The 114,662-nt window shown below is 59.4% G+C and carries 97 protein-coding genes, 2 tRNA genes and 6 pseudogenes (2 of these 105 only partly in view); 63 read left to right on the forward strand and 42 right to left on the reverse strand.

The window, feature by feature from the left end; genetic code table 11:
• The 4 genes in view from rfbD to rfbB are tightly spaced (each overlapping or abutting the next) and all read right to left on the reverse strand, a layout consistent with a single transcriptional unit that may run on beyond the window.
• On the reverse strand, positions 1-787 hold the 5' portion of the coding sequence (gene rfbD / locus NVB75_RS21500; RefSeq protein WP_258343212.1) for a dTDP-4-dehydrorhamnose reductase. 95 nt of this gene lie to the left of the window's left edge; 787 of the gene's 882 nt are visible here — the first part of the coding sequence; it begins with the start codon at positions 785-787; the stop codon falls past the left edge of the window.
• Positions 784-1,329, reverse strand: coding sequence for a dTDP-4-dehydrorhamnose 3,5-epimerase (gene rfbC / locus NVB75_RS21505; RefSeq protein ID WP_258343213.1), 546 nt, complete (start codon positions 1,327-1,329; stop codon positions 784-786). Before rfbC ends, rfbD begins: the two co-directional genes overlap by 4 nt.
• The gene (gene rfbA / locus NVB75_RS21510) at positions 1,326-2,201 is read right to left on the reverse strand and encodes a glucose-1-phosphate thymidylyltransferase RfbA (protein WP_063033570.1); all 876 of its coding nucleotides are present in this window, start codon (positions 2,199-2,201) and stop codon (positions 1,326-1,328) included. Before rfbA ends, rfbC begins: the two co-directional genes overlap by 4 nt.
• The gene (gene rfbB / locus NVB75_RS21515; protein ID WP_258343214.1) at positions 2,198-3,280 is read right to left on the reverse strand and encodes a dTDP-glucose 4,6-dehydratase; all 1,083 of its coding nucleotides are present in this window, start codon (positions 3,278-3,280) and stop codon (positions 2,198-2,200) included. The genes rfbA and rfbB overlap by 4 nt, the downstream gene beginning before the upstream one ends.
• Positions 3,281-3,460: 180 nt before the next feature.
• Here rfbB and NVB75_RS21520 point away from each other — a divergent pair, with 180 nt between their 5' ends.
• The 3 genes from NVB75_RS21520 to NVB75_RS21530 all read left to right on the forward strand — a co-directional run bounded on the left by NVB75_RS21520 (position 3,461) and on the right by NVB75_RS21530 (position 8,073).
• Positions 3,461-6,370: an aminotransferase gene (locus NVB75_RS21520; RefSeq protein ID WP_258343215.1), complete on the forward strand. Its 2,910-nt coding sequence runs from the start codon at positions 3,461-3,463 to the stop codon at positions 6,368-6,370.
• 137 nt (positions 6,371-6,507) lie between these two features.
• Positions 6,508-7,614 (forward strand): agmatine deiminase, encoded by a 1,107-nt coding sequence (aguA, locus tag NVB75_RS21525; RefSeq protein WP_258343216.1) that lies wholly within the window; start codon positions 6,508-6,510, stop codon positions 7,612-7,614.
• A 243-nt stretch (positions 7,615-7,857) separates the two neighbouring features.
• Complete coding sequence (locus NVB75_RS21530) at positions 7,858-8,073, forward strand: hypothetical protein (RefSeq protein ID WP_167663014.1); 216 nt, start codon at positions 7,858-7,860, stop codon at positions 8,071-8,073.
• A 102-nt stretch (positions 8,074-8,175) separates the two neighbouring features.
• On the opposite strand, the gene NVB75_RS21540 is transcribed toward NVB75_RS21530, so the two are convergent.
• Positions 8,176-10,248 (reverse strand): TonB-dependent siderophore receptor, encoded by a 2,073-nt coding sequence (locus NVB75_RS21540; RefSeq protein WP_258343217.1) that lies wholly within the window; start codon positions 10,246-10,248, stop codon positions 8,176-8,178.
• A 229-nt stretch (positions 10,249-10,477) separates the two neighbouring features.
• Between NVB75_RS21540 and NVB75_RS21545 the strand changes: the two genes are divergently transcribed.
• The 5 genes from NVB75_RS21545 (at position 10,478) to NVB75_RS21565 (ending at position 14,549) form a co-directional block, all read left to right on the forward strand.
• Entirely contained in the window at positions 10,478-11,185 is a 708-nt protein-coding gene (locus NVB75_RS21545; RefSeq protein ID WP_258343218.1) for a DsbA family protein, read from the forward strand.
• Positions 11,186-11,456: 271 nt separating this feature from the next.
• A complete protein-coding gene (locus NVB75_RS21550; protein WP_258343220.1) occupies positions 11,457-12,743 on the forward strand; it encodes an OprD family porin in 1,287 nt (428 codons plus the stop codon).
• A 201-nt stretch (positions 12,744-12,944) separates the two neighbouring features.
• The gene (locus NVB75_RS21555) at positions 12,945-13,160 is read left to right on the forward strand and encodes a 4-oxalocrotonate tautomerase family protein (RefSeq protein ID WP_003218111.1); all 216 of its coding nucleotides are present in this window, start codon (positions 12,945-12,947) and stop codon (positions 13,158-13,160) included.
• Positions 13,157-13,807 carry a DsbA family oxidoreductase gene (locus NVB75_RS21560; RefSeq protein WP_258343221.1) on the forward strand — a complete coding sequence of 217 codons (651 nt, stop codon included), beginning with the start codon at positions 13,157-13,159 and terminating at the stop codon, positions 13,805-13,807. Before NVB75_RS21555 ends, NVB75_RS21560 begins: the two co-directional genes overlap by 4 nt.
• A gap of 31 nt (positions 13,808-13,838) precedes the next feature.
• Positions 13,839-14,549, forward strand: coding sequence for an SDR family NAD(P)-dependent oxidoreductase (locus NVB75_RS21565; protein ID WP_003218108.1), 711 nt, complete (start codon positions 13,839-13,841; stop codon positions 14,547-14,549).
• Between the two features lie 73 nt (positions 14,550-14,622).
• Here the strand turns inward: NVB75_RS21565 and NVB75_RS21570 are convergent.
• Positions 14,623-14,820: pseudogene (locus tag NVB75_RS21570) on the reverse strand (DUF6124 family protein); the annotation flags it as partial.
• Positions 14,821-14,831: 11 nt separating this feature from the next.
• On the opposite strand from NVB75_RS21570, the gene NVB75_RS21575 reads away from it, so the two are divergent.
• The 3 genes from NVB75_RS21575 to NVB75_RS21585 all read left to right on the forward strand — a co-directional run bounded on the left by NVB75_RS21575 (position 14,832) and on the right by NVB75_RS21585 (position 16,901).
• A complete protein-coding gene (locus NVB75_RS21575) occupies positions 14,832-15,623 on the forward strand; it encodes a hypothetical protein (protein WP_258343222.1) in 792 nt (263 codons plus the stop codon).
• Positions 15,535-16,374: a phage portal protein gene (locus NVB75_RS21580; protein ID WP_258348708.1), complete on the forward strand. Its 840-nt coding sequence runs from the start codon at positions 15,535-15,537 to the stop codon at positions 16,372-16,374. Before NVB75_RS21575 ends, NVB75_RS21580 begins: the two co-directional genes overlap by 89 nt.
• A gap of 176 nt (positions 16,375-16,550) precedes the next feature.
• Positions 16,551-16,901 (forward strand): hypothetical protein, encoded by a 351-nt coding sequence (locus NVB75_RS21585; protein ID WP_258343223.1) that lies wholly within the window; start codon positions 16,551-16,553, stop codon positions 16,899-16,901.
• Between the two features lie 378 nt (positions 16,902-17,279).
• Here NVB75_RS21585 and NVB75_RS21590 read toward each other — a convergent pair whose 3' ends face one another.
• The gene (locus tag NVB75_RS21590; RefSeq protein WP_258343224.1) at positions 17,280-17,570 is read right to left on the reverse strand and encodes a DUF3077 domain-containing protein; all 291 of its coding nucleotides are present in this window, start codon (positions 17,568-17,570) and stop codon (positions 17,280-17,282) included.
• A gap of 440 nt (positions 17,571-18,010) precedes the next feature.
• Here NVB75_RS21590 and NVB75_RS21595 point away from each other — a divergent pair, with 440 nt between their 5' ends.
• The 5 genes from NVB75_RS21595 to NVB75_RS21615 all read left to right on the forward strand — a co-directional run bounded on the left by NVB75_RS21595 (position 18,011) and on the right by NVB75_RS21615 (position 21,300).
• Entirely contained in the window at positions 18,011-18,403 is a 393-nt protein-coding gene (locus tag NVB75_RS21595) for a hypothetical protein (RefSeq protein WP_258343225.1), read from the forward strand.
• Positions 18,376-19,494, forward strand: coding sequence for a hypothetical protein (locus NVB75_RS21600; protein ID WP_258343226.1), 1,119 nt, complete (start codon positions 18,376-18,378; stop codon positions 19,492-19,494). Before NVB75_RS21595 ends, NVB75_RS21600 begins: the two co-directional genes overlap by 28 nt.
• A complete protein-coding gene (locus NVB75_RS21605) occupies positions 19,484-20,221 on the forward strand; it encodes a DUF5677 domain-containing protein (protein WP_258343227.1) in 738 nt (245 codons plus the stop codon). The genes NVB75_RS21600 and NVB75_RS21605 overlap by 11 nt, the downstream gene beginning before the upstream one ends.
• A 72-nt stretch (positions 20,222-20,293) precedes the next feature.
• Positions 20,294-20,851 carry a helix-turn-helix domain-containing protein gene (locus NVB75_RS21610; protein ID WP_258343228.1) on the forward strand — a complete coding sequence of 186 codons (558 nt, stop codon included), beginning with the start codon at positions 20,294-20,296 and terminating at the stop codon, positions 20,849-20,851.
• A 188-nt stretch (positions 20,852-21,039) separates the two neighbouring features.
• Complete coding sequence (locus NVB75_RS21615; protein WP_258343229.1) at positions 21,040-21,300, forward strand: ogr/Delta-like zinc finger family protein; 261 nt, start codon at positions 21,040-21,042, stop codon at positions 21,298-21,300.
• Here the strand turns inward: NVB75_RS21615 and NVB75_RS21620 are convergent.
• Together NVB75_RS21620 and NVB75_RS21625 are read right to left on the reverse strand one after the other, a co-directional pair.
• The gene (locus NVB75_RS21620) at positions 21,273-21,770 is read right to left on the reverse strand and encodes a hypothetical protein (protein ID WP_258343230.1); all 498 of its coding nucleotides are present in this window, start codon (positions 21,768-21,770) and stop codon (positions 21,273-21,275) included. The genes NVB75_RS21615 and NVB75_RS21620 overlap by 28 nt on opposite strands.
• A 73-nt stretch (positions 21,771-21,843) precedes the next feature.
• On the reverse strand, positions 21,844-22,032 hold the full coding sequence (locus NVB75_RS21625) for a hypothetical protein (protein ID WP_258343231.1): 189 nt from the start codon (positions 22,030-22,032) through the stop codon (positions 21,844-21,846).
• A 97-nt stretch (positions 22,033-22,129) separates the two neighbouring features.
• On the opposite strand from NVB75_RS21625, the pseudogene NVB75_RS33150 reads away from it, so the two are divergent.
• Together NVB75_RS33150 and NVB75_RS21630 are read left to right on the forward strand one after the other, a co-directional pair.
• Positions 22,130-22,323 (forward strand): annotated as a pseudogene (locus NVB75_RS33150) (integrase); the annotation flags it as partial.
• On the forward strand, positions 22,316-22,864 hold the full coding sequence (locus NVB75_RS21630) for a hypothetical protein (RefSeq protein WP_258343232.1): 549 nt from the start codon (positions 22,316-22,318) through the stop codon (positions 22,862-22,864). The pseudogene NVB75_RS33150 and the gene NVB75_RS21630, both read left to right, overlap by 8 nt.
• 645 nt (positions 22,865-23,509) lie before the next feature.
• Here NVB75_RS21630 and NVB75_RS21635 read toward each other — a convergent pair.
• From NVB75_RS21635 to NVB75_RS21655, 5 genes and pseudogenes are all read right to left on the reverse strand, one after another.
• Positions 23,510-25,375, reverse strand: coding sequence for a hypothetical protein (locus tag NVB75_RS21635; RefSeq protein WP_258343233.1), 1,866 nt, complete (start codon positions 25,373-25,375; stop codon positions 23,510-23,512).
• A 393-nt stretch (positions 25,376-25,768) separates the two neighbouring features.
• Positions 25,769-26,164 (reverse strand): annotated as a pseudogene (locus NVB75_RS21640) (integrase); the annotation flags it as partial.
• A gap of 904 nt (positions 26,165-27,068) precedes the next feature.
• Entirely contained in the window at positions 27,069-28,397 is a 1,329-nt protein-coding gene (locus NVB75_RS21645) for an integrase arm-type DNA-binding domain-containing protein (RefSeq protein ID WP_258343234.1), read from the reverse strand.
• 164 nt (positions 28,398-28,561) lie between these two features.
• Positions 28,562-28,637: transfer RNA gene (locus tag NVB75_RS21650), tRNA-Thr, on the reverse strand.
• Positions 28,638-28,805: 168 nt separating this feature from the next.
• Positions 28,806-29,042 carry a DUF2790 domain-containing protein gene (locus NVB75_RS21655; protein WP_258343235.1) on the reverse strand — a complete coding sequence of 79 codons (237 nt, stop codon included), beginning with the start codon at positions 29,040-29,042 and terminating at the stop codon, positions 28,806-28,808.
• A 372-nt stretch (positions 29,043-29,414) separates the two neighbouring features.
• Here NVB75_RS21655 and bcsQ point away from each other — a divergent pair, with 372 nt between their 5' ends.
• Positions 29,415-30,356, forward strand: coding sequence for a cellulose biosynthesis protein BcsQ (gene bcsQ / locus NVB75_RS21660; protein ID WP_258343236.1), 942 nt, complete (start codon positions 29,415-29,417; stop codon positions 30,354-30,356).
• A gap of 242 nt (positions 30,357-30,598) precedes the next feature.
• Here bcsQ and NVB75_RS21665 read toward each other — a convergent pair whose 3' ends face one another.
• From NVB75_RS21665 to NVB75_RS21685, 5 genes are all read right to left on the reverse strand, one after another.
• Positions 30,599-31,813 (reverse strand): SAM-dependent methyltransferase, encoded by a 1,215-nt coding sequence (locus NVB75_RS21665; RefSeq protein WP_258343237.1) that lies wholly within the window; start codon positions 31,811-31,813, stop codon positions 30,599-30,601.
• Positions 31,794-32,483, reverse strand: a complete 690-nt coding sequence (locus NVB75_RS21670; RefSeq protein ID WP_177071123.1) for an ABC transporter permease — start codon at positions 32,481-32,483, stop codon at positions 31,794-31,796. Before NVB75_RS21670 ends, NVB75_RS21665 begins: the two co-directional genes overlap by 20 nt.
• Positions 32,484-32,521: 38 nt before the next feature.
• A complete protein-coding gene (locus NVB75_RS21675; RefSeq protein WP_010169038.1) occupies positions 32,522-33,217 on the reverse strand; it encodes an ABC transporter permease in 696 nt (231 codons plus the stop codon).
• Positions 33,218-33,290: 73 nt separating this feature from the next.
• Complete coding sequence (locus NVB75_RS21680) at positions 33,291-34,043, reverse strand: ABC transporter substrate-binding protein (protein ID WP_258343239.1); 753 nt, start codon at positions 34,041-34,043, stop codon at positions 33,291-33,293.
• A 13-nt stretch (positions 34,044-34,056) separates the two neighbouring features.
• On the reverse strand, positions 34,057-34,830 hold the full coding sequence (locus NVB75_RS21685) for an ABC transporter ATP-binding protein (RefSeq protein WP_017478155.1): 774 nt from the start codon (positions 34,828-34,830) through the stop codon (positions 34,057-34,059).
• Between the two features lie 554 nt (positions 34,831-35,384).
• Between NVB75_RS21685 and gabP the strand changes: the two genes are divergently transcribed.
• Positions 35,385-36,776 (forward strand): GABA permease, encoded by a 1,392-nt coding sequence (gabP, locus tag NVB75_RS21690; protein WP_258343241.1) that lies wholly within the window; start codon positions 35,385-35,387, stop codon positions 36,774-36,776.
• 135 nt (positions 36,777-36,911) lie between these two features.
• On the opposite strand, the gene NVB75_RS21695 is transcribed toward gabP, so the two are convergent.
• The gene (locus NVB75_RS21695) at positions 36,912-37,325 is read right to left on the reverse strand and encodes a hypothetical protein (protein ID WP_258343242.1); all 414 of its coding nucleotides are present in this window, start codon (positions 37,323-37,325) and stop codon (positions 36,912-36,914) included.
• A 73-nt stretch (positions 37,326-37,398) separates the two neighbouring features.
• Positions 37,399-38,319, reverse strand: coding sequence for an alpha/beta fold hydrolase (locus NVB75_RS21700; RefSeq protein ID WP_258343243.1), 921 nt, complete (start codon positions 38,317-38,319; stop codon positions 37,399-37,401).
• A 172-nt stretch (positions 38,320-38,491) separates the two neighbouring features.
• On the opposite strand from NVB75_RS21700, the gene NVB75_RS21705 reads away from it, so the two are divergent.
• Entirely contained in the window at positions 38,492-39,457 is a 966-nt protein-coding gene (locus NVB75_RS21705) for an arsenic resistance protein (protein ID WP_258343245.1), read from the forward strand.
• Between the two features lie 87 nt (positions 39,458-39,544).
• The gene (locus NVB75_RS21710) at positions 39,545-41,185 is read left to right on the forward strand and encodes a glycosyltransferase family 39 protein (RefSeq protein WP_258343246.1); all 1,641 of its coding nucleotides are present in this window, start codon (positions 39,545-39,547) and stop codon (positions 41,183-41,185) included.
• 71 nt (positions 41,186-41,256) lie between these two features.
• On the opposite strand, the gene NVB75_RS21715 is transcribed toward NVB75_RS21710, so the two are convergent.
• The 5 genes from NVB75_RS21715 to NVB75_RS21735 form a co-directional block, all read right to left on the reverse strand.
• A complete protein-coding gene (locus NVB75_RS21715; RefSeq protein ID WP_258343247.1) occupies positions 41,257-42,417 on the reverse strand; it encodes a Fic family protein in 1,161 nt (386 codons plus the stop codon).
• A gap of 308 nt (positions 42,418-42,725) precedes the next feature.
• Positions 42,726-42,801, reverse strand: a tRNA-Phe gene (locus tag NVB75_RS21720).
• A gap of 103 nt (positions 42,802-42,904) precedes the next feature.
• Entirely contained in the window at positions 42,905-43,177 is a 273-nt protein-coding gene (locus NVB75_RS21725; protein ID WP_258343248.1) for an oxidative damage protection protein, read from the reverse strand.
• Positions 43,174-44,241 (reverse strand): A/G-specific adenine glycosylase, encoded by a 1,068-nt coding sequence (gene mutY / locus NVB75_RS21730; protein ID WP_258343249.1) that lies wholly within the window; start codon positions 44,239-44,241, stop codon positions 43,174-43,176. Before mutY ends, NVB75_RS21725 begins: the two co-directional genes overlap by 4 nt.
• Complete coding sequence (locus tag NVB75_RS21735; protein WP_258343250.1) at positions 44,238-46,454, reverse strand: AsmA family protein; 2,217 nt, start codon at positions 46,452-46,454, stop codon at positions 44,238-44,240. Before NVB75_RS21735 ends, mutY begins: the two co-directional genes overlap by 4 nt.
• A gap of 323 nt (positions 46,455-46,777) precedes the next feature.
• Here NVB75_RS21735 and NVB75_RS21740 point away from each other — a divergent pair, with 323 nt between their 5' ends.
• From NVB75_RS21740 to NVB75_RS21770, 7 genes are all read left to right on the forward strand, one after another.
• The gene (locus tag NVB75_RS21740; RefSeq protein WP_010169062.1) at positions 46,778-48,439 is read left to right on the forward strand and encodes an OFA family MFS transporter; all 1,662 of its coding nucleotides are present in this window, start codon (positions 46,778-46,780) and stop codon (positions 48,437-48,439) included.
• Between the two features lie 256 nt (positions 48,440-48,695).
• Positions 48,696-49,289, forward strand: a complete 594-nt coding sequence (hisB, locus tag NVB75_RS21745) for an imidazoleglycerol-phosphate dehydratase HisB (protein WP_003218037.1) — start codon at positions 48,696-48,698, stop codon at positions 49,287-49,289.
• Positions 49,289-49,927, forward strand: coding sequence for an imidazole glycerol phosphate synthase subunit HisH (gene hisH, locus NVB75_RS21750; RefSeq protein WP_017478168.1), 639 nt, complete (start codon positions 49,289-49,291; stop codon positions 49,925-49,927). The genes hisB and hisH overlap by 1 nt, the downstream gene beginning before the upstream one ends.
• On the forward strand, positions 49,927-50,184 hold the full coding sequence (locus tag NVB75_RS21755) for a DUF2164 domain-containing protein (RefSeq protein ID WP_003218033.1): 258 nt from the start codon (positions 49,927-49,929) through the stop codon (positions 50,182-50,184). Before hisH ends, NVB75_RS21755 begins: the two co-directional genes overlap by 1 nt.
• 39 nt (positions 50,185-50,223) lie before the next feature.
• On the forward strand, positions 50,224-50,961 hold the full coding sequence (gene hisA, locus NVB75_RS21760) for a 1-(5-phosphoribosyl)-5-[(5-phosphoribosylamino)methylideneamino]imidazole-4-carboxamide isomerase (RefSeq protein WP_003187784.1): 738 nt from the start codon (positions 50,224-50,226) through the stop codon (positions 50,959-50,961).
• Between the two features lie 9 nt (positions 50,962-50,970).
• Complete coding sequence (hisF, locus tag NVB75_RS21765) at positions 50,971-51,741, forward strand: imidazole glycerol phosphate synthase subunit HisF (RefSeq protein ID WP_017138643.1); 771 nt, start codon at positions 50,971-50,973, stop codon at positions 51,739-51,741.
• A 66-nt stretch (positions 51,742-51,807) separates the two neighbouring features.
• Positions 51,808-52,566, forward strand: coding sequence for an ABC transporter substrate-binding protein (locus NVB75_RS21770; protein WP_258343252.1), 759 nt, complete (start codon positions 51,808-51,810; stop codon positions 52,564-52,566).
• On the opposite strand, the gene NVB75_RS21775 is transcribed toward NVB75_RS21770, so the two are convergent.
• From NVB75_RS21775 to gpmI, 5 genes and pseudogenes are all read right to left on the reverse strand, one after another.
• Positions 52,519-53,832, reverse strand: coding sequence for a Vps62-related protein (locus tag NVB75_RS21775; RefSeq protein WP_258343253.1), 1,314 nt, complete (start codon positions 53,830-53,832; stop codon positions 52,519-52,521). The genes NVB75_RS21770 and NVB75_RS21775 overlap by 48 nt on opposite strands.
• Before the next feature lie 74 nt (positions 53,833-53,906).
• The gene (locus tag NVB75_RS21780) at positions 53,907-54,689 is read right to left on the reverse strand and encodes a divergent polysaccharide deacetylase family protein (protein ID WP_258343254.1); all 783 of its coding nucleotides are present in this window, start codon (positions 54,687-54,689) and stop codon (positions 53,907-53,909) included.
• A 1-nt stretch (position 54,690) separates the two neighbouring features.
• Positions 54,691-55,998 (reverse strand): S41 family peptidase, encoded by a 1,308-nt coding sequence (locus NVB75_RS21785; protein ID WP_258343255.1) that lies wholly within the window; start codon positions 55,996-55,998, stop codon positions 54,691-54,693.
• 31 nt (positions 55,999-56,029) lie between these two features.
• Positions 56,030-57,330, reverse strand: a pseudogene (locus tag NVB75_RS21790) (peptidoglycan DD-metalloendopeptidase family protein).
• A gap of 137 nt (positions 57,331-57,467) precedes the next feature.
• The gene (gpmI, locus tag NVB75_RS21795; protein ID WP_258343256.1) at positions 57,468-58,994 is read right to left on the reverse strand and encodes a 2,3-bisphosphoglycerate-independent phosphoglycerate mutase; all 1,527 of its coding nucleotides are present in this window, start codon (positions 58,992-58,994) and stop codon (positions 57,468-57,470) included.
• A 151-nt stretch (positions 58,995-59,145) separates the two neighbouring features.
• Here gpmI and NVB75_RS21800 point away from each other — a divergent pair, with 151 nt between their 5' ends.
• Genes NVB75_RS21800 through secB form a run of 3 tightly spaced genes read left to right on the forward strand, consistent with a single transcriptional unit; the run spans position 59,146 to position 60,343 of the window.
• On the forward strand, positions 59,146-59,559 hold the full coding sequence (locus NVB75_RS21800; RefSeq protein ID WP_003218014.1) for a rhodanese-like domain-containing protein: 414 nt from the start codon (positions 59,146-59,148) through the stop codon (positions 59,557-59,559).
• 1 nt (position 59,560) lies between these two features.
• Positions 59,561-59,815: a glutaredoxin 3 gene (grxC, locus tag NVB75_RS21805; RefSeq protein WP_258343257.1), complete on the forward strand. Its 255-nt coding sequence runs from the start codon at positions 59,561-59,563 to the stop codon at positions 59,813-59,815.
• Between the two features lie 42 nt (positions 59,816-59,857).
• Complete coding sequence (secB, locus tag NVB75_RS21810; RefSeq protein ID WP_003218009.1) at positions 59,858-60,343, forward strand: protein-export chaperone SecB; 486 nt, start codon at positions 59,858-59,860, stop codon at positions 60,341-60,343.
• 169 nt (positions 60,344-60,512) lie between these two features.
• Here the strand turns inward: secB and NVB75_RS21815 are convergent, their stop codons facing one another.
• Positions 60,513-60,968: a tRNA (cytidine(34)-2'-O)-methyltransferase gene (locus NVB75_RS21815; protein WP_258343258.1), complete on the reverse strand. Its 456-nt coding sequence runs from the start codon at positions 60,966-60,968 to the stop codon at positions 60,513-60,515.
• On the opposite strand from NVB75_RS21815, the gene NVB75_RS21820 reads away from it, so the two are divergent.
• Positions 60,967-61,407, forward strand: a complete 441-nt coding sequence (locus NVB75_RS21820) for a hypothetical protein (protein WP_258343259.1) — start codon at positions 60,967-60,969, stop codon at positions 61,405-61,407. The genes NVB75_RS21815 and NVB75_RS21820 overlap by 2 nt on opposite strands.
• Positions 61,408-62,030: 623 nt before the next feature.
• On the opposite strand, the gene ntrC is transcribed toward NVB75_RS21820, so the two are convergent.
• From ntrC to glnA, 4 genes are all read right to left on the reverse strand, one after another.
• Positions 62,031-63,467, reverse strand: a complete 1,437-nt coding sequence (gene ntrC, locus NVB75_RS21825) for a nitrogen regulation protein NR(I) (RefSeq protein ID WP_008435682.1) — start codon at positions 63,465-63,467, stop codon at positions 62,031-62,033.
• On the reverse strand, positions 63,464-64,549 hold the full coding sequence (glnL, locus tag NVB75_RS21830) for a nitrogen regulation protein NR(II) (RefSeq protein ID WP_003218001.1): 1,086 nt from the start codon (positions 64,547-64,549) through the stop codon (positions 63,464-63,466). Before glnL ends, ntrC begins: the two co-directional genes overlap by 4 nt.
• Positions 64,550-64,940: 391 nt before the next feature.
• Entirely contained in the window at positions 64,941-65,477 is a 537-nt protein-coding gene (locus NVB75_RS21835) for a chorismate mutase (RefSeq protein ID WP_258343261.1), read from the reverse strand.
• A 190-nt stretch (positions 65,478-65,667) separates the two neighbouring features.
• Positions 65,668-67,074: a glutamate--ammonia ligase gene (glnA, locus tag NVB75_RS21840; RefSeq protein ID WP_003217999.1), complete on the reverse strand. Its 1,407-nt coding sequence runs from the start codon at positions 67,072-67,074 to the stop codon at positions 65,668-65,670.
• A 332-nt stretch (positions 67,075-67,406) separates the two neighbouring features.
• Here glnA and thiI point away from each other — a divergent pair, with 332 nt between their 5' ends.
• Both thiI and typA read left to right on the forward strand, forming a co-directional pair.
• A complete protein-coding gene (gene thiI, locus NVB75_RS21845; RefSeq protein ID WP_258343264.1) occupies positions 67,407-68,861 on the forward strand; it encodes a tRNA uracil 4-sulfurtransferase ThiI in 1,455 nt (484 codons plus the stop codon).
• A gap of 139 nt (positions 68,862-69,000) precedes the next feature.
• Positions 69,001-70,821 carry a translational GTPase TypA gene (gene typA / locus NVB75_RS21850; protein ID WP_063033502.1) on the forward strand — a complete coding sequence of 607 codons (1,821 nt, stop codon included), beginning with the start codon at positions 69,001-69,003 and terminating at the stop codon, positions 70,819-70,821.
• Between the two features lie 188 nt (positions 70,822-71,009).
• On the opposite strand, the gene NVB75_RS21855 is transcribed toward typA, so the two are convergent.
• Entirely contained in the window at positions 71,010-71,444 is a 435-nt protein-coding gene (locus tag NVB75_RS21855) for a YkgJ family cysteine cluster protein (protein ID WP_258343265.1), read from the reverse strand.
• Between the two features lie 235 nt (positions 71,445-71,679).
• On the opposite strand from NVB75_RS21855, the gene NVB75_RS21860 reads away from it, so the two are divergent.
• The 6 genes from NVB75_RS21860 to NVB75_RS21885 all read left to right on the forward strand — a co-directional run bounded on the left by NVB75_RS21860 (position 71,680) and on the right by NVB75_RS21885 (position 81,439).
• Entirely contained in the window at positions 71,680-74,130 is a 2,451-nt protein-coding gene (locus tag NVB75_RS21860) for a glycogen/starch/alpha-glucan phosphorylase (RefSeq protein WP_258343266.1), read from the forward strand.
• Between the two features lie 185 nt (positions 74,131-74,315).
• Positions 74,316-77,852 (forward strand): DUF2339 domain-containing protein, encoded by a 3,537-nt coding sequence (locus NVB75_RS21865; protein ID WP_258343267.1) that lies wholly within the window; start codon positions 74,316-74,318, stop codon positions 77,850-77,852.
• Positions 77,852-79,207, forward strand: coding sequence for a DUF3999 domain-containing protein (locus NVB75_RS21870; RefSeq protein WP_258343268.1), 1,356 nt, complete (start codon positions 77,852-77,854; stop codon positions 79,205-79,207). Before NVB75_RS21865 ends, NVB75_RS21870 begins: the two co-directional genes overlap by 1 nt.
• Positions 79,208-79,314: 107 nt before the next feature.
• Positions 79,315-80,325, forward strand: a complete 1,011-nt coding sequence (locus tag NVB75_RS21875; protein WP_003217989.1) for a class 1 fructose-bisphosphatase — start codon at positions 79,315-79,317, stop codon at positions 80,323-80,325.
• A gap of 257 nt (positions 80,326-80,582) precedes the next feature.
• Positions 80,583-80,837: a hypothetical protein gene (locus tag NVB75_RS21880; protein ID WP_003217986.1), complete on the forward strand. Its 255-nt coding sequence runs from the start codon at positions 80,583-80,585 to the stop codon at positions 80,835-80,837.
• 32 nt (positions 80,838-80,869) lie between these two features.
• Complete coding sequence (locus tag NVB75_RS21885; protein ID WP_017478186.1) at positions 80,870-81,439, forward strand: lipocalin family protein; 570 nt, start codon at positions 80,870-80,872, stop codon at positions 81,437-81,439.
• 128 nt (positions 81,440-81,567) lie between these two features.
• Here NVB75_RS21885 and NVB75_RS21890 read toward each other — a convergent pair whose 3' ends face one another.
• Entirely contained in the window at positions 81,568-82,932 is a 1,365-nt protein-coding gene (locus tag NVB75_RS21890) for a formimidoylglutamate deiminase (RefSeq protein WP_258343269.1), read from the reverse strand.
• A gap of 78 nt (positions 82,933-83,010) precedes the next feature.
• On the opposite strand from NVB75_RS21890, the gene hutC reads away from it, so the two are divergent.
• The 22 genes and pseudogenes from hutC (at position 83,011) to NVB75_RS22000 (ending at position 109,827) form a co-directional block, all read left to right on the forward strand.
• A complete protein-coding gene (gene hutC / locus NVB75_RS21895) occupies positions 83,011-83,790 on the forward strand; it encodes a histidine utilization repressor (protein ID WP_177025851.1) in 780 nt (259 codons plus the stop codon).
• Entirely contained in the window at positions 83,787-84,344 is a 558-nt protein-coding gene (locus NVB75_RS21900; protein ID WP_258343271.1) for a HutD family protein, read from the forward strand. Before hutC ends, NVB75_RS21900 begins: the two co-directional genes overlap by 4 nt.
• Before the next feature lie 389 nt (positions 84,345-84,733).
• Positions 84,734-86,404, forward strand: a complete 1,671-nt coding sequence (gene hutU / locus NVB75_RS21905; RefSeq protein WP_258343272.1) for a urocanate hydratase — start codon at positions 84,734-84,736, stop codon at positions 86,402-86,404.
• 142 nt (positions 86,405-86,546) lie between these two features.
• Positions 86,547-88,004 (forward strand): cytosine permease, encoded by a 1,458-nt coding sequence (locus tag NVB75_RS21910; protein WP_258343274.1) that lies wholly within the window; start codon positions 86,547-86,549, stop codon positions 88,002-88,004.
• A gap of 69 nt (positions 88,005-88,073) precedes the next feature.
• Positions 88,074-89,039 carry an ABC transporter substrate-binding protein gene (locus NVB75_RS21915; protein WP_063033493.1) on the forward strand — a complete coding sequence of 322 codons (966 nt, stop codon included), beginning with the start codon at positions 88,074-88,076 and terminating at the stop codon, positions 89,037-89,039.
• 71 nt (positions 89,040-89,110) lie between these two features.
• A complete protein-coding gene (locus tag NVB75_RS21920; protein ID WP_017478193.1) occupies positions 89,111-89,962 on the forward strand; it encodes a proline/glycine betaine ABC transporter permease in 852 nt (283 codons plus the stop codon).
• Complete coding sequence (locus NVB75_RS21925; RefSeq protein ID WP_167662987.1) at positions 89,959-90,783, forward strand: glycine betaine/L-proline ABC transporter ATP-binding protein; 825 nt, start codon at positions 89,959-89,961, stop codon at positions 90,781-90,783. Before NVB75_RS21920 ends, NVB75_RS21925 begins: the two co-directional genes overlap by 4 nt.
• Before the next feature lie 136 nt (positions 90,784-90,919).
• On the forward strand, positions 90,920-92,443 hold the full coding sequence (hutH, locus tag NVB75_RS21930) for a histidine ammonia-lyase (RefSeq protein ID WP_258343278.1): 1,524 nt from the start codon (positions 90,920-90,922) through the stop codon (positions 92,441-92,443).
• Positions 92,444-92,462: 19 nt separating this feature from the next.
• On the forward strand, positions 92,463-94,001 hold the full coding sequence (hutH, locus tag NVB75_RS21935) for a histidine ammonia-lyase (RefSeq protein WP_085984627.1): 1,539 nt from the start codon (positions 92,463-92,465) through the stop codon (positions 93,999-94,001).
• Positions 94,002-94,116: 115 nt separating this feature from the next.
• On the forward strand, positions 94,117-95,526 hold the full coding sequence (locus NVB75_RS21940; protein WP_017478197.1) for an amino acid permease: 1,410 nt from the start codon (positions 94,117-94,119) through the stop codon (positions 95,524-95,526).
• A 16-nt stretch (positions 95,527-95,542) separates the two neighbouring features.
• Entirely contained in the window at positions 95,543-96,748 is a 1,206-nt protein-coding gene (hutI, locus tag NVB75_RS21945) for an imidazolonepropionase (protein WP_258343281.1), read from the forward strand.
• A gap of 11 nt (positions 96,749-96,759) precedes the next feature.
• Positions 96,760-97,560 carry an N-formylglutamate deformylase gene (hutG, locus tag NVB75_RS21950; RefSeq protein WP_258343283.1) on the forward strand — a complete coding sequence of 267 codons (801 nt, stop codon included), beginning with the start codon at positions 96,760-96,762 and terminating at the stop codon, positions 97,558-97,560.
• A 259-nt stretch (positions 97,561-97,819) separates the two neighbouring features.
• Positions 97,820-98,767 (forward strand): choline ABC transporter substrate-binding protein, encoded by a 948-nt coding sequence (locus tag NVB75_RS21955; protein ID WP_258343284.1) that lies wholly within the window; start codon positions 97,820-97,822, stop codon positions 98,765-98,767.
• Positions 98,768-98,921: 154 nt separating this feature from the next.
• Positions 98,922-99,857, forward strand: coding sequence for an alpha/beta hydrolase (locus NVB75_RS21960; protein ID WP_258343286.1), 936 nt, complete (start codon positions 98,922-98,924; stop codon positions 99,855-99,857).
• A 103-nt stretch (positions 99,858-99,960) separates the two neighbouring features.
• Positions 99,961-100,932 carry a prolyl aminopeptidase gene (gene pip, locus NVB75_RS21965; protein WP_008439282.1) on the forward strand — a complete coding sequence of 324 codons (972 nt, stop codon included), beginning with the start codon at positions 99,961-99,963 and terminating at the stop codon, positions 100,930-100,932.
• Positions 100,929-101,366, forward strand: coding sequence for a D-aminoacyl-tRNA deacylase (gene dtd / locus NVB75_RS21970; RefSeq protein WP_008439281.1), 438 nt, complete (start codon positions 100,929-100,931; stop codon positions 101,364-101,366). The genes pip and dtd overlap by 4 nt, the downstream gene beginning before the upstream one ends.
• Positions 101,367-101,633: 267 nt before the next feature.
• Entirely contained in the window at positions 101,634-103,373 is a 1,740-nt protein-coding gene (locus NVB75_RS21975) for a glucan biosynthesis protein G (RefSeq protein WP_275710655.1), read from the forward strand.
• Positions 103,366-105,956: pseudogene (gene mdoH, locus NVB75_RS21980) on the forward strand (glucans biosynthesis glucosyltransferase MdoH). Before NVB75_RS21975 ends, mdoH begins: the two are co-directional and overlap by 8 nt.
• A gap of 220 nt (positions 105,957-106,176) precedes the next feature.
• Positions 106,177-106,980, forward strand: coding sequence for a transporter substrate-binding domain-containing protein (locus NVB75_RS21985; RefSeq protein ID WP_258343292.1), 804 nt, complete (start codon positions 106,177-106,179; stop codon positions 106,978-106,980).
• A 219-nt stretch (positions 106,981-107,199) separates the two neighbouring features.
• The gene (locus tag NVB75_RS21990) at positions 107,200-107,997 is read left to right on the forward strand and encodes a transporter substrate-binding domain-containing protein (RefSeq protein WP_258343293.1); all 798 of its coding nucleotides are present in this window, start codon (positions 107,200-107,202) and stop codon (positions 107,995-107,997) included.
• 143 nt (positions 107,998-108,140) lie between these two features.
• Positions 108,141-109,100 (forward strand): amino acid ABC transporter permease, encoded by a 960-nt coding sequence (locus NVB75_RS21995; protein WP_258343295.1) that lies wholly within the window; start codon positions 108,141-108,143, stop codon positions 109,098-109,100.
• Positions 109,093-109,827, forward strand: a complete 735-nt coding sequence (locus NVB75_RS22000; RefSeq protein WP_258343297.1) for an amino acid ABC transporter ATP-binding protein — start codon at positions 109,093-109,095, stop codon at positions 109,825-109,827. Before NVB75_RS21995 ends, NVB75_RS22000 begins: the two co-directional genes overlap by 8 nt.
• A gap of 137 nt (positions 109,828-109,964) precedes the next feature.
• Here NVB75_RS22000 and NVB75_RS22005 read toward each other — a convergent pair whose 3' ends face one another.
• The 4 genes and pseudogenes from NVB75_RS22005 to NVB75_RS22015 form a co-directional block, all read right to left on the reverse strand.
• On the reverse strand, positions 109,965-111,872 hold the full coding sequence (locus NVB75_RS22005; RefSeq protein WP_258343299.1) for a methyl-accepting chemotaxis protein: 1,908 nt from the start codon (positions 111,870-111,872) through the stop codon (positions 109,965-109,967).
• Between the two features lie 172 nt (positions 111,873-112,044).
• The gene (locus NVB75_RS33450; RefSeq protein WP_371103578.1) at positions 112,045-112,917 is read right to left on the reverse strand and encodes a methyl-accepting chemotaxis protein; all 873 of its coding nucleotides are present in this window, start codon (positions 112,915-112,917) and stop codon (positions 112,045-112,047) included.
• A 33-nt stretch (positions 112,918-112,950) separates the two neighbouring features.
• Positions 112,951-113,961: pseudogene (locus NVB75_RS33455) on the reverse strand (methyl-accepting chemotaxis protein); the annotation flags it as partial.
• 174 nt (positions 113,962-114,135) lie between these two features.
• Positions 114,136-114,662: the 3' portion of a 16S rRNA (uracil(1498)-N(3))-methyltransferase gene (locus tag NVB75_RS22015; RefSeq protein WP_258343301.1), read on the reverse strand. 181 nt of this gene lie beyond the right edge of the window; the window shows 527 of its 708 coding nt (coding positions 182-708); its start codon lies off the right edge, out of view; the stop codon is at positions 114,136-114,138.

Raw genomic sequence — 114,662 nt, forward strand, 5'->3', positions numbered from 1 at the left:
AGTTCAGCGGGCGTTTTGCCGGGGTCGGATAGGCGCTGGACGGAATCGGTTCCAGCTCGGCGCAGGCACGGCCGTTGGCCTGTAGTTGCTCGCCGATGGCCTGGGCAAAACCGAACCACGAGGTCTCGCCTTGGGCGGTCAGGTGATAGACACCCCAGTCCCCGGCCTGGCCTGCTTGCCAGCGTTCGATCAGGGCACGGGTGCTGTTGGCGATGGTCCCGGCCCAAGTCGGCGCACCGATCTGGTCGGCGACGATGCGCATCTGCGGTTTTTCCTGCAGCAAGCGTTGCATGGTCAGCAGGAAGTTTTTGCCATGGGTCGAGTAGACCCAACTGGTGCGCAGAATCAGGTGCTTACCGCCGACTGCGGTGATCGCCTGTTCACCGGCCAGCTTGCTTGCGCCGTAGACGCCCAGCGGGTGGGTGGCGTCGTCTTCGTTGTAGGGCGCGGCCTTGCTGCCGTCGAACACGTAGTCGGTGGAGTAGTGGATCAGCGGAATGCCCAGTGCCTTGGCTTCCTCAGCGAAAACGCCGGGCGCGGTGGCGTTGATGGCGAAGGCCACGTCCGGTTCGCTCTCGGCTTGATCCACCGCCGTGTGGGCGGCGGCATTGATGATCAGGCCGGGGCGATGGGCGCGTACTTGCTGGCGGATCTGCTCGGGGTGGTTCAGGTCCAGCTGGTCGCGACCCAGCACGATCAACTCGCCCAGGCCCTGGAGGCGCTGTTGCAGCTCCCGGGAGACCTGACCGTGTTGGCCGCTGATGAGGATTTTCAACGGTGCGTTCATGGAAAGAGGTCGGCCTCTTGCAAGCTTTTACCGGCCTGGTCTTTGGCGGACAGTTGCGGCGCCTCGGTCAGTTCCCAGTCGATGGCCAGCGTCGGGTCGTTCCAGAGGATGCAGCGCTCGGCACTCGGCTGGTAATAATCAGTGGTTTTATAGAGGAACTCGGCGTAGTCGCTCAGCACCACAAAGCCATGGGCAAAACCTTCCGGTACCCACAGCTGGCGATGGTTGTCGGCTGAAAGCCGCACGCCCACCCACTGTCCGAAATTGGGCGAGCTGCGGCGAATGTCGACGGCCACATCCAGCACTTCACCGGCAGTGACGCGCACCAGTTTGCCTTGGGTGTGTTCGAGTTGGTAATGCAGACCGCGCAGCACGCCTTTTTGCGAGCGGGAGTGGTTGTCCTGCACGAAATCACGCTTGAGCCCGGTGGCCTCTTCAAAGGCCCGGGCGTTGAAGCTCTCGTAGAAAAAGCCGCGCTCGTCGCCGAACACTTTCGGTTCGATGATCAGTACGCCTGGCAACGAGGTGTCGGTGACTTTCATTTACGCTCCCCGACCAGTGAGTACAGGTATTGACCATAGCCGGTCTTGCCAAAGTATTTAGCTCGCTCCAGCAGGTGGTCGCGGTCGATCCAGCCGTTCTCGTAAGCGATTTCTTCCAGGCACGCCACTTTCAAGCCTTGGCGGTGCTCGATGGTCTGTACGTACTGGGAGGCTTCCAGCAGGCTGTCATGGGTGCCGGTGTCGAGCCAGGCGAAACCACGGCCGAAGCGTTCGACATGCAGGTCGCCGCGCTTGAGATAGGCGTTGTTGACGTCGGTGATCTCCAGTTCGCCGCGCGGCGATGGCTTGACCGCCTTGGCGATCTCAATCACGTCGTTGTCGTAGAAGTACAGGCCGGTCACCGCATAGCTGGATTTTGGCTTGGCCGGTTTTTCTTCGATGGACAGGGCTCGGCCTTGTGCGTCGAAATCGATTACGCCGAAACGCTCCGGGTCGTTGACCCAGTAACCAAACACGGTCGCACCGGACGGGCGCTCAGCAGCCGTGCGCAGTTGGTCGCCGAAGTGTTGGCCGTGGAAGATGTTGTCGCCCAGGATCAGGCACACCGGATCATCACCGATAAACTCTTCGCCAATCAAAAACGCCTGGGCCAGGCCGTCCGGGGACGGCTGCTCTGCATAGGTGAAGCGCACGCCAAACTGGCTGCCGTCGCCCAACAGATTGCGGTATTGCGGCAAGTCCACCGGGGTGGAAATCAGCAGGATGTCCTTGATCCCGGCCAGCATCAGCACCGAGATCGGGTAGTAGATCATCGGCTTGTCATACACCGGCAACAGCTGTTTCGAGACGCCCAGGGTAATGGGGTGCAAACGAGTGCCGGAGCCACCGGCCAATACGATTCCCTTCATCATGCGATCAAATCCTTAACGTCAGTGTTGCCCAATCGTTCGCCCTGATAACTGCCGTCCTGGACCCTGCGGCACCATTCCAGGTTATCGAGGTACCACTGCACGGTTTTGCGCAGGCCGGTTTCAAAGGTTTCTTCAGGCACCCAGCCCAGTTCGCGTTCGATCTTGCTGGCATCGATCGCGTAGCGCTGGTCGTGGCCTGGACGATCCTTGACGAAGGTGATCAGGTCGGTAAATTTTTCAACGCCGGCCGGCCGCTGAGGCGCCAGCTCTTCCAACAGGCCGCAGATGCTGCGCACCACGTCGATATTCTTCTGCTCGTTATGGCCGCCGATGTTGTAGGTCTCGCCCACCACACCTTCGGTTACCACTTTGAACAGCGCGCGGGCGTGGTCTTCGACGAACAACCAGTCGCGCACTTGCAGGCCATCGCCATATACCGGCAACGGTTTACCGGCCAGGGCATTGAGGATCACCAGCGGGATCAGCTTCTCGGGGAAATGGAACGGCCCGTAGTTGTTCGAGCAGTTGGTCAGCAATACCGGCAGGCCATACGTGCGCTGCCAGGCGCGGACCAGGTGATCGGACGCGGCCTTACTGGCCGAGTAAGGCGAGCTTGGCGCGTAGGGCGTGGTCTCGGTGAACAGGTCATCGACGCCGTGCAGGTCGCCATACACTTCATCCGTGGAAATGTGGTGGAAGCGGAAGGCGCTTTTGGCCGGCTCTTCCAGCTTCTGCCAATAGGCGCGGGCGGCCTCCAGCAGGCTGTAGGTGCCGACGATATTCGTCTGGATAAAATCCGACGGGCCGTCGATGGAACGGTCCACATGGGATTCGGCCGCCAGGTGCATGATCGCGTCTGGCTCAAAGCGCGCGAGCACGGCGCTGACGGTAGCCTGGTCGATGATGTCGGCCTGGACGAACTCATAGCGGCTGTTGCTCGCGACGCTGGTCAGCGACTCGAGGTTGCCTGCATAGGTCAGTTTGTCCAGGTTGAGCACTTCGTGCTCGGTGTGTTGAATCAGGTGCCGGATCAGAGCGGAACCGATGAATCCGGCGCCGCCGGTGATGAGAATGCGCATGTCGGAAGCCCTTTTCCTTAGACGGACATTAAGCGAATGGAGCATAGCTTGAGTTGTGGCGCGAGACGGTGCAAGGGGTGATGGCAATTTGCGTGCCGAAACACCGCATTTGCAGGGGTTGCATAACCCCCGTCAACAATGGCGATATAGGCGCCTGATACAGACACCAGGGGTCGTCATATGTTGCTCGCCACGTTGATTCATCGCGCCAGCCTGTCCTGCCCGCAAGTCGGGCCGGAGCCTGCGGCGCAGCTACTGGAGCAGCATTACGGCCTCGGCGGGGCGATGCAGTCCCTCGGCAGCCAGCAAGACCTCAACTACCGCATCGACAGCGACCGTGGTCGTTTTGTGCTGAAAATCTGCCGGGGCGACTATGCCGCTGTCGAGTTGCAGGCCCAGCACGCCGCCCTCAAGCATCTGCAGGAACATTCGGACGTACGGGTGCCAAGAGTGATTTCGGCTCTTAATGGTGAAGAACTGCTGACCGAGACGGTCGCCGGTCAAACCGTGCACCTGCGGCTGCTGGATTACATCGACGGCCAACCGCTGACTCACTTGCCTCATTTAGGCCGTGAAGTGATCGCAGGCTTCGGCGAACTCTGCGGGCGGATGAGTCAGGCGCTGGCCGCTTTCGAACATCCGGGCCTGGAGCGGACCCTGCAATGGGACCCGCGCCACGCCCTTGAGTTGATCACCCATTTGCTGTCTACCCTCGAAAACCTCCCGCATCGTGCCGAGTTTGAGCACGTGGTGGAGCAGGTCGAGCGCCGCGTGCGGCCTTTGGCTGACCACTTGCCGTGGCAAGCCGTGCACATGGATATCACCGATGACAACGTGGTCTGGCAGCGCGATGCCCAGCGGCATTGGCAGGTCCAGGGTGTGATCGACTTCGGCGATCTGGTACGCACCTGGCGCATTGCCGACCTGTCTGTGACCTGCGCGGCGCTGCTGCACCATGCCGAGGGCGATCCGTTCGCCATTCTGCCGGCCATTCAGGCATGCCACGCGATCACCCCGTTGCAGCACGAAGAGTTGCAGGTGCTATGGCCGCTGATTGTCGCGCGGGCGGCGGTGTTGGTGCTGAGCAGTGAACAGCAGCAAAGCCTGGACCCGGATAACGCGTACCTGTTGAAGAACGCCGAGCATGAGTGGGAAATTTTCCGCGTGGCCACCTCGGTGCCTATTGAGTTGATGGAGGCGGCGATTCTTGGCTGTGTCGGTGTCGAGTTGTCACCCATTGCCGGCGAGGGCTTTGCGCCATTGTTACCGAGTTTGGTCGGACGTGAATTTGCGCTGATCGACCTGGGCGTACTCAGCCCGCATTTCGAGGCGGGGAACTGGGAGCAGGAAGGCATTGATCGGCGGCTTTTAGAGGAGGCGGCCTTGGTGCATGGGCTGGCAGCCAGTCGTTATGGTCAATATCGACTTTCCCGCACCCAACCCGACAGCGCCGTGGAACCGGACACTTTCCCGCTTCACGTAGAACTGCATATGCCCCTGGGCGCCACGGTGGAAGCACCGTTCGCCGGCACCTTGCGCTACGCGGCCGATGGTCTGCTGTGCCTGCACAGCGCGCAGTTGAGCGTACGGTTGTGGGGCGTGAATGCCTTGTTGCAGCACGGTGCCGCAGTGGTAAAAGGCCAGGTACTCGGTGAAGTTGTCGCACCGCTGATCGTGCAACTGTGCCGCGCCGAGCTTGAACCGCCGCTGTTCTGCACGCCTTCCCGGGCTGCGGCCTGGCAGGTGTTATGCCCATCCCCGGCCACTTTGCTCGGACTGGCGTGCGATGCCGAGCCGGAGTTGGACCCCGAAGTACTGCTGGCCCGGCGCGACGCCAGTTTCGCCCGCTCGCAGAAGCACTACTACGTCGACCCGCCGCGCATCGAGCGCGGCTGGCGCAATCACCTGATCGACATGCAGGGCCGTTCCTACCTCGACATGCTCAACAACGTCGCGGTGCTCGGCCATGGTCACCCACGCATGGCTCAGGTGGCGGCGCGGCAATGGTCGCTGCTGAACACCAACTCGCGCTTCCACTATGCAGCGATTGCCGAATTCTCCGAGCGTCTGCTGGCGCTGGCGCCGGATTCCATGGACCGGGTGTTCCTGGTCAACAGCGGCACCGAAGCCAACGACCTGGCGATTCGCCTGGCCTGGGCCTACAGCGGCGGGCGCGACATGCTGAGTGTGCTGGAGGCGTACCACGGCTGGTCGGTGGCGGCGGACGCGGTGTCGACCTCAATTGCCGACAACCCCCAGGCCTTGAGCAGCCGCCCGGACTGGGTGCACCCGGTGACCGCGCCGAATACTTATCGCGGCGAATTTCGCGGGCAGGACAGTGCCCCGGACTATGTGCGTAGCGTGGAACATAACCTGGCGAAAATCGCCGCGCAGAACCGCCAGCTGGCGGGCTTCATCTGTGAACCGGTGTATGGCAATGCCGGCGGGATTTCCCTGCCGCCCGGCTATTTGCAACAGGTGTACGCCCTTGTCCGGGAACAGGGCGGCGTGTGCATCGCCGATGAAGTGCAGGTGGGTTACGGCCGCATGGGCCATTTCTTCTGGGGCTTTGAAGAGCAGGGCGTGGTGCCGGACATCATCACCATGGCCAAGGGCATGGGCAACGGCCAGCCATTGGGCGCGGTAATCACCCGCCGGGAAATTGCCGAGGCGCTGGAGGCCGAGGGTTACTTCTTCTCGTCCTCGGGAGGCAGCCCGGTGAGTTGCCGGATCGGCATGGCAGTGCTGGACGTGATGGAGGAGGAAAAGCTCTGGGAAAACGCTCAAGTCGTGGGCGGACATTTCAAGGCGCGTCTGGAGGCGTTGGTCCAACAGTATCCATTGGTGGGCGCCGTGCATGGTTCCGGGTTTTACCTCGGGCTGGAACTGGTCCGCGACCGGCAAACCCTGGAACCGGCCACCGAAGAGACCGCCGTGCTGTGCGACCGGCTGCGGGAGCTGGGGATCTTCATGCAGCCCACTGGTGACTATCTGAACATCCTCAAGATCAAGCCGCCGATGGTCACTTCACGGCAGAGCGTGGATTTCTTCGTCGACATGCTGGCAAAGGTGTTGGACGAGTCGCTTTAAACATTTGTTGGGGTAATTCGATTGTTATCGGTAATTTTCCGGTAATTTATGATTAGTAGATGTAAATCGTCTTTTAAGGTCGATTTTTATCCGATATAAAGGCGCCATGCTCACGCAGCCGTCCCAGGAGATTTTTCATGACCACTTTGCACAGCACCCCCCGCGCCGACGGCTTCTACATGCCTGCCGAATGGGCGCCACAAACCCAAACCTGGATGATCTGGCCCGAGCGCCCGGACAACTGGCGCCTGGGCGGCAAGCCGGCGCAAGCCGCCCACGTGGCGGTGGCCAAGGCCATTGCACGCTTTGAACCGGTGACCGTGGCCGTCTCGGCCGGCCAGTACGAAAACGCCCGGGCGCGCCTGGACGTGCCGAATATTCGCCTGGTGGAAATGTCCAGCGACGACGCCTGGGTACGCGATACCGGGCCGACCTTCGTGATCAACAATACCGGCGAAGTGCGTGGCGTGAACTGGGACTTCAACGCCTGGGGTGGTTTTGACGGCGGCCTGTACTCGCCGTGGAACCGCGATGCCCAGGTGGGTGGCAAGATCCTTGAGATTGAGCGCAGCCCGCGTTATCGCACCGAAGGTTTTGTGCTGGAAGGCGGTTCGATCCATGTCGACGGCGAAGGCACCCTGATCACCACCGAAGAATGCCTGCTCAACCGCAATCGCAATCCGCACCTACAGCGTGAGGAAATCGAAGCGGTGCTCAGCGCCAACCTGGCTGTGGATAAGATCATCTGGCTGCCGGATGGCCTGTTCAACGATGAAACCGACGGGCATGTGGATAACTTCTGCTGCTACGTGCGCCCGGGTGAGGTGTTGCTGGCCTGGACCGACGACCCGCAAGACCCTAACTACGCACGCTGCCACGCCGCCATGGACGTGCTGCAAAGCAGCACTGACGCCCAGGGGCGCCCGTTCACAGTGCATAAAATGCCGATCCCGGGGCCGCTGTATGCCACCGAGGAAGAATGTGCAGGCGTTGATCCGGTAGACGGCAGCCAGGAGCGCAATCCTAGCGTGCGGCTGGCCGGTTCCTACGTCAATTTCCTGATCGTCAACGGCGGCATCATCGCGCCGAGCTTCGACGACCCGCTGGACAGCCGTGCCAAGGAGATTCTGCAGAGCCTGTTCCCGCAGCACGAAGTGGTGATGGTGCCTGGCCGCGAACTGTTACTGGGGGGTGGCAACATCCACTGTCTGACCCAGCAGCAGCCGGCTCCGCACAAAAACTGAGTGCACTTGTAACAGCTTGATGCCGGATTGAACGGTAATCGGGCGTGTTGCAGTTTGCGCGCTTACAGCAAGCCCACGGCCCGTCAGGTTCGTGGGCTTTTTTGTGTCCATGTGCCTATAAACCGGGCACATTGGCATAGCTCTTGTATCGCTGTTGGGACAGAGAACACGGTGTATGACTAGGCGGTTCTGTCATAAACCTTGAGTAAGTTAGCCGCTCATGCAGTTGGAGAGAGCGCTGAAATGAATGCCGATATCAACCTGATGTACACGCGCACGTTCCACCCTTTGCGGGTGAACGGTGACGCGATCCATGCGCTGGCGCTCTGGTTGAAGGAAAACGGTTCAAGGCAGATCAGGACGCCCGACCCGCGCCGGGTGATGAGCGAACGGTACCCGGTGGGGCTGTTCAGCGAGGATGAGGTGCAGGCGTTGTGTGAATTGATGGGCACCTTGTAGGAGCGAGCTTGCTCGCGAAGGGCGTTAACGATGATGCGGGGAGCCTGACTCCCCGCAGCGACCTCAGGTTTTTCGCGAGCAAGCTCGCTCCTACAGGAACTGTTAGAAGCTGTAGGTACCGGTCACCACCAGACTGCGCGGGTCGCCGAGCTGAATCTGCGCCGCACTGGTCGCTGACGCGTAGTACGTCTTGTCGCTGATATTGTTCAGCGCCGCCCGCACATCCCATTCCTTCTGCCGGAACCCGGCCAGTGCGTCCCAGCGCCCATAACCCGGCAACACCACCGTGTTGGCGTTGTCTGCGTAACGATCACCCACCAATGTCAGCCCGGTTTCCGCATACCAACCCATCTCCGGTTTCCAGGTCACGAACAGGCTGGCATTACGCTTGGCCACATCGCTGATGCGCTTGCCTTCAAAGCCATTGTTGTCCTTCACCACCTTGGCGTCCTGCACGCCAACGCCACCACGTACGTACCAGTTGCCGACGATCTTCCCGGTCGCGGTCAACTCCACACCACGGGAGCGCTGCTCACCGCTGAGCAAGGTGATGGTCGGGTCCAGCGGGTCGCGGGTGCGGCGGTTGTAGAGTTCCAGTTCGTACACCGCCAGGGTGGTGCTCAGGCGGTCGTCGAGCCAGTCGCTCTTGACCCCGATTTCCTTCTGTTTGGTCAGCTCCGGGCTCAGGTCGTTGGCGTTGCCCGCCGCGTTGGGCGTGATGCCGATCAGGCCACCGCCGGTAGGCGAGAAGGTCTTGCTCCACGAGGCATAGAACGAATGGTGTTCCAGCGGCGTCCAGACCAGGCCTACGCGCGGGCTGGTGCTGTGGCTCACGACCTGTTCCGAGGCGTTGGTCAGTTTGTTGGTGGACTCCACATCAAACCGGTCATAGCGCAAACCGGCGAGCAGTTGCCAATGGTCGTTCAGGCGCAGTTGGTCCTGCACATACAGGCCCTGGCTTTGCGCTTCGGTGTGACTGCTGCTGAAGGCGGGCAGGCGACCGTAGTGGCGCAGGTCCGTGTTGGGGTTGTACACATCCACGCTCGGCACAGCGGCGAGGGGCGCTCGATAGAGTTTCGGGTCGCGGCGCTGGCTGCCCAACTCCACGCCGGTCAGCAAGCGATGCTCCAGGCCAAAGGTGGTGAAACCGCCTTCCAGCTCGACGTTGTTGAAGAGGTTGCGTGTGGTCAAGTCCTGCTGCCAGCGCTGGCGCCCGACCTTGTTGGTTTTTGGGTCGTAGCTGACGGCATAGGTGTTATCGAAGTCGCTGTCGAGGGTGAACACGCCCAACGTATGGCGCAGTTGCCAACTGTCGTTCAGCTCATAGGCAAGCCGGGAGCGCAGGGATTGGGACTTGTCGTCGATGTAATCGCGCTTGTCACCATAAGTAGTGCCGCGGCTGACATCCGCCGGGCGCCCGTTGACCCCGGGAATGCCACGGTCCGGTGTGCGGTTGTAGCGGCTGTATTCGTACTGCACCAGCCAGTTCAGGTCCGGGCTCAGTTGCCAGCTCATGGACGGCGCAAACAGCTGGCGATTGCCGCTGACGCCATCGCGGAAACTGTTGTTGTCCTCGTTGCCCATGTTCAGGCGCAGGCTGATGTTATCGGTGACGTCGGTGCTGAGGTCGGCGTACAGGCTGCGCAAATCATTGCTGCCGCCCTGGGCCTCGATGCTGGAGGCGCGACCGGCCTGGGGCAGCTTGCTCACGCGGTTGACGATGCCGCCCTGGCCGCCACGGCCGTACAACACCGCTGCCGGGCCCTTGAGCACTTCGATGCGCTCGATGTTGTGCAGGTCGCGCACGTATTGGCTGTCGTCGCGAATACTATCCAGGTAGAAGTCGTTGCTGGCGTCGAAGCCACGGATGCGCAGGCTGTCGAAACGTGTGTCGGCGCCGCTGCTGACGTTGGGTACACCGCTCAACGCCTGGCCCAGGTCATTGGTCCCGTAAGAGCGCAGGTTGTCGGTTTTCACCGAGTCGATAGCCTGGGGTACATAACGCACGGGCGTAGCGGTGCGGGTGGCGGTGCTGGTTTCCTTGACGCGCGGGTCGTCCTCGTCGGCTTCGGCACTTACGGAGGTTTCCGGCAGGACGGTTGCAGCGCAGGCAAATCCGGCAGACAGCAGGACAGAGAGCCCAAGGGTAATGGGCGTCAGGCGGAAGGCAGGCATCGGGGTGTGTGTCCAAAAAAGGTTGGCAGGATAAAAGCGCGTTAATGGTAATGCTTACTATTTGCGCAGGTTATCTATTCCTAAACGTACCCTTCAGAAAAACTGTTACGGCGTATGTTTTCCAGGGTTATTCGACCGATTCTCGAAACAGTCTGAAAGCCAATCCAGGGTTTTTCCTAACTGTGCGTGAGACTAATCTGCCGGGCATCAACGTCCATCGGAGCCCTTCATGTCAGCTGCCACGCTTCATTATATTTACGACCCGCTGTGCGGCTGGTGTTACGGCGCCGAGCCGCTGCTGCACGCCGCCCATAGCGTGTTGCCGATCCAGTTGCACGGTGGCGGGATGATGACCGGCGCCAATCGCCAATCCGTATCGCCGCAGTTACGTGACTACGTCATGCCCCACGACCGGCGTATCGCCGAGTACACTGGGCAACCCTTCGGAGAGGCATATTTCGAAGGCTTGCTGCGCGATCACGATGCGGTGTTCGATTCAGCCCCGCCGATTACTGCAGTACTGGCCGCTGAAAAAATCGCCGGTCGCGGCCTGGAGTTGCTGGCGCGTTTGCAGACTGCGCACTACGTCGAAGGCCGCCGAATTGCCGATCGCGACGTGCTGCGTGATCTCGCCGAATCCATCGGTTTGGATCCTCAAGTCTTCAACGCCGCCTTCAGCGAATTCCTGGGCGCAGACACTCAAGCACACATCAAAAACAGCCGCCAATGGCTGGCAAAAATCGGCGGCCAGGGCTTTCCCACGTTGGCCCTGGAGCAGGATGAGCAGCTGCACTTGATCGACATCAGCCCCTGGCTGGGCAAGCCCGAGGCCTTTGCTGAGTGGCTGAGACAAAGAGTCGCAATTTCGATTCAATCCACCCAATCGAGTGCACCAATGTGTGGCCTGCAGGGGTGCGAAGATCCGAGAAGTGCTTGATAGAGCCTTGGAGGGTGATGGCCATTTAATCTCTCTTAGACTTTTTTAGCCTAAATACAGAAGATTCACGAAATTGACACACAGTAAAGGGCGCGGATAGGATTCGCCCCAACGCCTGTGGCTAACCGCCATGACTTCTCCAATAAAAAAAGGCCCGCGGCATATTCAGTCGTCCGCGGGCCTTTTTTTATCTGGAGAGTCGACACCAGAAAAGCAACACGGAGCCTGGTGTCACAGAGCGTACTCAACCAGTAATAAGGAATATAAGAAAATGTTGAAGCAACGGATGGGGCTGATCGCTCTGGGGATTTTGAGCGCTACGCAAGCAATGGCTGATGACCAATCCCAATCGAAGGGTTTTGTTGAAGACAGCCACCTGAACATCGCGGCACGCAACGCTTACATCAGCCGCGACTACAAAAACGGCAAGCAAGACAAAGCTGAATGGGGCCAGGGCTTCATCGGCAAGTTCGAATCCGGCTTCACCCAAGGCACCGTCGGTGTGGGTGTGGACGTGATCGGCCAATACGCCATTCGCCTGGATGGTGGTAAAGGTCGCAGCGGCGCGGGTGGTATCGACTTCTTCAAACAAGGCGACAGCGGCGCAGCTGCCGACGACCTGGCCAAGGGCGGCGCAGCTGTCAAGGCACGCATCTCCAACACCGTAATCAAATACGGTCAGCAGATGCCAGCCGTGCCGGTCCTGCAGTACGACAACTCCCGTCTGTTGTCGGAAACCTACGAAGGTACTTCGATCGTTTCCAAAGAAATCGCCGGCCTGCAACTGGACGCGGGTCACTTCACCAAGGAAGCTCGCAAGAGCGCCGAAGGTTCCGACAGTGGCGCGCTGAAAAGCATCGACTACATCGGCGGTAGCTACAAATTCACCGAAAGCCTGTCGGCAGCGCTCTACGCTTCCAATATGCAGGACGTGCTGAAGAAGCAATACGTCAACGTCAACTACGTGCTGGCCCTGCCAGAGAAGCAATCGTTGACCTTTGACTTCAACGGCTACAAAACCAAGCTGGACCGCAGCTTCGCCCTGGAAAACCAAGGTGACGCCGACGCTCGCGACAACAAAATCTGGAGCCTGGGCGCCACATGGGCCGTTGGCCCGCACAGCTTCACCGTGGCTCACCAGCGCAGTACCGGTGACACAGGTTACCTGTACGGCGGCTACCGCAACGCAGGCGGCATCGGCGACGGTGGCAACACCATCCTGCTGGCCAACTCCTACTGGTCTGACTTCAACGGCAAGGACGAGCGCTCCTGGCAAGCAGGCTACGGCCTGGACTTCAGCGCTTTCGGCGTGCCTGGCCTGACCTACAACATCGCTTACGTGCGCGGCACCAACATTGACGACGGTTCCAACCGCGGCAGTGGCACCGAGCGTGAGATCTTCAACCAGTTCAAATACGTGGTACAGAGCGGTCCGGCTAAAGACCTGAGCCTGCGTGCCCGTGCGTCGTGGTTGCGCGTTTCCAGCAACGCCAGCAACTACAACGTGGGTGGTAACGAGATCCGCCTGTTCGCCGACTACCCAATCAACGTTTTCTAATTGATTCGGCGTCGCGCCTGATTCAAGGCGATAAAAAACCCCGACTGGTTCGGGGTTTTTTTATGCCTGCGCACCGGGCTATTGATTACACCGCATCACTAATGAAGTACTCCGCCCCACCTTTATCCACCTCAAGCAACCTCATAAATTGGCCTCACTGCCTGCCCACCACACCGATGGGCAAGTCACTGGAGCCTTGTCATGCCATTTGTCAGCGTACGTATCACCCGCGACGGCGTCACCTCGGAGCAGAAAGCCCAGGTCATTGCCGAAATCACCGAAACCCTCGAGCGCGTCCTTAACAAACGCCCCGACCTGACCCACATCGTCATCGAAGAAGTCGACACCGATAACTGGGGCTACGCCGGCATCACCACCACCCAGTACCGCAAGCAGCTCGCGGAAAATCCGTCATGAGCACGCCCGTCACCATCGACTTCATCTCCGACGTGGTCTGCCCCTGGTGCGCCCTGGGCGCCACTGCCCTGGAACAAGCCATCGACAACCTGGCGGGCGAAGTGAAGGTTGAACTGACCTTCAAACCCTTCGAACTCAACCCCGACATGCCGGCCGAAGGTGAAAACGCCGTCGCCCACATGATGCGCAAATACGGGCGCAGCGCTGAAGAAGTCGCCAGCGGGAAAAGAATGCTGATGGAGCGCGGCGATGCCATTGGCTTCACCTTCGACCTGGAAAAACGCAGCCACTTCTACAACACCTTCGACGCTCATCGGTTGCTGTTTTGGGCGTTGCAGCAAGGGCGACAGATCGAGCTGAAAAAGGCGCTGCTGCATGGGTATTTCACCGATGGCCAGAACGTCAGCGACCACGAAACCCTGGCCCGTTTAGCCGCCGAGGCCGGGCTGGAGATCGAAGGCGCACGACGGGTGCTGGGCTCTGCCGCTTACGGCAACGAAGTGCGCGAGCTTGAAGCGTTCTACCGCGAGCACGGCATCAACTCCGTACCGGCCATGGTCCTCAACGGCCGCCAGTTGGTCTCCGGGTCGCAATCCGTCAGTTACTACGAACAGATGCTGCGGGAAATGTCCGCCGCGGCTGCTTGAACCATCCCCTTTTCTATATAGAGGTTTCATCATGAGCAATTCGAAAAAAGTCGTTGTGATCACCGGCGCATCCCAAGGCCTCGGCGCGGCTGCGGTCAAGGCTTACCGCGAGCTGGATTACCGCGTGGTTGCCACCTCCCGGTCGATCAAACCGTCGACGGATCCGGACATCCTCACCGTGGCGGGCGACATCGCCGACCCGGCCACCGCCGAGCGCGTGATCCGCGAAGGCGTGGCGCGTTTTGGCCGCATCGACAGCCTGATCAACAACGCCGGCATCTTCGTCGCCAAACCCTTCACCAGCTACACCCACGAAGACTACGTGAACGTGCTGGCCGTGAACCTCAACGGGTTCTTCTATATCACCCAACTGGCGATTACCGAGATGCTGAAACAGGGCGCCGGGCACATCGTCAACATCACCACCAGCCTGGTGGACCACGCGATTGATGGCGTGCCATCGGTGCTGGCGTCGCTGACCAAAGGCGGACTGAACTCGGCGACCAAATCGCTGGCGATTGAATACGCCAAGCGCGGGATTCGAGTGAATGCGGTGAGCCCCGGGATTATCAAGACGCCGATGCATGGCGAAGAGACGCATGCGGCGTTGGGTAGCCTGCATCCGGTTGGGCATATGGGGGAGGCGCGGGATATTGCGCAGGCGATTGTATATTTGGAGTCGGCAGGGTTTGTGACGGGGGAAATTCTGCATGTGGACGGTGGGCAGAGTGCTGGGCACTAAGCGATACGGCTGAATAAAAAACGCCCCGAACCGTGATGGTTCGGGGCGTTTTTTTGGGTGGAGTGTAATGCGGTCAACCGACTGTTGTAGGGGCAACCTGCTCCAATGCCCGATCTGCCAGCAGTGAACTCAACTCGATCAATTGCTGAATTCCCAATGCCACTGCCCTTTTTGATCCTTCCAGCTCAAATGCCAGGTTCGAAACCATTTCGTTAGCCGACGAGAGTGTTTCTGCTGCATTGGCCAGCAGCGTTTCGGTGTCCACATCGGGACAACTCCCCGGTGTGGATCGGCTACGACCCCAGCCGCACCCGCGACGATGCGACCTGTGTGGTGGTGGCCCCACCGTTGGAGCAGGGCGGCAAGTTCAGGATCCTGGAAAAGCACTCGTGGCGCGGGCACTCGTTCACCTTCCAGGCCGCCCAGGACAAGAAACTGTGCGAGCGCTTCAACGTGCAATACATTGGGATCGATATCACCGGTGTGGGGTACGGCGTGTTCGACCTGGTGCGCGACTTCTTCCCGCGGGCCACGCCGATTCACTACAGCCTCGAAACCAAGAACACGCTGGTACTCAAGGCGCAAGACACCATTCAGGGCCGCCGCATCGAATGGGATGCCGGCTGGAACGACATCGCCGCCGCCTTCCTGACCATCAAGCGCGGCGCGACCACCAGCGGCCAGATCACCTACAGCGCATCCCGCACCGACGCCACCGGCCACGCCGACATTGCTTGGGCGGTCATGCATGCGCTGGCCCACGAACCCCTCAACGTCCACAAGAAGCGGCGCAGCCGCTGGTCCACCCTCGAAGGCAGCCATGAACGATCCCAAGCCACACAGCCCACCAGCGGCTCCCGGAAGACCCACGCGGAGCAATGTACGAGCATTCAGCTTCGGCGCCCCCGAGTCGGTGCTGACCGGCAACATGAGCGAATACCTAGGCGTGTTCGCCAGCGACGACGGGCAAATCTACACACCGCCCGTGTCCCGTACTGGCCTGGCCAAGATGCTGCGCGCCAACGCCCACCACGGCACCATTCCGCGCTTCAAACGCAACCTGCTGCTGCGTGACTTTGTACCGTCGGCGGGGTGCAGTGCGCAGACCATGGGCCGGGCGGCGCTGGATTTTATGGTGTTCGGCGAGGGGTATTTTCAGCGCAAGGCCAACGTCCTGGGCCAGGTACTGGAGCTGGAGCATCTGCCAGCACTGAACATGCGCAGAAAGGTTGGCGGCGGGTTTGTAATGCTGCTGCCCGGCGGCAAGCACCTGCACTTCGAGGAGGACCAGGTGGAACACGTCATAGATTACGACGTGGAACAGAGCATCTACGGTGTGCCCGACTACCTGGGCGGCATGCACGCGCTGTTGCTCAACGAGTCCGCCACGTTGTTCCGGCGCCGGTATTACAACAACGGCGCCCATGCCGGGTTCATCTTCTACACGAACGACCCGAACCTCTCGGAAGAGGATGAAGAACGGATGCAGACCCAGATCGGTGCGAGCAAGGGTGTGGGAAATTTTCGGTCGCTGTTCGTCAACATCCCGGGGGGCGGTGACAAGGCGATTCAGATCATTCCGGTGGGAGATATTGCGACCAAGGATGAATTTGAGCGGGTGAAGAACATCACGCGCAATGACGTGATTGCAGCCTGGCGGATGAACCCGGCGCTCGCGGGGTGCATGCCGGAGAATGCGGCGGGATTTGGGGATATTGAGAAGATTGACCGCGTGTATACGAATAACGAGATCAGCCCTATTCGTCAGCTATTTTCGCAAGTGAACGAGTGTTTACGGTCGGGTCGTAGGGTTAATTGGCGTTAAGTTAATATTGTCCATTTGCTATTGAGACGATTGCAAAGGGTTATAAAAAACTGTCATTTTTCACAGGTGTCAATGTCGATTTATAAATATACATTTAAGGTGTGGCGTCGAACGACAGAATATGAATTCTGTTAAATGATGGGTTTATTGAACAGCGCAACGTCGAGGAGTGCAAAATGCCAAATCCAAATGACGAATTTCCTCACATTATCGCAAAGACGCGAAACCAGCTTCTTAACATGAATTTTCCGTCTATAGATCGTGCATCGGTAGCGAAATATTTTCCCGCGGATCCATATAAAAAATTAGAGGTTATGAAGGCCGAAACGTTCGATATTGACCTTCAAAAAATGAAGACAGAAGATCCCGATCTTTATCGCGAAGTTGCAGATTTTTTGAAGTCAAATTGTAATATTTCGTTCAATGCTTATTGTTCTGAGGAGCAAGTCTCCAATAGTAACTCATTGCTTGATTATTCATATATGGTTGCTCAAACAAGTGACATAAATAAATACTTTAGAAATTGAATTTTTGCAGGTTTCGGCAAGAGGTCGGTAGTGGTCTGAAAATGTTGCGATAGAGTAGGGTGAATTAGGTTTCTAATTTACCCGGCTCTAAAACTAAAAGTAGCTATTTCTCGAAATCGCCGGACGGCCCAGCTGCTATCTGTAGGAGCGGTATCCTTTGAGGCTTTGACCGGACGCAGACGAAGCGAGGCTCTACTGTTCTGAGCTCTGAGCTGAGGGTGTGTCGTTGGAATCACGATGAGCACGCACTTGTTACAGTGATCAAGCGTTGCTTAAGTAAGCCCCCTTCCAAATCTTCTGAATTTCACGCGTATTGGCGCCACTATCATCCAAGCGCAGAACGCCCGACACGTAGCATCGGGCGGGCTAGGGCGGTGATTAGTGAGCGTCGGGCCCATCGGGCAATAACGCTTGGGATATGTCGTCAACGATTGCCTTGCCCATTTCGCCCAGGTAATGCGAGGCGAAGGCGTAGTGTTCGCCGTCTTTATCCATGGCGGCTTCGAGCGAAAGCACTTTGGCGTAGTAGAGCAAATGGGAGGCGTGTTCCAGCGCTTCTCGCAGCGGCACCCCTGCATTGACTCGCAATACTTTCATGTCGTGTTTGTTTTCTCCGCAGTCCGCGAAGGTGACCACGCCGAGGGTGGTTACTGAGTGGGGATCGTTCATTGCTGACCTCCCGACATCGGACGATGCAGGGTGATGCCAGCGGTGGGGGGTGAGATCTTCTCGTACGGCATAAGCTTGCTCCTTTGGTACAACCAAAAAGAGCTGCCATTTACGATTCCAAGCGTAAAGGTGGCAGCTGTACGCAGGTTGGAATCCGAGAAGAAGCGACTCGGCAGGCACAAGGCCTCCCACGCACAGCCGCCAAAAAGCACAAAGAGCAGGCACAAAAAAAGCGCCTGCTTTTTGCTAATGACGCTGTTGCGTCTTCTTCACGGGATTCCACGCCCGGTCGCTGATGAGCAGCGACTGAGAAAGGGTAACGCGCTGGCCTCTGGGCTGCAACCCGCTACGCGTGTAGGATGAATCAGATTAATGATAGAAGCTCATGTAGTTTAGCTCCGTTGTTGGATACTGTTTTAATTTAAAGGGACTTATATAAAGTGGCAAAGATTAAGAAGAAAGCTGCTAAGCGTGAACGCGAAAAAGTTAGATCGAAGCGTGAGTGTGAACAGAGGATGCGTAGCTTCTATGCCCATCTTAGTGATATGCACAAAGACCCAATCATAAAAAGCATAAGAGCGGGAGTTGATTATTTTTTATCCTTTATGTCAAGTGATGTATGGGAGCGTCGAAAGGCTGGGGTTGAAGAATATTTTTTAGGTGTTACTGCTTCCATGTATGCAGCTAATACAACTGACTCAGTACAATACAATAACCGAATGGCCTATTACGCCAAATGGATTGATTGGTATTTGTATCTGGCAGATGTATGTTCCACGAAGGCTTTCGGGCACGATCAGTCTCAATGGTCGCGAATAAAACATTTTTTATAAAGATTGGTAGTTCATTAGAGTTGTTAAAAGGCGTGGTGGGTGTTGAGAAACGTGTGATAGATATGCTCTACAGCAAAGATAATAACGCTGATTCTGTGCTGTTTGAACTGATTGTAGCAATTGCATATGCTGAAAAAGGGTGGGTAGTAGAGTTTATTCCAGAAATAAAGGGAGGCGCAAAAACTCCCGATTTAAAGGTGGTCAAAGGCGGTGACACGTTTTTTGTTGAGTGTAAGCGTCTTCAAAAGGTAACTGACTATTCCGAGCAAGAACGACAAGCTTGGTTAGTACAGTGGGGTGTGTTGCTACAAGAGATTATGAAATATGGATACCCCGTCCTTGCGAAAGTGAATTTCAAAACCGAGGTGCATCTACTGGCTCCTGGGTTCGTTGCTGATCTTTTTCGTTCTGCTGTAGAGAGTAAAGTTCCATTTATAAAAACTCCAGAGTGTGAGTTGATTCTACAGAGGGTTGATTTTAAGCGAATGTATGATCATCTTTCAAAGTTCTCAGTTAAATACCCGTCTGCTGATTTGAATAACCTTATCGATCCTCAATGGGAGCCCCAAGCTTCCTACACGATGGCTATGGAGGCTAAGTTTGTGAAGATGCCCGGTGGGGACGCCGCACTTAACAGGTATGTCGAGCTTATCCGTACCGTCTATTGTGGTAGGTGGGAGTGTACAGCTGAGGCGTCGATCGATAAAAAAGCTAGGGATGTTAGAAGTTTATTGCAAAAAGCGGTTGAGCAAGCACCTGCTGATGGAAGAACGATTATTCATATTGGTTACGAAACTTTGCATGGTCCGGAAATTGAATTTGTAAGAGACAGAAAAATCTTCGAGCTTGTAAATACGTACGATTATAGTGGTAAGGATATCGCGTGTGTTTTTTGCCATGCGATGCAGCCGTCTGTGCTTCTCGATGGCTATATAGAGTTTGCAGAAACTACCAGGTTCTTCAATCATTCCGTTTCAGCAGAAAATATCTTGCCAGGACACCAATTGCTGTTCTCGGGTGAGACTGCACAAATTTCATTTAACGATACGCATTGGTTACAAGACGCAAGGAGAATTCTTGATGAGGTCTGAGCCGGAATTACCGCTACTTATCACGGCAAAACAGATACTTGAAGATCTCAGTAGTATTATTGTTAACTCACGTGCTCCTAAAGTAGGAGCAGACCGTTTGCGGGCGAGTTTGTTTCTCACGATTGCGGAGCAGTTTGAGGCAGCATTTCGGCTTGCTGAAGCTCAGATGGTTACGCATTCTGCTTCCCATGTTCGATCGATGATCGAAGCACTGGTGGCTATGAGAATGCTTGAGTCTAATAGTAACTATGTGGAGCAGATGCAATACGAAAAGCTAAGAGGGGAGAAACGCGTCTATGACGGAATATTTGCGGATCCTAATATTCCCGAGGTCCTTAAAGAACCGCTCAAAGAAAATTATGAGGCTTGTAAGTCTGGATGTGACACTTTTCGTGCGTTAGGTCTTAGGCCGAAAAAAATTAGCCAAGATCTTGGTTCGGAAAAATTCTGTCATTTGGTAGGGCCATATTCAATGTTGTGTGCTTTCTCTCATAATGATTTGGCTGTTTTGAAGTTTAGGCATGAGGGTCAAAGTGGTATGGCCTATAAACAGGCTAACGATCCATCACTTGTAATTGCAATTATCTCAGCTGCCTTAATGGTACTAATGAATGCGACTGAGCAGTTCGGAAAAATTGCCCAATTTTCGGGCGGCCATTTTCAAGATTGTTTTGAAGCAATGAATGAAAAATGGGGAAGGATGCTGGACAAGTCAACAGAGCATTAATCAAAGTAGCAATTTTGTTATGATCTAACCGTCATCTGCCAGTATTTAGTCATTAGGGGGCGCTCAGTGAGCATGGAAGGGATGAAATTATCGTACGCGGCGGGTGCATTAAGCGCGATGTTGATGATGCTCCGGCCTTGGGGGGATCAAGCTCTCGACTTTAGGGTCAGTTTGCCTTCTCCTGAGGAGTTGTCGCGTATGCTATCGGGGCTCGCTAATTCGGAAGGGGGAATGATAGTTGTTGGGGCTGAAAATTCAGATGTTGTCGTAGGTATCAATAATAATCACTTAGAAAGGAATATTAAGTCTGCAAAGGAGTTGCTCTATGGTCGGATAGAAGTTGATTGTTCTACGATGCTCGTTGAGCAAAAAACTTTCGGGATTATAAAGGTTAAGGCTTCTGAGATTCCAGTCTCGACCGTGAAGGGTTATTTTAAGCGGGTCGGTGATGAGTATGTGCTATTAGACGCCTCCCAGTTGTTTGCGAAATCTATCTCAGCACCAGACCATACTGCTGTTATAAGTTCTCTGAGTGAAATGATTACCAGCCAGTCCAGTCAATTCGAAAAGCTGCGCGAGTCGTTTGAGAAAGCGAATTCATGGAAAAAAAAGTATTTTACTTCTTTGTAGGTGCAGTTATTACCGCGATAGCTAAATGGGCAATGCCAGGAGTGCTCGATTTAGTTTCCCATTTTTTATTGGTCCGATTATAAACGGTAGACGTATTCATAAGGGTGCTTCTAAGTTTCCCTTAGCGTCTTCGTTGTGCGGCTATAAAGTGGTAAATTGCACTTGGTAGGCGCCGATATGGGGTGGGCATGCGGATTTATTGCAAGGTATGTGGAGAGAGGGGACGAATTGCTTCACGCGACGAGTTATCGCTGGAGTTTGTGCGCCTTTATTGCCAATGCAGTTCAGCTCAATGCGGACACACTTGGGTAGCCAACCTGACCTTCTCCCACACCCTGAGCCCTTCCGCCCAGGCGGTCGACCGGTTGTTGTTCGACCGCCTGCGCAGTTTGTCCAAGAGCCAGCAGAGGGATTTGTTCGATCAACTGGGCGTGGCATCCTCCACGTAGTCATGCAGTCGCTCTTCTGCTTGTTCAAAGCGTTTCAGCTGGGCAACGCCGTATTCCAGCAACGCCAGTTTCGCGCGTGGCGTCGGATATAGGTCAGCGGCGAGTAAGTCGATCAGCAGCGCGAAGCTGTGGCCGCATTCTTCGAATTCTTCCATTAATTTCAAAGTGCAGACTTTGGAGTGGTTCACAACGATTCTTCCTTTTTCGATGTCGTTGGGACGGTAGTGTATTGAAGGTTCTTTACCCCGCCAGTCCCCTGCCAATGTACAAATGTAAGTAGGTAATATCCCCAGCAAACCGTCGGAAGCACGCGCTTGATTGAGCGCATTCGCCTCTGTCACCCTTGATTCAAATTGTGTTTTGCTGACAAGTTTTGTTTTGAATTCGGAAATTCTGAAGGCTCTAGATCGCGGGATGTAGTAGGTGGTGTGGAGAGAAGTAGGTCGGGAAAGGGCGCGACCGAAGTTCATCGGCAGTCTTATCTGATTACAAAAACAAGGGCGCTTGGCGCCCTTGTGATGTGCGGGTGTAGAGGGTTCTACGTCATACCCATAGCAGTTGGTAGCTCAATGCGTCCAGGGTCACTACGCCGTAGAAGCGTTCACCGCATGGGCTTTCGAAGGCGGTGACGACTTGTTTGCCTGGCAGCGGGAACCGCACCACTCCGTAGCCAGTGTCGAACTCCAGTAGCCGGGTAGTGCCCAGCAGTTGAGCGTCCGAGCTTAGCCCCATTTGTTTGCGGGCTTGTTAGAGTTGGTCATCCGACAAGACATGTATTTCACCATCGATGTACACGCGCTTATCCATAGTGATGCCCTCGGTTAACCTGGTTCCGCGTGGTAGCCTGGCCAGTCATTACATGATGAATGGGGAGACATCCTGACGTTGCAGCGGGTTTTACGTCATGCCTCATTGGCAATGACGATGAAGTACGCACATTTCAGCCCGGGGCATTTGGCTGAGGTGATCCATTTAAATCCCCTATCGAAAGTGAAAGCTACTGAGGCTGAGGACCATGTTTGAAGGGATTGAATGGACGACGGTGTATGTGTCGCTTGCCTCGGGCTTGGCAGGAGCGAGCGGTCCTGTCGTGCTTTGGTATATGCAGGCCCGGAAAGAGCGTGCAAGTGTAAGGGCATCCCTTCTCGCGGAAGTTTCAGCGCTGCTCGAAATGGTCGAGCGACGGCATTACCTGCGAGAACTTAGGCTGTTTGAAAAACAACTGGCCGATCTCCCCCAAGCACGGTTGGATTCGTTGGACGAAAAAGAGGTGAGTTTCGCCCTGCCGAATGGAGAGAACTACAACCGGGTTTATCAGGCGAACTTGTCTCGCCTAGGCGCATTGTCTTCGACTGAGGCTGCCCAAATAGTGCGTTTCTATCAGTTGGCAGATAGCGTACGAGCGGATCTCTCGAATGGCGGAATTCTGGCCAAAGGTTCGACGAACCATGCTGACTGGGGAGAGACAGCGGAAATTCTTGAGGTCGCGATTGGGATTGGAGAAGAGCTTACCAAGCCTTCTCGCTCTCTATGGCAGCGCTTGAAATCCCGTAGAAAAATTTGAGTGTGAACGGTTTGTGGACGTTTTCCCAAAAACGGCACCCAAAATTTTCGAAGTTTCTAAACCCCAGAAACCACAAAGCCCCGCATTGCGGGGCTTCGAGATATGGTGCCGGCACCAGACGAACGGTATGTTTCGGCGAGACTAGGTTTTCTGCGGGTCTGGAAGTTGGTGGAAAATTTAGCGTACCCCAACTAGTAACTATAAATAAATCAGCTAGTTATGGCGTTCAATGGAATCGAATCGGGGATTTGTACGGCATTCACGAGCTATCGACGTGTACGTAAATAGTTCAGAACGGCGTACTGTATGGTAAATCGCCTGAATTCGAACCTTGCCGGCCGTTAAGTCATAGGTAATAGACAGGAGTCGGTCAAAAGAAGTCATCGCCAAACAACCAAATTTAGGTGCAGAGGTTTTTTCTGGATCAAAAGCAGCGATTAAGTCTGCCTATGGCTAGCTTACGGATACCTGGGCGCACTGACTTTCAGTGCTGGCGGGCCAAACCGTAAGCTAGCCATTATATTCTTTATGTCATTAGCGATGAGCCCATTGAGATGCATTCTGGCACTATAGGTAGGATCGTAACTACGAGCATTTAATGGTCTAGCTAATTTGGCGATGATTTTAGTCTTTAATCTAGGGTAGTCAAATGTCACCAAAGACTTTTTTCACTGCCCAATTTGCCGATGATTGCCCTATATTGCACATCAACTTAAATCCTGGAATAGAGAATAGTATGTAAGCCAGCGATAGTAATCCCATTAGTACGGCACAAACAAATCCTTTTGTAAATTGTAATGCAAGTACGTCGGTATAGCTGGCTCCGGCATTAATAACCAACCAAGCGTACGCACAAATGGCAAGTAAACAGCCTACGGTTAAGCCCTTTACTCCACAATTCAGCCAGTATTTAAAACGATTAACAACTCCTTGCAATCCAGCAATAACCTCTATGCCCTGATCCCTCTCACGGACAAGCTCGCCGACAAGATTCTCTTTTATTTGACGAAGTATTTTTTGGGGGCTGCCATATATAGAGTCATTAGCGCTAATTATGGAATCTGTCAGAATGAATCTAGCCTCCGTTGAGTGTACGAGTAAATAAAAATCATCGGTAGTGATTTCACCCGCTTGCTCCAACTTATCAATTTCGAATAAATATTCGGTCCAGTTTTCTTGGGTGGGTTGTAAAGAGGCTATACAGTTGGCAACTATCATCTTCGCAGGAAGTAGCGGCTTTTTCTTAACCGCCTTCATCCATACTAGCGTAGTAAATACTTGGTCAGGCATGCAAACTGAAATATCAGATCTTCCGTGAATATCTTTAAAGAATTGAGTTACTCCCTTAGACAGCGCCGAGTTAGTGGTGACAAATATTGCGCCACAAGATTCAAGATAATTTTGGGAGCGTCCACCTCTTATGCGATGAATCGCTGTGACACAGTCTATGTCGTGTTTTCTGGCCTCTGGCTTTTGGTTCAGGTGTATATCCAAAATACTAGATAGCAATGTCTCATCCAATCCTAACTCGCGAATATGAGCCGGTCGATCCTCCACGTGGACACCTAATTTCTTCAGCTTCCTTTCCAACATTGATCTGTCTAGCTGAATATCTGAGACAGAAGCCCCTTTTAAACTGTAATAGTCAAAGACGTCGCCAGGCTTTTTTGGGCGAAGCGCTCCGCTTCCTCTTGCTAGCTGAGCCGCATACAATATCCCATCTATTTCATTTAACGTATCCCTGAAGCATCGCATCTTTGTACCCATCGTTGCCAGCATATCTATCAGCTCGGTAGATAGGCACGTTAAATCAGGATCGCACAATCCCAATGCACGGATCAGGAACTCCGTATCGAAATAAACTTTTATATCGCGAAGAGCTCCTTCTACTCTATCGGGATCACTATAGTAGAACACTTCCGTAAGCATGGCCCCCCTTACAAAAGCTTCAACAACCAGTAACGCATCATGATCACTGACACTACAGTACTGTATAAATTTTGCAGTGAGCAATTTTTGCTGTTCTGCGTGATCCCCAAGGGCATGGCTATCTACTGCAACTGACTTGTATAGTTTGGGGGCGAATAAATAGAGGGTTTCAAAAAAGCCTGACTCAATATCACTTTCTTCAAATGCGGTTTCGTGAATATCATGGCAGTACGCCACGAACTTTGCCTTCAATCCGTTAAATTTCCGAATCTCAGAATCCCTAATCCTCTCATACTCATCGATAGGTAGATTATCCCGCAGTATTTTATATGCGCCACCTTCAACGCGATCTAAAAATTTATATTTTTTTGTAGATCTCTTTATCAGGCTCAGAAGAACAGCTTGAGGAGCTTTGAACTCCGCTAGCTCAGCGAATTTCTCCTGTACCTCTGCCACACTTACGAATTCGGTTTTTATCTGCTTCAGGCAGAATGCAAAAATAGGTATGTAATTATCAAGGACCCCCAGATTTTTCTCTGAGTTGGCCTTGACAATTGCCAGGTTTACTAAAAGATTTTGCACTCGCCCGACCTCAATAGTCCATTAGATAGCTTGAATTCAATAGCTCAAAAGCCCTGAGCTATATGAATACTAAACTAAAACAAAATGTAAAATCAATATCGTCTCGAATGGGCTTTCGATCGTTATCGATGAGCCATGTAGCTCGAAAATAGCCACCAATGAAGGTATTGATTGAAAATTATGCCCAGCAGGTGGTCGTGCTTTAGATCTCAAGTAATACATCCCACCTGTACCGCCAACATTTTCTGATTATGGGTCAATGCTCCAGACATCTGATGGACATCGCGATGCAATGGCTGCATATCAGATGACTTCAATTTAGCCATGTTCAGCCGTATATATAATAATACCCCTTGGCTTCGTGTGTGCAAACTAACGGCTAGGGATGTCCTAGCGCATGCCGGTGGCTCGCGCTAACGCCGCGATGGCGGTGTGCGGCATTTGGTGTTCGCAGAGCTCGTCGACAATCCTCTTTACCTATTCGCGGTCTTGGCCTTGCAGCACAGAACGACGAACACTGATTTGCCGCATTCCCAATGTCTTGCTCGGACTCACGGCTTTCACATGCTGGTCGCCGCAAAGCGCAGCCGTGGTCCGGTTCACGCTGGACAGCCGGTTTTGCGCGCGCAGATGTTCGGCGTAGTCCAGCAAGGTCTGCCGATCGCTGTACGCCTTGACCGTGCTGTAATGCCCGTTGCCAACTAGATCTTTCAGAGCCTGCGGCCCGGCGTAGCTCAATTGCCGGCCATAGCCAAAATTGCGCTCGTCCCGTTTACCGACCAACGCCATGATCAAACTCTTCTCGAAGTCAAAACGTTGAAGCTTTTCCCCACGTCATCCCGCCAAGAATGTTGAGTGTTATCAGGGATCAAGGCCCCTGCGACCTGTGAGGGTTGTCCACTAGCGCGGGACTGGCGGCTCTTTACGACCGGGAGCTTGGGCATCTCATGATCTGGCCTCCTGAACACCGTTACCGGTGGGCGGGTGGAGGCTGCACTGGCTGACGAGACCAGTGCCGCGAGATCCTGAGTCAGGTGAAGGCAGTGAAGCGATGACCGGGGCATGCCTGACTGTCAGTCAGGTGCAGTCCATCCCGTGGGCTGCGGCACCATCATCTGCATCGCTGTTGCTGGTGACTTCGGTGTTTGTCACGCCGATTGTCACGAGGGGAAATGCCGCAATGCCTTGTACGAGGTGGGCTGCAGCAGCGGTAGGAGCGCCCGTCTCTTTCCGGAAGAAAGAGACGGGCGCAGGTTGGCGCAAGGAAATGGCTAAGCGGATAGGTTGCTGCAGGGCAGCTATGAAAGGGGATGAGTTGCCGCAGTGGGCATACTGGTAAAAGTAGGCATCCATCACATCGCTGTGACCGTGCGAGCCGCCGGACGCTAATCGCACTTTGGGAGAACCACCACGGTGTGGCGTAGCCTTAAAGGTTCTGGCTACCTGGGTTGCTGTCAACGACAGCGCTTTGCCCGACCTTTTCTACGCCTGTGGATAATTCGGGTCAAGACTCCAATTTTCGGGAATTCTGCGGCTGTGGATGAAATTATCCACCGGTGGAAATCTATGGTTTTCCACAGACAATTTGCGTGGGCTTTAGATTTTTTAAATGAGGTCCATCCAAGCAGGGCGGCTTTGCAGCCCCGCTTGGATGGACCCGCGTGGAAGGGCGGACAACGGTGATCTCATAGGCTTATCCACTTTTGGATGCGCCACGGCTATTTTGTAGGGCCGTGATGTTGTCTCCAACTGGGTGAGCGAATTCGTGGGGTGTCACATGCCCATGGCGGTTGGCGTCGATGTAGTTGCTCCACCACGCCATGATCAGCCTGCGCTGTTCGAGGAATTCGGCCTTGTGGATATACGCGGCACGCACACGGTTGCGTTCCTTGTGGCTCATTTGTCTTTCGATGGCTGCGTCGGTCCATAACCCGGACTCCAGGAGGGCGCTACAGGCCATGGTCCTGAAGCCGTGGCCGCATACGTCCTTGCTGGTGTCATATCCGACGTTGCGGAGCATGGTGTTCACCGTGTTCTCGGACATGGGCTTCCAGTACTTGTGGTCGCCCGGTAGCACCAACTCTGAAAAACGACTGAGGCTGCGTAGGCGCTCCAGTATTTCGATGACCTGCGGCGATAGCGGAACCATTTGAATGTCGCCGTTCATCTTGGTCCCTCGTGTGGAGTTGCGTACCCCTTCAATCGGTGCGCGTGTATCGGGGATTTCCCACATGGCGCGTTGGAGGTCGAACTCACTCCATCGAGAGAAGCGCAGTTCGCTGGAGCGGACGAATACATGCAACGTCAACAGGACGGCGAGGCGCGTCAGTTCGCGGCCGTTGTAGTTGTCGATACGGTGCAGCAGTTCGGGTAGGCGGTTGAGAGAGAGGGCTGGGCGATGGACTGTGCGCGGCGCGTGAAGCGAGCCTGCCAGATCCAGTGCAGGATTCATGGTGATCTGCCGGGCTCTTTTGGCCCCGCGCATGATGGTGGATAAGTAATTCTGTACCCTTAACGCCACATCCATGGTGCCGCGTTCCTTGATGCGTTGGGTGATCTCTAGCAGGTCGTGGGTATCGAGTTCAGCGATGGGGCGTTGGCCGATCAGCGGGAAGACGTGGGTACGCAGTCGGCTCATCACGGTTTTTGCGTGTCCTTCGGTCCAGCGACGGGACATATCGGCGTGCCACTCCAGAGCAACGGTTTCGAAAAGCAGTGCCGCCCGCTGGGCTACGATCTTGGCCTTCTTCTTTTCTTCCATTGGGTCGAGGTTGTCGAGCAGCAACGCCTTGGCTTCGTCTCGCTTACGTCGTGCGACGGAAAGGGTAACGATGGGGTAATTGCCGATGATGAGCGTACCTTCCTTGCCGCTGGGCTTGGTGTACTTCAAGCGCCAGGTCTTCACGCCATTGGGTTTGACGAAAAGGTACATGCCTCCGCCGTCGAACAGTTTGTAGGCGCGTTCGCGGGTTTTGGCCGTGCGGCATTGCAGGTCGCTGAGGGGGATCGCTAGACGTGGCATAGGGGTACGCGCTCCTGACCGGAAAATCGCAGTACCCCTAACATACCCTCGGGGAAGGGGGATTTTGTTGGATCCCGACAGAGGGTCCTGGAACGAAAAAACCCGCCAAATGGCGGGTTTTCGGGGCTTCCAGAGCATTCGGTGGAATGCAATGGAGCCTAATGTGGTGCCGGCACCAGGAGTCGAACCCGGGACCTACTGATTACAAGTCAGTTGCTCTACCAACTGAGCTATACCGGCGTGTTAGGGCGACGATTATAGCGATTGGCAAGCATCTGTAAACCCCTGAATTCTGACTATTTTTGCAGACACAGAGGTTTTCTCGCATCCAGCTCATTTTGACCACTGGGGATGGCTTCCTCAGCCCGAAGGCCATCTAGGGTCAGCCCGTAAAAGAATGTGTTCCGATCAGTTGCCTTCGTTACACGAATCCGCAAACTTCATGTACTCAAACACCTGCTTCTGCCCATGGGAATCCAGGTACGTCATCCGCGCATTCACCACGCCGCACGCCGCGCCGCCATCGTCGACGGTCGACAGCACTTGCTGAATATCCAGCTTGGGGCTGGCCTCGGCCTGGGCCGAGAAGGCGGCGATGTTGAGCAAGGCAAGCAAGCCGCTGGCGATGAAGGTGTTCCGGTTCATAGTGGTGTCCTCTGAGGTTCAATAGGAGTGTGTTGCGTTGGAGCCTATTGAGCGCCTGGGAGGTATCCGGCCTGTGTCATGCACCTCGGGGTTTTGCCTCGGCATGTATAGGAGATGGATTTCATACACCTTGATACACGAGCACAGCCATCAGAGGTATTTGCGGACATGCTCGGATCTGGCGAGGGCTAGTCATTAAATTGACCATTTACCGCTCGTCGTAAAGATTTCTTCAGAAAGACCAAAATAATGACACTTTCATTCCTTTGTCACAGAATGCGTACACAAAGGCGCCCACAAAAAGACCTGCGGTAAGCATCAGTACAGCTGACCTTTCACGTCTTTAAGATGCGTCGTGATGGAGTGTTGGCGATGAGCCGTACTGACGAACTTTTTGAGTTGTTTAATAAGACAACTGCCAATGATGTCCAGGGAATGGATTCGATGCTGCAATTTTTCGAAGACATGCCCATCGACGACAGCGCCAGTCTCAACATGGGCAGCGGCGCGTCGTTCTCCCGGCATTCCCCCTGTGCCAACGAGCAGTCCGGCGAAGCCGCGACCATTCGTGCGAATGTGGTGGCGCTGGTGTCGGTCAATGGCGGTGTCGGCCGCAGCACCTTGGCCACAGCGCTGAGCAGCGGTTTGCAGCGCCTGGGGCGGCCGGTGGTAGCGCTGGACCTGGACCCGCAAAACGCCCTCTATCACCACTTCGGCCTGAGCCACACTTTGCCCGGCATCGGGCGCACCAGCCTGCAGAACGAGCGCTGGAGCCAGATCCTTCATTCGGGCTTTGCCGGTTGCCAGGTGATTACTTTTGGTGAAACCGATATGCGTCAGCAGGAAGACCTGCAGCGCTGGCTCAAGCAGGAACCGCAGTGGTTGGCGCAGCACCTCTCGGCCCTCGGTCTTAGCGAGCAGGACACGGTGATCATAGACACCCCGGCAGGCAACAACGTCTATCTGCATCAGGCACTGAACGTGGCCGATGTGGTGCTGGTCATCGCCCAGGCGGATGCCGCCTCCCTCGGCACTCTGGAGCAGATGGAGCAGTTGCTGGCGCCACACATTGATCGTCAGCCGGCGCTGCGGTGCCACTTTGTGATCAACCAACTTGACGAGACTTCCGGCTTCAGCCTCGACATGGTCGAGGTGTTCAAGAAGCGCCTGGGTGGAAATCTGCTGGAAGTGGTGCACCGGGATTCGGCGATCAGCGAAGCCCTGGCCTACGGCAGCGACCCGCTGGATAGAGGCGCCGCAAGCATGGCCTGTGACGATCTCAATGAGCTTTGCCGCCTGTTGATTGCCCGCTGAAAAGACCGGGTTATGCCACTAACGCCAGACGCTTATGCACAATCGGTTGGTTCAACCTGTCACGAAACAGCAATTTTGCGGAGGCGTTCTCATCACGCTACAACTGCCTGTTTTGCGTGCGTTTTATTTTGTGAATAAAAAATGACCAATCAGCATTTTGCCCTGTAAAGCTTGCCGCCAGGGCTCGCAACAGAATTCCATCAACAGACTTATCCACAGGGCACGCTGCGACAAATTGCCCTTTAATTGCGCTCGGCAAGCAGCATCAGGTTACGCGGGGTCAGCGGTGTTTCGCAGAAGCTGCCGACTTGAACCCTGTAGCCGTTTTCTTCGAGCAACAATGCCCGGTCCAGCACTAGCCACATTTCCAACGGGCGCCGAAACAAACCACGCAGCAATTCCAGATTTCGCACGTGCGCCAAGCGCTGCCAGCCTTGGGCCTCCAGTGCCGACCAATCCTGCTCGCCTGTGGATAATCCCTTGAGCACAGCCAGTTCCCGGCAGTAGTCGGTGAACGGCTTGGTCAGCCAGCTTGCAGGCAATGACGGGGTCGGCAGGTACTCGTCGCAACCGCGCAGTTGCCGCTGCAGCACATCAAAGCCCAACCGCCTGGCCATCGACGTATCGCGCTGCTGGCGTACGCGCGCGCCGGCGGTGACGGTTTCGCTCAACGGCAGGCCGAGGTCTTCCACTGATAAACGTAGTGATGAAGCCTGGGCCGCAATCGACAGCGGTTGATATTCCTCGGCGCGGATGCGGTTGTAGCAGCAGGGCGCCACAGCCAGTTGCTGGCAGCCGGCGGCGCTGGCCAGCTGGAGCAGGCGTACATGCAAGTCGCCGCACGCATGCAGCGCGACCGGGGTTTGGTCGGGGCTGATCTGCACGTCGGCCATCACGTCTTGCAGGCGATGGGTGACGGGCATTCGATGGTGTTCGCTGAGTGTTTGCCCTGAAGCAATCAGTGCCGGGTCATATTCCAGGCAGGTCAGTTGCTGCCCGGGTTGCAGCAGGCGGCGGCCGAGGTGGCCCTTGCCGGCGCACCAGTCGAGCCAGTGCTGGGGTGTTTTAGAAAATTGCAGGGCGGCGCCGAAGGCTTCTATCTGCTGCCATTTGCGGCCGGGAACATCGACGTTTAGGCGATGGTGAGCGGCCGGTAGTGCAGTGGACGGTAAGTTATCCACAGCACCGAGACTCAGCGACTGGGCCGCCAGCTCGGGAAACGGCGCGGGCGCCGGCAGGTTATGAGGTTGGTTATGGCTGCGTTCCGCCTCAGCCAGCGAGCGTTGGCGCAGCCAGTTGGCCAGCTCGGGATGCTGCGCTTCCCACGGCAATTGCAGATGGGTAAAGGGCCGTGGTCGCCACAGCCCTTGATGCCCGGTGAGAAACGCGTCCAGTGCCTGGAAGCGGGCGAGCAACGGCTCACCCGTCAACATGGCGTCAGCGCCCTTGGCAGGCATCGACCCGCAACCAGCGCTCCAGCAGCTTGAAGAAGCGCACCAAAACGTACGACATCAGCAGGTAGAACAACCCGGCAGCGAAGAAGATTTCCACCGGCAAGTAGGTGCGGGCAATGATCGTGCGGGCCATGCCGGTCAGTTCCAGCAAGGTCACGGTACTGGCCAGGGCGCTGGCCTTGAGCATCAGGATCACTTCGTTGCTGTAGGCCGGCAGGCCGATGCGCGCCGCACGCGGCAGGATGATGTAGAACAGCGCCTTGGGCTTGGACATGCCCAGCGCCCGCGCCGCTTCGATCTCACCCGGCGGGATGGCCTGGATCGCGCCGCGCAGGATCTCGGCGATATAGGCGGCGGTGTGCAGGGTCATGGTGGCGGTGGCGCACCAGAACGGGTCCCGCAGGTATGGCCACATGAAGCTTTCACGCACGGCGTCGAACTGCGCCAGGCCGTAATACACCAGGAACAACTGCACCAGCAGCGGTGTGCCCCGGAAGAAAAAGATGTAGCAGTAGGGCAGGGTGCGCACGTACCACAGGCGCGAAGAACGCGCGATGCCCAACGGGATTGCCAGCAGCAGGCCGGCGATCACGGCGATGGCCACCAGCTCCAGAGTCAGGGTTGCGCCTTGGGCCAGTTTCGGCAGCCACTTGATGATCACGGCCCAGTTCAGGCCAAGGTCGAAATGCGACAGCCAGCTGTAGTCGCCACTCATTGCGTGCTCCTCGCAAAGCCGCGCGCGGCACGTTTTTCCAGGAAGTGCATGCCGGTCATCGCCAGGACGGTGAGGCCCAGGTACATGAAGGCCGCGACCATAAAGAAGGTGAAGGGCTGCTTGGTGACGGTCACGCCGATCTGCGCGTGGCGCATGATTTCTTCCAGGCCGATCACCGAAACCAGCGCGGTGTCCTTCATCAGAATCATGAACAGGTTGCCCAGGCCCGGCAGGGCGATGCGCCACATCTGCGGCATGATCAACCGGGTGAAGATCCGGAACTTCGACAAGCCCAGTGCGACACCGGCTTCACGGTGACCTTTGGGAATGGCGAGGATCGCGCCGCGGAAGACTTCCGTGGCGTAGGCGCCAAAGCACAGGCCCAGGGCGATAACACCGGCGGCGAAGGCGCTGAGGGACAGGTCGGGGTTGCCGAAAAACTCCCCGAGGGAGCGCATCAGGTTGACCGTACCGAAGTAAATCAGCAGTACCCACAGCAGTTCCGGAATGCCGCGAACCAGGGTGGAGTAGGCGCCGCCAAGCCATTGCAGCGGCTTGTACGGGGAAGTCTTGGCCAGGGCGCCGGCCAGGCCGAGCACCAGCCCGAGGCACAGGGCGGTGAGCGCCAGCTTGACGGTCATCAGCGCACCAGCGGCAAGCGCCGGGCCGAATCCGTAGAGGTCGAAATTCATGGTTTAGTCGTTTCGCAAGGCAAAGCTCAGGACCGGCGCACTCAAGCGAGCGCGCCGGGCAGGCCATTCAGGATCACTCGATACTGAAAGGGAAGTACTTGTCGTTGATCTTTTTGTAGGTGCCGTCGGCTTTGATTTCAGCCAGGGCTTTGTTCAGGCGCTCACGCAGTGGGTCGCCTTTACGTACGGCGATACCGATCTTGTCGCTCTCAACCACCGGGTCGCCCTTGAATTCGTAGGCGGAGCCGTCTTTGCTTTTCAGCCACTCGTACTGCACGTACTTGTCGGCGAGTATCCCGTCCAGGCGGCCGGAAGTCAGGTCGAGGTAGGCGTTTTCCTGGGTGTCGTAGAGCTTGGCGGTGGTGTCCGGCAGCTTGTCTTCCAGGTAGGTACCGGCCAGCGTCGCGCGCTGTGCACCGATGATCTTGCCCTTCAGGTAGTCCGCGTCGGTCTTGAAGTCTTTGGTGGCTTTAGGCGCGATGAACTGCAGCTTGTTGGAGTAGTACGGGTCGGTGAAGTCGACGGCCTGCTTGCGTTCATCGGTGATGGACAGCGAGGAGACCAGGAAGTCGAACTTCTTGGCGTTCAGGGCCGGGATGATGCCGTCCCAGTCCGAGACATACACTTCGCACTTCTCGACTTTCATCTTCGCGCACAGGGCGTCGCCGATGTCTTTGTCGAAGCCGACGACGTTGCCGCTGGCATCTTTATTGTTGAACGGCGGGTAGGCCGCCTCGATCCCCATTTTCAAGGTCTCGGCCATCGCCGTGGCGCTGAACGCCATCGAAACGGCGGCAGCCAGGAGGAATTTTTTATAGTTCTGCATGCATGTTGCTCCGTTAGCGGTTGCTGGACATGAATTGTTTGCAGCGCGCCGAAAGCGGGTTTTCAAACACCTGCTGTGGCGATCCTTGCTCTTCGACCAGGCCCTGGTGCAGGAACACCACTTCACTGGACACCTGACGGGCGAAGCCCATTTCATGGGTGACCAGCAGCATGGTGCGGCCTTCTTCGGCCAGTGCGCGGATCACATTAAGTACTTCCTGAACCATTTCCGGGTCAAGGGCCGATGTCGGCTCGTCGAACAGGATGACTTTGGGCTGCATCGCCAGGGTGCGGGCGATCGCGGCGCGTTGCTGCTGGCCGCCGGACAATTGCGCGGGGTAGGCGTGGCGCTTGTCGCTGATGCCGACCTTGGCCAGCAAGGCTTCGGCGATTTCAATGGCTTCGGCCTTGCTCTGGCCGAGCACCCGGCGTGGCGCCTCGATGATGTTGTCGAGGACGCTCATGTGCGGCCACAGGTTAAAGTTTTGAAACACAAAACCGATTTCGCTGCGCAGGCGGTTGATCTGTTTGCCGTCGGCGGCTACCAGCTCGCCGTTTTTTGCGGCCTTGAGCTTGAGTTCTTCACCGGCCACCAGGATTTGCCCCTGGTGCGGGTTTTCCAGGAGGTTGATGCAGCGCAGGAACGTGGACTTGCCGGAACCGGAGGAACCCAGGATCGAGATCACATCGCCGTCGCGGGCGGTCAGCGAGATACCTTTAAGTACCTCCAGCTCACCATAGCGTTTATGCAAGTTGCGGATTTCAAGCGCGGGCGTGGCCTCAGCCATGTGCGGTCCTCATTGTGTTCATTGCGCTCCTGCTGTTGGCCCGCCTTCCTGGCGAGGCGCCAAGCTAGCATAGCGTTTGGATGACAGCCAACAGCCCTGCAGGCGGTAAACAGACGGTCTGCGGCAGGGTGTCGCATCGGCACAGCAGTGTGTCGCGCCATCAACAACCGAACAGCCGTTTGAACCCGGATGCCTACAGGCTTCGCGTAAAAAAGGGCGCGATGGTGCCAGCTTTGGCCGGGTGTTGGAAGGGTTAAACCGGCGAACGGTCCTTATCAGCCCTCTAATGGGGCGTCACGCACAATTTGTGTGTGTTTTTGGTGCGCCTGTTCGTACTTCAAGTGGGTCGCACAGTAACGCTATAGCGGAATGCCATTAGTGTCAGTGACTTACGAGAGCTGTTGAGTTTCCCTACAGGCCGCGTCAATCGCGGCCCTGTAACATTTTGGCGCAAATCTTGCGTAAAAAATAAAGAACGCCCCGTTGGTTTCTTTTCACGAGAAAGACGTCAGGCCGGGTGGACCGTATTCGCAATTCCTCGCAAAGGTGTGTCAATGAGTAGTACGCAAAGCTCCAATGACCTCGAACAGGGGCTCAAACCGCGTCACGTCACCATGCTGTCGATTGCCGGCGTTATTGGTGCCGGTTTGTTTGTCGGCTCCGGCCACGCGATTGCTGCCGCAGGCCCGGCCGTGCTGCTGGCGTATGCGGCCGCCGGTACGCTGGTGGTGTTGGTGATGCGCATGCTGGCCGAGATGGCCGTGGCATCCCCGGACACGGGTTCGTTCTCGACTTATGCCGACCGTGCGATTGGTCACTGGGCCGGCTTTACCATCGGCTGGCTGTACTGGTGGTTCTGGGTGCTGGTGATTCCGCTGGAAGCCAACGCCGCCGCGACCATCCTCCACGCCTGGTTCCCCAACGTGGCGATCTGGGCCTTCACCCTGATCATCACTTTGCTGCTGACCGCGACCAACCTGTTCAGCGTAAAGAACTACGGCGAGTTCGAGTTCTGGTTTGCGCTGATCAAAGTGGTGGCGATCATTGGCTTTGTGATCCTCGGCATCCTGGCGATCTTCGGCTTCCTGCCGGGAAGTCAGGTCAGCGGCGTTTCGCACCTGTTCGACACCCAGGGCTTCCTGCCAAACGGCATGGGCGCGGTGTTGGCGGCGATCCTGACCACGATGTTCTCGTTCATGGGCACCGAGATCGTGACCATCGCGGCCGCTGAATCGAAGAACCCTGGCCAGCAGATCTCCAAGGCCACCAACTCGGTGATCTGGCGGATCGGCTTGTTCTACCTGGTGTCGATCTTCATCGTGGTGGCCCTGGTGCCATGGAATGATCCTGCGCTGGCAGCGGTCGGTTCCTACCAGACGGTGCTGGAACGCATGGGCATCCCGAATGCCAAGCTGATCGTTGACCTGGTGGTGTTGGTGGCCGTGACCAGCTGCCTGAACTCGGCGCTGTACACCGCTTCACGCATGATGTTCTCCCTGGGCCGTCGCGGTGATGCACCGGCGGTGTCCAAGATCACCAACAAGAGCGGCACGCCTTACTGGGCGGTGTTGCTGTCTACCGGCGCGGCGTTCCTGGCGGTGTTCGCCAACTACGTGGCCCCGGCGGCGGTGTTTGAATTCCTGCTGGCCAGCTCCGGCGCCATCGCGCTGCTGGTGTACCTGGTGATCGCCGTGTCGCAACTGCGCATGCGCCAGAAGCGCACGGAAGCGGGCGAGAAGATTGCCTTCAAGATGTGGCTGTTCCCGGGCCTGACGTATGCGGTGATCGTGTTCATCGTGGGCGTGCTGACGATCATGTTGTTCCAGGACGCGCATCAGGTGGAGATCATGGCCACCGGGATTCTGAGCTTGCTGGTGATTGCGGCGGGGCTGATTGTGTCGCGTCGGCGCAAGGGCCGGAAGGTTGGGGCGGCGGTGCTTAACTGACGGAATGCTTTCGTCGCAATACCGTTGATCAAATGTGGGAGCGGGCTTGCTCGCGAATGCGGTGGATCAGTCGACATTTGAGCTGACTGACACACTGCCTTCGCGAGCAAGCCCGCTCCCACATTTCGTTTTGTATCAGTCTTCGGAGCTAACCAGCGCCTGTGACGCCGCGACGTAATCAGCCTGAAACTCCGGCGATTCAATCCACGCCAGCGCTGCCGCTTCATCCTCGGTATCCGTGGCCCACTGGCGATACTCGATCAGTGCCGCGAGGATAAAGTCGGTCGCTTCCTCTTCACCTTCCTGCTCCAGCACCACCGCCAACAGCGGGTGCGCCAGGAACGCCGCACACAGCGCTTGTTGGCTGGTTTCGCCAGCGGTGCGCATTTCCAGGAACAGCTCGGTCAAATCCACTGACTCAAGATCGATGCGGCTGTCATCGCCGGCAAAGGCGTCCGGCTTGGTCGCGACGGCGCGTTGGGTACGGTTCTGCTTGGCCTTGGCTTTTGCCCGGTGGGCGCGTTTTTGCTGCTTGTTCGGCGAGGCCATGGGCTCACGTCCTTGGTGTCAGGATCTGGGGGTGGGGTATTGAAGCGCAGGTCTGGGGAAATCCCAAGGCTTTCTAGGTGCGATCCGTCACTTGGCGCCCCGGCGTGCCGTTGGCCAACTCTCCCCGCTGTAGCCATGCCAATGCAATCGGCCACAACCGATCCTGATATTGGCTACGAAAGAACGCGAAATGCCCGACCTCTTTTTCGCCGATATCTTCAGGGGCGATCCGCAGATGCGTGCGCTCGCTGCCTTTGAAATAACCCAGCAGGCGCTCGATTGCCGCCACCGTGCCAAACGGATCATCGGTAATGCTGATCGCCAATACCTGTGCCTTCACCCGGGAAAACGGCAACTCACCCAAGGCCCGCCCGCTGGGGCGCTGTTCATAACCCGGCGTCGGCGTGCTCCAATCGCGTACCACACCCGCCGGCGTATCCTCGAGCCAGCCCATGCGCTTGCCCGGGAAGTAGCCAAAAAACGCAGTCATCAATGGCATCACCACATGCCATTTGGCAAACATCCGCCAGCGCCCGCTCGCCTCGTAGTCGCGCCAGTAGGCAAACTGCGCGCCTACCGTCACCAGGCGCCGAATTACCGCGCCGGAAGCCCCGAGTCCCGCCGCACATCCGCCAAAACTGTGCCCGACCACATCAATCGGCTGGCCGGCAAACTCCCGCTGTGCCCGCTGCAGGATCGCTTCGAAGTCCAGCACGCCCCAATCCGACCACGAGGCCTTGAACCCTTTCAGCGAGCCGCTGCGGGATTCGCCGATGCCGCGGTAGTCGTAGGTGATGACGTCGAAGCCATTGGCAAACAGGTAATCGGCAAACCGTGAGTAGTGGCGGCAGCGCACAGAGGTAGCGGCGTTGATGATGACGACCGGGCGTTCAAAGTCTGTGCGCGGATGGCGCCACGTGAAGCCGCCGATGGAATGCCCATCGGCTGCGGACTCGCGGAATGCTTCGGCTTGAGGTCGGACTGGCAGGTTCATGAGCAGGCTCGATCATTGCGCTTTCGATGGGGTGTCAAAGGCCCGTGCGCAGTTTTATAAGAAGTCGAAACTAACAAATTTCTGCTACGAAGACCCCGGGGATTTTTCTGAGGCTCGACCTGAGCGGCACAGATGCCTAGGCTTAGACCCTTTCGCCCACCAGAGCCGGCCCATGACCCGCGACACACTCGAACAAAACCAGATCCCCCTCTACTTCGCCAGCGTGCTGCTCGCCGTCGTTGTCGGCCTGGTGGCACCATCCATGGCCCAGGGCCTGGGCACTCTGGTGACACCTGCCATCGCCGTGTTGATGTATGCGATGTTCCTGCAAATCCCGTTTCTGGACCTGCGCCAGGGCCTGGGCAACAAACGCTTCATGGCCGCGTTGCTGTTGGCCAACTTCATCCTGATCCCGCTGCTGGTGTGGGCGTTGACCCGTGGCCTGGCGGATCACCCGGCGATTCTGATCGGCGCGTTGCTGGTGCTGCTGACGCCATGCATCGACTACGTGGTGGTGTTCACTCATATCGGCAAGGGTGACTCGCGGCTGATGCTTGCGGCGACCCCGGTTCTGTTGCTGCTGCAACTGTTGCTGTTGCCGGTGTATCTGGGAGTGATGTTGGGGGCGCAGTCGCAGGTGGTGGTGGCGGTGAGGCCCTTTGTAGAGGCCTTCCTGCTGCTGATCGTTGCACCGATGATTCTGGCGGTGCTGACGACTTCCCTGTCCCGGCGATCCGCAGTCATCAGCACGTGGAACGATGCCTGGGCCTGGTTACCCGTACCGGCCATGGCGCTGGTGTTGATGGTGGTGATCGGTTCGCAGATCACCGCAGTGGTCCGCGATATCGGCCTGCTGGCGCCGGTGATCCCGGTGTATATCGGCTTCCTGTTATTGGCCCCGCTGATGGGGGCATTGGCTTCGCGACTGTTCAAGCTACCGGCGACCACGGCGCGGGCGGTCACCTTCAGCGCGTCCACCCGCAATTCCCTGGTGGTACTGCCGCTGGCGCTGGCATTGCCTGAAGACATCCGCGGGCTTGCCGCCGCTGCGGTGATCACGCAAACCCTGGTGGAACTGGTGGGAGAGCTACTCTACATCCGGCTGGTGCCGCTGCTGATCTGGCCCGCTCGTCGTTAGGCGGATGAATGTTTGATTCCGTTCAGGGGGCATTCAGCGTGGGGTTCGGCAACATGGCCCGGTTTACCCCACCTGACAGGCTGAATAATGGATCAACACAATCGCTTTCGAATGGAATCGCTGGGCATTTTCGTTATCGCCTTGCTGCTGTTTACCCTGGGCATCTGGGACCAGCAACCACAAGGCTTCGACGGCCGCTGGGCCGTGTTCATGCAAGAGATGTTTCGCCACGGCGCGAGCCTGTTTCCTACCACCTACGGTGAGCCTTACCCGGACTACCCGGGCACCGCGACCTACCTCAGCTACCTTTTTGCCCGCTTGTTCGGCGCGCCCAACGACTTGGCCAACGTGATGCCCACCGCCATGGCGTCGGCCGGGGTCATGGCGCTGATCTACCGCTTGCTGGTGCCGTCGGGCCGAGCGTGGGCGCTGCTGACGGTGCTGCTCACCGCATTGACCGCGCAATTGCTGGAGAAGTCGCGCTCGGTGTGCCTGGACCAGATGGTCTCGTTGTTGTGCCTCGGTGCTTTCTACCTGTTGCATACCGGCGAGCGCATGGGTTCGAGGCTGCGCCAATATGCGGTCTTTCCGTTGTTCGTGGTGGCGTTTGCCATTCGTGGGCCGCTGGGGCTGATTGAGGTGTGCGGGGTGGTGTGTGTCTACTGGGCGCTGGGCCCCGCTCGCACTCGGCAAGAGCGAATTGGCGTGCTGAAAAAGGTCATTGCCCATGGCGTGATCGGCCTGATCCTGCTGGCCGGCTGTTGGTGGTTGCTATTGAAGCTGGCGCGGATCAGCGGTGGCGAAGCCTTCGTCGATGATGTGCTGCGGATGCAGTTCGCCGGGCGCCTCGACGAATCCGGTGAGGCGTTCTACTTCTACTTCAAGCTGAGCCTGTACCGTTACTTCCCGGTGGTACCGCTGGCACTGGCAACGATGATTGCCCTGCGCCACAAATGGTCGATGCGTAACGACGATGCCGACGTGCAGTTGATGCTGCGCCTGGCCGCCTGCGGCCTGATGATTTTGGTGGGCTTGTCCGTCCCGCACTTCAAGCGCGCCTATTACATCGTGCCGATGGTCCCGATGTTTGCTGCTGTAGCCGCCTATGGCCTGCTCCAGGCCCAAGGCTGGCTGCTCAGGGTGCGTCGTGGCTATGAGTGGCTGGTGGCTGTGTTACCGGTGCTGGGCATCGTGGTGGTGTTCGTCTGTCGGCACCTGTGGCACAAGCACGGTTACTGGCCGGACGTTTCCGTGCCTGCGTTGGTGGGTGTGCTGATTGTGTTGCAACTGGCAGCGGGGATTGCCTGGCGCCGTTTGCAGGGCAGTCTCGGCCAGCGCCTGGTGGTGCTCAGCCTGATTGCGCTGGCGACCCAATGGCTGGTGTTGGTGAAGGTGGTGGAGCCGGCCAAGGACCTGCAATACGACACCAAGAACTTCGTTGGCGCGGTGGAGAAGCTGCGTGCCGATAGTCCCGGAACGTTGGTGTTTGTCGATCTGGCCAAAGACACCTGGGCGATTCGCTACATCATGAACCTGGATCACGACGAGCAGCCGTTGTTCATCGGGCGCAACGAACCGTTGCTGGTGGACACGCTGCCGCGCCCCGCCTGGGTGATTGTGGAGCGCAAGCAAACCGCATTGCTGAGCGGCACGCCGCTTGAGCATATGGCGCCGGTGTCCGATGGGCGGTTGAATGACAACCCATTATTGGTGTTCCTGGTGAAGTAACTCAGCCGCCGTATCCGTCGTGGCGGTGCATCCAGATGTAGGGCTCGGGCTGAGGTGCTATTTCAGGCCGTCTATGCGTAGGGATTCTCCAGCTGCTCCGGTATGAAGCCTTCTTCACGAAGTGATTTGATGACGCCTCTTATCAAATAATTGTTTGAGAAGCCGATGGTGTATTGCCGCGCGCCAGGGCTAATGGGCAGTAGCATGCCTTGGTCGACCAATTTCTTTATTTGGTAGGTTCTCTGTGCCGCGGAAAGTTTTGGCAACGCCTTGGCGATATCACCTGACTTGACCACCTTCAACTGGACTGCGGTAGTCAGGATTTTCTCCTCCGACGGCGTAATCCAGCCTCGCTCTTTTGCCATCGCAACGGTGGGTGCCAAAACGTGCTGGGTCAGGTAGCGGTAGTCAGTCAGCCTGTTTACCTTTTCAAGCTCATCTCTAATGCCACCCAGAACATAAATGCACCAGGCTTCAAGGCTTTCCCTGGTGCCTGTGTCGGCGGTCGACAGCATTGAGTAATACCTTCCCCGATCAATACAAAAAACCGCAGTAGGATTAAGTACTCGACCTTCAGTACTGACATTGAAGCCGTACTTCATCAGCAGTGCGTAGGTGAGAAGGCGTACCACTCGGCCGTTTCCGTTGCCGAACGGGTGAATCCAGCCGAATCGATGATGGGCGAGTGCAACCTTCATCAGGTCATATTTGGGTGGGTCTTTTTTATTGATGAAGGCGACCAGCTCTTGCATGTATCCAGGCACCATTACTGCGTCAGGCGGCAGATGCTGTGACTGAGCGATACGGACCCCGCCTTCACGGTAAGCGCCGGGCGTACGGTCTCCCTCGCGCTGCAGGTCATGAACTGTCATTGAGTGAAGCTCGCGGATAACGAACTCGGTGAGCTCCGTGCCCGATTCCATGACGCTTTCAATGTATTCCATGGCTTTTTCGATGTTCGCGATTTCGCGCAACTGATCGGTTGCCTGCGCCGTTCCTTCAACCTTGCTTTCGATGTAATCGGCCAAGGTCGTGTGGTTGCCTTCGATTCGTGCGGATCCCAGGCTTTCCAGCGTATGGAAAAGCTCTTTTAGCTGGAAGAAAACGGTTGGCGGTGTGTCCCCACCCAATTGCAGGCGCCGCAGGTGTTCCAGTTCGCTCAATACGTCAACCAGGCCCGAATCGAACGACGGGTTCAAAAGCTCGAGATCGTGGTGAAGAAACTCGGCCATGGAAGGATTATCTCGGATGAGTTGAGGGATTATCTCGAATAGTAGGTGCTTTGGTGCCTATAGGGTGGGCACTTGGTTCCTAATTAGGAGCCACACTATCTCAAAAGTGCTATTGAGATAAGTAGGATTTTCCGTGACTCGAAGTGGAAAACGCTCTGCACCGTGTCGTACGGGTCCGGCCTGGAGGCGCTTTTTGAGGCGCACAACAGATGAAGTGAGTGGCCACAAATCCCGGACAACAAAAAACCCGCACTAGGCGGGTTTCTTGTGTGTTTCAGATGACGTTTGCACCATCTGAAACTAATTAGTGGTGCCCAGAGACGGAATCGAACCGCCGACACGGGGATTTTCAATCCCCTGCTCTACCGACTGAGCTATCTGGGCAACGGGGCGCATTAAACGGGTTTTTCAGGGGGTCGTCAAGCAAGTTTTCAAAAAATATTTAATTATTACCGTCGCTTACGGACCAACCCCCACATTTGATCAATTATTCAGCAGGTGGCACGTAGCCGTCGGCCTTGGCGTAATCTTCGCCGGAAAAGAACTTGTCCATCTCGCCCTGCAGGTATTTGCGGTCTTCGGCGTTCATCATGTTCAGGCGTTTTTCGTTGATCAGCAGGGTCTGGTGCTTTTGCCAGTCGGCCCAGGCCTTGGCGGAGACGTGATCGAAGATGTCCTGGCCCTTGGCGCCGGGGAACGGAGCGCGTTCCAGGGCGGGCAATTTTTCGTGGTACTTGCGGCAGATGATGGTGCGGGTCATGACGGAACTCCTGCGTTCAATGCTTCAGCCGCGCGCTTCAGCAGTTTCTTGACCGGGGCGGCAAGGCCCAGGCGCGGCGGGGTGGCGAGGTTATACCAGAGCCAGTCAGCCTCGGCCACGTGATGGGCAGACTCCTGGACCTGGACCAGCCAGGGTTCGATAGCCAGTTGGAAGTGGCTGAAGGTGTGGATCAGGCTCGGCAGTTCCTGATGCTTGCCCAGCGCCAGCGAGTGCTGGTTGGCCAGGTGCTCCAGGTCGCTCAGGTCATCCAGCTCCGGCAAGCTCCACAAACCGCCCCACAGGCCTGTGGAAGGGCGACGGTAAAGCAGAATCGCGCCCTCGCCATTGGCCAGCATCGGCATCAGCGTGCGCTTCTGGGGCACGGTCTTGCGCGGCTTGGGGATCGGGTAGCGGGTTTCCAGGCCGAGCATGTGGGCTTCGCAGCCCTTTTCCAGCGGGCACAGCAGGCAACTGGGTTTACTGCGGGTGCAAAGGGTGGCGCCCATGTCCATCATCGCCTGGGTGTAGGCGTTGACGCGGTCGTGGGGCGTAAAGCGCTCTGCGGTGGCCCACAGCTGCTTGGCGACCTTAGGCTCGCCCGGGTAACCCTCTTGGGCGGTAAAGCGCGCCAGCACGCGTTTGACGTTGCCATCGAGGATCGGCGCCCGCAGGCCCATGCTCAGGCTGGCAATCGCGCCAGCGGTAGATAGGCCGATGCCCGGCAATTCGGTGAGCTTTTCAACGTCACGGGGAAACTCGCCGCCGTATTCGGCCACGACGATCTTTGCGGTCTTTTGCAGGTTGCGCGCCCGGGTGTAGTAACCCAGCCCCGTCCACAGGTGCAGCACCTCGTCTTCCGGTGCGGCGGCCAGGGCTTCGACCGTTGGCAATGACGCCATGAACCGGTCGAAGTAGTTCAGCACGGTGCTGACCTGAGTCTGCTGCAACATGATCTCCGAGACCCACACCCGGTAAGGCGTGATGCCCTGTTGCCAGGGCAGGTCGTGGCGACCGTGGCGGTCGTACCAGTTCAGCACCGCCTCTGAAAATTCCTCGTTTCTCATCGCTTGAACAGACCCTTCAACGCGTCTTTCAACTGTGGATTGACCTTGTCGAGCTTCTGCTCAAGCTTCTCGCTGAGCTTGTTGCCCGCTGCCTTGATGGCGACCTGGCTCAAGCCGTCCTTGTCCAGGCGGCACGCCTTGGCGCCCAGTTCCAGCGGGCCACGGCAGCGCAGCGGGACTTCGATGTTCTGGAAGTTGGAGCCCACTTGGCAAGCCGGGTCCGGCACTTCGCGCTGGTCGCCTTCGACGATGATGCCGACGCGGTAGTCCATGCCCAGCACGCGCAGGTCGACGTCACCGTCGCCGTTGACGGTCAGGCCCGGGATGCGCACTTTGAGGTCGGGGTTGCTGGCCACGCCGTTGCGGAAGGTCAGGTTGCCCTTGAGCTCCTGGAACGGGGTGTCCTTGCCGCGCTGCTCGCCGCTGAGGGTCTTGCGGTTGAGCAGGGCGATGCCGGTGCACAGCTGTTGCTCAAGGTTGGCGTTGAGCAGTACACCGTTGTTGATCGCGAAGCTGGCGGTACCGTTGAGGCTGTCGATCAGGGCTTTCTGGCTATTGCCGCGGCCATTGAGGTTGCTGTCGAGGGTGAGCTGGCCCTTCACCGGCGGGTTCTGCCCCTGGGCTTGCAGGATGCGTTCGATCGGTACTTGCTTGATGCGCGTTTGCAGCGCCAGCAGCGGGATGTCCTGGCGCACGTCAAGGTTGCCGTTGGCCTGGAAGCTGCCGTTGTAGAGGCCGCCGCTCAAGGTGTCGAGCTTGAGCTGACCATCGAGGCCGGAGGCTTTCAGGGCGGCGTTCTGGATCGGCAGATGGCTCAGGGTCAATTGTCCGAAGGACAGGTCGGCGTTCACGTCCAGGGTGCGCAGGCGGGTCAGTGGCAGCAGCTTGTCGTTGCTCCACGCGGCCTTGGTCGGCGCGTCGGGCAGCGGTGTGGTGCCCCCGGCCGCCATGGCGCCGGCTTCGCTGTTCTGTACTTCAGCCTGGCGCGCGGCCGCAGCGCCTTTGGCGGCTTCGGACTTGGCCGGCAGGTAGTTGTCGGCGTTGAACGTATCGGCCTTGAGCTGCACTCGCAGGGATTGCTTGGCGAAATCATCCACGGCCACGCGCCCGGTAAAGGTGCTGTCGTCGAGTTTCAGGTTGAGGTCTTCAAGCGCCAGGCTGGTCGGTGTGCCCTTGAGGCGGCTGACCAGTTCGACCTTGCTCAGGCTGCCTGCGGCCATCGGAGGCAGCGGGTTGCCGACGCTGTCGAGGAACTTGGCCAGGTCAAACTGGGCAATCGACAGGGCACCATTGAGCTGCGGAGTCTTGTCCAGGTCGTTGACCTTCAGCTCGCCCAGGGCGCGCAGTTGGTTCAGCGACAGCTTCATGTTGGTCCATTCGGCGATGTTGGCGGCAAGGTCCACCAGCAATTGGCCCTGGGTCGAAAAGGTCACGGTCTTGCCTTGCAGCGGCTCGCCCGTGGCTTCGCCACTGAGTTTCATGTCTTCGAACTGGTAACGCTGGAGGGCGCGCTGAATGCGCAGGTTGCCGTTCAACTCGGTCTTGACGCGCATCAGCGGCTGATTGGTGCCGAGGAATGCGGTGAGTTTCAGTGGGATGCTTGCACCTTCGTGCACCGCGCCGGCGCTCAATTGGATGCTTTCGGCGCTGAACTGCTTACCGCTCTGCTCATCGTTGTATTCGACGCGGGCGTTATTGATGGTCAGGCTGTCGATGTCCAGGCGGATCGGCTGCGGCGGCTTTTCAGGCTTGGGCGGCGTGGCCGCTTCAGTGACGGCGGGCGCACTGGTGGCGGTGGCCGGGTCCGGCACATTCTTGCCGATGTCTTCCCAGTTGCCGTGGCCATGCACGTCTTTGTTCAGGCGCAGGTTCAGGCCTTCGACACGCACGTCGCTCATCTGCACTTCACGGCGTAGCAGAGGCAGCACGCGAACAGACAGGCCGAGCATCTGCAAATCGGCAAACGGTTGGGTCGGGTTGGTCAGGGTCGCAACGCTGGCCTCGTGCAGTTCCAGGCCTAGCCAGGGGAACAGGCTCCAGCCGATGTCGCCATTGAGCGTCAGCTCGATGTGAGCCTTGTCGCGGGCAATCTGGCGAATCTCGTCTTTGTAGTCGTTGGGATCGAAGAGATGGGTCAGGGCAAAGCCTAGAGCCACAATGATCAGCAACAGCCCGAGAAGTACCAGACCCAGGATTTTGCCGAACGCTTTCATGGGCGAGTCCTTGTATGTCGATTTAAAATTTAGCCGAAGAGTATAACGCCCGAAGGCTTACGTCAGTTCGCGGATAGTTACATTGTATCCAAGGTCGGAAAAACGGGATTTTGGCGTCAAAAAAGACAGATAACCTGGAAAAGGTGATGGCAGTTTGGTTTTTCTGTCATCCACAGATGCTAATCTCTGCGTGTTCGTCCGCCTTCTGCGGCTAAACGTCGCGCCAAAATGGAGCTTTACTCAAAAAAACGGCCACGCTTTGCGTGCCAGGCCGAGGGAGAGAGCGCCCGACGGACACATACTAATAACTGGGGGAAACACCAATGAGCACTAGCACTGCGGCGGGTCATACTGCTGCACAGCCTGCGTTCCTGTCCAAGGAGCGCATTATCGCCAAGCCTGGGTTCAACCGTTGGCTGGTACCACCGGCCGCCCTGGCCATCCACCTGTGTATCGGCATGGCCTACGGCTTCTCGGTGTTCTGGTTGCCGTTGTCCAAGGCGCTGGGTATCACCGCACCAGTCGCCTGTGCGCCGGACATGAGCTTTATCAGCCAGGTCTTCTCGTCGCAATGCGACTGGCCCATCTCCATGCTGGGCTGGATCTACACTCTGTTCTTCATCTTCCTGGGTTGCTCGGCAGCGATCTGGGGCGGCTGGCTGGAACATGCCGGGCCACGTAAAGCCGGTGTCGTGTCGGCCTTGTGCTGGTGCGGCGGTCTGCTGATCTCTGCGTTGGGGATCTATACCCACCAGATCTGGCTGATGTGGATCGGCTCCGGGGTCATTGGTGGTATCGGCCTGGGACTGGGCTATATCTCGCCGGTCTCGACCCTGATCAAGTGGTTCCCGGACAAGCGCGGCATGGCTACCGGCATGGCGATCATGGGTTTCGGCGGCGGCGCGATGGTTGGTGCTCCGTTGGCAGCCGCCCTGATGGGCCACTTCGCTTCGCCGACCAGCGTTGGCGTGTGGCAGAGCTTCGTGGTCATGGCCGTGATCTACTTCGTGTTCATGATCGGCGGCGCCTTGTCCTACCGCGTTCCGCCGACCGGCTGGAAGCCTGAGGGCTGGACTGCCCCGGCGAAAAAAGCAAGCAACGCGATGATTACTCACCGTCACGTGCACGTAAACGTGGCCTGGAAAACCCCGCAATTCCGCCTGGTGTGGCTGGTGCTGTGCCTGAACGTATCGGCCGGTATCGGCATCCTCGGCATGGCTTCGCCGCTGCTGCAGGAAGTGTTCGGCGGTAAATTGCTGGGTAACGGCCTGACGTTTGGCCAACTGGATGCCGGTCAACTGGCTTCCATCGCGGCCATCGCCGCCGGCTTTACCGGCCTGTTGAGCCTGTTCAACATCGGTGGCCGGTTCTTCTGGGCATCGTTCTCCGACTACCTGGGCCGTAAAAACACCTACTTCGTGTTCTTCGCATTGGGCTTTGCCCTGTACGCGTTGATCCCGAACCTGGGTCACCTGGGCAACGTCGCGCTGTTCGTGGCGGCGTTCTGCATCATCCTGTCGATGTACGGCGGTGGTTTTGCGACCGTCCCGGCTTACCTGGCAGACCTGTTCGGTACGCAAATGGTGGGCGCGATCCACGGTCGTCTGCTGACCGCATGGGCAGCGGCGGGCGTGTTGGGCCCGGTGTTGGTGAACTACCTGCGCGAGTACCAGTTGAGCATCGGCGTTGAACGCGCTGCCGCTTACGACATCACCTTGTACATCCTCGCCGGTCTGCTGGTGCTGGGCTTCATCTGCAACCTGCTGGTACGGCCGGTGGCCGACAAGTACTTCATGACCGACGCCGAACTGGCTGCCGAACAGGCGCTGGGCCACGACAAGGGCGCCGATTCCAGCACCGTGCTGGAATGGAAAGCCTCCTCCGGCAGCGTGCCATTGGCGGTGGCTGCCTGGCTGGTGGTGGGTATTCCGTTGGCGTGGGGCGTGTGGGTCACCCTGCAGAAAACTGCGGTACTGTTCCACTAACACCGCGTAACCCTTGTGGGAGCGGGCGTGTGTGGGAGCGGGCTTGCTCGCGAATGCGATGGATCAGTCAGCCCATGTATTGGCTGACACACCGCTTTCGCGAGCAAGCCCGCTCCCACACAAAGCTGCTCCCACACTTGTACTGACATGTCTATCCCCGACACTCCATCAGTCTTATCCCCTCCGATGTTTCTGTTTAGCGCCCGCGCCCCTATAATGGCTGCCTTTTTCGCCCAATGATTTTGCGGAGCTGGTGATGGCCGAACGTAAGGCGTCCGTCGAGCGCGACACTCTGGAAACCCAGATCAAAGCCTCGATTAACCTGGATGGCACCGGAAAGGCCCGATTTGATATCGGTGTACCTTTTCTTGAGCACATGCTGGACCAGATCGCCCGTCACGGGCTGATCGACCTGGATATCGTCAGCAAGGGCGACCTGCATATCGACGACCACCACACCGTGGAAGACGTCGGTATCACGTTGGGCCAGGCTTTTGCCAAAGCCATCGGCGACAAGAAAGGCATCCGTCGCTACGGCCACGCCTATGTCCCGCTGGATGAAGCGCTGTCGCGTGTGGTCATCGACTTCTCCGGCCGTCCAGGCCTGCAGATGCACGTACCCTACACCCGCGCCACCGTGGGCGGCTTCGACGTTGACCTGTTCCAGGAATTCTTCCAGGGTTTCGTCAACCACGCGCTGGTCAGCCTGCACATCGACAACCTGCGCGGCACCAACACTCACCACCAGATCGAGACCGTGTTCAAGGCCTTCGGTCGCGCCCTGCGCATGGCCGTAGAGCTGGATGACCGCATGGCCGGGCAAATGCCGTCGACCAAGGGCGTCCTGTAATGCAGACGGTCGCGGTTATCGATTACGGCATGGGTAACCTGCACTCGGTGGCCAAGGCCCTCGAGCACGTAGGTGCCGGCAAGGTGCTGATCACCAGCGATGCCGACGTGATTCGCGAAGCCGACCGGGTGGTGTTCCCGGGGGTTGGCGCGATTCGCGACTGCATGGCCGAGATTCGCCGCCTGGGCTTCGACAGCCTGGTGCGTGAAGTCAGCCAGGACCGGCCGTTCCTCGGCATCTGCGTGGGCATGCAAGCGTTGCTCGACAGCAGCGAAGAGAACGCCGGCGTCGACTGCATCGGCCTGTTCCCGGGCCAGGTGAAGTTTTTCGGCAAGGACCTGCACGAAGACGGCGAGCACCTGAAGGTGCCGCACATGGGCTGGAACGAAGTACGCCAGACCGTGGACCACCCGCTGTGGCACAACGTGCCGGACCTGGCGCGTTTCTATTTCGTGCACAGCTATTACATCGCCGCCGGTAACCCGCGTCAGGTGGTGGGTGGCGGGCACTATGGCGTCGACTTCGCCGCGGCCCTGGCCGACGGTTCGCGCTTTGCCGTGCAGTTCCACCCGGAGAAGAGCCATACCCATGGCCTGCAATTGCTGCAGAACTTCGCCGCGTGGGACGGGCGCTGGTAATGGCCAAGAAGGTCAAGCCGCCGATCTTGAACCTCACTCCCCAACAGGAGAGTGAGGCCACCGACAAGATCAAGCGTTTCATGGAAGACCGCTTCGAGCTCAAGCTCGGTTCGTTCGAGGTCGCAGAAATCCTCGAACTGTTCACCACTGAAATTGCTCCGCACTATTACAACAGGGCGATTTTCGATGTGCAGACGCACCTTAAAGAAAGGTTCGAAAGCATCGAAAGCGACTTGTGGGCGCTCGAGAAACCCTGATTTCCCGAGCAACGCTGAATATCGAATAAGGTTTGCCAGATGCTGATTATTCCCGCTATCGATCTCAAGGACGGCGCCTGCGTACGTCTGCGCCAGGGCCGCATGGAAGATTCCACGGTGTTCTCCGATGACCCGGTGAGCATGGCTGCCAAGTGGGTGGAAGGCGGTTGCCGTCGTCTGCATCTGGTGGACTTGAACGGTGCGTTCGAAGGCCAGCCGGTCAACGGCGAAGTGGTGACGGCGATCGCCAAGCGTTACCCGAACCTGCCGATCCAGATTGGTGGCGGCATCCGCTCCCTGGAAACCATCGAGCACTACGTGAAAGCGGGCGTGAGCTACGTGATCATCGGCACGAAGGCCGTGAAAGACCCGGCCTTCGTCGCAGAAGCCTGCCGCGCGTTCCCGGGCAAGGTGATCGTCGGCCTCGACGCCAAAGACGGTTTTGTCGCCACCGACGGCTGGGCGGAAATCAGCACCGTCCAAGTGATCGACCTGGCCAAGCAGTTTGAAGCCGACGGCGTCTCCGCCATCGTTTATACCGACATCGCCAAAGACGGCATGATGCAGGGCTGCAACGTACCGTTCACCGCGGCGCTGGCCGCGGCTACCAAAATCCCGGTGATCGCTTCCGGCGGTATCCACAACCTGGGCGACATCAAGTCGCTGCTGGACGCGAAGGCGCCAGGGATCATCGGCGCCATCACCGGCCGGGCGATCTATGAAGGCACTCTGGACGTCGCTGAAGCCCAGGCTTACTGCGACGCCTACAACGGCTGAGGACTGACCATGGCGCTGGCCAAACGCATCATCCCTTGCCTGGACGTCGACAACGGTCGCGTGGTCAAGGGCGTCAAGTTCGAGAACATCCGTGACGCCGGCGACCCGGTGGAAATCGCCCGTCGCTACGACGAACAGGGTGCTGACGAGATTACCTTTCTCGACATCACCGCCAGCGTCGATGGTCGTGACACCACGCTGCATACCGTCGAGCGCATGGCCAGCCAGGTGTTTATCCCGCTGACCGTGGGCGGTGGCGTGCGCACCGTGCAGGACATTCGCAACCTGCTGAATGCCGGCGCGGACAAGGTCTCGATCAACACCGCCGCCGTGTTCAACCCGGAGTTTGTCGGCGAAGCTGCGCAGCACTTCGGCTCTCAATGCATCGTCGTCGCCATCGACGCCAAGAAAGTCTCCGGCCCGGGCGAAACCCCGCGCTGGGAGATCTTCACCCACGGCGGGCGCAAGCCGACCGGATTGGATGCCGTGGAGTGGGCGATGAAGATGGAAGCCCTGGGCGCCGGTGAGATCCTGCTGACCAGCATGGACCAGGACGGCATGAAAAACGGCTTCGACCTGGGCGTGACCCGTGCCATCAGCGATGCCTTGGGCATCCCGGTGATTGCTTCCGGTGGCGTCGGCAACCTGCAACATCTGGCCGACGGCGTGATCGAAGGCCACGCCAGTGCGGTGCTGGCAGCGAGTATTTTCCACTTTGGCGAATACACCGTTCCCGAGGCAAAGGCCTACATGGCGGCACGCGGTATCGTCGTTCGCTAAACGTCACTGGACACCATGGCAGGCTCGCGGCACTCTCTGGGCTTGCCATGGATTCCGGTAACTTTCATGTTCAGAGACCTGCTGCTCGCCCTCGCCAGTGCCACCGTTCTGTTGACGGGTTCGGCCCATGCCGATGAACCGTCCGACGGCGCTTCCCTGGTGCTGCTGACGGAAAACTTCCCGCCTTACAACATGGCGAAAAACGGCAAGAACTTCGCCAAGGAAGAGAACATCGAAGGCATCGCCGTGGACATCGTCCGCGAGACCTTCAAGCGTGCCGGCATTTCCTACAACCTCACTCTGCGTTTCCCCTGGGAACGAATCTACAAACTCGCCCTGGAAAAACCCGGCTACGGCGTGTTCGTGATGGCGCGTCTGCCGGACCGTGAGGCGCTGTTCAAATGGGTCGGCCCCATCGGCCCGGACGATTGGGTGCTGCTGGCCAAGGCCGACAGCAAGATCCAACTGAGCGACCTTGAGCAAGCCCGGCGTTACAGGATCGGCGCCTACAAGGGCGACGCCATCGCCGAGAGCCTTGAGAAACAAGGCCTGAAGCCGGTCATCGTGCTGCGGGATCAAGACAATGCGCAAAAACTGCTCGATGGCCAGATCGACCTGTGGGCCACCGGCGACCCGGCGGGCCGTTACCTGGCGCGCCAGGTCGGGGTGACCGGGCTCAAGACCGTGCTGCGTTTCAACAGCGCGGAGCTGTACCTGGCGCTGAACAAAAATGTGCCGGATGACGTAGTGGCGAAACTCCAGGCAGCCCTCGATCAGTTACGGCAGGAGGGTGTCGTCGATGAAATCATGGGGCGTTATCTCTAGGCTGGGCTCGGCCAGGGGTAGTTCCACGGCCTGCTTGAGCGGCCGTTCGGCTGGCGGCTCGTCAATGCGCTCCGGCTCGGAGGCGGGATACTCGCTCACGTACACGTTATCGCCGTTGGTATAGGTGACGGTGCCGGTCACCTGGCTGCCATCTTCACGCAGCAGGCGATATTCACTCTGGATGACGTAGGCCGCGACGGCTTTGTTGGCCGGGATGTAGCTGATGATTTCCAGCGCCGACAGATGCCCCCAGCCCTTTGCCGAGCGCTGGCAATGGGTAAAGTCCTGGTTCAGGTGGGCGGAAAATCCCAGTTCAAAGGCGCGGGCATCCGCAGGCCACTCACTGCATAGCTCAATGCTGGAGGTGGCGGTGAGAGCTCTTGACTGCTCCCCGGTCTCGCCCTTTGTGGCTGTCCACATGAAGGGTTGACTGGTGGCCGCCTGGTTGTGCCCAAAGCCGACGAACAAGTAGTGATCAATCCTTTCCAGTCGATACATGGGGCAGGTTTGCAATTGTTCGACAGGGCTCAGGTCCGGGTCTTTCACGGTAAACCAGGGAAGTTGGCAAATCTGAGGCTGTGCCAGTGTGTGCAGTGCCGCAGGTGGTGCGTAGCCGGAGAGCTGCGGTGGCTGCGGTCGCTCGTACACTGCGTCGGTCAGGGGCAGGCACAACGAATAGGCCGTGGCGGTCGGTTTCGCGTAGCTGGTGGTGCCGATAAAGGTGCCGGGGGCCAAATTGATTTCACCAGGGGCTGCGTCGGCGGGCTTGATTTCCCAGGCACTGAAGTCCATTGGTGCGCCACTGCCCTTGTCGGTCCAGATCAATTGCCCGGTCTGGGCCGCCGTGACCAGATCCTCGCGCACACAGCGCACCGTATTGCGCGAAGGTTTGTCGTAGCCCACGCCGCACACCAGTCCCATGGATACATAACCTTCAGGCGGCAATGGACGCCACAGGGAAAAGTCGGTGCGCGCGCCCGAGCCGGCATCCTTCCACACCAACTCGAACTCATCGGGTGAACGAAGTGCGGTGCCGTCGACCTTATTCGCGTCGCTGATGACGGCGACGACTTTCTGCTGGTTGATATTGCGATAGCCTTCGACCGCGATGTCACCCAGCGGGAAGAATTGGCTCAGCGAGTCGGCTGAAGTGGCCGGCCGCCAAAAGCTTATGGACTTGTAAACTCCCGATCCCCGGTCATTCCACAGAGGGATGAATTCGGACGTGAAATTGATGAGCAGGTCTTTGTATTGCAGTGCGTTCATGAGGAGACTCTCCAGTTGATCCAGGGATCCACTATCGGAGAGTCTGCAGGGGCAGGAGCGGTAGCTATTTAGAGTTAACGGTAGGTACCGTTTTTACCGTGGCCGGCCATGGCCTGATTACTGCGCAGGCTGATCATCAACTTGATGTCGATCCAGTCGATGCCCTGGGCCTTGAGCTTGGGCAGCTCACGTTCCAGCACCGCCAGGGTTTGCGGGTAGGGATGGCCGATCATTACGGCCGAACCCTGTTTGTGGGCCAGCTTGATCGCGGTCTGCAATTGAGTGGTGATGGCCGCTTCGGTGCGTTCGTCATCGAGGAACACATCCCGCGAGACGCTGGCCAGACCAATCTTCTGTGCCTCGGCGGCAGCGACGGTTTTAGCGCTGGTGCGGCTGTCGACGAAGAACTTGTGGCGCCGTTGCAGCTCACCCATCAACCAGGCCATCGCCTCCGGCTGAGCGGTCATACGGCTGCCCATGTGGTTGTTGATGCCGGCGGTGTAAGGCACGGCCTTGAAGGCCGCGTCCAGGCGTTTGCCGAGTTCTTCGATGGGCAGGTCGGGGTGCCAGGCGAACGGGCCGGTGGCCGGGTCCATGGGCATGTGCAGGATGACGATCTTGCCCGCCTTGTGGGCTTCGCGGGCGAATTCGGCGGCGTGGGGTGTGTCGGGCATGATCGCCGTGGTCACCGGGCCTGGCAGGGCGAGCACACGACGATCCCGGGGCAGGTTTTGCCCGAGGTCGTCGATGATCAGGGTCAGGTAGGCTTTGTGTTCAGCGGGGGCTGTGCTGGCAGGGCTGCCTTGGGCAACTCCCGCCAGACAGCACAGCAACGCGACGATCAGTCCACAACGCATATCAACGGCTGCGCGTAATGCTCAGGCCCTTGAGCAGGCTCAGCGCCTGGGCCAGTTGATAATCGTCGTCCTGCGGCATCGGCTTGGCTTTCGAGCCGCTGCCGGTTGGCTGGTCGGCGCCGCCGTTGCCATTGCCCAGGTGGCCCTGCAGGTCAGCTTCCTTGTAGAACTCGCTGTCGACTTCGTTGGTGATCTTGGCCTTGCGCACTTCGATGTCCGGCACGATGCCCTGGGCCTGGATCGAGCGACCATTCGGCGTGTAGTACAGCGCCGTGGTGATCTTCAGGGCGCGCTCGTTGTTCAGCGGCAGTACGGTTTGTACCGAGCCTTTGCCGAAGCTGGTGGTGCCCATCAACACACCGCGTTTCTGGTCTTGCAAGGCGCCGGCGACGATTTCCGAAGCCGAGGCGCTGCCGCCGTTGATCAGTACAACCATTGGCACGCCTTCGCTGAGGTCGTTGCCGGTGGCCGAGAAGCGCAGTTCGGAGTTGGCGATACGGCCCTTGGTGTAGACGATCAGGCCCTTGGTGATGAAGTGGTCGACCACTTCCACCGCCGCCTGCAACACGCCGCCCGGGTTGTTGCGCAGGTCGAGCACGATGCCGCTGAGTTTCTTGCCGTTGTCTTTACGCAACTTGGCCAGGGCCTTGGCCACTTCGTCGCCGGTCTTGACCTGGAACTGGGTGATACGGATGTAGCCGTAACCCGATTCCAGCAGTTGGGCCTTCACGCTCTTGACCGTGATGGTGGCGCGCGCCAGGGTCACGTCAAACGGGTTGCCGCCGTCGCGTACCAGGGTCAGGGTAATTTTCTGGCCGAGCTTGCCGCGCATCTTGTCGACGGCTTCGGTCATGGTCTGGCCGCGGGTCGGCTGGCCGTTGATCTTGACGATCAGGTCGCCCGCCTGGATCCCGGCCTTGGAGGCCGGCGTGTCGTCGATAGGCGAGACCACTTTGATCTGGCCGTCTTCGGCGCCGACTTCAATGCCCAGGCCACCGAATTCACCGCTGGTGCTTTCCTGCAGTTCGGCAAAGTCTTCCGGGCCCAGGTAGGCGGAGTGCGGGTCAAGGTTGCTGAGCATGCCCTTGATGGCATTTTCCAGCAGGGTCTTGTCGTCCACAGGTTCGACATAAGCGGCCTTGATCCGGTCCATGACCTCGGCAAAGGTGCGCAACTCGTCCAGCGGCAGCGGGGCCTTGGTGGTCGCGGCCGTGGCTGACTGGGCGGTCTGGTCGGCGAATGCCAAAGGCGCGCCGATCACCAGGGCGATCGTCAGGGCCAGCGATGTGAGGCGGGACAAATGCAGCATGTCGAACGAACTCCTAATGTAGATGCGACCCTTATCCTTGGGTGCGGCACCATTGTGCCGGGTCGCTCGGGCGGCCCTGCTGACGAATAGCGAAGTACAGCGCCGGAGTGTCCTGGCCACCACTGTTACCGACAGTGGAGATGGATTCACCGGCTTTTACAACATCACCTGCCGCTTTAAGCAAAGTTTGATTGTGGCCGTAAAGGCTCAAATAGCCATTACCGTGGTCAAGAATCACCAACAAACCTGCGCCGCGCAGCCAATCGGCGAACACCACACGGCCGCCGTGAATGGCGTGGACCTGAGTGCCGGCGCCGGCACTGATCATCACACCGTCCCACTTGGCGCGGGTGTCATCGCCACGGGTTTCACCAAAGCGTGCCAGTAATCGACCATCAACTGGCCATGGAAGTTTTCCCCGGGCTGAAGCAAAAGGTCCGCCAAACGATTCGCCGGCGCTGGAAACCAGCGGGCCAGGCGCTGCACGCGCCGGTTTACGCGGGGCCGGTGCATCGGTGGCGCTGGCAACGGCCTCGGCCGCCTCACGCTCGCGCTTTTTTTCGGCTTCCTGCTGGGCGATCAGCGCTTTTTGCCGCGCTTCTTCGGCCTCGCGGGCCTGGCGCGCCAGGGTTTCCTCGATGGTTTTCAGGACTTTGGCCAGGTCGGCCTGGTCTTGCTCGCGATTCTTGAGCTTGGCATCCCGGGCCTTTACGTCGTCATTCAGCTTGGCCAGCGCCTGCTGGCGCTCCTTGCGAACCTTGTCCAGCTCGTCGCGCTGGCTGTCGAGGGCGCTTTTCTGGTCGAGCAACTGCGACTGCTGGTTAGCGATTTCCTGCTCGACATTGGCCAACTGGCGCAGGGTCTCGTTGAAGCTTTTTAGTTGCTCCAGGCGGGCCTTGCTCAGGTAGTCGTAATAGGTAAGGGTGCGGGCGAATTTTTCCGGGTTCTGCTGGTTGAGCAGCAGCTTGAGGTATTCCTGGCGGCCGTTCTGGTAGGCGGCGCGGGCCTGGATCGCGATCAGGCGTTGCTGTTCAACGCGGGCGCTCTGGAGTTTTTTTTCTCAGCGTCGAGTCGCTCCAGTTCCGACTCGCTCTTCTTTAATTCTTTTTGCAGCTCCTGGACCTGCTTCTCCAGCTTGCCCATCTCGGTTTCCGTGCCGCGCAGGTCTTTCTGCACGCCGGATTTCTCTTCCTGGAGCTTGCCGAGCAGCTTCTTGAGCTCGGTAATGTCCTGACGCGTAGCGTCCAACTGTTGTTGGGTTTGTGCACGCTCATCGGCAAATGCCGGTTGGAGCAGGCAGACAAGAGCAAGGGTAATCAAGGCGCGAAGCATAGAGGCGGGCGACACCAGGGAAAGGGACGGCCTAGTATGCCCGCCAAGCGCTGCAAAAAAAACGCCTCAAAGCCAACTGCTTTGAGGCGTTCGTCATAAAAAGCCGTTTCGGGCGATTTAACCGGGCGGTTTTGCCATTAAACCAATATCGAAGTGCCAGTCATCTCTTTCGGCTTCTCCAGCCCCATCAGCATCAACATGGTCGGTGCCACGTCGGCCAGTACGCCGCCGTCACGCACTTTCAGGTTGCGTTTGCCGACGTAGATGAACGGCACCGGCTCGGTGGTGTGGGCGGTGTGGGCCTGGCCGGTGGATTCGTCGGACATTTGCTCGCAGTTGCCGTGGTCGGCGGTGATCAGTGCTTCGCCGCCCACCTTGTCCAGCGCGTCGACGATGCGGCCGACGCACAGGTCCAGGCATTCAACGGCTTTTACCGCCGCTTCCAGGTTGCCGCTGTGGCCCACCATGTCGCCGTTGGCGTAGTTGACCACGATCACGTCGTAACGCTGGTGCTCGATGGCGTCGACGATCTTGTCCGTGACTTCCGGGGCACTCATTTCCGGCTGCAGGTCGTAGGTGGCGACTTTCGGCGACGGGATCAGGATGCGCTCTTCACCCGGGAACGGTTCTTCACGACCGCCGGAGAAGAAGAAGGTGACGTGGGCGTATTTCTCGGTTTCGGCAATGCGCAGTTGGGTCTTGCCGTTTTTCGCGAGGTAATCCCCCAGCACGTTTTCCAGGCTGCCCGGGGCGAATGCCGACGGGGCCGGGATGTTGGCGGCGTATTGGGTCAGCATCACGAATTCGACTTTCGGCTGGCGTGCGCGCTCGAAGTCCTTGAAGCCGTCGTCGACAAACACATGGCTCAGCTCACGGGCACGGTCGGCGCGGAAGTTCATGAACACCACGGCGTCGCCATCTTCGACTTTTACCGGTTCACCGATGGTGGTGGCTTTGACGAATTCGTCGCTCTCGCCACGGGCGTAAGCGGCTTCCAGGCCTTCCTGGGCAGTGGCGGCGTTGAATTCGGCCTGGCCGTCGACGATCAGGTTGTAGGCCTGGGCTACGCGGTCCCAGCGGTTGTCACGGTCCATCGCGAAGTAACGGCCGACCAGGCTGGCGATGCGACCCTTGCCGAGGGTCTTGAAGGTTTCGTCCAGCAGTTCGATGGAGGACTGGGCGCTTTTCGGCGGGGTGTCGCGGCCGTCGAGGAACGCGTGCAGGTAGATTTTTTCGGCGCCGCGCTTGAAGGCCAGTTCGGCCATGGCGATCAGGTGGTCCTGGTGGCTGTGGACGCCGCCGTCGGACAGCAGGCCCATGAAGTGCACGGCCTTGCCAGCCTTGACTGCCTTATCCACTGCCGCGCAAAGAGTCGGGTTCTCGAAAAACTCGCCGTCGCGGATCGATTTGGTCACGCGGGTGAAGTCTTGATAGACCACTCGTCCGGCACCGAGATTCATGTGGCCGACTTCCGAGTTGCCCATCTGGCCGTCCGGCAGGCCAACATCCATGCCCGAGCCCGAGATCAGGCCGTTCGGTACGGTAGCGCTCAGACGGTCCAGTACTGGCTTCTTGGCCGAGTACACAGCGTTGTCGTGGTGGCTTTCACTGTGTCCGAAGCCATCGAGAATTATCAGGACCAAAGGTTTAGGCGTAGTAGTCATAGATCCTCTCGCGGCGGTAATGAATGAAGGCAATTGAAAAGGGAGTGGCAGTTTAAAGCGAAGTTCCGACCACGTCACCGCTTTACGGGGGTTGGCCGACCATGACGGCTGTGTATACTTACCGCCATTTTAACGCCCTGGAACCTCCTTGATGGTTGATCACCTGATTGCATTTGCCACTACCCACTATTTGCTCGCTGGTGCGTTCGTCGTACTGCTGGCGCTGCTGATCGCTCACGAATTGAGCCGCGGTGGCCGCAGCCTCAGCACGTCCGAGCTGACCGCCCTGGTCAACAAGGATGAGGCCGTAGTGGTGGACATTCGTCCCGCCAAGGATTTCGCCGCCGGTCACATTGTCGGCGCGCTGAACATTCCCCAGGACAAGCTGATTTCGCGCCTGGCCGAGCTGGAAAAGCACAAGGCCAAGACCATCATCCTGGTCGACGCCCAGGGCCAGCACTCCGGCACTCACGCCCGCGAGATGCTGAAAACCGGCTTCAACGCCGCCAAACTGTCGGGTGGTATTTCCAGCTGGCGTGGCGACAACCTGCCGCTGGTGAAGTGATATGAGCCAGGTTGTCGTTTATTCCAGCGATTATTGCCCTTATTGCATGCGGGCCAAGGCCCTGCTTGAGGAAAAGGGCATTGCCTTCGAAGAGATCAAGGTTGATGGCAAGCCCCAGGTGCGCGCCGAGATGACCAAGAAAGCGGGACGCACGTCCGTGCCGCAGATCTGGATCGGTGACAAGCATGTCGGTGGATGCGATGACCTGTTTGCACTCGAGCGCGCCGGTAAACTGGATGCGCTGCTTCACGTCTGACTCCTAACCCCTAAAAGACCCCAAGATCACGAAGGATCTGCGATGACTGACCAACAGAACACCGAAGCGGCAGCAGAAGAAGCTCAAGGCCCACAATTTTCCCTGCAGCGTATCTACGTACGTGACTTGTCGTTCGAAGCGCCAAAAAGCCCGGCCATCTTCCGTCAGGAATGGACCCCGAGCGTTGCGCTGGACCTGAACACCCGTCAAAAGGCGCTGGAAGGCGACTTCCACGAGGTCGTGCTGACCTTGTCGGTTACCGTCAAGAACGGCGAAGAAGTGGCCTTCATCGCTGAAGTGCAGCAGGCCGGTATCTTCCTGATCCAGGGCCTGGACGAAGCGTCCATGAGCCACACCCTGGGCGCGTTCTGCCCGAACATTCTGTTCCCTTATGCCCGTGAGACCCTGGACAGCCTGGTCACCCGTGGCTCGTTCCCGGCGCTGATGCTGGCTCCGGTGAACTTCGATGCCCTGTATGCGCAAGAGCTGCAGCGCATGCAACAGGAAGGTTCGCCAACGGTTCAGTAAGCTGTTGCTGCATAAAAAAGCGCCATAACAGGCGCTTTTTTATTGGGCGAGCCCCCTGTAGGAGCGAGCTTGCTCGCGAAAAACCTGAGAGCGCCGTGTCCATTCAGGATGCCCGCGTCATCGTTAACGTTTTTCGCGAGCAAGCTCGCTCCTACAGAGGAATAGGGGGCTATTTGAAACCGAGTTGGCGCCAACCCTCATAGACGGCGACGGCCACGGTGTTGGACAGGTTCAGGCTGCGGCAGCCTTCGCGCATCGGCAGGCGCAGGCGGTGGCCGTCGGGCAGGGTGTCGAGCACGTCCGCCGGCAGGCCGCGGCTTTCCGGGCCGAACAGGAAGGCGTCGCCTTCGGCAAAGCTGGCATCATGGAATGGCCGCGAGCCCTTGGTGGTAAACGCGAACAACCGTGGGTGGTTCAGGCTTTCCAGGCAACTGGCGAGGTCCGCGTGGCGTTGCAGGGTGGCGTACTCGTGGTAGTCCAGCCCGGCGCGGCGCAGGCGCTTGTCGTCCATGTCGAAGCCCAAGGGCTCGATCAAATGCAGGTGGCAGCCACTGTTGGCGCACAGCCTGATAACGTTGCCGGTATTCGGCGGAATTTCTGGTTGAAAAAGGATGACGTGAAACATGCACGGCTCCGAAGGCAAAGATGCGCTGCATTCTACCCCTGAAGAAGACCCCAGGCCGAAGCTATTGCCACGGGTTTTAGGCTCGTTGGCCATTGTCGGCTTGATGGTGGGCCTGATGATCGGTCGGCTGACCACGCCAGACCCGGTCGAGCTGCAGCAGGTGGAGCCTGCGGCCGATGGCCTGGTGGTGTGGTTCAACAGCGAGCCCAAGCTGCACGGCGAGCATATCGACGGCACGGTGGCGCTGCTGTTCGATGCGCTGGGCAAGGCTCAGGGCGGGCAACTGAAGGTCAACGACAAGGACGTGAACTGGCGCATCCGCAAGACCGATGGCGGCTTGCTGCTGAACCTGGTGGCGGCTCGGCCGTTGCGTGGGGTGTGGTCGGGGGCGAAGGTCGAGGGACGCTGGCGGGTGGAGATCCATCTCCAGGAGCAATAAAAGAGGGAATCCCCGGCCTGCCTGTACCAAGGTTCCCAAAACGGGCTGGGGCTATGGGCGCGTTGCCTCATAAGCCCCGGGTGTAAAGAAGGGAGTTCCCGGCCTGCCTGTACCAGGGCTCCCAAAACGGGGTGAAGCCAAAGGCTTCGGTGTTAAAGAGGGAATCCCCGGCCTGCCTGTACCGAGGTTCCCGAAACGGCTGTGGGGCGCGACGCGATCCGCATCAAGCACCCCGGGTGTAAAGAGGGGATTCTCGGCCTGCCTGTACCAAGGTCCCCGAAACTGGGTAGTAACAGGGTTATTGCAGGGCGCGTGCCAGAACTGTGAAGTTGTGCCAAAAAATTTCTCCAGAAAGCGCAAAGCCCCGGGATACGGGGCTTTGGCGTTTTCAGCTGTTAATATTTTTTTAACAAGGCATATGTTTCAGGGGGTGGATAAGTGCGCGATGCCGGTTCGTGGTGCATTGAAGCGGTGCACGGTGCTGAAACTTTGTGGAGGTCCAAATGTGGGAGCGGGCTTGCTCGCGAAGGCGGCGCGTCAGTCGATACGTATGTTGACTGAACCATCGCCTTCGCGAGCAAGCCCGCTCCCACACTGGATCTTCGGTGTACTTGAGGGATCAATCAGGCCTCATCACCTTCGTCATCATCCCCACCGTCGACCTTCATCCCCAGCTCCTTGATCTTGCGAGTCAGGGTGTTGCGGCCCCAGCCCAGCAGCACGGCAGCGTCGCGACGGCGACCGGCGGTATGCTTGAGGGCGGTTTCGATCATGATCCGCTCGAACGCCGGCACAGCGCTGTCCAGCAGGTTCGACTGGCCGCGTGCCAGAGCCTGGTCGGCCCACTGGCGCAGTGCCTGCTCCCAGTTGGTCACCGGTGCCGAATCCTGCGGCAGGCTCAGCAGCTCAGGCGGCAGGTCGCTGATATGCACTTCGCGACCCGAAGCCATCACCGTGATCCAGCGGCAGGTGTTCTCCAGCTGACGCACGTTGCCCGGCCATGGCAGGTTTTTCAGGTATTCCTCGGTCTCGCTTTTCAGCAGCTTCGGCTCGACGGCCAGCTCCTGGGCGGCGCGGCTGAGGAAGTGACGGGCCAGGGTCGGAATGTCTTCGCGGCGGTCCGACATCCGTGGGATGTGGATGCGGATCACGTTCAGGCGGTGGAACAGGTCTTCACGGAATTTCCCGGCATGCACCAGGGTTTCCAGGTTCTGGTGGGTCGCCGCGATGATGCGTACGTCGACCTTGACCGGCGTGTGCCCGCCAACCCGGTAAAACTCGCCGTCGGCCAGGACCCGCAGCAAGCGGGTCTGGGTGTCGGCCGGCATGTCGCCGATTTCATCGAGGAACAGCGTGCCGCCATCGGCCTGTTCAAAACGGCCACGGCGCAGGTTGGCCGCGCCGGTGAACGCGCCTTTTTCGTGGCCGAACAGTTCCGATTCCATCAAGTCTTTCGGAATCGCCGCCATGTTCAATGCAATGAACGGTGACGCCGCCCGTGGGCTGTGACGGTGCAGGGCGTGGGCCACCAGCTCTTTACCGGTACCCGACTCGCCGTTGATCAGCACGGTGATGTTGGAGTGGCTCAAGCGCCCGATGGCGCGAAACACTTCCTGCATTGCCGGCGCTTCGCCGATGATTTCCGGGGTACGGGTCAGGGCCGGCGGAGCTTCCTGGTTCTGCTGTTCCTGAGCGTGCTGGTTGGCACGTTTTACCAGCGCCACCGCCTCGTCTACATCGAACGGTTTTGGCAGGTATTCAAAGGCACCGCCCTGATAGGACGCGACAGCGCTGTCCAGGTCCGAGTGCGCGGTCATGATGATCACCGGCAAGCGCGGGTGCTGCTCGCGAATCCGCGCCAGCAGGTCCAGGCCACTGGCGCCGGGCATGCGTATGTCGGAGATGATCACGTCAGGCTGCTGGCGAGCCAGGCGGCTCATCACCCCGTCGGCGCTGTCGAAGCTCTGGGTGGTCATGCCTTCCTGTTGCAAGGCTTTCTCCAGGACCCAGCGGATAGAACGGTCGTCATCGACGATCCAGACAGTTTCACTACGGCTCATGTCGATGGGGCTCCTTGTTCCAGTGGCAGAAAGATCGAGAAGGTGGTGTGGCCGGGATGGCTCTCACATTCGATCAAACCCTGGTGCTGGCTGATAATGTTCTGGGTAATGGCCAAGCCGAGCCCGGTACCGTCCGGGCGGCCGCTGACCATTGGGAAAAAGATGGTTTCCTGCAGCTCGGCAGGGATACCTGGGCCGTTGTCGATGATCTCGACCTTGGTCACCAGGCGATGGCGCACGTGGCCGATGGTGAACTGACGCAGCGCGCGGGTGCGCAGGCTGATGCGGCCCAGGCGCAGTTCGTTCTGGCTGCTGATGGCCTGCATGGCGTTGCGCACGATATTGAGCACCGCCTGAATCATCTGCTCGCGGTCGATCAATACGTCGGGAATGCTCGGGTCGTAGTCGCGCACCAAGGTGATGCAGCCCTGGCTTTCGGCCTCTACCAGTTGGCAGACCCGCTCCAATACTTCGTGGACGTTGGTCATCGCCAGCGACGGCAGCTTGTTGGAGCCGAGCATGCGGTCCACCAGGTTACGCAGGCGGTCGGCTTCCTCGATGATGACGTTGGTGTAGTCCTTGAGGTTCTCGTCCGGCAGCTCGCGGGCCAGCAACTGTGCGGCGCCGCGAATCCCGCCCAGGGGGTTCTTGATCTCGTGGGCCAGGCCGCGCACCAGCATCTTGCTGGTTTCCTGCTTGGACAGTTGCGCCTCTTCCTTGGTGATGCGCAGCAGGCGATCCCGGGGATGCACCTCCAGCAGCAGCAGGGTCGCGCCGTGACTCAGGATCGGCGTTACCGCGTAATCGACGGTCAGGGTCTGGCCGGTGAGGGCGGTGAGCATCGCTTCGCGCTTGGTGAACGGGTGCGCCTGCTCCACGGCCTGGCGCAATGAGCTCAAGGCCTCGGCCGACTCAGTGAACAGCTCACTGATGAATTGCCCATGGCTGCGCTGTCCGCTGATGGCCAGCAGCATTTCCGCCGCCGGGTTCATGTACTCAAGGCGCAGTTCGTCATTGAGCAGAATGGTCGCGGTGGTCAGGTTGTCGAGTAGCAGGCGGTGCAGTGCGTCGCTGATGGTCATTAGGACCTCTTTTGGAGCAAGGCGCGGCCTTGAGGCATGCGCTGATACAAGGAAAATGCAAAAACCAAACCAAAGCTCCGAAAAGAAGCGTTAAAGCCCTGAAATGGGAAGTTAAGGCGCGAAACTGTGGCGTTCTGCCAGCTTGAGCGTGAAGTTTCGAACCAAAATGGGTTGCGTAAGTGGGAAGGGTGCAACGCATTGCACCAATATAGTGCGGTTTTGAAAGATCTGTTCAGGAAGCTGGTGGCAACGACTGATTGACTGAATGGGTCGGATCTAAATTTTGGGAGCGGGCTTGCTCGCGAAGGCGGCGTGTCAGTCATGCATATATCAACTGACACACCGCCTTCGCGAGCAAGCCCGCTCCGACATTTTGATGGGGTTCGCAATTTTAGATTTTATAGAGGCACAGCTCGGCGGTGGCGCGGATCATCGCCAGTTGGTGCAGTGGGTCATGTGCAGCCGCGTGATTGGCCTGGGCCAGCCATTGTGGACACTGGGGGTTGGTGCGTTCAGGGGTGAAGTCCGCCAGCTGTTGCAGCAGGCGTTTTTGCAGCAGGTCCAGTTTAGGGCGAATCTGGCCGACCAGATCCGGGCGCGGATCATTGGGTGCCTTGCCTTGCAACTGCCAATCGGACAGGTGAGCGTACTGCACCAATTTGTTCGCTTCGATCTGGGCCGAGAAAAACTGTTCTGCCTGGGCCGGTGCCAGTTGGTAGCTCGGCGCCTGGGCGACGACGCTGGCGATTACGTCCTGCTCCCGCGCACGGTCCTCGACGGGCTTGTGGCTGTCCCATTTGCTCAGGGCCACCTGGTCGGCAATCGCCAGGCGTTCGGCGATGCTGTCGAGCAGTGGGGCGAGAGTGGGTGGTGCTGCGAATACATTGGCGCTGATGGCCAGCAAGATGAACCCAAGTTTGAATTTCAAGGCAGAACCCTCTTCTGTAGGCGCGAGCTTGCTCGCGAAGGTCGTTAACGATAACGCGTAAATATTGAAGAAATGCGGCGCCTTTGGATTTTTCGCGGGCAAGCCCGCTCCCACAGGGTTTTGCGGGCAAAAAAAAGACCTCCCGAAGGAGGCCCTTTTTCATCACGCCACGTTAAGCAGCGCTACCGGATCAGCAGCTGTAGTACAGCTCGTATTCCAGTGGGTGTACGAAGGTACGAACCTTGATTTCTTCTTCGCTTTTCAGGGCGATGTAGGCATCGATAAAGTCGTCGCTGAACACGCCGCCTTTGGTCAGGAACGCACGGCCCTTGTCCAGCTCTTCCAGGGCTTCTTTCAGGCTGCCGCACACTTGTGGGATCTCTTTGGCCTCTTCAGGCGGCAGGTCGTACAAGTTTTTGTCGGCGGCGTCGCCTGGGTGAATCTTGTTCTGGATACCGTCCAGGCCGGCCATGACCAGGGCAGCGAAGGCCAGGTACGGGTTGGCTGCCGGATCCGGGAAACGGGCTTCGATACGGCGAGCGCGAGGGCTGGACACGTAAGGAATACGGATCGAGGCGGAACGGTTGCGAGCCGAGTAGGCCAGCATCACTGGCGCTTCGAAACCTGGGACCAGACGCTTGTAGGAGTTGGTCGACGGGTTGGTGAAGCCGTTCAGGGCCTTACCGTGCTTGATGATACCGCCGATGAAGTACAGGGCGGTGTCGGATAGGCCGGCATAACCTTCGCCAGCGAAGGTGTTCTTGCCTTCTTTGGCGATGGACAGGTGAACGTGCATACCCGAACCGTTATCGCCGTACAGAGGCTTAGGCATGAAGGTAGCGGTACGGCCGTAGGCATCAGCCACGTTGTGTACGCAGTACTTCAGGGTCTGTACTTCGTCAGCCTTGGCAACCAGGGTGTTGAACTTCACACCGATTTCGTTTTGGCCGGCAGTTGCCACTTCGTGGTGGTGAACTTCGATGACCAGGCCCATCTCTTCCATGGCGTTGCACATGGAGGTACGGATTTCGTGGTCGTGGTCGAACGGAGGAACCGGGAAGTAGCCGCCTTTGATACCTGGACGGTGGCCTTTGTTGCCGCCTTCCACGTCCTGGTCGGACATCCACGAACCTTGTTCGGAGAAGATTTTGAACATGGAGCCAGAGATGTCGGACTTGAACTTGACCGAATCAAAGATGAAGAATTCTGGTTCCGGACCTACGAATACGGTGTCACCGATACCGGTCGACTTCAGGTATTCCTCGGCGCGCTTGGCGATCGCACGTGGGTCACGGTCGTAGCCTTGCATGGTCGAAGGCTCGATCACGTCGCAGACGATGATCAGCGTTGGGTCTTCGGTGAACGGGTCGAGTACGGCAGTGCTGTCGTCCGGCATCAGGATCATGTCGGAAGCTTCGATGCCTTTCCAGCCAGCAATGGAGGAGCCGTCGAACATTTTGCCTTCTTCGAAGAAGGCGTCATCCAGCGCGTCGCGAGCCGGCATGGTCACGTGGTGCTGAGTGCCTTTGGTGTCCGTGAAGCGCAGATCAATCCATTTGACGTCATGATCTTTGATGAGTTGAACCGACTTCGACATAGTGTCCTCCGGGTGGCTTCGGGCTGGGGTAGTGGAGTAGCCCTTAGAATGTGGGTGATGCCGGCGCGAATACTCGACCAAGGCAACCTGCCTCACAAGAGAGCAAATTGCATGCCAGTGCCCCGACATGGGTTTTTTGCCACAAAAACGCCCCTATAAAGGTGCAATCCGCTGAAGCGGAAGAAAATGCGCACCGCAATGTAGCGCGAATTTTCGTTTATGACCCGTTTTGGTGCGCGAAAGGTTCGATGCATATTAACTGGTTAAACCTTGAGCGATTTCCGCTATAATCCGCGCCCCCTTTTTCGGCTGGGCCTGCGCGCGCTGTTTTCATGAAATTAATCGTTAAAGTCTTCCCCGAGATCACCATCAAGAGCCGACCGGTACGGATGCGTTTCATCCGTCAATTGGCCAAGAACATCCGTGCCGTGCTCCGCGATCTGGACCCGGCTGTGGTGGTGAACGGTGTGTGGGACAATCTCGAGCTGGAAACCCGCCTCACAGACCCCAAGGCCTTGAAGGACATGACCGAGCGCCTGAGCTGCGTGCCGGGCATCGCGCATTTCCTGCAGGTCGACGAGTACCCGCTGGGTGACTTCGACGACATCACCGAAAAGTGCAAACAGCACTACGGCGAAGTGCTGGCGGGCAAGGTTTTTTCGGTGCGTTGCAAACGCGCCGGCAAGCACCCGTTCAGCTCCATGGATGTCGAGAAATACGTGGGCAGCAAGCTGCGTCGCGAGTGCGGCGCCGCCGGAATTTCCCTGAAAGCGCCGCAAATTGAAGTGCGGATGGAAATTCGCGACCAACGGTTGTTCGTGATCCACAGCCAGCACGACAGCATCGGCGGCTACCCGCTGGGCGCCCTGGAACAGACCCTGGTCTTGATGTCCGGCGGTTTCGATTCCACCGTGGCGGCCTACCAGATCATGCGCCGCGGGCTGATGAGCCACTTCTGCTTCTTTAACCTGGGCGGGCGTGCACACGAATTGGGCGTGATGGAAGTCGCGCATTACATCTGGAAGAAGTACGGCAGCTCGCAACGGGTGCTGTTTGTCAGCGTCCCGTTCGAGGAAGTCCTGGGAGAAATTCTCGGGAAAGTCGATAACAGTCATATGGGCGTAGTATTGAAGCGTATGATGTTGCGCGCTGCGTCCCGAATCGCGGATCGGCTGGAAATCGACGCACTGGTCACCGGTGAAGCGATTTCCCAGGTGTCCAGCCAGACCCTGCCGAATCTGTCGTTGATCGACTCTGTGACCGAGAAGCTGGTATTGCGCCCGCTGATCGCCAGTCACAAGCAAGACATCATCGACCTGGCGACCCAGATCGGCACGGCGGATTTCGCCAAGCACATGCCGGAATATTGCGGGGTCATCTCGGTGAACCCCAAGACCCACGCCAAACGCAACCGCGTGGAGTACGAAGAACAACAGTTCGACATGGCCGTTCTCGAGCGAGCGCTTGAGAACGCCAAGCTGGTGCCGATCGATCGGGTTATCGACGAATTGGGCCAGGATTTGCAGATCGAAGAAGTCAGCGAGGCTCTGGCCGGTCAGATCATCATCGACATCCGTCACCCGGATGCCGCTGAAGACGAGCCGCTGGAAATTGCTGGCATCGACGTACAAACGCTGCCGTTCTATGCACTGAATGCGCGTTTCAAGGAACTGGATGACAGCCGTCAGTACCTGTTGTATTGCGACAAAGGCGTGATGAGTCGCCTGCATGCCCACCATTTGCTCAGTGAGGGGCATGCCAATGTGCGCGTTTATCGACCGAGCTAAGAGCCCGGGGCTGTTTGCCTGTGGCCTGCGTCACCGGCCCCCCGACTCTGCCGTCAAGCTGTAACGGCAAGGCCTGACTCTACTGTTAATCGCTGCCACGACCTGTCAGCACACCGAATCCTCTGATCGAGATACACAAGTGATCGAAAATCTACGCAACATCGCCATCATTGCTCACGTTGACCATGGTAAGACCACCCTGGTAGACAAACTCTTGCGTCAATCCGGCACCCTGGAGCGCAACGAGCTCAACGACGAGCGCGTGATGGACTCCAACGACCAGGAGAAAGAGCGCGGTATTACCATTCTGGCGAAAAACACCGCCATCAACTGGAACGGCTACCACATCAACATCGTGGACACCCCGGGCCACGCCGACTTCGGCGGCGAAGTTGAACGCGTAATGTCGATGGTTGACTCCGTTCTGCTGCTGGTTGACGCTCAAGACGGCCCTATGCCGCAAACCCGTTTCGTGACCAAGAAGGCTTTCGAAGCCGGCCTGCGTCCAATCGTGGTCATCAACAAGGTTGACCGTCCAGGCGCACGTCCGGACTGGGTTCTGGACCAGATCTTCGACCTGTTCGACAACCTGGGTGCTACCGAAGAACAGCTGGACTTCAAAGTCGTCTACGCCTCGGCCCTGAACGGCATTGCCGGTCTGGAACACACCGACATGGCTGAAGACATGACCCCGCTGTACCAGTCGATCGTCGACAACGTACCTGCGCCGAAAGTCGACCGCGATGGTCCGTTCCAGATGCAAATCTCCGCACTGGACTACAACAGCTTCCTGGGTGTTATCGGCGTTGGCCGTATCGCTCGTGGTCGCATCAAGCCGAACACTCCGGTTGTCGCTATCGACGCCGACGGCAAGAAGCGCAACGGTCGTATCCTGAAGCTGATGGGTCACCACGGCCTGCACCGCATCGACGTTGAAGAAGCAGCTGCCGGCGACATCGTCTGCATCAGCGGCTTCGACCAGCTGTTCATCTCCGACACTCTGTGCGACCCACTGAACGTCGAAGCGATGAAGCCGCTGACCGTTGACGAACCAACCGTTTCCATGACCTTCCAGGTAAACGACTCGCCTTTCTGCGGTAAAGAAGGCAAGTTCGTGACCTCCCGGAACATCAAGGAGCGTCTGGACAAAGAGCTGCTGTACAACGTTGCTCTGCGCGTTGAAGAAGGCGACTCGGCTGACAAGTTCAAAGTCTCCGGCCGTGGTGAGCTGCACCTCTCGGTACTGATCGAAACCATGCGTCGCGAAGGCTTCGAAATGGGTGTTGGTCGTCCGGAAGTGATCATCCGTATGGTTGACGGCGTGAAGCACGAACCGTACGAAAACGTGACCATCGACCTGCCGGAAGAATCCCAAGGTTCGATCATGGAACAGATCGGTATCCGTAAAGGCGACCTGACCAACATGGTTCCGGATGGCAAGGGCCGTGTGCGCCTTGAGTACAACATCCCGGCTCGTGGCTTGATCGGTTTCCGTAACGAGTTCCTGACCCTGACCTCCGGTGCAGGCATCCTGACCTCGATCTTCGACCGTTACGACGTGATGAAGTCCGGCGACATGTCCGGCCGTCAGAACGGCGTGCTGGTTTCGGTGGCTACCGGTAAGGCGCTGACTTACTCGCTGGAAACCCTGCAAGCTCGCGGCAAACTGTTCCTGGGTCACGGTGAAGACGTGTACGAAGGTCAAATCGTCGGCATCAACAGCCGCGACAACGACCTGGGCGTTAACCCAACCAAAGGCAAGAAGCTCGACAACATGCGTGCTTCGGGTAAAGACGAAACCATCGCTCTGGTTCCGCCTATCCGCTTCACCCTGGAGCAGGCTCTGGAATTCGTTCAAGAAGACGAATTGTGCGAAGTCACTCCTAAGTCCATCCGTCTTCGTAAGAAGATCCTGGGCGAAAGCGAGCGTACCCGCGCTGCGAAAAAAGCTGGTAACTAAGTCTCTTAGTTAGCTGCAAAAAAACGCCCCCGACCGCAAGGTCGGGGGCGTTTTTGTTTGTCTGGGGATTGTGTGGTGACCGTGCCGGCCTCTTCGCGAGCAAGCCCGCTCCCACAGTTGGAATGCATTTCAAATGTGGGAGCGGGCTTGCTCGCGAAAGCGGTCGTTCAAGCAATAAAGAATTCGGATCAAAACTTTTCGAGTGTGCGCAACTTGGTCTCGCGCACCACTTCCTTCGGCTTGTACGCGCAATACCCCGGCCGTGGTCCGATTTTCGGGTGATTGCGGCAAGTATCCGGGCGCTTGTCATAAATAGTGCAGAAGCGGCTCTTACGATCCAGGTACAGGCAATCGTTGTTGCTCATGCGCTGCAGGGTGAAGATCTCGGATTTGGCGTTGAAACGCTCGACGATACCTTCCTTCTGCAAGCGCTTGGCGATGTTCTTCGGCGGGTCGCCACGCTCGAATTCATCGACGATGCCGATGCGGATCAGGTCCTTGATCTTCACCTCAACCGGCAGGGTGCAGCAGCTCGACACACAGCCGCCACACATATGGCTTGAGTATTTCTGCCAGGTCTCGAGACGGTCGAGTTCCGCGGCGGCGATCAGTTGAGGCTTCATCAGGTTTCCAAGAGGGGTGTTATCCGGCGCGGGATCATACCGGAACTGGTGGTTTTTTGAACAATATCTTCCAGGTTTCAGCTCGAAGGCTGTGACGGGCCACAAACGGGCACGGCCCCTGCATCTAAATCATGCAAAGGTGAATGAGTTAAAAAACTGCCGAACCAGAGCGTCTACCGTCTGTCAGACCGTCTAGGCTCTAGCAACTCCTTCTATCTCGCCCGAGGTCGCATCGATGTCTCAGGAACCGCTTGTACGAGAAGCAGAGGTAGCCGCATTTCGCGATGCCGTCTTGACCAAACTTACCTACGCGGTGGGCAAGGACCCCGATCACGCCTTCGACCACGACTGGTTCGAAGCCATCGCGCTGGCTGCCCGCGACCATATGGTCGACCACTGGATGGACCACACGCGACACATCTACCGCAAGGGACAGAAGCGGGTCTATTACCTCTCGCTGGAATTCCTGATCGGCCGTCTGCTCTACGACAGCCTGAGCAACCTCGGCTTGCTGGACGTGGCCCGTGAGGCCATGAGTGAGCTGGGCGTGGACATGGAGCGCATTCGTCTGCTGGAGCCCGACGCGGCCCTGGGCAACGGTGGCCTTGGTCGCCTGGCGGCGTGCTTTATGGAAAGCATGTCGACCCTGGGCATTGCCGGCCACGGTTATGGCATTCGTTATGAGCACGGCTTGTTCCGCCAGGCGATTGTCGATGGCTGGCAGCAGGAACAAACCGAACGCTGGCTGGATTTCGGCAACCCTTGGGAGTTCGAGCGCGCCGAGGTGATCTACCCGATCGGGTTTGGCGGTGGTGTGGAAACCGTGCTGGACGCGTCCGGCAAGTCGATCCAGGTATGGTCGCCGAATGAAACCGTACGCGCGGTAGCGTATGACACACCGGTGGTCGGCTGGCGCGGCGCAAGCGTCAACACCTTGCGCCTGTGGCGTGCCCGCGCGGTGGAAGACCTGCACCTGGAACGTTTCAACGCCGGTGACCACTTGGGCGCCGTCGCCGAAGTGGCTCGCGCTGAAAGCATCTCCCGAGTGCTTTACCCGGCCGACAGCACCGAAGCAGGGCAGGAACTGCGCCTGCGCCAGGAATACTTCTTCGTTTCCGCCTCGTTGCAGGACTTGCTGCGTCGCCACAAAAACATGCACGGCTCGGTGCTGAGCCTGGGCGAACACGCGGCCATCCAGCTCAACGACACGCACCCGTCGATTGCGGTGGCCGAGTTGATGCGCCAGTTGGTGGACCTGCACGACATCCCGTGGGATGCCGCCTGGGACGTGACCGTCGAAACCTTGTCTTACACCAACCACACCTTGCTCCCTGAGGCGCTGGAGACCTGGCCGGTCGGCTTGATGGAACGCATGCTGCCGCGGCACATGCAGATCATTTACCTGATCAACGCCCAGCACATCGACTCGCTGCGAGCCAAAGGCATTCACGACTTCGACGTCCTGCGCGCCGTCTCGCTGATTGAAGAAGACAACGGCCGCCGCGTGCGCATGGGTAACCTGGCGTTCCTCGGCTCCCACAGCGTCAACGGCGTGTCGGGCCTGCACACCCAACTGATGCGCAGCACGGTGTTCTCCGAACTGCACAAGCTCTACCCGGACCGCATCAATAACAAAACCAACGGCATCACGTTCCGCCGCTGGTTGTTCCAGGCGAACCCAAAACTCACTGCGATGCTGGTGGAAGCGCTGGGGCCGGACATTCTCGACAACACCGAAACCCGTCTGGTTGAGCTGGAAACCTTCGCCGAGAAGCAAGCGTTCCGCAAAGCCTTCGCCGAGCAGCGTCTGCATAGCAAAAGGGCGCTGGCCGACATCATTCACGAACGCCTGGGGGTTTCGGTCAACCCGGCGGCGATGTTCGACGTGCAGGTCAAGCGGATCCACGAGTACAAGCGCCAGCTGTTGAACCTGCTGCACACCGTCGCGCTGTACCAGGCGATCCGTGCCGAGCCGGGCACCGATTGGGTGCCGCGGGTGAAGATCTTCGCCGGCAAGGCAGCGGCCAGCTATCACCAGGCCAAGCTGATCATCAAGCTGACCAACGACATCGCCCGCACCGTCAACAACGACCCCACCGTGCGTGGGTTGCTCAAGGTAGTGTTCCTGCCCAACTACAACGTCAGCCTGGCGGAAAGCATCATTCCGGCGGCCGACCTGTCGGAGCAGATTTCCACTGCTGGCTTTGAGGCGTCGGGCACCAGCAACATGAAGTTCGGCCTCAACGGTGCGCTGACCATCGGCACCATGGACGGCGCCAACGTCGAGATGCACGAGCGTGTCGGCGCGGATCACATGTTTATCTTCGGCCTCAGTGCCGAGCAGGTGGAGGCGCGCAAACATGCCGGTGAGTTCAATGCGGGGCCAGACGTGGCCGCGTCTCATCGCTTGAACGACGTGCTGCAAGCGATTCGCGGCGGGGTGTTCTCGCCGGATGATCCGGGCCGTTATGCCGGGTTGGTGGATTCGCTGATCGACTACGACCGCTTCCTGGTCTGTGCCGACTTCGATTCCTACTGGGAAGCCCAGGCGCGGGTCGAGGCCCATTGGCACGATTCCAAGGAATGGTGGCGCTCGGCGGTGCTCAACACCGCGCGCATGGGCTGGTTCTCGTCGGACCGGACTATCCGGGAATATGCGACGGAGATCTGGAAAGCGTTGGATTAGACACCGCAATACAAAATGTGGGAGCGGCGGTGCGACGATTCGACTTGCTCGCGAAGGCGGTGGACCAGTCGACAAATTTGTGACTGATCCACCGCCTTCGCGAGCAAGCCCGCTCCCACATGGGGTCCGTGTCGATATACTGAGCATCGCCTTTGCCCGCTTCGGGCTGCTTAGGGATATCGACCATGCAATGGATTTTCATGCTGATTGGCCTGGTGCTCGGCTGGACGCTCGATGAGTCGTTCAGTGATGCGGGCATCGGAGCGCTGCTCGGGTTGGGCATTGGCCAGGCGATTCGCCTGTCGATGCTCGCCTCGCGTACGGAGGAGCAAGGCCGTCAGCTGGAGTCTGCCAGGAGCGCCCTTAAAGCAGTCGAGCAACGCCTGGCCTTGCTGGAAACACCGGGTGCCGTTGAAACCCCCGAACCTGTCTTTGTCGAAGAACCGCCGCCGGTAGCGGCGCCGCCCGAGCTCGTCTGGGAGTTACCCGCTGAACTGGAACCGGCCTACGCAACCGTGGCGGCCGAGCCCAGCCAGCCATTGCCGGCTGACGTCTGGAGGGCTGAGCCGAGCGAAAAAATCCCTGAACAACCTGCTACGCCTGCGGCACCTCGCGGCCCCAACTTGCTCGAACGCGCCATCAGTGGCGCACGCAACTGGCTGTTCGGCGGCAACACCGTGCTGCGGGTCGGCGTGGTGCTGTTGTTCCTCGGCCTGGCGTTCCTGCTGCGTTATGCCACTGAAGGCATGGTGGTACCGATCGAGCTGCGTTACGCGGGCGTTGCCGGCTGTGCACTGGCCTTGCTGGGTTTGGGGTGGTGGCTGCGGCTGCGCAACAGCAATTATGGGTTGATGCTGCAAGGCACCGGCATCGCCGTGTTGTACCTGACGGTGTTCGCCGCGATGCGTCTGCATCCGTTGCTTGATCCCGGTGCAGCCCTCGGCTTGCTGGTGGCTGTCACGGTGTTCTCGGCGATCCTGGCGATTACCCAGGACGCCCTCGGCCTGGCCTGCGCCGCCGCCCTCGGCGGTTTTGCCGCACCTATTCTTACGTCTACCGGCGCTGGCAATCATGTGGCGCTGTTCAGCTATTTCGCCCTGCTTAACGCGGGCATTCTCGCCATCGCCTGGTTCAAGGCCTGGCGCCTGCTGAACCTGATCGGCTTTGTCGGCACGTTCGGTATCGGCTTCGCCTGGGGCATGCGCTCTTATACGCCGGAGTTGCTGTGGAGCACCGAGCCGTTCCTGATGGTGTTTTTCCTGATGTACCTGGGCATTGGTCTGTTGTTCGCCCGACGCAAGCTGCTGGAGATGCGCGACGCACCGGACGATGACAGCCGTGGCGCGTTGCTGCGCTGGTCGGCGGCCAAGGGCGACTATGTCGACGGCAGCATGCTGTTCGGTCCGCCGTTGGTGGGTTTCGGGCTGCAGTTTGCGCTGGTGCAGCACCTGGAGTTTGCCGCCGCGTTCAGCGCGCTGGCCCTGGGCATTATCTACATGGGCCTGGCCCGTTTGCTGAGCGGTGGTCGCGCCTTGCTGCTGGCGGAAACCTGCCTGGCGCTGGGTGTGATCTTCGCCAGCCTGGCGATTCCCCTGGGCCTCGACGCACGTTGGACGGCGGCGGCCTGGGCCGTGGAAGGCGCCGGGATCTTCTGGCTCGGCCTGCGCCAGCAACGGCCGTTGGCACGGGCGTTTGGCTTGCTGTTGCAAGTCGGCTCGGCGCTGGCGTTCCTCAGCGAATTGCGGGTGGGCGAAACCAGTCTGTTGGATGGCGCGCCGCTCGGTGCTTTGTTGCTGGGCGCGGCATTGCTGTTCAGTTTCTTCCAGTTGCGCAAAGCCCCGACTGAGCAGGCGGCACTGTGGGAACGTCGTGGCTTGCCGGTATTGGCCAGTGTCGGCCTGGGCTTCTTGTACCTGCTTGCGCCGCTGTTGCTGTCGACCCAAGGCACCGCTATCAGCTGGGCGATAGCGGGACTTGCGACCTTGCTGGTGGGTCTGCGGATCGGCTCGCGCACGTTCCTCTTCACCGCGTTTGCCGTGCAGTTGCTGGGTGGGGCGATGTTCCTGCTGCGCCTTCAAGCGGGCGCTGATTCGGGTGCGGTGTTAAGTGCCGGCTGGAGCGGCTTGCTCACCGCCTCGCTGATTGGCCTGGCGTTGATCGGCGGCATGTTGCTGGCCGCGCGGGACACCATGGTGCGCAGCGATGTGCGGTTGTTGCGTGGCCTGTCGGTGGTGCTGTTGGCCGGCCTGGCGCTGATCAACCTCGCGGTGCTGTTCGTGCTGCCATGGGAGACCGCCAGCGGCGTGTGGGCGGCCAGCGGCTTGTTGATCATCTGGCTGAGCCTCTATCTGCAACAGCGCGTCAGTTTTGTCTTTGGGTTGTTGCTGCAAATCGTCGGCGGCGCGTCGTTCCTGATCGCGGTGCCGGACCTGCTCGGGCCGCTGGACAGCGAAGGCTTGCGTCCTTTGGGTCATAGCGGCTTCTGGACGCCGATGGTGCTCGGGCTGGCAGCGCTGGTCGGGGCCTGGCGCTTGCAGCGTCTGCCTCATGCGCCGGTGTTCGAAGCGTTGAGCTTGCAGCGGCTGTCCGACGTGCTGTTGGTATGGGGCGCGGGTTGGTGGACGTTGGCATTGGTCAGTGAAGTGCTGCGTTTTGCACCATCAACGCTGCAAGGCACCTGGCTGTTGGCAGTCGCGGCCGTGAGTGTAGCGATTTGGGCGGTGCTGGCTTTGCGGCTGCAATGGGCGTCGCTGGGCGTGTTGTGCACGCTGTTGATGCCGGCGGTGGGCGTGGTGTTGCTGGGCGCGTGGGGCTCGCGTTATCACCCGGCGGCGAACTTCGCCTGGCTGGCGTGGGCGGCGGTGTTTGCGGTGCACTTCGTGTCGCTGCGACGCCTGGCTTCAGTCATTCCGGAGAAAGCCCTGAGCGCCGCGCATGTGCTTGGTTGCTGGCTGCTGATCGGCGTGCTGGCGCTGGAGCTGCGCTACGGCCTGTTGCTGTTGTCCGAGGAATACAACGCCTGGCGCTGGCTGGGCTGGGCGATCCTGCCGAGCCTGTACCTGGTGCTGGCCGCTGCGCCGCGCAGTTGGCCGTGGCCGGCGTCGGCATACCCACGCGAGTATCGGTTGTATGCCGCGCTGCCGCTGGCCGTGCTGATGCTCGGCTGGTTCTGGCTGGCGAATATCTTCAGTGACGGCACCGCCGAGCCGCTGCCGTATGTACCGCTGCTTAACCCACTGGATCTGGGATTGTTGTTCGCGCTGTTGGGTGTGTACCTGTGGTCCCGCAGTGCCGCCCCGCAACGCGGGCCGCGCGCCGAACTGATCGCCCAGGCGGTTGCCGGGGTTTCGTTGTTCGCCTTCTTCACCGCCCTGGTGATGCGTACGGCTCACCATTGGGGCGGCGTGCCGTTCCATCTGGATGCGTTGCTGGAGTCGATGCTGGTGCAGGCCGGGCTGTCGATCGTGTGGACCCTGATTGCCCTGAGCCTGATGATCGGTGGCCATCTGCGTCACCGGCGTGAGGTGTGGTTGATCGGTGCGGCGTTGATTGCCGTGGTGGTCGCCAAATTGTTCTTCGTCGAATTGAGCAACCGTGGCGGGCTGGCGCGGATCGTATCGTTTATCGGTGTGGGCGGGCTGTTGCTGGTGGTGGGTTATTTCGCTCCGCTGCCGCCCAAGCGTCCCGAGCCGGTGGTTGAAACTGAAGGAGTGGCTTCTTGATGGGCAAGTTGAGTGTGGCGCTGTTGGGGTTGTGCACAACGTTGTCGGCCTGGGCCCAGGAAACGCCCGCCGATTTCACCACGCGAGTGCCGCTGACGGTCAGCGGCGAAGGTCCTTGGTACCGCCTGGAGCTGCCGCTGGCGGTGCAATTGAGCGCCCGTCAGGCCGACCTGAGCGATGTGCGGGTGTTCAACGCCGCTGGCGAGCCACAGGCCTATGCGCTGGCGCGGCAGTCGGCGCAAAGCACCGAAAGCCGCAGCCTGTCCAACGTGAAGTGGTTCCCGCTGTACGCCGCGGCCGACTCCGCTGAAGCCGTGCCCAGCGTGCGTGTGCAATCCACTTCCACCGGCACGTTGGTGCAAGTACAGCCGTCTAGCCAATTGGAGGCAGGCGAAGAGGTCTTGCGCGGCTGGTTGCTCGACGCCAGTGGGATCAAGGCGCCGTTGCAGCAACTGGTTCTCGACTGGACCAGTGAGCGCGACGGCTTCCAGCGTTTCAGCATCGAAGCCAGCGACGATTTGCAGCACTGGCGTGCCTGGGGCGAAGGGCAGGTGGCGCGACTGTCGTTTGCCGATGAGCGGGTCGAGCAGCACGAAGTGAGTTTGCCGGGGCAGTCGGCGCGGTACCTGCGCCTGCTCTGGAAAGGCCAGGCCGCACCGACACTGACGTCGGCGCAGTTGGAGAGTGTCAGCGCCCATAGCCTGCCGTTGCCGCTGGTGTGGTCGCAGCCGTTGTCGGGCAGCCGTCTCAAGGCCGGGGAATACAGCTGGCAGTTGCCCAGCGCACTGAACGTCGAACGTCTGCGTATCGACCTGAGCCAACCCAACAGCCTCGCACCGGTCACTTTGTCGGGCCGCCGAGAGAGCAACCAGGCCTGGCAGCCTTTGAGCAGTGGCTTGCTCTATCGACTGACGCAAAATGGCCAGGACGTTTTACAGAATGAATTACAGCTGTCAGGCCAGGCTGTTGCCCAGCTCAAGCTCGATGTGGACGAGCGCGGCGGTGGCCTGGGTGTTGAGGCGCCGACCTTGAGCTTTGCGGTGCGAGCCACGCAGTTGGTGTTCCTGGCGCGGGGCGAGCCACCGTTCACGTTGGCGTTGGGTAATTCGTCGGTGAAGGGCGCGAACTTGCCGCTGTCGACGTTGATCCCGGATTACAGCGTCGAACGCCTCGCCGCGCTTGGGCAGGCCAACGTGGCGGGCGAGGCGGTGGTGACTTCGCCTGCGGTTGCGACCCCTGTCGATGCCGGGCCGAACTGGAAAAAGCTCGGTCTTTGGGCCGTGCTGTTGCTCGGTGTGGCGGCACTTGGAGCCATGGCCTACAGTTTGCTGCGCAAGCCGCCGGTGGCACGTTAAATAAAGTCCATGAACTCTATTGGGTTTAAATCCTCTGATAGGAGGAAATACGCCCCGACTCGCGTTAAACTGCGCGGGTTTTTAGCCCCCAATTTCCGGAGCCTTCCATGTCCCGCGTTACCCTGAGTCGCTATTTGATCGAGCAGACCCGCAGCAACAACACGCCTGCCGATCTGCGCTTCCTTATCGAAGTGGTGGCGCGTGCTTGCAAGGAAATCAGCCACGCCGTCTCCAAAGGCGCGCTGGGTGGTGTCCTGGGCAGCATGGGCACTGAAAACGTACAAGGCGAAGTGCAGAAGAAGCTCGACGTGATTTCCAACGAAATCCTGCTCGAAGCCAACGAATGGGGCGGTCACCTGGCCGGCATGGCGTCCGAAGAAATGGACAACGCCTACCAGATCCCGGGCAAATACCCGAAAGGCGCGTACCTGCTGGTATTCGACCCGTTGGACGGTTCGTCGAACATCGACATCAACGCGCCGGTCGGCACCATCTTCTCGGTACTGCGTTGCCCGAACGAATACCTGAGCCAGAACGAAGCCCTGAACGAAAAGGCCTTCCTGCAGCCAGGCACCGAGCAGGTCGCTGCCGGTTACGCGATCTACGGCCCGCAGACCATGCTGGTGCTGACCCTGGGCGACGGCGTCAAAGGCTTCACCCTGGACCGTGAAATGGGCAGCTTCGTGCTCACCCACGAAGACATCACCATTCCTGCGTCCACCCAGGAATTTGCAATCAACATGTCCAACCAGCGCCACTGGGAAGAGCCGGTTACCCGCTATGTGGGTGAGTTGATGGCCGGCGAGGAAGGCCCGTTGAAGAAGAACTTCAACATGCGCTGGGTGGCTGCGATGGTTGCCGACGTGCACCGCATCCTGACCCGTGGTGGCCTGTTCATGTACCCACGTGACAGCCGCGAGCCTTCCAAGCCGGGCAAGCTGCGCCTGATGTACGAAGCCAACCCGATGTCGTTCCTGGTTGAACAAGCGGGCGGTGCGTCCACCGACGGCCACCAGCGCATCCTCGACATCCAGCCGGAAGGCCTGCACCAGCGGGTGGCGGTGTTCCTGGGTTCGAAGGAAGAAGTTGAGCGTGTGACCGGTTACCACAAGGCATAAGCCTGGTGACCTGTAGGAGCGAGCTTGCTCGCGAAGAGCGTTAACGATGACACGGGCTGCCTGGTTGCCCGCGCCGCCTGAACGTTTTTCGCGAGCAAGCTCGCTCCTACAGTGATTTGATTCGCTTGACTGAGCCCCGAAACGTTTCAGCGTTTTCGGGGCTTTTTTGTTTTCGCTCGTCGGGAACCAGACACCCCTTTTCCCTTCTAAGCTTCTGGCAGACCCCCAAGCTGCTTCGTCTCTCCAGGAGTTATTCCATGTCGTTACGCCGTCTCGCCCTGTTGTCGTTTTGCGTGCTTCTGGCCGCTTGCAGCAAGGTCACCCAAGAAAATTACGCAAAACTGTCGGCCGGCATGCCCAAGGCCGAAGTGGAGTCGTTGCTGGGTAAGCCGACTGATTGCTCTGGCGCGCTGGGTATGTCCAGTTGCACCTGGGGCGATAAAAACAGCTTTATCAGCGTGCAATACGCCGGTGACAAAGTACTGATTTTTTCCGGGCAAGGCCTGAAGTAAACCGGGGCGAAAGCCTGCGGGAGAAAAACAACATGATGCGTTTCGTTCTATACCTCTGCGCCAGCCTGTTTTTGGCGGGCTGCGCCAGCCATTCTGGCGATGATCTGCAACCCAAGACTGTCGGCAGCGTCAACCTCAAGCGTTACCAGGGCACCTGGTATGAGTTGGCCCGTTTGCCGATGTACTTCCAGCGCAATTGCGCACAGTCCGAAGCCCGCTACACGCTGTTGCCCGACGGCAATATGTCGGTATTCAACCGCTGCCTGACGCCTGAGTGGAAATGGCAAGAAGCCAAGGGCACGGCCACGCCGCAGGTCGCCGGCAGGACCGACAAACTGTGGGTGGAATTCAATAACTGGTTCACCTCGCTGTTGCCGGGCGTGGCGAAGGGCGATTACTGGGTGCTGTACGTCAGCGATGACTACAAGACCGCCATCGTCGGCAGCCCTAGCCGGCGCTACATGTGGTTATTGTCGCGCACGCCGACAGTCAGCGCCGACACCCGCGAAGACCTGCTGAGCAGGGCGCGGCAACAGGGGTATGACACCACGCGTTTGATCTGGCGTACGTCGGACAAGCAAATGGCGAAGACTTCGCAGTAATACAAAACAGCGCCAATCCAATGTGGGAGCGGGCTTGCTCGCGAAGGCGGTGTGACAGTCACCAATGTGTTGACTGATCCACCGCTTTCGCGAGCAAGCCCGCTCCCACATTTGTTATGTATCGTTTGTTAGCCCAGCAAATCCCGCAGAACCTGGGTAAACGCCCGGCTGCTGTCTTCTTCGGCGGCGTGATGCCCGTCGCGAATCACCCACTGGCCGTTCACCAGCACATCGCGCACCTGGCGATCACCCCCGGCAAACAGCCAGCGATTGAGAATCCCGTCTTCGTTTGCCGTCGCCAGGTATGGATCGTTGCCATCCAGCACCAGCCAGTCCGCACGCTTGCCGACTTCCAGGCGCCCAATCGGCTGCCCCAGCGCTTCGGCGCCGCCGTCCAGCGCGGCATCGAACAGCGTGCGGCCGACCATCGGTTGATCGCTGCGATACAGCCGGTTGCGCCGCTGGTCCCGCAGCCGCTGCCCATATTCCAGCCAGCGCAATTCTTCCACCACGCTCAGCGATACATGGCTGTCGGAACCAATCCCCATGCGCCCGCCTTGGGCCAGGAAGTCCACCGCCGGGAAAATTCCGTCCCCCAGGTTGGCTTCAGTGGTCAGGCACAGCCCGGCAATCGCCCGGCTCTTGGCCATCAATGTCACTTCTTCCGGGCTGGCGTGGGTGGCGTGCACCAGGCACCAGCGTTGATCCACTTCAACATGGTCATACAGCCATTGCAGCGGACGCTGGCCGCTCCAGGCCAGGCAGTCGTCGACTTCCTTTTGCTGCTCGGCAATATGGATATGCACCGGGCACGTCTTGTCGCTGGCGGCCAGCACGTCGCTGATCTGTTGCGGGGTTACCGCGCGCAGCGAGTGGAAGCACAGGCCCAGTTGTTGCGCCGGTTGCGCAGCCAGAATCGGTTGCAGGCGTGATTGCAGGTTCAGGTAATGCTCGGTGCTGTTGATAAAGCGCCGCTGGCCTTCATTGGGCGCCTGGCCGCCAAAACCGGAATGGCTGTAGAGCACCGGCAACAAGGTCAGGCCGATACCGCTGCCGGCGGCGGCCTGGCTGATTTGACGCGACAGCTCGGCGGGGTCTGCATAAGGCTGGCCGCTGACGTCGTGGTGCACGTAGTGAAATTCGGCCACCGAGGTATAGCCGGCCTTGAGCATTTCGATATACAGCTGGCGCGCGATAATCTGCAGTTGGTCGGGGCTGATCTTGCCGACCATTCGATACATCAAGTCGCGCCAGGTCCAGAAGCTGTCATTCGGGTTGCCGGCGACTTCCGCCAGCCCGGCCATCGCCCGCTGGAACGCGTGGGAATGCAGGTTCGGCATGCCCGCCAGCACCGGGCCCCTCAGCCGTTCGGCACCGTCTGCACTGGCGTTGGGCTCAACCTTGGTCAGCCTGCCATCGGCGCTGACTTCAAGACGTACATCGTTGGCCCATCCATTAGGCAGCAGCGCGCGTTCGGCAAAGAAAGCGGACATGATTCAGGCACCCCGGTCGTGTGTTTATTTGTATATACATATACAGACGTTTGCCTGCTCGGTAAACTCCGGCAAGCTATGCTTCTTTTTCACCTACAAGGATTTCCCGTGCCGACTCCGCCTGCCAAGTCTCCACTGGCTGCCCACATGGACGAAAGTCCGGCGCCCTTGTATGCCCGCGTCAAACAGATGATCAGCCAGCAGATTCTCAACGGCAATTGGCCGCCGCATTATCGAGTGCCGTCGGAAAGCGAACTGGTCAACCAGCTGGGCTTCAGCCGCATGACCATCAACCGTGCGCTGCGCGAGTTGACCGCAGAAGGCCTGCTGGTGCGCATGCAAGGTGTGGGCACCTTTGTCGCCGAGCCCAAGAGTCAATCGGCGCTGTTTGAAGTGCACAACATTGCCGATGAGATCGCCTCTCGCGGTCATCGTCATACGTGCAAAGTCATCACCCTCGGTGAAGAAGCTGCCGGTTCCGAGCGCGCCGTCGCCCTGGAAATGCGCGAAGGCGGGCGGGTGTTCCACTCGTTGATCGTGCACTACGAAAACGACATTCCGGTGCAAATCGAAGACCGCTTCGTCAACGCCCTGGTCGCACCGGAATACCTGCAGCAGGATTTCACCCAGCAAACGCCTTATGCCTACCTCAACCAGGTAGCGCCGTTGACCGAGGGCGAGCACGTGGTAGAGGCAATCCTGGCCGACGCCGATGAATGCACGTTGCTGCAAATTGAAACCAGCGAGCCATGCCTGTTGATTCGCCGCCGCACCTGGTCTGGCCGCCAGCCGGTCACGGCTGCGCGTTTGATCCACCCCGGTTCCCGTCATAGCCTGGAAGGACGTTTCAGTAAATGAGTTCGATGAAAGTCTGGCGCGCCGCCGATTACATCCGCATGCCGTGGAAAAACGGCGGCGGCAGCACTGAAGAAATCACCCGTGACGCGGGCGAGGGCCTGGACGGTTTCGGCTGGCGCCTGTCGATTGCCGATATCGCCGAGTCGGGCGGGTTTTCCACCTTTGCCGGGTACCAGCGGATCATCACCGTGCTGCAAGGCTCGGGCATGGTGCTGACGGTGGACGGCGAGGAGCAACTCGGGTTGTTACCGCTGCAGCCATTCCCGTTCAAGGGTGACAGCCAGGTGGCCTGCCGATTGATCGGTGGGCCGATCCGCGATTTCAACCTCATCTATTCGCCGCAACGCTATCAAGCGCGGTTGCAATGGATGGACGGTACGCAGCGTTTCTTCAGCGCCGCGCACAGCGTGCTGGTGTTCAGTGTGGCCGATGAGGTGAAGGTGCTCGGTGAGCGGCTGAACCGTCATGACTGCCTGCAATTGGACGGTAACACTAGCTTGCTGGACGTCAGCATCACTGGCCGTTGCTGCGTCATCGAACTGACTGCACACTAAACCACTGTAGGAGCGAGCTTGCTCGCGAAGGTATTTCAAGCGTATTGCTACGTTGAATGTACCTTTTTCGCGAGCAAGCTCGCTCCTACAAAACTGTTCCCACTTCCCGCACCAACTTGTTACCGAATGCCCCAGCATGGCGCAAAAGCCTGCCTGAGTAACGAGCCTCCCTCGCTGTAAAAACCTTCTGCAAGAAAATTCATCAAGCTGCCAAGCCTTGTTCTTAAAGGCTTGCGCTCCCGTTCGCGAAAAATCTGCAACTGCCCTCCGCCAAGTTGGCCGCCTGATTGCATATGCTTGTATGTACAAGTAAAGATGTGTGCGTAAGAGTCCATGAGCATCCTCTTCGCACCAATCATGTTCGCGCATTGATCGTTGAGGAATTTTTTGTGACCAAGCCTACCAAGTACCGTGACGTTGAAATCCGCGCTGCCCGTGGCAACACGCTCACCGCCAAAAGCTGGCTGACTGAAGCGCCGCTGCGCATGCTGATGAACAACCTCGACCCACAGGTGGCCGAGAACCCGAAAGAGCTGGTGGTGTACGGCGGTATCGGCCGCGCCGCGCGCAACTGGGAATGCTACGACCAGATCGTCGAAAGCCTGACCAACCTCAACGACGACGAAACCCTGCTGGTGCAATCCGGCAAACCCGTCGGTGTATTCAAGACCCACAGCAATGCCCCGCGCGTACTGATCGCCAACTCCAACCTGGTGCCGCACTGGGCGAGTTGGGAACACTTCAACGAACTCGACGCCAAGGGCCTGGCCATGTACGGCCAGATGACCGCCGGCAGCTGGATCTACATCGGCAGCCAGGGCATCGTGCAGGGCACCTACGAAACCTTCGTCGAAGCCGGCCGCCAACATTACAACGATGACCTCAAGGGCCGTTGGGTACTGACCGCCGGCCTTGGCGGCATGGGCGGCGCCCAGCCGCTGGCCGCCACCCTGGCCGGCGCATGCTCGCTGAACATCGAATGCCAGCAGGTCAGCATCGATTTCCGCCTGAGCAGCCGCTACGTCGACGAGCAAGCCACCGACCTCGACGACGCCCTGGCGCGCATCGAGAAATACACCAAGGAAGGCCGCGCGATCTCCATCGCCCTGCTGGGCAACGCGGCGGAAATCCTGCCGGAACTGGTCAAGCGCGGCGTGCGCCCGGACATGGTCACTGACCAGACCAGCGCCCACGATCCGCTCAACGGCTACCTGCCGGCTGGCTGGACCTGGGACGAATACCGCGCCCGCGCCAAGACCGAACCGGCCGAGGTGATCAAGGCCGCCAAGCAATCCATGGCGGTGCACGTTCAGGCGATGCTGGACTTCCAGAAAATGGGCGTGCCGACGTTCGACTACGGCAACAACATCCGCCAGATGGCCCAGGAAGAAGGCGTGAAAAACGCCTTCGACTTCCCGGGTTTCGTACCGGCCTACATTCGCCCGCTGTTCTGCCGCGGCATCGGCCCGTTCCGTTGGGCGGCACTGTCGGGCGACCCGCAAGACATCTACAAGACCGACGCCAAAGTCAAAGAGCTGATCCCGGACGACGCCCACCTGCACAATTGGCTGGACATGGCCCGCGAGCGCATCAGCTTCCAGGGCTTGCCGGCACGTATCTGCTGGGTTGGCCTGGGCCAGCGCGCCAAGCTCGGCCTGGCATTCAACGAAATGGTGCGCAGCGGCGAGCTGTCGGCGCCGATCGTGATTGGCCGCGACCACCTGGACTCCGGCTCGGTGGCCAGCCCTAACCGTGAAACCGAATCGATGCAGGACGGTTCCGACGCCGTGTCCGACTGGCCACTGCTCAACGCCTTGCTCAACACCGCCAGCGGCGCGACCTGGGTTTCGCTGCACCACGGCGGCGGCGTCGGCATGGGCTTCTCCCAGCACTCCGGCATGGTGATCGTCTGCGACGGTACCGACGAAGCGGCCGAGCGCATCGCCCGCGTACTGCACAACGACCCGGCCACCGGTGTGATGCGTCATGCCGATGCGGGTTATCAGATCGCCATCGACTGCGCCAAAGAGCAGGGCCTCAATCTCCCGATGATCAAATAACCAGTGTGGGAGCGGGCTTGCTCGCGAATGCGGTGTATCAGTCACCGAAGTCGTTAGCTGACCCATCGCTTCCGCGAGCAAGCCCGCTCCCACATGTGATCTGCGTTTCACCCAAAAACAATCCATCAGAGGTTGAACATAAATGGCTGTAACAGACGCTCGTGCAAGCACCACCCCGTTGATCGAAAGGCGTTCGATCGACTACATCCCGGAAGCGGAAAGACACGGCCGTCTATTGAGTCAGTTCACCCTGTGGTTGGGTGCCAACCTGCAAATCACCGCGATTGTCACCGGGGCCCTGGCCGTGGTGTTGGGCGGTGATGTGTTCTGGTCGTTGATCGGTCTGTTGATCGGTCAACTGTTGGGTGGCGGCGTCATGGCGCTGCACGCCGCCCAGGGCCCGCAATTGGGCTTGCCGCAAATGATCTCCAGCCGCGTGCAGTTTGGCGTGTATGGCGCGGTGATCCCGCTGGTGCTGGTGTGCCTCATGTACATCGGGTTTTCCGCCAGCGGCTCATTGCTGGCGGGGCAGGCGGTGGCGCAGTTGCTCCACGTCGAAGACTGGGTCGGCATCGTGTTGTTCGCGGGGCTGATCATGGTGTTCACGATCTTCGGCTACCGGGTGATCCACGGTATCGGTCGCGTCGCCAGCGTGCTGGGTGTGGTTGCCTTCGTGTACCTGTTCTACAAGCTGCTGGCCGGTAACTACATCGGTGCGTTGCTGGGCAACAAGCATTTTTCCCTGAGCAGTTTCCTGCTGGCGATTTCCCTGTCAGCGTCCTGGCAGATTGCGTTCGGCCCTTACGTGGCGGACTACTCGCGCTATTTGCCGCGCAGCACGCAAGCCTCGAAAACCTTCTGGGCCGTAGGCCTGGGTTCGGTGATCGGCGCACAGGCTTCGATGGTGTTTGGGGTATTTGCAGCGGCCCTGGCCGGTTCGCAATTCGCTCACCATGAAGTGTCGTTTATCGTCGGCCTGGGCGGCACCGGGATCGTCGCGGCGCTGCTGTATTTCAGCATCGCCTTCGGCAAGGTCACCGTGACCACCCTCAATGCCTACGGCAGCTTCATGTCCATCGCGACGATCATCAGCGGCTTCCGTGGCAGCCGACATATCGGCAGTGGCACGCGCCTGTTGTACATCTTCGTCATGGTGTCGCTTGCCGCCGCGCTGGCGTTGCTGGGCAAGGATTCGTTCCTCAAGGATTTCTCCGCGTTCATCCTGTTCCTGCTGGCGTTTTTCACGCCCTGGAGCGCGATCAACCTGGTGGATTTCTACTGCATCACCAAAGAACGCTACGACATCCCGGCGCTGTCCAATCCCGACGGCCGCTACGGTCGCTGGAACCTGATGGGCATCAGCATCTACGTGTTTGGCGTGCTGATTCAGATGCCATTCATCTCCACGCATTTCTACACCGGGCCACTGGTCGCCAGCCTCGGCGACACCGATATCTCCTGGATCATCGGCCTGGTGGTGCCGGCTGCGCTGTACTACTGGGCTGCCAAAAAGTGGCACAGCGCAATACCTGAACACCTGATCCTGCCGGTAGAGCAGGGCGCTGCACCAACGACAAACGGGCTGGCTGCACAGGCCTGATGGGACGTGGACAGGGCAGGATGCCTACTGACTGCCGTAATCCATTTCAAGATTGGGAGCGTCACAACAATGAAAATGAATAAGACCCTGTTGGCCACTTTGCTTTCGGCAGGCTTGCTGGCTTCTGCTGGCGCCCAGGCGGCCGGTTGGTGCGAGTCCGGCAAGCCGGTGAAATTTGCCGGTTTGAACTGGGAAAGCGGCATGTTGCTGACCGACATCCTGCAAACCGTGCTGGAAAAAGGCTATGACTGCAAAACCGACAGCCTGCCGGGTAACTCCATCACCATGGAAAACGCCCTGAGCAGCAATGACATCCAGGTGTTCGCCGAGGAGTGGGTAGGCCGCAGCGAAGTCTGGAACAAGGCTGAGAAGGCCGGCAAAGTCGTCGGTGTCGGTGCTCCGGTCGTGGGCGCTGTCGAAGGTTGGTACGTGCCGCGCTACGTGATCGAAGGCGACGCCAAGCGCAAGCTGGAACCCAAGGCACCGGACCTGAAAAGCATCGCCGACCTGGCCAAATACGCTTCGGTGTTCAAGGACCAGGAAGAGCCGTCCAAGGGCCGTTTCTATAACTGCCCGGCCGGCTGGACCTGTGAGCTGGACAACAGCGAGATGCTGAAAAGCTATGGCCTGGAAAGCACCTACACCAACTTCCGCCCAGGCACCGGCCCGGCGCTGGATGCGGCGGTGTTGTCGAGCTACAAGCGTGGCGAGCCAATCCTGTTCTACTACTGGTCGCCCACCCCGTTGATGGGCCAGGTCGACCTGGTGAAGCTGGAAGAAAAGCCCGGTGTGGATAAAAGCGTGAGCATCAAGGTCGGTCTGTCCAAGACCTTCCACGAGCAAGCCCCGGAATTGGTGGCTGTGCTGGAAAAGGTCAACCTGCCCATCGATCTGCTGAACCAGAACCTGGGCCGCATGGCCAAAGAACGAATTGAATCGCCAAAACTGGCGAAAATTTTCCTCAAGGAACATCCTGAAGTCTGGCACGCATGGGTGAGCGACGACGCAGCCAAGAAAATCGACGCGGCCTTGTAGGTTGAGCGTTTCCGGTTGTCCTCGCCGGCAACCGGACGCACGGCCACAACCCACTGGATCGAGAGCACACTATGTTTCCTGAGAGTTTTACGTTTTCCATCGCCGATTGGGTCAACAGTTGGGTTGATTCGCTGGTGACCAACTACGGTGATGTGTTCCGGCACATCTCCGATACGCTGTTGTGGGCCATCGTCAATCTTGAAGGTGTGCTGCGCGCAGCACCCTGGTGGCTGATGCTGGCAATTGTCGGCGGCATCGCCTGGCACGCCACGCGCAAGGTCGTCACTACAGCGGTAATCGTCGGTTTGCTGTTCCTGGTGGGCGCCGTTGGCCTGTGGGACAAGCTGATGCAAACCCTGGCGCTGATGATGGTGGCCACGGTGATCTCGGTGCTGATCGGCATTCCCCTGGGGATATTGTCGGCCCGTAGCAACCGCCTGCGTTCGGTGCTGATGCCGCTGCTGGACATCATGCAAACCATGCCCAGCTTCGTGTACCTGATCCCGGTGCTGATGCTGTTCGGCCTGGGCAAGGTCCCGGCGATTTTCGCCACGGTGATCTACGCCGCTCCTCCACTGATTCGCCTGACCGACCTGGGCATTCGCCAGGTAGACGGCGAAGTCATGGAAGCGATCAACGCCTTCGGTGCCAACCGCTGGCAGCAACTGTTCGGCGTGCAACTGCCGCTGGCCCTGCCGAGCATCATGGCCGGGATCAACCAGACCACCATGATGGCCCTGTCGATGGTGGTCATCGCCTCGATGATCGGTGCCCGTGGCCTGGGTGAAGATGTGCTGGTCGGTATCCAGACGCTTAACGTCGGACGTGGCCTTGAAGCCGGTCTGGCGATCGTGATTCTCGCAGTGGTCATCGACCGCATTACCCAGGCCTATGGTCGTCCACGGCATGAGGCGAGCAAATGACTACCGTCAGCAAGATTGAAGTCAAAAACGTATTCAAGATCTTCGGCAACCGTTCCAAGGAGGCCTTGGCGCTGATTGGCCAGGGCAAGACCAAGGACCAGGTGCTGGCCGAGACCGGTTGCGTGGTGGGTGTGAACGACCTGTCCCTGAGCATCGCCACCGGCGAGATCTTCGTGATCATGGGCCTGTCGGGTTCCGGTAAGTCGACCCTGGTGCGCCACTTCAACCGCCTGATCGACCCCACCAGCGGCGCGATCCTGGTGGACGGCGAAGACATCCTGCAACTGGACATGGAAGCCCTGCGCCAATTCCGCCGGCACAAGATCAGCATGGTGTTTCAGAGCTTCGGCCTGCTGCCCCACAAGAGCGTGCTGGACAACGTCGCCTATGGCCTGAAAGTGCGCGGCGAAACCAAGCAAGTGTGCGCCGAGCGTGCGTTGCACTGGATCGAAACCGTGGGCCTCAAAGGCTACGAAAACAAATACCCGCACCAGCTGTCCGGCGGCATGCGCCAGCGGGTGGGCCTGGCTCGCGCCCTGGCGGCCGACACCGACATCATCCTGATGGACGAAGCGTTCAGCGCCCTCGACCCGCTGATCCGCGCCGAGATGCAGGACCAGTTGCTGGAGCTGCAAAAGACCCTGCACAAGACCATCGTCTTTATCACCCACGACCTCGACGAGGCCGTGCGCATCGGCAACCGCATTGCGATCCTCAAGGACGGCAAGCTGATCCAGGTCGGCACGCCCCGGGAAATCCTGCACTCGCCGGCGGATGAATATGTGGACCGGTTTGTTCAGCGGCGGGCTGCGGTGGTCTGATCCGGATCTTGTGGTGAGCCGGCTGGCCTCTTCGCGAGCAAGCCCGCTCCCACAGGGGAATGCATTTCAAATGTGGGAGCGGGCTTGCTCGCGAAGAGGCCGGTAAGGCTGCACAAGAATTGAAGAAGGTACAACGATGTCCCAGGCTGAAAAAATCATCATCGCCGACGCCCCGATGCGTTGGCAGGACGTGGTCGCCGTGGCCCGCCACGGTGCGATCCTCGAACTCTCGGGCCACGCCTGGGCTCGCATCGACAATGCCCAGGCCATCGTCCAGCGCATCGTCAGCAGCGGCGAGCGCGCCTATGGCATCAATACCGGCCTGGGCGCCTTGTGCAATGTGTCGCTCAAGGACGAACAGCTGAGCCGGCTGTCGCGCAACACCTTGCTCAGCCATGCCTGCGGCGTCGGCGCGCCACTGAGTGTGGAGCAAACCCGCGCGATCATTTGCGCGGCGATCATCAACTACAGCCACGGCAAATCCGGCCTGCATCCGCAGGTGGTGCATTCGCTGCTGGGGCTGCTCAACCATGGCATCACGCCGCAAGTGCCGTCCCAGGGCTCGGTGGGTTACCTGACCCACATGGCGCACATTGGCGTCGCCTTGCTCGGCGTCGGCGACGTCAGCTACCGGGGCCGTATCGTTCCGGCGCACCAGGCGCTGACCGAAGAAGGTTTGCAGCCGGTGGTGCTCGGTGCCAAGGACGGGCTGTGCCTGGTCAACGGCACGCCGTGCATGACCGGCCTCAGCTGCCTGGCCCTGGCCGATGCGCACCGCCTGCTGCAATGGGCCGACGTAATCGGTGCCATGAGTTTCGAAGCGCAGCGCGGCCAGATCGACGCCTTCGACGAAGAAATCATTGCCCTCAAGCCGCACCCGGGCATGCAGCAAGTGGGCATCAACCTGCGGGCGTTGCTGGACGGCAGTGAAGTGATCGCCAGCAGCAAAGGCATTCGTACTCAGGACGCCCTGAGCATCCGTTCGATTCCCCAGGTGCACGGCGCCGCCCGCGACCAACTGGAACATGCCACCCGCCAGATCGAAACCGAACTCAACGGCGCCACTGATAACCCGCTGGTGCTCGGCACCCCGGACAACTACCGCGTGGTGTCCCAGGCCAACCCCCACGGGCAGTCCGTGGCCCTGGCGGCAGACATGTTGGCCATCGCCATGGCGGAAATCGGCTCCATCGCCGAGCGCCGCCTGGACCGTCTGATCAACCCGCACGTGAGTGGCTTGCCGGCGTTTCTGGTGAGCAACCCCGGGGTCAACTCCGGGATGATGATCGTGCAGTACGTCGCGGCCTCGCTGTGCGGGCAAAACCGCCAGCTGGCGCAACCGGCGGTGCTCGACAACTTCGTCACCTCGGGCTTGCAGGAAGACCACCTGAGCATGGGCACCAACGCCGCGCTGAAGCTGTATTCGGTGCTGGAAAACGTCACCCAGATCCTCGCCATCGAGTACCTGCTGGCAGCCCAGGCGTTCGAGTTTCTCCAGGAGCAACGCTTCGGCGCTGGCACCGACGCCGCCTGGCGTTTGCTGCGTGAACACGTCCCGGCCTACGACCAGGACCGCTGGCTGGCGCCGGACATCGCAGCCACCGCCGCGTTGCTCAAGGCCTCCGATTTGTTGAACCGTGTTTTACCGAATTTGCACTGAAACCTAATTCAAAAGGAGTATGAATGTGACTGCGCTAAACCTGATTCCAGGCCAACTGAGCCTTGCCCAACTGCGGGCCATCTACCAGCAGCCGGTAACCCTCAGCCTGGATGACAGCGCCTCGGCCCAGATCGAAGCCAGTGTCGCCTGTGTGGAGCAGATTCTCGCCGAGAACCGCACTGCCTACGGCATCAACACCGGTTTCGGCTTGCTGGCCTCGACCCGCATCGCCAGCGAAGACCTGGAAAACCTCCAGCGTTCCCTGGTGCTGTCCCACGCCGCTGGCGTGGGTGAGCCCATCAGCGATGCGCTGGTGCGGCTGGTCATGGTGCTCAAGGTCAACAGCCTGAGCCGTGGTTTCTCCGGGATTCGCCGGCAGGTCATCGACGCGCTGATCGCCCTGATCAACGCCGAGGTGTACCCGCACATTCCGTTGAAAGGTTCGGTGGGTGCCTCCGGTGACCTGGCGCCGTTGGCCCACATGTCGCTGGTGCTGCTGGGCGAAGGCAAGGCCCGTTACAAAGGCGAATGGCTGGAAGCCACCGAGGCGCTGAAAGTCGCCGGCCTGACGCCGCTGACCCTGGCCGCCAAAGAAGGCTTGGCCCTGCTCAACGGCACTCAGGTCTCCACCGCTTATGCCCTGCGCGGCCTGTTCGAAGGCGAAGACCTGTTCGCCGGTGCATTGGCCTGTGGCGCCCTGACGGTGGAAGCCGTACTGGGTTCGCGCTCGCCATTCGACGCACGCATTCACGCTGCCCGTGGCCAGCGTGGCCAGATCGACTCTGCGGCCGCGTATCGCGCCCTGCTGGGTGAAAGCAGCGAAGTGTCCCAGTCCCACGAGAACTGCGACAAGGTCCAGGACCCGTACTCCTTGCGCTGCCAGCCGCAAGTCATGGGCGCCTGCCTGACCCAGTTCCGCCAGGCGGCCGAAGTGCTGGTGGTGGAAGCCAACGCCGTATCGGATAACCCGTTGGTGTTTGCGGCCGAAGGTGACGTGATTTCCGGCGGCAACTTCCACGCTGAACCGGTGGCCATGGCCGCTGACAACATGGCGTTGGCCATCGCGGAAATCGGCTCCCTGAGCGAGCGTCGTATCTCGTTGATGATGGACAAGCACATGTCGCAACTGCCGCCATTCCTGGTGGGCAACGGCGGTGTGAACTCCGGCTTCATGATCGCCCAGGTGACCGCGGCGGCATTGGCCAGCGAGAACAAGGCGCTGGCCCATCCCCATAGCGTCGACAGCCTGCCGACGTCGGCCAACCAGGAAGACCACGTATCCATGGCGCCGGCTGCGGGCAAACGCCTGTGGGAAATGGCCGAAAACACCCGCGGTGTGTTGGCGGTGGAATGGTTGGCGGCGTGTCAGGGCCTGGACCTGCGCAATGGCTTGAAAACCTCGCCTGCCCTTGAAAAGGCGCGCGGGATCCTGCGCAGCAAAGTGGCGTTTTATGAGAAGGACCGGTTCTTTGCGCCGGACATCAACGCCGCCAGTGAGTTGTTGGCAACACGTTGCCTGAATGAGCTGGTGCCGGCGAAATTGCTGCCGAGCTTGTAAGAGCGACACCGATCCAGTGTGGGAGCTGTCGAGTCTCGCTGAGGCTCGACAGCTCCCACATTTGATCTTCTACAGATTCGAATTTTCTCAGGATAAAAATAATTAAGGACGAGAAATGCACCAGCAAGAAAAGACGCTAAAACGCGGGCTCTCCGCCCGACATATTCGCTTCATGGCGCTCGGTTCCGCCATCGGCACCGGGCTGTTCTACGGCTCTGCCTCCGCCATCCAGATGGCCGGCCCTGCCGTACTCCTGGCCTACCTGATCGGTGGCGCCGCCGTCTTCATGGTCATGCGCGCCCTCGGTGAAATGGCCGTGCACAACCCGGTGTCCGGCTCCTTCGGCCAGTACGCCAGCACTTACCTGGGCCCAATGGCCGGCTTTATCCTCGGCTGGACCTACGCCTTTGAAATGATCATCGTCTGCCTCGCCGACGTCACCGCCTTCGGCATCTACATGGGCTTCTGGTTTCCCGAAGTCGCGCGTTGGGTCTGGGTGCTCGGCATCGTGCTGCTGATCGGCGGCCTGAACCTGTGCAACGTCAAAGTCTTTGGCGAAATGGAGTTCTGGCTGTCGCTGCTCAAGGTCGGCGCCATCGTCGCGATGATCCTCGGCGGCTTCGGCATCATGCTGTTCGGCATTCACTCGGCCGGCGAAGCACCGGCCACCGGCCTCAGCAACCTGTGGGCCCACGGCGGCTTCATGCCTAACGGCGTGGGTGGCTTGATTGCGTCCTTCGCGGTGGTGATGTTTGCCTTTGGCGGCATCGAAATCATCGGCATCACCGCCGGCGAAGCCAAGGACCCGCAGCGGGTGATCCCCAAGGCGATCAACGCCGTGCCACTGCGCATCCTGCTGTTCTACGTGCTGACGTTGTTTGTGCTGATGGCGATCTACCCGTGGCCGCAGATCGGCAGCCAGGGCAGCCCGTTCGTGCAGATCTTCAGCAACCTGGGGATAGGCTCGGCGGCGACCATCCTCAACATCGTGGTGATCTCCGCCGCCGTTTCGGCCATCAACAGCGACATCTTCGGCGCCGGTCGCATGATGTACGGCCTGGCCCAGCAAGGGCAGGCGCCCAAAGGCTTTGCCCAACTGTCGAGCCAGGGCGTGCCATGGATGACCGTGGTGGTGATGGGCGCCGCGTTGCTCGGCGGTGTGGTGCTCAACTACCTGATCCCGGAAAACGTGTTCCTCGTCATCGCCTCGATTGCGACCTTCGCCACGGTGTGGGTGTGGCTGATGATCCTGGTCACTCAGGTCGCCATGCGTCGCTCGATGACCAAAGAACAGATTGCCGAGCTGAAATTCCCGGTGCCGTTCTGGCCCTACGCGCCAGCGGCGGCCATCGTGTTCATGCTGTTTATCTTCGGCGTGCTGGGTTACTTCCCGGACACCCAGGCCGCCCTTATGGTCGGTGCCGTGTGGATCGTCTTGCTGATCGTTGCCTATCTGCTGTGGGTCAAACCCGCCGCCGGGCAAACAGCCAAGGTTCATTACGACCCGGCTTTGTCTCATCGATAACCCAACGGAGGCGTTGATGAAAACGCTTTGGCAACACTGCCACGTCGCAACCATGGCCCAGGGCAAGTACTCGATCATCGAGGATGCCGCCATCGTGACCTCGGGCACGCTCATCGAGTGGATCGGCCCGCGCGCTGAACTGCCGAAGGCGGACTACACGACCACCCATGACCTGCAAGGGGCGTGGGTCACGCCCGGGCTGATCGACTGCCACACCCATACGGTGTTCGGCGGCAATCGCAGCGGCGAGTTCGAGCAGCGGCTGGAAGGCGTGAGCTACGCCGAAATCGCAGCGGCCGGTGGCGGTATTGCCAGCACCGTGCGCGCCACGCGGGCGGCCACCGAAGATGAGCTGTTCGAAAGCAGCCGCAAGCGCCTGCGCAGTTTGCTGCGGGACGGTGTAACCACCGTCGAGATCAAGTCCGGCTACGGCCTGGATCTGGCCAGCGAGCGCAAGATTCTGCGGGTGATCCGCCGCCTCGGCGCCGAGCTGCCGGTCAGCGTACGCAGCACCTGCCTGGCAGCCCACGCATTGCCGCCGGAGTACGTGGACCGTGCCGATGCTTACATCGAACACATTTGCGCTGAAATGCTCCCGGCACTGGCAGCGGAAGGTCTGGTGGATGCGGTCGACGCCTTCTGTGAATACCTGGCGTTTTCACCGGAGCAGGTAGAGCGGGTCTTCATCGCTGCACACAAGCTCGGCTTGCCGGTAAAGCTGCACGCCGAGCAGTTGTCCTCCCTGCACGGTTCCAGCCTGGCGGCGCGTTATCAGGCGCTGTCGGCGGACCACCTGGAATTCATGACCGAGGAAGACGCCATCGCCATGGCCGCTTCCGGCACCGTCGCGGTGTTGCTGCCGGGGGCGTTCTACTTTCTGCGGGAAACCCAGCTGCCGCCGATGGACGCCCTGCGCAAGCACGGTGTGAAGATCGCCATCGCCAGCGACCTCAACCCGGGCACCTCGCCGGCATTGTCGGTGCGCTTGATGCTGAACATGGCCTGCACGCTCTTTCGCATGACCCCGGAAGAAGCCCTGGCCGGCGCCACGCAACATGCGGCTACCGCCTTGGGCCTGGGCGACAGCCACGGTTCGCTGGAGGTGGGCAAGGTTGCGGATTTTGTCGCCTGGCAGATTGATCGCCCCGCTGACCTGGCCTACTGGCTGGGTGGCGAGCTGGATAAACGCGTCGTGCGCCACGGCGCCGTTGTCACCGTTTAAGGAGTACTGCTGTGGATAAGGTTCTGAACTTCAAACAAGGCCGTGTGCCGCTGCTGATCAGCATGCCCCACGCGGGCCTGCGCCTCACGCCGACGGTGCAAGCCGGGCTGATCCCCGAGGCGCAAAGCCTGCCGGACACCGACTGGCACATTCCCACGCTGTATGACTTCGCCGAAGCGCTGGGCGCCAGCACCCTGGCGGCGGAGTATTCGCGTTTTGTCATCGACCTGAATCGGCCGTCCGACGACAAGCCGCTGTACGTCGGTGCTACCACCGGCCTGTACCCGGCGACGCTGTTCGACGGTGTACCGCTGTTCCGCGAAGGCCTGGAACCGTCCAAGGCCGAACGCACCACGTACCTGGAACAGATATGGACCCCGTATCACCGCACCCTGCAGAACGAACTGGCCCGGCTCAAGGCCGAGTTCGGCTATGCACTGCTGTTCGATGCGCACTCGATTCGCTCGGTGATCCCGCACCTGTTTGAAGGCAAGCTGCCGGACTTCAACCTCGGCACCTTCAACGGCGCGTCCTGCGATCCGCAACTCGCCAGCCAACTGGAAACCATCTGTGCCGGTCACCCGCAGTACAGCCATGTGCTCAACGGGCGCTTCAAGGGCGGGCATATCACCCGGCACTACGGCAACCCGGCCGAGAACATCCACGCCGTGCAGTTGGAGTTGGGGCAGTGCACCTACATGGAGGAGTTTGAGCCGTTTCGTTATCGCGCCGATCTGGCCGAGCCGACGCGGGTGGTGTTGAAGGAGCTGCTGGAAGGGTTCCTGGCGTGGGGCAAGCGGCATTACTCCTGATTGGCGTCGCTGCTGAGATAGCCTTCGCGAGCAAGCCCGCTCCCCCATTCGACCGTATTTCTTCAGGAGGAACACGGTTGACTGTGGGAGCGGGCTTGCTCGCGAAGAGGCCCTCAACAGCAACACATCCCTCAAGTCGTCTGTGTGCAAATCCCTGTCGCCACAGGTCGCTTTGATCGAGGTCTCGCTGGGTAAGGTGTTGGGCACGGCGCGTCAGACGCCACTCCCACAATAAAAACTGCCGAGTGAGACCGCATCGATGAAAAGCCTGTTCAACCGTTGCCTGTTGATTCTCACCGGCGCTGCACTTCTGAGCGCCAATGCGATGGCCGCCGACCCGGCCTCGTGCAAGGTCGTGCGCATGGGCGTGGTCAGCTGGACTGACGTGATCGCCACCAGCGGCATGGCCGACGTGCTGCTCAATGGCCTGGGCTATGACAGCAAGCAAACCAGCGCCGTGCAGCAGATCATCTTTGCCGGCATCCGCGACAAGCGCCTGGATATCTTCCTGGGCTACTGGAAACCGGCGATGGACAACAACATCGCACCGTTCCTCGCGGCCAACCAGGTCAAGGTGTTCGACAAGCCGAGCCTGGCCGACGCCCAAGCGACTTTGGCGGTGCCGCAGTATGTTGCGGACGCAGGCCTGAAGACCTTTGCCGACATTGCCCGCTTCAAGGACAAACTGGGCGGCAAGATCTATGGCATCGAGCCGGGCAGCGGCGCCAATACCGATATCCAGAAAATGATCGACAGCAACCGCTTCGGCCTCGGCGGCTTCAAGCTTGTGGCCTCCGGGGAGGCGGGCATGCTGGCAGCCGTGCAGCGGGCGGTGAATCGCAAGGAGTTCGTGGTGTTTGTCGGCTGGACCCCGCACCCGATGAACATCAACATGAAAATGGCTTACCTGACCGGCAGTGAAGATGTGTTCGGCGCCAACGAAGGCATGGCCACGGTCTCCACGGTGACGGCGCCGGATTACGCCGAGCGTTGCCCCAACGTGACCCGCCTGCTGGAAAACCTGACCTACACCGCGGCCCAGGAAAGCCAGTTGATGGTACCGATCATGGACCGCAAGACGCCGCAGGAGGTGGCCAAACAATGGTTGCGCGACAACCCCGAGGATTTGCAGCGCTGGCTGGCAGGTGTAACGACCCTGGATGGAAAAGACGGCGTGGCGGCGGTGCAGGCCAGCCTCAAGCCCTGAGCAAATGAAGATCAAAATGTGGGAGCGGGCTTGCTCGCGAATGCGGTGGATCAGCCACACATGTATTGACTGACCCACCGTATTCGCGAGCAAGCCCGCTCCCACATGGGATTTGTGGCGGCTGTTAAATCTTTATCTTCAGGACGATCCTTTGATGTCCCATTACCCGATTTCCCCGCAGATGTGCGCCTTCGTCGAAAAAACCGAATCCTTCACCAGCGACGACACATCGCTGGCCGGATTGCGCCGGAGCTATGACCGCATGTGCCAGGCATTCACCCCGGCGCGGCCCGAAGGGTTACAGGTGTCAGACGCTTCCCTGAATGGCGTGGGCGTACGCATTTATCAACCGGCGACGCCAACCCCTGATGGCGGCTGGCCATGCATCCTTTATATGCACGGTGGTGGCTGGGTGGTGGGCGGGCTGGATTCCCACGACTTTATCTGCGGTGAGCTGGCCGACGCGCTGCAGGTGCTGGTGATCGCCATCGATTACCGCCTGGCACCCGAACACCCTTTTCCGGCGGCCTTCGATGATTGTCGCGCAGTCTGGCAGGCGATTCAGGCGGGTGAAGCACCTTGCCCCGTCAACCTGCAACGCCTGGTGGTGGCTGGTGACAGCGCCGGCGGCAACCTGGCGGCCGCCTTATGTCTGGGCCTGCGGGATGACCATCAACCGCAGCCCTTGGCGCAAATCCTGATCTACCCCGGCCTGGGCGGCCCCGCCGACCTGCCGTCCCGCCGCGACTGCGTCGACGCGCCGCTGCTCAGTACCGCCGACACCGAGTGCTACCTCGCCCTTTACCTGCGTGGGCCGGGCAAGCCGTCGCCCTACGCCATGCCATTGCTGGCCGTGGATTTCAGCGGATTGCCACCGGCGCTGATCGCTGTCGCCCAGTTTGACCCGTTGCGGGACGACGGCATGCTCTACGCCGAGCGCCTCCAGGCTGCCGGGGTGGCTGCCACGATGTATCCCGGCAAAGGCCTGATCCACGGCTGTCTACGGGCCCGGGGCCAGGTGGCGGAGGTCGATAGGCTCTACGTTTATCTGATGGATTATCTGCGTGGTGTTTTGCTGACACAGCTCTAAGTCCGCTAGGGCATGCTCATTGCACAATTCGGGTTTATGATGCCAGACGGCAAAATAATAGACGTCCCCCCAGGGATGAACTCGACCCCTTACGGAGCGCGCAATGCAGACTTTGTACCCGCAGATCAAACCCTACGCCCGGCACGATCTGGCCGTCGATGAAACCCACGTCCTGTACGTCGACGAAAGCGGTTCCCCGGAAGGCTTGCCCGTTGTGTTCATCCATGGCGGCCCCGGCGCCGGGTGTGACGCCAATAGCCGCTGCTATTTCGATCCCAATCTGTACCGAATTGTTACTTTTGATCAGCGTGGCTGCGGGCGCTCCACCCCACGGGCCAGCCTGGAAAACAACACCACCTGGGACCTGGTGGCCGACCTTGAGCGGATCCGCGAGCACCTGGGCATCGAGAAATGGGTGTTGTTCGGCGGTTCCTGGGGTTCGACCCTGGCCCTGGCCTACGCGCAAACCCACCCGGAGCGCGTGCATGGCTTGATCGTTCGGGGCATTTTCCTGGCCCGCCCCCAGGACATTCAATGGTTCTACCAGGCCGGCGCCAGCCGCCTGTTCCCGGATTACTGGCAGGACTACCTCGCGCCCATCCCCGCGGAAGAGCGTCACGACCTGCTCAGCGCCTACCACAAGCGCCTGACCGGCAATGACCAGATTGCCCAGATGCACGCCGCCAAGGCCTGGTCCACGTGGGAAGGCCGCATGTTGGGCCTGTGCCCGAACCCGCAATTGATCGAGCGTTTCTCCGAGCCCCAGCGCGCCCTGTCGATTGCGCGTATCGAATGCCATTACTTCACCAACAACTCGTTCCTTGAGCCCGACCAGCTGATTCGCGACATGCACAAGATCGCCCATCTGCCTGGCGTAATCGTGCATGGCCGCTACGATATGATCTGCCCGCTGGATAACGCCTGGGAACTGCATCAAGCCTGGCCCAACAGCGAGCTGCAGATCATCCGCGAAGCCGGCCATGCGGCGTCCGAACCCGGAATCACCGATGCGCTGGTGCGTGCGGCGAGTGAAATGGCACGGCGCCTGCTTGATTTGCCGCCTGAAGAAGCATGAAGGGGCTTTTGCAACGGGTGCGCGGCGCCCGGGTCGAGGTAGAAGGGCAGGTGGTGGGGGCGATAGACCAGGGTTTGCTGGTTCTGGTGGCTGTCGAGCCTTCAGATACCCAGGCCAGCGCCGACAAGCTGCTGCATAAGCTGCTTAACTATCGGGTGTTCAGCGACGACGAGGGCAAGATGAACTTGTCCTTGAAAGACATTGGCGGCGGTTTGCTGCTGGTGTCGCAGTTCACCCTGGCGGCAGACACCAAGAGCGGCTTGCGTCCCAGCTTCTCCACGGCGGCACCGCCGGCGGTGGGCGAGGCACTTTTCGACTACCTGTTGTTACAAGCGCAACAATTGCATGGCACGGTAGCGGCAGGGCGTTTTGGCGCGGATATGCAGGTGCATTTGGTCAATGACGGGCCGGTCACCTTCCTGTTACAGACGTGAATGTACTGAAAACGACTTGTAATGCCCAAAAAACCGGGTTTTCGCTACAAATACTTCGCTGACCCTGATGCGTTGTCACGCGGGCTACTAGATAATCGCGCGCTACGGGGATCAGCGTTGATTGGTCCATTTTTGACTTAGGTAGAGACTTGTCCGATGGCTGTTGGGGAATCATTTAGCCCCATGGGAGTCGGAACAATGCTCGCCAACCTGGCATATAGATAGCTGGCCGTTGGTTTTTTGATCTGTTTTCGGCGAGGGTTGCTCGTGATTGTTAGTCCCTGTAATGCACCAAAATTGTCTGCCAAACGGTTACGAAACGCACTGGTAACGGGCTCTGCCCTGTTTTGCCTGTTCGGCGCGGGTCAACTGTGGGCATTCAGTCTGGATGATGTGTCGGCCAAGGCTAAAGAGCTGGCCGGGCAGAAATACGAAGCTCCGCGCAGCAATTTGCCGAACGAATTCCGCGAAATGAAATTCGCTGATTACCAGAAAATTCGTTTCCGCAACGAAAAAGCCGAGTGGGCCGATCAAAACACCCCGTTCAAGCTGTCCTTCTATCACCAGGGTATGCACTTCGATACACCGGTGAAAATCAACGAAGTCACTGCCGACAGCGTCCAGGAAATCAAGTACGACCCGTCCCGCTTCGATTTCGGCGACGTCAAGTTTGATCCCAAGTCCACAGAACAGCTGGGTTATGCCGGTTTCCGTGTGCTGTACCCGATCAACAAGGGCGACAAGCAAGACGAAATCATGACCATGCTCGGCGCGAGCTATTTCCGCGTCGTGGGTAAAGATCAGGTCTACGGCCTGTCTGCACGTGGCATGGCGATCGACACTGCCTTGCCGTCCGGCGAAGAGTTTCCGCGCTTCACCGAGTTCTGGATCGAACGTCCAAAGCCGGGTGAGAAGCAGCTGGTGATCTACGCCTTGCTGGATTCGCCACGGGCCACCGGCGCTTATCGCCTGATCCTGCGTCCTGGCACCGACACCATTGTCGACGTCAAATCCCAGATGTACCTGCGTGACAAGGTCACCAAGCTGGGCATCGCTCCGCTGACCAGCATGTTCCTGTTCGGCGCCAACCAGCCGTCCAAGGTCCTTAACTACCGTCGCGAGCTGCACGATTCCAGCGGCCTGTCGATCCATGCCGGCAACGGCGAGTGGATCTGGCGTCCACTGAACAACCCTAAACACCTGTCGGTCAGCAACTTCACCGTGGAAAACCCGCGCGGTTTCGGCCTGCTGCAACGTGGTCGCAACTTCAGCCACTACGAAGACCTCGACGACAACTACGACAAGCGCCCAAGCGCCTGGATCGAGCCTGAAGGTGACTGGGGCAAGGGCTCCGTCGACCTGGTAGAGATTCCGACCGCCGATGAAACCAACGACAACATCGTTGCCTTCTGGAGCCCGGAAACACTGCCGGAGCCAGGCAAGCCGCTGGATGTTGCCTACCGCCTGCACTGGACATTGAACGACGCCGAGTTCCATTCGCCTGAAAGCGCCTGGGTCAAGCAGACCCTGCGTTCCACCGGCGACGTCAAGCAATCCAACCTGATCCGTCAGCCAGACGGCAGCGTGGCTTACCTGGTGGACTTCGAGGGCCCGTCCCTGAAGAAACTGCCAGCTGACGCACCGGTTCGCAGCCAGGTCAGCGTGGGCGACAACGCCGAAATCGTTGAAAACAGCGTGCGCTACAACCCGCACACCCAAGGCTGGCGCCTGACCTTGCGCATGAAGATCAAGGACGCAGGCAAGCCGACTGAAATGCGCGCTGCCCTGGTCCAGGACATCGTGACGCCTGAGCCTGAGAAGGTTTCGACCCAAGTGCTTAAAGCTGACAAGGTCTTGGCCAAGCAGCACGAGAAAGCCGCCAAGAAAGAAGCCAAAGACAAGGATGCCAAGCAGCCCGAAGCTGCGGCCCCAGCCACACCGGAGCCGGCCAAGACAGAACAAGTCCTGACCGAAACCTGGAGCTATCAGTTGTCTGCCGATGAGTAATTCTCAAGTCCAGCCAGAGACGCTTGCCGAGTACCTGGCGCATCTACCGATGACCGATGAGCAGCGCGCCGAACTGGCGGGCTGCGAGTCCTTCAGTGAATTGCACAAGCGCCTGTCATCGTCCACGTTCGACGCACCTGCCGACGCTGCCCAAGCGTCGGTCGGCGCGCGGCTGACCCTCAACACCGCCGAAGAGCTGCAAGACGCCGAAATGCTGGCGCTCGACGCCAGCGGTCGGGTTTGCCTCAAGGCCACACCGCCGATCCGTCGGACCAAGGTCGTGCCCGAGCCGTGGCGTACCAATATCCTGGTGCGTGGCTGGCGCCGCCTGACCGGCCGCACCAATCCACCGGCACCGCCGAAGGATGAGCGCGTGCTGCCGGCTGCCCGCTGGCGCACCGTCGGTTCGATCCGTCGTTACATCCTGCTGGTGCTGATGCTCGGCCAGACGGTCGTCGCCGGCTGGTACATGAAAGGCATCATGCCGTACCAGGGTTGGTCCTTCGTCGACTTTGACGAGATCCGCAACCAGACCTTGCTGCAAACCGCTACCCAGGTTCTGCCTTACGCCCTGCAAACCAGCATCCTGGTGCTGTTCGGGATTCTGTTCTGCTGGGTTTCGGCCGGTTTCTGGACCGCGCTGATGGGCTTCCTGGAACTGCTGACCGGTCACGATAAATACCGTATCTCCGGTAAAAGTGCCGGTGACGAGCCGATTCCGAAAGACGCCCGCACCGCCCTGGTGATGCCGATCTGCAACGAAGACGTGCCCCGGGTATTTGCCGGCCTGCGCGCGACGTTCGAGTCGGTAGCCGCCACCGGTGATCTGGACCGTTTCGACTTCTTCGTCCTCAGCGACAGTAACGAGGCCGACATCTGCATCGCCGAGCAGCAAGCCTGGCTCGACGTATGCCGCGAAGCCGGTGGCTTCGGCAAGATCTTCTATCGCCGCCGTCGCCGTCGCGTCAAACGCAAGAGCGGCAACCTCGACGACTTCTGCCGTCGCTGGGGCGGTGACTACAAGTACATGGTGGTCCTCGACGCCGACAGCGTAATGAGCGGCGACTGCCTGACCAGCCTGGTGCGCCTGATGGAAGCCACACCGGATGCCGGGATTATCCAGACCGCGCCACGTGCGTCGGGCATGGACACCCTGTATGCGCGCATGCAGCAGTTCGCGACCCGTGTGTACGGCCCGCTGTTTACCGCCGGTCTGCACTTCTGGCAGTTGGGTGAATCCCACTACTGGGGCCACAACGCGATCATCCGCATGAAGCCGTTTATCGAGCACTGCGCCCTGGCGCCGTTGCCAGGTAAAGGCGCGTTTGCCGGTGCGATCCTCTCCCACGACTTCGTTGAAGCGGCGCTGATGCGCCGTGCCGGCTGGGGCGTGTGGATTGCCTACGACTTGCCGGGCAGCTACGAAGAACTGCCGCCGAACCTGCTGGACGAACTCAAGCGCGACCGTCGCTGGTGCCACGGTAACCTGATGAACTTCCGCCTGTTCCTGGTCAAAGGCATGCACCCGGTACACCGTGCGGTGTTCCTGACCGGCGTGATGTCGTACCTGTCGGCACCGTTGTGGTTCTTCTTCCTGGTGCTGTCGACGGCCTTGCTGGCGGTCAACACGCTGATGGAGCCGCAGTACTTCATGGCGCCACGCCAGTTGTACCCGCTGTGGCCTCAATGGCATCCGGACAAGGCGGTGGCGCTGTTCTCCACCACCATCGTGCTGCTGTTCCTGCCTAAGTTGCTGAGCATCATCCTGATCTGGGCCAAGGGCGCGAAAGAGTTCGGCGGCAAGTTCAAGGTGACCTTGTCGATGCTCCTGGAGATGCTGTTCTCCATGTTGCTGGCGCCGGTGCGGATGATTTTCCACACCCGTTTCGTACTCGCCGCGTTCCTCGGCTGGGCTGCGACCTGGAACTCGCCGCAGCGTGACGACGATTCCACGCCATGGAGCGAGGCAGTAAAGCGCCACGGCCCGCAGACCCTGCTCGGTTTCTTCTGGGCATTGCTGGTGGTGTGGTTGAACCCAAGCTTCCTGTGGTGGCTGGTGCCAATCGTCGGTTCGCTGATGCTGTCGATTCCGGTGTCGGTGATTTCCAGCCGGGTCAAGCTGGGCCTCAAGTCTCGCGACGAGAGCCTGTTTTTGATCCCTGAGGAATACAACCCGCCCCAGGCGCTGTTGTCGACCGACAAGTACACCCACGAAAACCGTTGGCATGCGCTGAATGACGGCTTTGTGCGGGCAGTGGTCGATCCACAGCAGAACGCCCTGGCGTGCGCCTTGGCGACTTCCCGTCATGGCCAAGCGGAGCCGATCGAATGGCTGCGTGTTGAACGTGTTCGCCACGCGTTGAAAGTCGGCCCGGCCGGCCTCAACAACGGCGAGCGCCTGGCTCTGCTGAGCGACCCGGTCGCTCTGGCACGCTTGCACGAGCAGGTCTGGAACGAAGGCCATGCTGAATGGCTCAACGCCTGGCGCGAATCGGTCAAGGCCGATCCCCATGCGCCGTTGCTGCCATTGAAACCGCTGTCGTCCCAGGCTCAACCGGCCTGATTCAGACGCCCCCGAGGTAACGCCTCGGGGGCGTTTGTTGTCGCCGTCCTACGCTGTTTTTCCCTCCTGTTTCATTCTGCTAACTCCTTGTTATTTCGAAACAAAAGACCCTTCGCTGAGGCGTATTGCCGTGCCTGCGAGTGGGTTAGCATCGCCTCCAAAATCTGACTCGAAGCCCTTGGCCTACGCGAACTTACGCGTGGCTGGGTGTGGGTGTGTTTAACGAAACAGGGGCTTTTCATGATCAAAAGGTATTTGTCGATGCTGCTGCTCGGCATCGTCACGCTTTCCCACGGTTACCTGGCGCACGCCGGCGCCATAGACGAGGCCGTTCGGCGGGGAGTGCTGAAAGTCGGCACCAATCCGGCCTACGTGCCCTTTGAGATGACCGACAAGAAAGGCCGTATCGTCGGGTTTGAAATTGATCTGTTGCGGGAGATGAGCAAGGCGCTTGGGGTCAAGCTGGAGCTGGTTTCGGTGCCGTATACCGAGCTGATTCCCGGCCTGCTGGCCAGCCGCTTCGACCTGATCGGCAGCGGCATGACCGTAACGCAGGAGCGCAACCTGACCCTCAACTTCAGCGACTCGTTCATCATCGTCGGCCAGACCGTGCTGCTGAACCCACGGTTGGCCGACAAGGTCCAGAGCATCGAAGACCTGAACGAAGCCGGTTACCGGATCGTGGCCGCTGACGGCACCACGGGCGAGGCGGCGGCGAAAAGGTTTCTCGGCACCGCGCGCCTGCGCAGTTTTCCAACCCCTGAAGAAGGCGTGCGCCAGGTGGTGGAGGGCAAGGCCGACGCCTTCGTCCACGATGCGCCGTATAACCTGATCGCCATCGCCAAACCCCAGAACAGTGCGTTGCTGGCATTGGAGCAGCCTTTCACCTACGAGCCTTTGGCGTTCGGCCTGAAAAAAGGCGATTACGACAGCCTCAACTGGATCAATCACTTCCTCAATCAGGTGGCCCAGGACGGCACCTACGATCGGCTGCATGACAAGTGGTTCAAGGACTCGGGCTGGATGGCGGAGGTGGACTGGTAGTCATAACTACTTACACATCAAGCCATTGGCCGATCTGTGGGCTGAAGTGTCCAGCGGTACCGTTCTCTGCACGGTTGTGAGGCTTTTCTGTCATCCCTTGGCAACAAATCCCGGCGAAACCTTTGTACCGGGCGGTGAGTGAGTTAGGATCGCACCCCGAAATGGTGCAGCCCTTTTGCGCGCCGATCTCACAATAAAATGAGTTCAGGGGACTTGATGATGAAAAAGTATCTTTCGATGCTGCTGCTAGGCGTCACCGCACTGGTGGCGGTCAACGCGGCCCACGCCGGCGCCATCGATGATGCGGTCAAGCGCGGCACGCTGAAAGTCGGCATGGACCCGACCTACATGCCGTTCCAGATGACCAACAAGCGCGGTGAAATCATCGGCTTTGAAGTCGACATCCTCAAGGCCATGGCCAAGTCCATGGGCGTGAAGTTAGAGCCGATCTCCACCGGCTATGACGGCATCATCCCGGCCCTGCTGACCAACAAGTTCGACATGATCGGCAGCGGCATGACCCTGACCCAGGAACGCAACCTGCGCCTGAACTTCAGCGAACCGTTCATCGTGGTCGGCCAGACCCTGCTGATCCGCAAGGAGCTGGAAGGCACCATCAAGTCCTACAAAGACCTGAACGACGAGAAATACCGCCTGACCTCCAAGCTCGGCACCACCGGCGAGATGGTCGCCAAGAAGCTGATCTCCAAGGCCAAGTACCACGGCTACGACAACGAGCAGGAAGCCGTGCTCGACGTGGTCAACGGCAAGGCTGACGCCTTCGTCTATGACGCCCCGTACAACGTGGTGGCGGTGAACAAGGTCGGCGCCGGCAAGCTGGTATTCCTCGACCAGCCGTTCACCTTTGAACCCCTGGCGTTCGGCCTGAAGAAGGGCGACTACGACAGCATCAACTTCATCAACAACTTCCTGCACCAGATCCGCAACGACGGCACCTACGATCGCATCCATGACAAGTGGTTCAAGAGCTCCGAGTGGCTCAAGGACATGGAATAAAAGCTGACCTGCATTGATCGTTCCCACGCTCCGCGTGGGAATGCAGCCCGTGACGCTCTGCGTCACAAAGCGGACGCTGAGCGTCCAGTGAGGCATTCCCACGCAGAGCGTGGGAACGATCTCGACATATCCCGGAACCCGTAATGAAACAGAAAAAAGCCCAATGGCCCTGGCACCTGCTGACGGTGCTGGTGCTGGTCGGCCTGGCCGGCGCGCTGTATTACGCCACCTCGCTGATGTCCTACGAATGGCGCTGGAACCGCGTGCCGCAGTACTTCGTCTACCAGGCCGAAGAATCCCAGCGGGCGTCGGACATTTCCACCGTCAGCGAGTTGGTGCGCAAGGGCGATGTGGCTGAAGTCACCCTGCGTAACGACGAGGGCAACGAACAGCACCTGACCGTGGCCGAGAACAGCCTGCAAGTGGCCAAGGGCGATGACGTGGCCGAGGGCGATGTGGTCGGCGTCACCCGGCATTGGGCTGCGGGCCCTCTACTGTGGGGCTTGTGGACTACGTTGTGGTTATCGGTGGTGTCCGGGGTGCTGGGACTGTTGATCGGCCTGGCCACCGGATTGTGTCGCCTGTCGAATAACCCGACTTTGCGCGACTTGTCGACGATCTACGTCGAACTGGTGCGCGGCACGCCGCTATTGGTGCAGATCTTCATTTTCTATTTCTTTATCGGCACGGTGCTCAACCTGTCCCGGGAGTTCGCCGGGATCGCTGCGCTGTCGCTGTTTACCGGTGCCTATGTGGCGGAAATCATCCGTGCCGGCGTGCAGTCGATTGCCCGTGGGCAAAATGAAGCGGCACGTTCTCTTGGGCTCAGTGCTGGCCAGTCGATGCGTCATGTGGTGTTGCCGCAAGCCTTCAAACGCGTGCTGCCGCCTCTGGCCGGGCAATTTATCAGCCTGGTGAAGGACACGTCCCTGGTGTCGGTGATTGCGATTACCGAACTGCTTAAAAGCGGCCGCGAGGTCATTACCACCTCGTTCTCACCGTTTGAAATCCTGTTCTGCGTCGCAGGCCTGTACCTGCTGATCAACCTGCCGCTGTCGAAAATCGCCAGCCGGCTTGAGCGGAGGCTCGCGCAAAGTGATTGAAGTCCGCGATCTGGTAAAAGTCTTCGACACCCGTGGCCACATCGTGCGCGCGGTGGACAACGTGACCACCCAAGTGGCCAAGGGTGAAGTACTGGTTGTGATCGGCCCGTCCGGTTCCGGCAAGTCGACGTTCCTGCGGTGCCTTAACGGCCTGGAGGAATTCGACTCCGGCTCGGTAAGCATCGACGGCCTGCAACTGGCAGACCCGAAGACCGACGTGAACGCCTACCGCCGTGAAGTCGGCATGGTGTTCCAGCACTTCAACCTGTTCCCCCACATGACCGTGCTGGAAAACCTCTGCCTGGCGCAAAAAGTCGTGCGCAAGCGCGGCAAGAAAGAGCGTGAGGCCAAGGCCCTGGCCCTCTTGGAAAAAGTCGGCATTGCTCAGAAAGCCAACGAGTTCCCGTCGCGGCTTTCTGGCGGCCAGCAACAACGTGTGGCGATTGCCCGCGCGCTGGCGATGGAGCCCAAGGTGATGCTGTTTGACGAACCCACCTCGGCCCTGGACCCGGAAATGGTTGGCGAGGTGCTGGACGTGATGAAGACCCTGGCTCTGGAAGGCATGACCATGGTTTGCGTCACCCATGAAATGGGCTTCGCACGGGAAGTGGCCGATCGAGTGCTGTTCTTCGATCACGGCAAATTGCTGGAGGACGCCGCCCCGGCGCAATTCTTCGATGCGCCGAAGGACCCCCGCGCCCAAGCCTTCCTGCGCCAAGTTCTATAAATGCGTTGAGAATCCTTCTTGTGGCGAGGGAGCTTGCTCCCGCTGGGCTGCGTAGCGGCCCTAAAAGAACGGGAGCGCTGCGCACTCCAGCGGGAGCAAGCTCCCTCGCCACAGGATAGCGTTGGTCGTGGGTTTTTTCAGACCTTGAACTTGCCCACCCACACCTGCAAATCCGCCCCCAGGCGCGCCAGTTCGACACTGGCCGCCGCAGTGTCCTGACTCGCGGTCCAGGTCTGTTCCGATACATCCTTGACCTTCAACACGCTGCGGTTGATCTCCTCGGCGACTGCCGTTTGTTCCTCGGCAGCAGCGGCAATTTGCGGGTTCATCTCCTGAATCACTGACACGGTACGGGTGATACCCGCCAGCGCTTCTCCTGCACGGCGGGTCAGTTGCACGCTGTTGTCGGTGAGGCTGCGACTGTTGTCCATAATGTCCGCGACCTGCTGCGTGCCCCGATGCAGGCCGCTGATCAGCTCCTCGATTTCCTCGGCCGACTGCTGCGTGCGTTGCGCCAGGCTGCGCACTTCATCGGCGACCACGGCAAAGCCTCTGCCAGCCTCGCCGGCGCGGGCCGCTTCGATGGCGGCGTTGAGGGCCAGCAAATTGGTCTGCTCCGACACCGATTTGATCACCTCCAGCACGCTGCCGATCTTCCGGCTTTCCTGTTGCAAGCCTTGCATGGCCTGGCTTGAACGCGCCATCTCCTGAGCCAGGTGCTCGATGTGGGTGATAGCCTCAGCCACCACCTGATCGCCCTGGCTCGCCTGCTGATCGGCCTCGGTAGCGGCGAGTGAAGCTTGCTCGGCATGGCGCGCTACTTCCTGGGAGGTGGCGAGCATCTCATTCATGGCAGTGGCTACCTGTTCGGTTTCCTGTTTCTGGCCGTCGACTCCGGCGCGGGTCTGTTCGGTGACGGCAGACAGTTGTTCGGCGGCGCTGGCGATCTGTTGGGCGCTGTCGCCGATGCCGCTGATCAAGCCCCGCAGGTTGAGGGTCATTTGCCCGATGCTGCGCTGCAACTGCCCCAGTTCATCCTGGCGCGAGGTCGGGATGTCGTGGCTCAGGTCACCTTCGGCAATCCGGTTGGCCACGTGCAGTGCCTGGCGCAGCGGCGCGACGATCTGGACGGCGATCAACCAGGCGGCCACGACGCCGAGCAATAACGCCGCCGCAGTGACGTTGAGCAGCAGGGTGCGGGCGAGGCTGGCTTCCTTGTCGCGCTTGGCGGTCTGGTCCTGGCTCAGCAGGTCGCTTTCCGTGAGCAACTTATCCAGCCACTGCTCAAGCTGGTTCTGGGTGGTTTCGGTGCTGAGTTGGGCATCCTTGAGGCGTGTCAGATGAGTCCGAAAGTCGAGCAGGGCTTTTTTCAGGGCGCTGGCATCAACCGGCAGTGCGCCTACCGCCGCTTGGGCGCCGTCCAGGGCCAGTAGCGCTTCACTCACGCCGTTGGTATAGGCGTCCAATGACGCAGCGGCCCACGCGGGGCTTTGGGCGCGATCTTCGGCTTGTTCCATGGCCTGGCGCAATTGTTCTACGGCGTCGAGGGCCTTTTCATCGTCTTGATTGGGCAGGTTGCTGGACAGTTCCGAGAGGCTGTCGCTGCTCTGGATTGAACTGCGCTTGAGCTGTTCGCGGGCGTCCTCGCGTTGTTTGATCAGCCCCTCCAGGCCACTGAGGGCGGTTTTGAAGCTGGTGACAAAGCGTCGGCTTTCCTGCAGCTGTTGTTGGTTGACCAGGTCGGTGAATCTTGGGGAAAGATCCACCAGGAACTGGTCGATCTTGTCCATGTGCAGCTCTATTTTGGACAGGCTCGCGGGGTCGTTAAGGGTGCGATAGACGATTCGATCAGCCCGCAGCTCTTCGCCGACGACGGCCAATTGCGAAAGCAGCGTGAGTTTTTGTGAGCGATCGAGGGATGCGCTCAAGGCTTGCCAGCCGGTAGACGCGATGATCAGGCTGAGGCTGAGCACCAGGCCAAAGCCCAGGGCAAGTTTGAGGCTGATGCTGATGTTTCCAAGCAGGCGGGTCAGTGGACGAAACATGGTGAACCTCCAACGAATCAAAAGGAGCGTCTCAAGCGTCCGGCCGACAACGGTCAGGGGAGTTGAAACGCTACTTTTATTCGGCGCCAGGTGTGTGATCCACGACCTGAAAAACGCGTAGGAAATTTCACAAGTTGTCAGGAGGGCGGCCCTGATGGCCGCCGCAAGCGGGTCAGACCTTGAAGCGACCTACCAGGCTTTGCAGGTAAACCCCCAGGCGCGCCAGCTCGGCACTGGACGCAGCGGTTTCTTCGCTGGCCGCCGAGGTTTGTTCGGAAACGTCCCGCACATTGAGTACGCTGCGGTTGATCTCTTCGGCCACGGCGCTTTGTTGCTCGGCGGCGGTGGCGATCTGCTGGTTCATCGCCTGGATCGCCGAGACGGTACGGGTGATGTTCTCCAGGGCATTGCCGGCCCGGCGGGTCAGCTCGACGCTGCTGTCAGTCAGGCCGCGACTGTTGTCCATGATGGTTGCCACCTGCTGGGTGCCGCTTTGCAGGCCGACGATCAACTCTTCGATCTCCTCGGTGGACTTCTGCGTCCGTTGGGCCAGGCTGCGCACTTCATCGGCAACCACCGCAAAACCGCGTCCGGCTTCGCCAGCGCGCGCCGCTTCAATCGCTGCGTTAAGGGCCAGCAGGTTGGTTTGCTGGGCTACCGACTTGATGACGTCCAGCACACTGCCAATCTTGTCGCTTTCACGCTTGAGATGGCCCATGGCTTCGGTGGAGTTGCCCACCTCGCTGGCCAGGCGCTCGATCTGGGCGATGGCCTCACCGACCACCTTATCACCCTCACGGGCCTGCTGGTCGGCGGCGACGGCGGCCTCGGAAGCTTCCTCGGCGTTACGTGCGACTTCCTGCACGGTAGCGGCCATTTCGTTCATGGCGGTGGCAACCTGGTCGGTCTCGACCTTCTGGCTGTTGACCCCGGCGCTGGTCTGCTCGGTAACGGCCGACAGTTGCTCGGCGGCGCTGGCAATCTGGGTGACGCCGTCGCTGATACCGCCGATCAGCTCCCGCAGGCCCACGGTCATGCTCTGCATGGAGCGTTGCAGTTGGCCCAGCTCATCGCGGCGTTCGGAGATCAGGTTGTGGCTGAGGTCGCCAGCCGCTACGCGCTCGGCGACTTTAAGGGTTTGGCTCAGCGGGATAACAATCTGGCGGGTGATGGCCCAGGCGGCGAGGATGCCGAAGGCCAGCGCGAGGGCGGTGGCCAACAGCAACAGGTTCTTGGCGTGGGCAGTGTCGGTATCGCGCACCACGGTTTGCGAGGTGGTGAGTTTGTCGCTGCGGTCGAGCAGGATGTCGCCTTGCTCGGCCATGATTTTCGTCGCGGCAGCGGTGGCCACCTGGGAATCGCGGTACTGGCTGACGGCGGCGCGGTAGGCCTGCAGCGAGACGCTGGCTTCTTGCAGGTTGGCCCGGTATTGCTCGGGCAACTGGTCGCTGAGGTCGGTGATTTTTTTCAGGGCGTTGTCGATGGCATCCAGAGCCGGCTGTTCGGCTTCGACCTTGCCGCTGTAGGTGTAGCCGCGCACCTGGAAGCGCGCTTGCTGGATCAGTTTGCTGAGGTCGACCACGCTGTTGAACAGGGTGACGCTGTCGCCTTGCAGCAGGGATTTTTCCACTTCGTTGGTTTTTGCCACGGCGTTGTCGGCGGTATCACCCAGTTTGCTGCGGGCACCTTCGCGCTTGAGGCCGGCCTGCACCATGGCGCTGAAGGCTTTTTTGTATTGGCCCAAGGCTTCCTGTTGTTGTTCCACGACAAGCTTGTCGGCGGGTTGCTCGATCAGCTCTGCGGCGGTTTTCAGGCCGCTGTCCAGCTGTGCGATCAAGTCGGTGACCGCGCCTGTACCTTGTTCGCCGCGACGCATTTCGAAGTCCAGGCGCGCCAGGCGCAGGTCTTTGGACAGCCCGTTGAGGCTGGAAATATAGCCCAGCTTGTCGCCACGGCTGATCACGCCGCTGAGGCCGGTCCAGCCGGTGAAGGTGATCAATAGGGTCAGGACCAATACCAGGCCGAAGCCTATGCTCAGCTTGCGGTTGACGCTGACATTCCCCAGTTTCTCGGCTAACCAACGATACATGCTGCGAACTCCCCTGGAACAAGGCTTGGACTTATTCAGAGCGTATCGGCAGATTCGGATGTTTCTGTAGGAGCGAGCTCGCGAAGGTCGTCAACGATAACGCGGGCATTCTGAATGAACGCGGTGTCCTTGAGTTTTTCGCGAGCAAGCTCGCTCCTACAGGAGAGGGCGGTGTTAGAAAAGGCGGGCGAGCAATGCGGTGACGGCGGTTTCGACCCTCAGGATCCGAGCCCCCAGTTGCACCGGCTGCAACCCGGCCTTGGCCAGCAGATCCACCTCGTAGGGAATCCAGCCGCCTTCCGGGCCGATGGCCAGGGTGACCGGTTCATCCAGGCCACGAGGGCAGGGCGGATAGTCACCCGGGTGGCCAATCAGGCCGAGGGTGCCGTGCGCCAGGGCGGGCAGGCGGTCTTCGACGAATGGTTTGAAGCGCTTTTCGATAACAATCTCGGGCAGCACCGTGTCTCGGGACTGTTCCAGGCCGAGGATCAGTTGCTCGCGAATCGCCTCCGGCTCCAGGAACGGCGTTTGCCAGAAGCTCTTTTCCACCCGATAGCTGTTCACCAGCACCACCCGTGGCACGCCCATGGACGCAACGGTTTGCAGCACCCGGCGGAGCATTTTCGGACGGGGCAGGGCCAGCAGCAGGGTCAGGGGCAGTTTGGCCGGCGGCGGCTGGTCGAAGGTGACTTCCAGCTCGG

The organism is Pseudomonas sp. CBS, assembly GCF_024734645.1.
In the GTDB taxonomy this organism is placed as follows: Bacteria; Pseudomonadota; Gammaproteobacteria; order Pseudomonadales; family Pseudomonadaceae; genus Aquipseudomonas.

What these genes read in the sequence shown, in the direction of transcription:
- NVB75_RS21545 (WP_258343218.1), top strand. Translation starts at nt 10,478, where the DNA reads ATGTCAGCTGCCACGCTTCATTATATTTACGACCCGCTGTGCGGCTGG.
- NVB75_RS21655 (WP_258343235.1), bottom strand. Translation starts at nt 29,042, where the DNA reads ATGAACCGGAACACCTTCATCGCCAGCGGCTTGCTTGCCTTGCTCAAC.
- NVB75_RS33450 (WP_371103578.1), bottom strand. Translation starts at nt 112,917, where the DNA reads ATGCAGAGCATGACCGTGGGCCTGCGGGAGCTGATCGGCGGTATCAGC.
- hisH (WP_017478168.1), top strand. Translation starts at nt 49,289, where the DNA reads ATGCAGACGGTCGCGGTTATCGATTACGGCATGGGTAACCTGCACTCG.
- NVB75_RS21880 (WP_003217986.1), top strand. Translation starts at nt 80,583, where the DNA reads ATGTCGTTACGCCGTCTCGCCCTGTTGTCGTTTTGCGTGCTTCTGGCC.
- hutC (WP_177025851.1), top strand. Translation starts at nt 83,011, where the DNA reads ATGCTTCTTTTTCACCTACAAGGATTTCCCGTGCCGACTCCGCCTGCC.
- NVB75_RS21860 (WP_258343266.1), top strand. Translation starts at nt 71,680, where the DNA reads ATGTCTCAGGAACCGCTTGTACGAGAAGCAGAGGTAGCCGCATTTCGC.
- NVB75_RS21915 (WP_063033493.1), top strand. Translation starts at nt 88,074, where the DNA reads ATGAAAATGAATAAGACCCTGTTGGCCACTTTGCTTTCGGCAGGCTTG.
- NVB75_RS21625 (WP_258343231.1), bottom strand. Translation starts at nt 22,032, where the DNA reads ATGGGGCTAAGCTCGGACGCTCAACTGCTGGGCACTACCCGGCTACTG.
- NVB75_RS21560 (WP_258343221.1), top strand. Translation starts at nt 13,157, where the DNA reads ATGAGCACGCCCGTCACCATCGACTTCATCTCCGACGTGGTCTGCCCC.
- mutY (WP_258343249.1), bottom strand. Translation starts at nt 44,241, where the DNA reads ATGAGAAACGAGGAATTTTCAGAGGCGGTGCTGAACTGGTACGACCGC.
- NVB75_RS21700 (WP_258343243.1), bottom strand. Translation starts at nt 38,319, where the DNA reads ATGAACCTGCCAGTCCGACCTCAAGCCGAAGCATTCCGCGAGTCCGCA.
- rfbA (WP_063033570.1), bottom strand. Translation starts at nt 2,201, where the DNA reads ATGATGAAGGGAATCGTATTGGCCGGTGGCTCCGGCACTCGTTTGCAC.
- NVB75_RS21870 (WP_258343268.1), top strand. Translation starts at nt 77,852, where the DNA reads ATGGGCAAGTTGAGTGTGGCGCTGTTGGGGTTGTGCACAACGTTGTCG.
- thiI (WP_258343264.1), top strand. Translation starts at nt 67,407, where the DNA reads ATGAAATTAATCGTTAAAGTCTTCCCCGAGATCACCATCAAGAGCCGA.
- NVB75_RS21630 (WP_258343232.1), top strand. Translation starts at nt 22,316, where the DNA reads ATGTTTGAAGGGATTGAATGGACGACGGTGTATGTGTCGCTTGCCTCG.
- NVB75_RS21910 (WP_258343274.1), top strand. Translation starts at nt 86,547, where the DNA reads ATGGCTGTAACAGACGCTCGTGCAAGCACCACCCCGTTGATCGAAAGG.
- NVB75_RS21680 (WP_258343239.1), bottom strand. Translation starts at nt 34,043, where the DNA reads ATGCAGAACTATAAAAAATTCCTCCTGGCTGCCGCCGTTTCGATGGCG.
- secB (WP_003218009.1), top strand. Translation starts at nt 59,858, where the DNA reads ATGACTGACCAACAGAACACCGAAGCGGCAGCAGAAGAAGCTCAAGGC.
- hisB (WP_003218037.1), top strand. Translation starts at nt 48,696, where the DNA reads ATGGCCGAACGTAAGGCGTCCGTCGAGCGCGACACTCTGGAAACCCAG.
- NVB75_RS21695 (WP_258343242.1), bottom strand. Translation starts at nt 37,325, where the DNA reads ATGGCCTCGCCGAACAAGCAGCAAAAACGCGCCCACCGGGCAAAAGCC.
- NVB75_RS21555 (WP_003218111.1), top strand. Translation starts at nt 12,945, where the DNA reads ATGCCATTTGTCAGCGTACGTATCACCCGCGACGGCGTCACCTCGGAG.
- NVB75_RS21775 (WP_258343253.1), bottom strand. Translation starts at nt 53,832, where the DNA reads ATGAACGCACTGCAATACAAAGACCTGCTCATCAATTTCACGTCCGAA.
- NVB75_RS21940 (WP_017478197.1), top strand. Translation starts at nt 94,117, where the DNA reads ATGCACCAGCAAGAAAAGACGCTAAAACGCGGGCTCTCCGCCCGACAT.
- ntrC (WP_008435682.1), bottom strand. Translation starts at nt 63,467, where the DNA reads ATGAGCCGTAGTGAAACTGTCTGGATCGTCGATGACGACCGTTCTATC.
- dtd (WP_008439281.1), top strand. Translation starts at nt 100,929, where the DNA reads ATGAAGGGGCTTTTGCAACGGGTGCGCGGCGCCCGGGTCGAGGTAGAA.
- bcsQ (WP_258343236.1), top strand. Translation starts at nt 29,415, where the DNA reads ATGAGCCGTACTGACGAACTTTTTGAGTTGTTTAATAAGACAACTGCC.
- NVB75_RS21710 (WP_258343246.1), top strand. Translation starts at nt 39,545, where the DNA reads ATGGATCAACACAATCGCTTTCGAATGGAATCGCTGGGCATTTTCGTT.
- NVB75_RS21820 (WP_258343259.1), top strand. Translation starts at nt 60,967, where the DNA reads ATGCACGGCTCCGAAGGCAAAGATGCGCTGCATTCTACCCCTGAAGAA.
- NVB75_RS21925 (WP_167662987.1), top strand. Translation starts at nt 89,959, where the DNA reads ATGACTACCGTCAGCAAGATTGAAGTCAAAAACGTATTCAAGATCTTC.
- hutI (WP_258343281.1), top strand. Translation starts at nt 95,543, where the DNA reads ATGAAAACGCTTTGGCAACACTGCCACGTCGCAACCATGGCCCAGGGC.
- NVB75_RS21600 (WP_258343226.1), top strand. Translation starts at nt 18,376, where the DNA reads ATGGTCGCGAATAAAACATTTTTTATAAAGATTGGTAGTTCATTAGAG.
- NVB75_RS21770 (WP_258343252.1), top strand. Translation starts at nt 51,808, where the DNA reads ATGTTCAGAGACCTGCTGCTCGCCCTCGCCAGTGCCACCGTTCTGTTG.
- NVB75_RS21715 (WP_258343247.1), bottom strand. Translation starts at nt 42,417, where the DNA reads ATGGCCGAGTTTCTTCACCACGATCTCGAGCTTTTGAACCCGTCGTTC.
- NVB75_RS21645 (WP_258343234.1), bottom strand. Translation starts at nt 28,397, where the DNA reads ATGCCACGTCTAGCGATCCCCCTCAGCGACCTGCAATGCCGCACGGCC.
- NVB75_RS21530 (WP_167663014.1), top strand. Translation starts at nt 7,858, where the DNA reads ATGAATGCCGATATCAACCTGATGTACACGCGCACGTTCCACCCTTTG.
- NVB75_RS21855 (WP_258343265.1), bottom strand. Translation starts at nt 71,444, where the DNA reads ATGAAGCCTCAACTGATCGCCGCCGCGGAACTCGACCGTCTCGAGACC.
- NVB75_RS21985 (WP_258343292.1), top strand. Translation starts at nt 106,177, where the DNA reads ATGATCAAAAGGTATTTGTCGATGCTGCTGCTCGGCATCGTCACGCTT.
- pip (WP_008439282.1), top strand. Translation starts at nt 99,961, where the DNA reads ATGCAGACTTTGTACCCGCAGATCAAACCCTACGCCCGGCACGATCTG.
- NVB75_RS21885 (WP_017478186.1), top strand. Translation starts at nt 80,870, where the DNA reads ATGATGCGTTTCGTTCTATACCTCTGCGCCAGCCTGTTTTTGGCGGGC.
- NVB75_RS21605 (WP_258343227.1), top strand. Translation starts at nt 19,484, where the DNA reads ATGAGGTCTGAGCCGGAATTACCGCTACTTATCACGGCAAAACAGATA.
- aguA (WP_258343216.1), top strand. Translation starts at nt 6,508, where the DNA reads ATGACCACTTTGCACAGCACCCCCCGCGCCGACGGCTTCTACATGCCT.
- NVB75_RS21540 (WP_258343217.1), bottom strand. Translation starts at nt 10,248, where the DNA reads ATGCCTGCCTTCCGCCTGACGCCCATTACCCTTGGGCTCTCTGTCCTG.
- NVB75_RS21780 (WP_258343254.1), bottom strand. Translation starts at nt 54,689, where the DNA reads ATGCGTTGTGGACTGATCGTCGCGTTGCTGTGCTGTCTGGCGGGAGTT.
- NVB75_RS21620 (WP_258343230.1), bottom strand. Translation starts at nt 21,770, where the DNA reads ATGAACTTCGGTCGCGCCCTTTCCCGACCTACTTCTCTCCACACCACC.
- NVB75_RS21955 (WP_258343284.1), top strand. Translation starts at nt 97,820, where the DNA reads ATGAAAAGCCTGTTCAACCGTTGCCTGTTGATTCTCACCGGCGCTGCA.
- hisA (WP_003187784.1), top strand. Translation starts at nt 50,224, where the DNA reads ATGCTGATTATTCCCGCTATCGATCTCAAGGACGGCGCCTGCGTACGT.
- NVB75_RS21585 (WP_258343223.1), top strand. Translation starts at nt 16,551, where the DNA reads ATGCCAAATCCAAATGACGAATTTCCTCACATTATCGCAAAGACGCGA.
- NVB75_RS21865 (WP_258343267.1), top strand. Translation starts at nt 74,316, where the DNA reads ATGCAATGGATTTTCATGCTGATTGGCCTGGTGCTCGGCTGGACGCTC.
- rfbC (WP_258343213.1), bottom strand. Translation starts at nt 1,329, where the DNA reads ATGAAAGTCACCGACACCTCGTTGCCAGGCGTACTGATCATCGAACCG.
- NVB75_RS21785 (WP_258343255.1), bottom strand. Translation starts at nt 55,998, where the DNA reads ATGCTGCATTTGTCCCGCCTCACATCGCTGGCCCTGACGATCGCCCTG.
- NVB75_RS21740 (WP_010169062.1), top strand. Translation starts at nt 46,778, where the DNA reads ATGAGCACTAGCACTGCGGCGGGTCATACTGCTGCACAGCCTGCGTTC.
- hisF (WP_017138643.1), top strand. Translation starts at nt 50,971, where the DNA reads ATGGCGCTGGCCAAACGCATCATCCCTTGCCTGGACGTCGACAACGGT.
- glnL (WP_003218001.1), bottom strand. Translation starts at nt 64,549, where the DNA reads ATGACCATCAGCGACGCACTGCACCGCCTGCTACTCGACAACCTGACC.
- NVB75_RS21725 (WP_258343248.1), bottom strand. Translation starts at nt 43,177, where the DNA reads ATGACCCGCACCATCATCTGCCGCAAGTACCACGAAAAATTGCCCGCC.
- NVB75_RS21610 (WP_258343228.1), top strand. Translation starts at nt 20,294, where the DNA reads ATGGAAGGGATGAAATTATCGTACGCGGCGGGTGCATTAAGCGCGATG.
- NVB75_RS21815 (WP_258343258.1), bottom strand. Translation starts at nt 60,968, where the DNA reads ATGTTTCACGTCATCCTTTTTCAACCAGAAATTCCGCCGAATACCGGC.
- hutH (WP_085984627.1), top strand. Translation starts at nt 92,463, where the DNA reads ATGAATGTGACTGCGCTAAACCTGATTCCAGGCCAACTGAGCCTTGCC.
- NVB75_RS21960 (WP_258343286.1), top strand. Translation starts at nt 98,922, where the DNA reads ATGTCCCATTACCCGATTTCCCCGCAGATGTGCGCCTTCGTCGAAAAA.
- NVB75_RS21565 (WP_003218108.1), top strand. Translation starts at nt 13,839, where the DNA reads ATGAGCAATTCGAAAAAAGTCGTTGTGATCACCGGCGCATCCCAAGGC.
- NVB75_RS22005 (WP_258343299.1), bottom strand. Translation starts at nt 111,872, where the DNA reads ATGTTTCGTCCACTGACCCGCCTGCTTGGAAACATCAGCATCAGCCTC.
- NVB75_RS21800 (WP_003218014.1), top strand. Translation starts at nt 59,146, where the DNA reads ATGGTTGATCACCTGATTGCATTTGCCACTACCCACTATTTGCTCGCT.
- rfbB (WP_258343214.1), bottom strand. Translation starts at nt 3,280, where the DNA reads ATGCGCATTCTCATCACCGGCGGCGCCGGATTCATCGGTTCCGCTCTG.
- NVB75_RS21755 (WP_003218033.1), top strand. Translation starts at nt 49,927, where the DNA reads ATGGCCAAGAAGGTCAAGCCGCCGATCTTGAACCTCACTCCCCAACAG.
- NVB75_RS21900 (WP_258343271.1), top strand. Translation starts at nt 83,787, where the DNA reads ATGAGTTCGATGAAAGTCTGGCGCGCCGCCGATTACATCCGCATGCCG.
- NVB75_RS21920 (WP_017478193.1), top strand. Translation starts at nt 89,111, where the DNA reads ATGTTTCCTGAGAGTTTTACGTTTTCCATCGCCGATTGGGTCAACAGT.
- NVB75_RS21705 (WP_258343245.1), top strand. Translation starts at nt 38,492, where the DNA reads ATGACCCGCGACACACTCGAACAAAACCAGATCCCCCTCTACTTCGCC.
- NVB75_RS21890 (WP_258343269.1), bottom strand. Translation starts at nt 82,932, where the DNA reads ATGTCCGCTTTCTTTGCCGAACGCGCGCTGCTGCCTAATGGATGGGCC.
- NVB75_RS21520 (WP_258343215.1), top strand. Translation starts at nt 3,461, where the DNA reads ATGTTGCTCGCCACGTTGATTCATCGCGCCAGCCTGTCCTGCCCGCAA.
- grxC (WP_258343257.1), top strand. Translation starts at nt 59,561, where the DNA reads ATGAGCCAGGTTGTCGTTTATTCCAGCGATTATTGCCCTTATTGCATG.
- NVB75_RS21735 (WP_258343250.1), bottom strand. Translation starts at nt 46,454, where the DNA reads ATGAAAGCGTTCGGCAAAATCCTGGGTCTGGTACTTCTCGGGCTGTTG.
- glnA (WP_003217999.1), bottom strand. Translation starts at nt 67,074, where the DNA reads ATGTCGAAGTCGGTTCAACTCATCAAAGATCATGACGTCAAATGGATT.
- NVB75_RS21990 (WP_258343293.1), top strand. Translation starts at nt 107,200, where the DNA reads ATGAAAAAGTATCTTTCGATGCTGCTGCTAGGCGTCACCGCACTGGTG.
- NVB75_RS21590 (WP_258343224.1), bottom strand. Translation starts at nt 17,570, where the DNA reads ATGAACGATCCCCACTCAGTAACCACCCTCGGCGTGGTCACCTTCGCG.
- NVB75_RS21550 (WP_258343220.1), top strand. Translation starts at nt 11,457, where the DNA reads ATGTTGAAGCAACGGATGGGGCTGATCGCTCTGGGGATTTTGAGCGCT.
- NVB75_RS21685 (WP_017478155.1), bottom strand. Translation starts at nt 34,830, where the DNA reads ATGGCTGAGGCCACGCCCGCGCTTGAAATCCGCAACTTGCATAAACGC.
- hutH (WP_258343278.1), top strand. Translation starts at nt 90,920, where the DNA reads ATGTCCCAGGCTGAAAAAATCATCATCGCCGACGCCCCGATGCGTTGG.
- NVB75_RS21875 (WP_003217989.1), top strand. Translation starts at nt 79,315, where the DNA reads ATGTCCCGCGTTACCCTGAGTCGCTATTTGATCGAGCAGACCCGCAGC.
- NVB75_RS21665 (WP_258343237.1), bottom strand. Translation starts at nt 31,813, where the DNA reads ATGCCTGCCAAGGGCGCTGACGCCATGTTGACGGGTGAGCCGTTGCTC.
- NVB75_RS21995 (WP_258343295.1), top strand. Translation starts at nt 108,141, where the DNA reads ATGAAACAGAAAAAAGCCCAATGGCCCTGGCACCTGCTGACGGTGCTG.
- gpmI (WP_258343256.1), bottom strand. Translation starts at nt 58,994, where the DNA reads ATGACTACTACGCCTAAACCTTTGGTCCTGATAATTCTCGATGGCTTC.
- NVB75_RS21615 (WP_258343229.1), top strand. Translation starts at nt 21,040, where the DNA reads ATGCGGATTTATTGCAAGGTATGTGGAGAGAGGGGACGAATTGCTTCA.
- NVB75_RS21675 (WP_010169038.1), bottom strand. Translation starts at nt 33,217, where the DNA reads ATGAATTTCGACCTCTACGGATTCGGCCCGGCGCTTGCCGCTGGTGCG.
- gabP (WP_258343241.1), top strand. Translation starts at nt 35,385, where the DNA reads ATGAGTAGTACGCAAAGCTCCAATGACCTCGAACAGGGGCTCAAACCG.